Origin of the sequence: Inquilinus ginsengisoli (assembly GCF_050434925.1) — a bacterium.
Taxonomy (GTDB): Bacteria; Pseudomonadota; Alphaproteobacteria; order DSM-16000; family Inquilinaceae; genus Inquilinus; species Inquilinus ginsengisoli_B.
In genome coordinates this window covers 4527260-4640979 of sequence record NZ_JBNDJK010000001.1, presented here as the reverse complement: position 1 = coordinate 4640979, position 113720 = coordinate 4527260, and the positions used below count along the sequence as shown (strand labels likewise).

Below are 113720 nucleotides of genomic sequence, written 5' to 3'. Positions count from 1 at the left end.
ATCATCCCCCCTCAGGGTGTCGGCGCCCTCGCTCCCGTCCAGGCTGTCGCTGCCGAAACTGCCAGTAAGCAGGTCATCCCCGATCCCGCCGAGGATCGTGTCATCGCCGTCGCCGCCGTCGATGCTATCCGATCCCCTGCCGCCGTCGAGCCGATCGTCTCCAGAAGCGCCGAGGATATCGTCATCGCCGACCCCGCCATCGGCGAAATCGCTCCCTTCTCCGGCATCGATGTCGTCGTCGCCTTCACTGCCGAAGACGGAGTCGTTCCCGCCGAGGCCGGCCAGATCGTCATCACCGCCCGCCCCGTCGATCGTGTCGCCGTCGGCCGTGCCGGTGATGGCGTCGAAGCCTTCGGATCCGATGAAGACGGTCATGATTCTACCCTTGTGCAGGAGATGGTGAGGAGGCGCCGCGGCGGCCCGGCTCTACAGAACGAAGTCGGCGGCCTGCGGCGCGATGGCGCCGGTCAGCACGATGTGGAAGTCCGAGGCGCCGTCGCCGTTCACGTCGCCGGCGATGGTGGTGACGCCGCCGGTGACGGCGAAGCGCAGCTCGCCGGCGACGTGGTGGTATAGGCCCGAGCCGATGAAGCTGAACGCCTGGTTGCCGGCCGCGACGGTGCTGGCGTCGATCGCCGCCAGGTCGATACGGTCGCCCTGCGCCCGGCTGAAATCCACGATCCGATCGGCATCGGCCCCGACCACGCTGTCGCCGAGGGCGGCGAAGGCGAAGATGTCGGCGCCGATGCCGCCGTCCAGCGCGTCCTTGCCGGCGCCGCCGGCGATCACGTCGTTGCCCTCGAAGCCGTTCAAAGCGTTGCCGCCGGCATGGCCGGTGAGGACATCCCCGCCTTGGCCGCCATTGACGTTCTCGATCGAGACGAAGCCGTCGCCCTGGGCCTCGCCATCGCTGCCGGTCCCGGCCTGCAGGTTCACCTTCACTCCGGCCACGGCGCCGAAATAGGTGACCAGGTCGATGCCGCTGCCGCCGTCGAGCACATCGGTGCCGAAGCCACCGTCGAGGATGTCGTTGCCGACCCCGCCGCGCAGGAGGTTAGTGCCACCGTGACCGGTCAGCCGATCGTTCCCCTGGCTGCCGATGGCGTTGTCGATATCGGACGCCTCGTCGCCCTGGGCGTTGCCGCCGCTGCACAGGCCGGTGTCGAGATCCACCACCACGCCGATGCTGCCCTCGCCGTAGCTGACGGTGTCGACGCCGCCTCCTCCGATGAGGCGATCCGCCCCCGCCCCACCCACCAGGAGGTCGTTGCCGTCGGCCCCGAACAGGAGATCGCCGCCGCCGAGGCCGTTCAGGACGTTGTCGGCCGTGGAGCCGAACAGTTCGTCGCCGAACTGGCTGCCGTTAAGGTTCTCGATGGCGCTCAGCGAGTCGCCCTGGGCGTCGCTTCCCGCCGCGGTGCCGCCGGTGAGGTTGACGATCACGCTGCCGACGCTGTCGCTGTAGGTCGCGGTGTCAATGCCGGCGCCGCCGTCGAGCGCGTCGGCCCCGGCACCACCGCGCAACGCGTCGTCTCCCGCCCCTCCATCCAGCACGTCGATGCCGCTCATGCCGGCCAGAGAATCGTTTCCATCGCCGCCGAGGAGCTCGTTGCCGACCGCCGATCCGATCAGCGTGTCGTTGGCGTCGCCGCCGATGACGTTCTCGATGTCGCCGCCGATCACATCTCCCTGGGCGGTGCCGCCCGCGACGGCCAGAGTCGTCAGGTTCACGCTGATGCCGGCGGTGAAGTTGTCTTGGTACTCGATGCGATCGATGCCGGCGCCGCCGATGAGGCGGTCCTTCCCGAGCCCCCCTGTCAGGATGTCATCGCCATCGCCGCCGTCCAGCGTGTCATCGCCGTTGGCCCCGAACCCACCCACCAGGATGTCATCGCCACCGAGTCCGCGAAGAACATTGTCCGCCGCCGAGCCCCCGAAGACGTCATCGAACTGCGATCCGGTGATGTTCTCGATGTCGTTGGCAATGGCGCCCCGAGCGGCAGCACTGGGCAAATTGATAAAGACATTGGAGCCGATACTTGTGCTGATACCTTCGGAACTCTCGGCGTAGGACACTGTGTCGATTCCGGCGCCGCCGACCAGATTGTCGGCACCTGCGTCCGCAGTCAGGGTGTCGTCGCCATCGCCACCGAACAAGGTGTCGTCGTCGAGTCCTCCCCTCAGCACGTCGTTGCCGGTGCCGCCATCGACAAAATCGGCGCCGGCGCCGGACACGACGATGTCGTCCCCCGCCCCCGCCCGGATGATGTCGTTCAGATCGTCGGCACCGGCGTTCCCCTGGAAGCCGGGTGGGGCGACAAGGCCGTCAGACGAGGTGTGGATGAAATCCTTCCCCGCGGTTCCGTCGACGACGGGCATGATGGTGTGCTCCGAACCCGATCCTTGAATGACCGGAGAGATACGACATCCGCCGATCACCGGCTGTTCCCCCCGGCACAGGCGGAGGCGCACCGGAACCGTGGCAGATCCGGCACGTTCAGGCTCGGACCGGCGTCGGGTGGAATCAGTAAACACATTGTGCAGTTGTATTAATACGCGACTACGTTCATGCTATGTTCCATGGACAAGGCGCAGACCGATCGGATGTCGGAAGCCCCGGCCACTCCCCAGGAGGAGCGGGCGGCGCGGCATCTGCGCATGCTCGCCCGGGCGGCCGAGATCCATATGGAGATCATGGAGGCGACCCGCACCGAGGCGGTCGAGGCACCGCAGCCCGGCGCCGACTATTCCCAGCGCATCGCCGTGGTCACCAAGTCGCTGCGGCTGACCCTGCTGCTGGAGGACAAGTTCGCCAATCATCGCGACGACCGGCGCAAGGCCGCGGCGAAGCGCGAATCGGCCCAGGAGGATTGGCACGACCTTCGGGTGAAGCTGGCGATGCTGGCTGCCGCCTATGAGGTGTCCGAGGACGATGAGGAGGTCGACCGCCGCGTCGCCGAGGTGTGCGAGCGGGTCGAGCGGCCGGAGGTGGCCGAGCTGATCGCAGCCAGCCGGCCGGAGGTCGCGGTGGCCGCCCTGTGCCGGCGCTGGGGTTTCCCGCCGAATGTGGAGCGCTGGCTGGAGATGGCCGACGAGGCGATGGAGCATTACGGCTTCATCCCGCCGGAGGATGGCGAGGAGGCTGATCCGGAGGATCCGCCCGAGCCTCGCTCGGCCGGCGCCGGCCGCCGCAAGCCGAAGCCGCCGGATACGGGATGACCGCAATCTCCTTCTGCTGTCATTGCCGGGCTTGACCCGGCAATCCAGAGGCCACCCAGAGCGGCTTCGACATCTCCGGATGCCCGGGTCAAGCCCGGGCCTGACAGAAAGGGGAGTTGGGTCTGCTCAGCCTGTGAGATCCGATTGTTTCGCCTTTCCCGCGCCGCGGGAGAGGCCGCAGGCGCTTGCGGCCGCGGATCGGAACCTCGCCAGGCCCGGCGCCGTTGATCTGTGGTCGATCCGTCCGACACCGCCCCCTTTCCGCTGGGCGGTTCACCGTTGGAGGTCGCATGACATCGACTGCTCTATTGCCCCTGATCGGCGCGCTCCTGGTCATCGCCGGGCTGGTCTATTCGGCCTTCCAGGGCATCTGGGTCGGCCGCTTCAATCGCGAGAAGCGGTCGTTCAGCCTGCGCGGCTTCGGGCTGAAGGCGAATTGGCCGGGCTTGGCGCTGATCGCCATCGGCGCCATCCTGCTGCTGGCGCCGATCGCCTCCACCCCCGGCTGATCCGCCTAAGCGTCCTGCGACGCGTCGGTGCCGGCGTGTCGGTGGTACAGGTCGAGCACCATCTCCCGTCCGGCCGGGCCCAGCAGCTCCAGCGCCGCGAGCGGATGGCGCTGCGCCTCCGGCAGCAGGTCGAGGCGGTTCAGCAGCAGCGCCACGGCGCAGGCGTCGCGTGGCGACAGCAGCTGGATATTGTCGGGATCGGATCTGGCCAGCCCGACCATCCGGGCGAGATGGGCCACATCCTCATCACGATAGCTCGTCATGCACATCTCCCTGGATCGCGGGCGGAAATCCTACAGCCGGCGTCGCATACGGGCTAGAACGCTTCATTCCCGACAAAATCGCGTGTGCGGTCGGTCAAATCAGGCTAGGAGGCCGCGCATCGGGTCCACAAGAAGAAGATCGAACCATGGCCGCAGCACCGGAGGGCGGGCTCCATCAGGGCCTGCAGCAGCGCCACCTCAGCATGATCGCGATCGGCGGCGTCATCGGTGCCGGCCTGTTCGTCGGCTCCAGCTCGATCATCGGCACGGTCGGCCCGGGTGCCTTCCTGACCTATGCCGTCACCGGCGTGCTGATCATCATGGTGATGCGCATGCTGGGCGAGATGGCGGCGGCCAACCCCTCCACCGGCTCCTTCTCCGACTACGCAAGGCTGGCGTTGGGCGACTGGGCCGGCTTTACCGTGGCCTGGCTGTACTGGTACTTCTGGGTGATCGTGGTCGGGTTCGAGGCGGTGGCCGGCGCCGGCCTGCTGCAGAAATGGCTGCCGGACGTGCCGCTGTGGGCGGCGTCGCTGGGTCTCCTGCTGCTGATGACCGCGACCAACCTCTACTCGGTCCGGTCCTTCGGCGAGTTCGAATACTGGTTCGCCGGCATCAAGGTCGCGACCATCGCGGTGTTCCTGCTGCTCGGCACCGCTATGTATTCGGGCTGTGGCCCGGCCACGCCATGGACTTCTCCAACCTGACGCCGTCCGCCGGCTTCCTGCCGAACGGGGTCGGGGCGATCTTCTCCGGCATCGTCGTCGTGGTGTTCTCGATGGTGGGGGCGGAGATCGCCACCATCGCCGCGGCCGAGGCCAAGGACCCGGAGCGCGCGGTGGTGAAGGCCACCCGCTCCGTCGTGGTGCGGATCCTGATCTTCTACATCGGCTCGGTGTTCCTGCTGACCGTGATCCTGCCCTGGGACAGCCTGGCGCCGAAGGAATCGCCCTTCGTCGTCGCCTTCGCGCGGATGGGCATCCCCGGGGCCGCGGACCTGATGAACGCCGTGGTGCTGACCGCGGTGCTGTCCTGCCTGAACTCCGGCCTCTACACCGCCTCGCGCATGCTGTTCGTGCTGGCCGGCCGGCGCGAGGCCCCCACCGCCCTGACCCGCACCACCAAGGGCGGCGTGCCGGCGCGGGCGATCCTGGCCTCGACCCTGATCGGCTATCTCTCGGTCGTCGCCGCCTATGTCTCGCCCGACACGGTGTTCCTGTTCCTGCTGAACTCCTCCGGCGCCGTCATCCTGTTCGTCTATCTGATGATCGCCGTGTCGCAGCTGGTGCTGCGCCCGCGCACGCCGCCGCAGCGGCTGCGGGTGAAGATGTGGCTCTACCCGGTGCTCACCCTGCTCACCATCGCCGGCATGGCGGCGGTGCTGGTGGCGATGTGGTTCCAGCCCGACACCCGGTCGCAGATCCTGCTCAGCCTGGCCTCGGCCGCGGTGGTGGTCACCGCCTGGGGACTGCGGCGGGCCGTGTTCGGCAAGGGCGTCGCGGCGCCGGCCGAGTAAAAGAAAAGGGCCCCTCGCGGGGCCCTTTCCGTCTCCGGGTCGAGGTCCGGTTCAGTTCTTGGCCTTGTCGACCAGCTTGTTCTTGGCGATCCACGGCATCATCGCGCGCAGCTTCTCGCCGACCTTCTCGATGTCGTGCTCGGCCTGGCGGCGGCGGGTGGCCTTGAAGCTGGCCTGGCCGACCTTGTTCTCGAGCATCCAGTCGCGGGTGAAGCGGCCGGACTGGATGTCTTCCAGCACCCGCTTCATCTCCTTCTTGGTCTCGTCAGTGATGATCCGCGGGCCGGTGACGTAGTCGCCGTATTCGGCGGTGTTGGAGATCGAGTAGCGCATGTTGGCGATGCCGCCCTCATACATCAGGTCGACGATCAGCTTGACCTCGTGCAGGCACTCGAAATAGGCCATCTCCGGCGCATAGCCGGCCTCGACCAGGGTCTCGTAGCCGGCCATGATCAGCGCGGTCAGGCCGCCGCACAGCACCACCTGCTCGCCGAACAGGTCGGTCTCGCACTCTTCCTTGAAGGTGGTCTCGATGATGCCGGCGCGGCCGCCGCCGATCGCCGAGGCGTAGGACAGGCCGATGTCGAGCGCGGCGCCGGTCGCGTTCTGGTCGACCGCGATCAGGCACGGCACGCCGCCGCCCTTCTGGTACTCCGAGCGCACGGTGTGGCCCGGGCCCTTCGGCGCCACCATGAACACGTCCAGGTCCTTGCGCGGCACGATCAGGTTGAAGTGCACGTTCAGGCCGTGCGCGAAGGCGATGGCGGCGCCTTCCTTCATGTTCGGCGCCAGGTCGCGGGCATAGATGTCGGCCTGCAGCTCGTCCGGCGTGCACATCATCAGCACGTCGCCCCAGGCGGCGGCCTCGGCCGGCGACATCACGGTGAAGCCGGCCGCCTCGGCCTTCTTCACGGTCGGGCTCTCGGGACGCAGGGCGATGCGCACATCCTTGGCGCCGCTGTCGCGCAGATTAGCGGCATGGGCATGGCCCTGGCTGCCATAGCCGACGATCACCACCTTCTTCGACTTGATCAGGTTCACATCCGCGTCGCGGTCGTAATAAACGCGCATAGCTCTGTCCTCTCACACGGGGCCGGGCGGCCCGGCCTTTCTCTACGATGACGGGAACTGCCGGCTGCTGGCAACCGGCAGCAAGGGGTTCAGACGGCGGTCAGGAGCCCTTCGGGCCCCCGGGCGATGGCGACCACGCCGGTCCGGCTGACATCGACCAGCCCGAGCGGGATCATCAGCTGGATGAAGGCGTCGATCTTCTGGGACGAGCCGGTGACCTCGAAGACGAAGCTCTCGGTCGTCGAATCCACGGCCCGGGCCCGGAAGACGTCGGCGATGCGCAGGCTCTCGATGCGCTTGTCGCCGGCGCCGCGGACCTTGACCAGGGCCAGCTCGCGCTCCACGGCCGGGCCGTCCATGGTCAGGTCGTGCACGCTGTGCACCAGCACCAGCCGGTCCAGCTGGGCCTTGATCTGCTCGATGATCATCGGCGTGCCGGAGGTGACGACGGTGATGCGGGACAGGTCCCGCGCCGCGTCGACCTCGGCCACGGTCAGGCTTTCGATGTTGTAGCCGCGGCCGGAGAACAGGCCGATGACGCGGGCCAGCGCGCCGGGCTCGTTGTCCACCAGCACGGCGATGGTATGGGTTTCGATCTGGGTCTGGGGGGTCATGCGGTGATCCGAAGGTCCGAGACGAGGGTCGAGGCCGGCCCGCAGCATAGGCGGGCCGGCCTCGGCGAAATGTGCCGTCCGGACCTTATACGAGCACCATCCCCTCCTCCGAGGTCGGCTTGGCGGCCTGGTCGGACGGCCCCAGCAGGATCTCGTTATGGGCCGCGCCGCCCGGGATCATCGGGAAGCAGTTCTCCAGCTTGGAGACCTGCATGTCGACGACCACCGGTCCCTTGATCCGCAGCATCTCGCGGATCACGTCGTCGGCCTCGCCCATGCAGGTGGCGCGCAGCCCGGTCAGGCCAAAGGCCTCGGCCAGCTTGACGAAGTCGGGCAGCGCCTCGGAGTAGCTCTCGGAGTAGCGCTCGCCGTGCAGCAGCTCCTGCCACTGCCGCACCATGCCCATCCAGAAGTTGTTGACGATGAAGATCTTCACCGGCAGCCGGTACTGGGCGATGGTCGACAGCTCCTGGATGTTCATGAGCGTCGAGGCCTCGCCGCCGACATCGATCACCAGCGCCTCGGGATGCGCGATCTGCACCCCGACCGCGGCCGGCAGGCCGTAGCCCATGGTGCCGAGCCCGCCCGAGGTCATCCAGCGGTTCGGCTTCTGGAACGGGATCAGTTGCGCCGCCCACATCTGGTGCTGGCCGACCTCGGTGGTGATGTAGACGTCGTCGCGGTCGGCGGTCAGCTCGGCCAGGCGCTTGATCGCGTATTGCGGCTTGATCACCGCGTCATGCGACCGGTCCTGGCTGAACTGCAGGCAGTTGCGGGCCTGCCACTGCTTGATCTGGTGCCACCAGCCGGCGATCGCCTTGTCGCGCGGCTTGTAGCCCCGGCGCTTCCAGACCGCGATCATCGCCCGGATCACCTTGCCGACGTCACCGACGATCGGCAGGTCGACATGGACATTCTTGTTGATCGAGGACGGATCGATGTCGACATGGATCTTGATCGATCCCGGCGAGAAGGCGCTGATCTTGCCGGTGACCCGGTCGTCGAAGCGCGACGCCAGCGCGACCATCAGGTCGGAGCCGTGCATCGCCAGGTTGGCCTCGTAGGTGCCGTGCATGCCGACCATGCCGAGGAACCGCGGGTCGGAGGCCGGCAGGGCGCCGAGGCCGAGCAGGGTCGAGGTGCAGGGGAAGCCGGTCAGCTCGACCAGCTCGCGCAGCGCCGCGGACGCGTCCGGGCCGGAATTGATGATGCCGCCGCCGGTGTACAGGATCGGCCGCTCGGCCTTGGCCAGCAGGTCGACCGCCTGCTCGATCAGCGCCGGGTCGGGCTCGGTCCGCGGCCGGTAGGTGCGGTGCTCGACATGCTCCGGCGGGGTGTAGATGCCGTCGGCGAACTGCACGTCCTTCGGCAGGTCGACCACCACCGGGCCGGGCCGGCCGCTGCGGGCGACGTAGAACGCCTCATGCAGGATGCGGGCGACGTTGTTGGCGTCCTTCACCAGGTAGTTGTGCTTGGTGCAGGGCCGGGTGATGCCGGTGGTGTCGGCCTCCTGGAACGCGTCGTTGCCGATCAGGTGGGTCGGCACCTGCCCGGTCAGGCAGACGATCGGGATCGAATCCATCAGCGCGTCGGTCAGGCCGGTGACCGCGTTGGTCGCGCCCGGGCCGGAGGTTACGAGGACGACGCCGACCTTGCCGGTCGAGCGGGCGTAGCCTTCCGCTGCGTGCACCGCCGCCTGTTCGTGCCGGACCAGGATGTGGCGGATCGCGTTCTGCTTGAAGATCGCGTCGTAGATCGGAAGGACAGCCCCGCCCGGATACCCGAAGATAACCTCTACGCCCTGGTCCCGAAGGGCACGCAGGACGATTTCGGCTCCGGTCAGCGTTTCTGTCGACATCGTAACCTCTGAATGCGGCCCCCTCCGGGCCGCGGCGTTCAACGTTGGGGATCAACGAGGGTCGGCAAGCTAGACGGCAGATTCCGGGAGGTCAACCGAAAATGCGAAGAAAGCGCAAAGTTTCAGCTGCAATTTTTTCCGAATATTGCGCGTGAGCGACATAGCTGCGTTGCACCCTTGCGTTTTCGGCCGGCAGTTGGTTCCGGAACCAAGTGGTCTGGCGCTTGGCCAGGTTGCGCGTCGCCTGCTGGGCCCGGGCGACCGCAGTCTCGAGGTCGATCTCGCCGCGCAGATGCGCCGCCAGCTCCGGCACCCCCACCGCCTTCATCGCCGGCAGCTCCGGGTCCAGGCCCAGCGCCAGCAGCGCCCGCGCCTCCTCCAGCGCTCCCGCGGCGACCATGGCCCGGAAGCGGCCGTCGCAGGCGGCGTAGAGCGCGTCGCGCGGCGGCGCCAGCACCACCCAGTCGAACACCATGCCGGGCGGCGGGCCGGACCCGGCCTCGAGCTGCCAGTCGGCGAGCGAGCGGTTGGTGGCAACCATCACCTCCCAGGCCCGGATCAGCCGCTGGCTGTCGCCGGGGGAGAGGCGTTGGGCCATCTTCGGGTCCCAGCGCATCAGCTCGGCATGGAAGGCCTCGCCGCCCAGGGTCTCGTGCAGCTCGACCGTGGCGCGGCGGATCTCCTCCGGCACCGGTGGGACCGGGCTGAGCCCTTCGGTCAGGGCGCGGAGATAGAGGCCGGTGCCGCCGACCACGATCGCCCGCTTGCCGGCCTTCTGCGCCAGCCCGATCTCGGCCAGCGCCATGTCGCACCAGGCGGCAGCGGAGCAGCGCGTGGCTGCCGGCAGAACGCCATACAGCCGGTGCGGCGCCCGGACCAGGTCGGCCGGGCCGGGCCGGGCGGTGAGGATCGCCAGCTCGGCATAGACCTGCATGCTGTCGGCATTGATCACCACGCCGTCCAGCGCCTCCGCCAGATCCAGCGCCAGCGCCGACTTGCCGCCGGCGGTCGGCCCGCCGACGATGATGACGGCAGGAGTTCCGGACATATGGGAAGCTGTCGTCATCATTCACCTCGACCCGGCGCCACGCCGGCCGCCGAAGCCACCTGGCGCAACGCGCGGGACAATATCGATCGCGATCCTATATGTCTCGCACGGCGACAGGCCGGGAGCCCGCCCAGGAGACGCGATGCGACTGTTCAAATGCCAGCACTGCCATCAGGTGCTGTACTTCGAGAACGGCGCCTGCGAACGCTGCGGCCGGCACCTCGGCTACCTGCCGGACATCGGGACGCTGAGTGCGCTGGAGCCGGACGGGCCGAGCTGGATCGCCCTGGCCGACCCGCGGGCACGCTATCGCTTCTGCGCCAATTGGGAGCAGCACGCCTGCAACTGGATGGTGCCCGCGGCTGGAGACGAGGCCTTCTGCATCGCCTGCCGGCACAACCGCACCATCCCCGACCTGTCGGACCCGGACAATCATCGCCGCTGGCAGAAGATCGAGCAGGCCAAGCGGCGGCTGTTCTATTCCCTGATCAAGCTGTCCCTGCCGATCCCGACCGCGGCCAGCGGCGACCCCGAGCCGCTGATGTTTGACTTCCTGTCCGACCCTGCCGCCGGCGCGCCGAAGGTGATGACCGGGCACGACAACGGCCTGATCACCCTGTCGTTGAAGGAGGCGGACGACGCCGCGCGGGAAGCCACGCGGGATGCGATGGGCGAGCCCTACCGCACCCTGCTCGGCCATTTCCGGCACGAGGTCGGCCACTACTACTGGGACCGACTGGTCCGCGACGGCGGCGAGCTGGACAGCTTCCGCGCCCTGTTTGGCGACGAGCGGGCGGATTATGGGACCGCGCTCCAGAGCTATTACGACCAGGGCGCCCCGGCCGGCTGGCAGCAGGGCTTCGTCAGCGCCTACGCCACGGCGCATCCGTGGGAGGATTGGGCCGAGACCTGGGCGCATTACCTGCACATCGTCGACACGCTGGAGATCGCCGGCGCCTTCGGCATCGGAGTCAGCCCCGGCATCACCGACGACCCGGCGCTGGAGACCGAGATCCGGTTCGACCCGCATCGCGTCCGCGACGTCCAGACCCTGATCGACGCCTGGCTGCCGTTGACCTACGCCGTCAACTGCCTGAACCGCTCAATGGGCCAGCCGGATCTCTACCCCTTCGTGATCGGCCCCCGCGTGGTCGAGAAGATGGGCTACATCCACGATCTGATCCATCGATCCCGGCCGGGCCAGTCAAAGCGCGCATAGACAGGGACGGCGGCGCTGCGGCATAGACGGTCGCCTGCCCTGGAGATGCGCCGCGCCATGGACCTCGTCCTCACCCTCACCACCGCGCCGGACCAGCCGGCCCTCGACGACGCCCTGACCCGTCATGTGCGCAACGCGCTGGCCATCGCCGGCGGGACGCCGGGCGCGGTCGACTGGCTGGCCCCCGGCATCGCCTGCGACATCGCCTTCACCGGGGCCGATGCCAAGGCGGCGCAGGCGGCGGCGCGGCTGTCGCTGGCCGGGCAGCCGGTCGACGCCAATGTCCTGCCGGCCCAGGGCCGCCGCAAGCGGCTGCTGGTCGCCGACATGGACGCCACCATCGTCGAGGCCGAGACGCTGGATGAGCTGGCGGCCCTGGCCGGCGTCGCCGAGCGGGTGGTGCCGATCACCGAGCGGGCGATGCGCGGCGAGATTGCCTTCCGCGAGGCGGTGGTCGAGCGCGTGGCCCTGCTGGAAGGCCAGCCCCGGTCGATCATCGACCGCGCTTTGGCCGATCTGCGCTACACCCCCGGCGGCCGCACCCTGGTGGCGACGATGCGGGCGAACGGCGCCTATTGCGCCCTGGTCTCCGGCGGCTTCGATGCCTTCACCCGGCCGGTGGCCGCGGCAGTCGGCTTCGACCGCTCCGAGGGCAACCACCTGATCGAGGCCGAGGGCCGCCTGACCGGCCGGGTGCGCGAGCCGATCCTTGGCAAGGACGCCAAGCGCGTGTTCCTGGAGGAGATGGCCGCGGAGCGCGGCCTGAGCCTGACCGACACCATCACCGTCGGCGACGGCGCCAACGACATCCCGATGCTGCAGGCCGCCGGCCTCGGCGTCGGCTTCCGAGCCAAGCCGCTGGTGCGGGAATCGGTGCCGGTGTCCGTGGCGCATGGCGACCTGACCGCCCTCCTCTACCTGCAGGGCTACCGCGCAGCGGAGTTCGTGGCGGCCTAGGCGGCAACAAGGATAAATGCTCCCGATGAGCTCCATCCTTTCACTGTCATGCCCGGGCTTGACCCGGGCATCCAGAAGCTGTCGACATCCTCTGGATTGCCGGGTCAAGCCCGGCAATGACAAGTTGTGATTCAGCTCATGCTGAAAGCGGCCTAGGCGTGTACCGCAAGATCGCCTCCGTCGGCGGGCTGACGCTCGCCAGCCGCGTGCTCGGCCTGGTCCGCGACCAGATCATCGCCGCGGTGCTGGGGGCCGGGCCGGTGGCCGACGCCTTCTTCCTGGCCAACCGCTTGCCGAACCATTTCCGGTCGCTGTTCGCCGAAGGTGCCTTCAACATCGCCTTCCTGCCGGCCTTCACCACCACGCTGCAGCGCGACGGCAAGGCCAAGGCGCTGGCGCTGGCCGAGCAGGTGCAGGCGATCCTGCTGGCCGTGCTGCTGGTCGTGCTGGTGGCGGCCCTGGCCGCCATGCCCTGGCTGATCTCGGCGATGGAGCCGGGCGGCACCGCGGCGGCGCAGACCGATCTGAAGGTCGAGCTGACCCGGATCACCTTCCCCTATCTGCTGTTCATGTCGCTGGTGTCGCTGCAGGGGGGCGTGCTGAACGGGCTCGGCCGGTTCGGCGCCGCGGCGGCCGCGCCGATCCTGCTGAACCTGTTCATGATCGGCGCCGTGCTGGCGCTGACGCCGTTCCTGCCGACCGCCGGCCATGCCCTGGCCTGGGGCGTGTTCCTGTCCGGCATCGCCCAGTTCCTGTACCTGGAATGGGACATGCGGCGGGCCGGCGTGTCGCTGCGCCTGGTCCGCCCCCGCCTGTCGCCCGGCGTGCGCCGCTTCTTCCGGGCGCTGGGGCCGGCGACGCTGGGCGCCGGCATGGCCCAGATCAGCGTCTTCGCCGATACCATCATCGCCCAGGCGCTGCCGACCGGCGCCCAATCCTACCTGAACTACGCCGACCGGCTGAACCAGCTGCCGCTCGGCGTCATCGGCATCGCCGTCGGCACGGTGCTGCTGCCGGAGGTGACGCGCCGCCTGGCCGCCGACGACCATGAGGGCGCGCTGACCAGCCAGAACCGGGCTGTCGAGCTGACCCTGGCCCTCACCCTGCCCTTCGCCATCGCCTTCCTGGTGGCGGCGGAGCCGATACTGGCGGCGATGTTCGAGCGCGGCCGGTTCACCGCTGTCGATTCCCATCAGTCAGCACTGACCTTGACCGCCTATGCCTTCGGCCTGCCGGCCGTTGTGCTGGTGCGCTGCCTGCTGCCCGGCTTCTACGCCCGCGGCGACACGGCGACGCCGGTCAAGATCGCGGTCGCCACCGTAGCGCTGAATGTCGGGCTTAAGATCGCGCTGATGGACTCGCTGTCCCAGGTCGGCCTCGCCATCGGCACCTCGGCCGGGGTGTGGCTGAACATCGTGCTGCTGGCCTGGGTGCTGCACCGGCGCGGCCATTTCCGGCTCGACACCGCGGCTTGGCGGCGACTGCCCCGTATGGTGCTGGCCGGGGGAGCAATGGCGGCTTCGCTGTGGGGCCTGCTGGTGCTGGCCGCGCCAGCCCTGGCCGGCCGCTCTGACCTGCTGGCGGTCACCACCGTGCTCGGCGTGCTGGCGGTGGCCGGGCTGATCTATCTCGCCGCCCTGTTCGGCCTCGGCGCGTTGCGGCGCGAAGACCTGCGGCGGCTGCGCCGGAAGGGAATAGGGGCAGCACAATAAGGAGAGGGCGCCGCCAAGCGAGCAGCGCCCTCAACATGTTCTCGGATCATGCCCCCTTTATCGTCATCGCCGGGCTTGACCCGGCGATCCAGGGGCCACCCAGTGCGGCATCGACATTCCCTGGATGCCCGGGTCAAGCCCGGGCATGACAGGTGAAGTTGGTCTGGCCTTACCCGGCTTCAGCCCGGCCCGACCGGCAGGGCGACGAAGCGCAGGTCGCCGCCGCTCTCGACCAGCAGCAGCACCGATTTGCGGCCGCCGTCGCGGGCCTCGGTGACCTTCTTGGCGACGTCGGCCGGGGCCGCCACTTCGGCCTGGCCGACCTCGACGATCACGTCGCCGGGCTTCAGCCCCTTCTCCGCCGCCGGCGACCCCCCGGTCACGGCGGTGACCACCACGCCCTTCTGGTCGTCGGCCAGCGAGTACTGCTTCTTCAGCGCGTCGGTCAGTGCCGACAACGTCACCCCGAGCGCGTCGAGCTCCTGCGGCTTGGTGCTGTCGGACTGGCTGTCAGGCGTCGAAGCCAGGAGGCCGGATTCCTCCGCCGTCTCGAGCTCACCGAGCGTCACGGGCAGGTCCTTGCGGGCGCCCTTGCGCCAGACCTGGACCGAGGTCTGCTTGTCGACCGGCGTGTCGGCGACCACGCGCGGCAGGCGCCGGCTCTCGCTGATCGGTTTGCCGTCGAACTGCAGGATGACGTCGCCGGTCTCGATCCCGGCCTTGGCCGCGGGACCGCCTTCGGTGACCCCGGCCACCAGCGCGCCTTCCGGCTTCTGCAGGCCCAGGCTCTCGGCGATCTCCGGTGTCACCGACTGGATCCGGACGCCGAGCCAGCCGCGCTTGGTGCGGCCGAACTCGATGATCTGGTCGACCACGCCGCGCGCCAGCGTCGACGGGATGGCGAAGCCGATGCCGACCGACCCGCCCGAGGGCGAGTAGATCGCGGTGTTGATGCCGATCACCTTCCCATCCATGTTGAACATCGGGCCGCCGGAGTTGCCGCGATTGATGGACGCATCGGTCTGCAGAAAGTCGTCATAGGGCCCGGCGTTGATCTCGCGCGACCGGGCCGAGATGATGCCGGCGGTGACGGTGCCGCCGAGACCGAAAGGATTGCCGATCGCCAGCACCCAGTCGCCGACCCGCATCACGTCGCTGTCGCCGAAATCGACGAAGGGCAGCGGCTTGTCGGTCTCGACCTTCAGCACCGCCAGGTCGGTCTTGTCGTCGCGGCCGATCAGCTTGGCCACGAGGCTGGTGTTGTCGTGCAGGACGACGGTGATCTCCTCGGCGCCCTCGATCACATGGTAGTTGGTGACGATGAAGCCGTTGGCCCGGACGATGAAGCCGGAGCCGAGCGCCGTGGCGTTGCGCGGCCGCTGCGGACGCTCGCCGCCGCCCTGGCCGCGGCGGTTGAAGAAGTCGCGGAAGAACTCGTCGAACGGCGATCCCGGCGGGAATTGCGGCATCTCCGGCAGGTCCTGGCCGTCCTGGACCTTCTGGGTGGTCGAGATGTTGACCACCGCCGGCACCAGCTTCTCGGCCAGGTCGGCGAAGCTGTCTGGCGCCGGCGCGGCGCGAGCCGCAGCAGCCGCCAGCAGCATCGCCGCAACAACCAGCACCGTCGCGGCCCAGCGCAGCAGGGCGGTCTCTCCCACGGCACGGGCGACGGCGACGGGGCCGGTCGGGCGGCGGGCAATCGGTCTGGTCACGAACGCTCTCCCTCGCTCAAAGTACGACGCCGGCCCCATGCGGGAGGCCGGCGTCGGTCATCATACACCCGATCGTGGCGAGAAACGGGCTGGCATCAGCCGGGGTTCCCCGGTGCCGCAGGCGCCGGCTGGGCCGGCGTCTCGGGGGCCGGAGCCGGTGCCGGTGCTGACGGAGCCGCCGGTGCCGGGCCGGCGCCCGACGGGGTCTGCTGAGTCACCGCCGGCACCAGGCCGCGGCCGGTGGCGTCGTTGAAGTACTTGAAGAAGTCGCCCTTCGGCGACAGCACCAGGGTGGTGCCGCTCGAGCCCAGCGCGGTCTGATAGGCCTGCAGGCTGCGGTAGAAGGAGAAGAACTGCGGGTCGGCGCCATAGGCCCCGGCCTGCACATTGATCGCCTCGGCATCGCCCTGGCCGCGCAGTTCCTGCGCCTTGCGCTCCGCCTCGGCCAGGAGAACGGTTCGGTCACGGTCGGCGCGCGACTTGATCGACAGCGAGTATTCCGCGCCCTGGGCGCGGTACTGCGCCGCCTCGCGCTCACGCTCGGAGCGCATGCGGTCATAGACCGACTGCACCGTGCCCTCCGGCACGTCGGCGCGGACGATGCGGACGTCGACGATCTCGATCCCGAGCGGCTTGGCATTGGCCTCGACGCTGTCGCGGATCGACCGCATGATCGGCCCGCGCTGCTCGGACAGCACGTCGAGCTGGTTGTAGTTGCCGAGCACGTTGCGCAGCGCGTTGTTGACGAAGCTGCTGATGCGGGAGCTGGCGATCTGCTCGTTCCGCACCGACTGGAAGAACAGCAGCGGGTCGACGATGCGGTAGCGGGCGTAGCTGTCGACGTCGAGCCGGCGCTGGTCGGACAGGATCACCTGCTCGACCGGGGGATCCACGTCCAGCACACGCTTCTCGTAGAACTGGACGTTCTGAATCACCGGCATCTTCAGCTTCAGCCCGGGCTCTGATTCGATCTTCACCACCTCGCCGAACTGCAGCACGAGGGCCTGCTCGTTCTGGCCGACGGTGTAGAGGGAATCGATCAGGACCAGGCCGACGACGACGACGACGGCGCCGAGGACGGCAAGCTTGGCGTTCATGTCACTGCCCTCCGCGCTGCGCCGGGGCGGCCGCCGGCTTGCTGATCAACTCGTTCAGCGGCAGGTAGGGCAGCACGCCCTGGCCGCCGACGGCGTCGTCGATCATGATCTTGTTCGAACCCTTCAGCACGCTTTCCAGGGTCTCCAGATAGAAGCGCTCGGCCGTGATCTCCGGCGCCGCGCGGTAGGACTTCAGCACCGAGGTGAAGCGCGCCGCGTCGCCCTGGGCCTTGGCCACCACCTGCTCGCGATAGGCCTCGGCCTCCTGCGCGATCCGCTCGGCGTCGCCGCGGGCCCGCGGCACGATGTCGTTGCGGTAGGTCTCGGCGTCGTTGCGCAGCCGGTCCTGGTCCTGGCGGGCGCGCTGGACGTCGTCGAAGGCGTCGATCACCTGCTGCGGCGGCGCCACCTTCTGCAGCTGCACCTGGTCGATCACCACGCCGGCGCCGGGCCGGCCGGGGGTGCCGTAGCTGTCGAGCGTCGCCTGCAGCAGGCGCCGGGCGTCCTGCTCGATCCGGCCGCGGGCCTCGTTCAGCGCCGGCTGGATCTCGGTGTGGCCGATCACCTCGCGCATCGCGCTCTCGGCCGCCACCTTCACGGTGGCGTTCGCCTCCTTGATGTTGAACAGGTAGGCAACCGGGTCGGAGATGCGCCAGAGCACGACGAAATCGATGTCGATGATGTTCTCGTCGCCGGTCAGCATATGGCTTTCATCCGGCACGTCGCGCGGGGCCGCGCGGCCCTCGCCGCTGGTGAAGCCGATCTCGATCCGGTTCTGCGTCGTCACCGACGGCTTGGTCACCGTCTCGATCGGCGCCGGCAGGTGATAGCGCAGGCCGGGCGATTCCGTGCGGACATAGGCGCCGAATCGTTGGACCACGCCCAGCTCGTCCGGCTGCACCCGGTAGATGCCGGTCAGCAGCCAGCCGATGATGATGACGACGATCGCGATCAGGATGCCGCGGCCGCCGCCGAAGCCCTTGGGCATGACCTGGCGGAACCGGTCCTGGCCGCGGCGGATCATCTCCTCGATGTCGGCCTGGCTCGGCCCGCCGCCACGTCCCCAGGGATTCTGTCCGCCGCCTTGCGGTGATCCACCCCAGGGGCCGCCCCCGCCGCCGCCACCACCGCCTTGATTACTCCACGGCATCCAGTTCCCTTCCCCCGTCGACCGCCCTGTCATCCCGGGCGCCGGATGCTATATCTCGGCGCGACGGGCAGCAAATGTGGAGCCTGTCATATTGGACAAAGGGCAGGAAGTTCAACCATGGCGACAGGCCGGACGACGGTGACCGAGGCCGCGGTGCGCGAGGCGCTGGGCAAGGTGCAGGACGATGAGCGCGGCGGTGATCTCGTCGGCCTTGGCATGATCTCCGGCCTGACCCTGCGGGACGGCCATGTGCTGTTCTCGATCGAGGTCGATCCGCAGCGCGGCCCGGCCCTGGAGCCCTTGCGCCAGGCGGCGGAGAAGGCGGTGGCGGCGATCCCGGGCGTGCTCTCGGTCACCGCGGTGCTGACCGCCCATCGCGGTTCCGGCGCGGCAGCCCCGGCCGCCCCGCAAGGCGCCCAGGCCCGGCCCGCCGCGCCGGGTGGGGCACAAAGCCGCAAGCTGCCCGTCACCGGCGTCGGGTCGATCATCGCGGTCGCCTCCGGCAAGGGCGGTGTCGGCAAGTCGACCACCGCGGTCAACCTCGCCCTGGGGCTGGCGGCCCTCGGCCTCAAGGTCGGGCTGCTCGACGCCGACATCTACGGCCCGTCGATGCCGCGGATGACCGGGATCACCGGCAAGCCCAACTCGCCGGACGGCAAGAGCCTGGATCCGAAGGAGAATTACGGGCTGAAGGTGATGTCGATCGGCTTCCTGATCGACGAGGAGACGCCGATGATCTGGCGCGGCCCGATGGTGCAGTCGGCGCTGTCGCAGATGCTGCGCGACGTCAACTGGGGCACGCTCGACGTGATGGTGGTCGACATGCCGCCCGGCACCGGCGACGCCCAGCTGACCATGGCGCAGCAGGTGCCGCTGGCCGGGGCCGTGATCGTGTCGACGCCGCAGGACATCGCCCTGCTCGACGCCCGCAAGGGCCTGAACATGTTCCGCAAGGTCGATGTCCCGGTGCTCGGGATCATCGAGAACATGAGCTATTTCTGCTGCCCGAATTGCGGCCACCGCACCGACATCTTCAGCCATGGCGGCGCGCGGGCCGAGGCGGAGAAGCTGGGCTGCGACTTCCTCGGCGAGATCCCGCTCGACATCGCCATCCGCGAGACCTCGGATTCCGGGCACCCGATCGTGGTCTCGGCACCGGACAGCCCGCATGCCGAGGCCTATCGCGGCATCGCCGCGCGGGTGTGGGCCAAGCTGCGCTCCGGCGCCGGCCCCGTTGCCCCCCGGATCGTGATCGAGTGAGCCGGGCACGGCGTCACCACCTCGCCACAAATCGATCCGATAAGAAGCCGAACCGAACGGCGCCGGGATCGACCGGACGCCCCCTCGGAGTGGGAGAGTGATGGGACGCTTCTGCCGGATCGCGGCCTTCGCCTTGCTCGCAGCCGGACTCACGGCTGCGGCGCGGGCCCAGGCCTTGCCGGATTCGGTCGAGATCCAGAACCGGCGGGCCGGCACGGTCGAGGATCTGCGCGTCTCGCCCGATTTCGAGAGCTCCTGGGGCTACAACCGGCTGCGCGCGGCACCGCTGGCGCCCGGCGCCTCCGCCCGGATCTCGATCGACGACCTGCGCGGCGGCTGCTATTTCGACGTCAAGGTGCGCCAGAAGGACGGCGCCGAGGCCGAGTATTGGAGCCTCAACCTGTGCAGCCGGCCTGTCATCGACCTGGAGTGAGCGGTCAGGACGTGCCGCCGGCCTGACGCCTCTGGTTCCAGAGCGGCATCGGATCGGCCGGCGTCGAGGTGCCGACCGGCTTGGCCTGGCTTGTCAGGAAGTCGCGGATCGCCTGGGCCGTCGCCGGCGTGGTGAGGGTCTCGTTCTGCAGCTTCGGCAGCACGTCGCGGCGGAAGTCGGCGATGTCCTGGCGCTGCTGCGGCGTCGTCGCCTGGGCGTCGAGATCCTTCAGGTACTGCGTCATGCCATGCGCGCCGCCCTCCGGGAACAGCACGCCCTGGCCCTGCTCCGACCATCTCAGGAAGGAGTCGAGCCAGCCCGGCACCGCCAGTTGCCGGAAGCTGCCGGCGTCGCTATAGGTGCGGAGGGTCATCCCGCTGTCCTGCACCGCCTTGGAGACCCCGCGCGGCGTCTCTTTGGACTTGCCCGGCGGGTCGATCTTGACCTGGCCGCGGAACTCGAGCGACAGCGCGCCCGGCAGGAAGGGCAAGCGCAGCGCCGGCAGCTTGAACGACCCGGTGATGCGAGTCGCCTCGGCCACGAAGGAAGCCATCGGCCCGGCGAGCCGGCGGTACATGTTGACCTCTGACGGCACCGCGGGCACGCGGCGGGTACGCCCGCGATCGCCGCCCAGCACGCCCGGCAAGCGGCCCGATACGGCGTCCGGCAGCGCGCCGTTCACCATGTTGCGGGCCTGGTACGCCGCATTGGCGCGGATCTGGTCCGGATTGGGCAGGCTGTCCGGCAGGCCGGGGATGCGCTCGGTCGGGTAACGGTCGTTGAAGATGAAATCGGCATTGGCCGCGTCGGGATGCCACTGATAGTCCTTGCCGGTCAGCAGATCGACATACTGCTCCGCCGGCTTGCCGGTGACCGCCGACAGCCGCATGCCGCTGGCCCGACCGGGCACGTAGGACTGCGCCGCATTCGGGTCGATCCGCCCGCTCCCGACCAGGTCCTGGATGGTCGCGAGGTCCGGCTCCGAGTCCAGGAGAAGCTGCCTGGTCTCGTCGTCCACCACGATCCGGGTCCGCATCGACAGCCGCCCATAAGTGGCCTGCATCTGCTCCCAGGCCTGCTGCGACAGCTTGGTGCCCTTCGGGATGGTGACGGTGATGTTGTCCTCCGGCCGCCGCTCGGCGCCGACGCGCCAGATCTTGTTCAGCCCGGGGATCAAGTTGGTCCAGGCGCGCGGCCGCAGCCCGGCCTTCTGCTCCTCCATCAGCTTGGTGAAGCTGATGTCGTTCGGCACCTCGACGAAGGCGTCGGTGTCCTTTCCGGCGACGGTGCCCAACAGGTCCATCTCGCCCGGCTCGAGCCGGACGGTCTGCGCGTCCGGCAGCATGGCGCCCCAGTTCAGCTCCATCACCGTGCCGCTGCCGTCGGCAGCTTCGCCGACCGTGCGCACGGCCTGCAAAGTCGGCAGGAAATCGGCCTTGACCTGGGTCGGGTCGGTGGCGAGCAGCGTGCGCTCGCCCTGCTTCAGCACGGTCGATCCCTTGATCTGGAACACGGTCTGGTTGGAGGTGGGCATCAGCCCCGCCTCCTTGAGCGTGACGTTGCGGTATTCGCGCGGCCGCTGCGACACCGTCAGCTCCTTGCCCAGGGTCAGCCGCAGCGGCTTGGTCGACCCCATCACCAGGCTGTCGATGACGGACTGGCCGATGGCCCGGTAGTTGGTCTTGGTGCTGATCGCCCCGCCGAAGGACGCCATCGTGGGCTGGCCGAGCTGCGGGGCGCCCGCCGCATCCGTGGCCGGATCCGCGCTGCCGAGGATCCGGACCTGGGCGCCGAGGCGGAATTCCGGCCCTTTGTTCTGCCAGCCCCAGAGCTTCGGGACATCGCCCTCCTGCCGCACGCCGCCATTGGCCTGCAGCATGTCGCGGCGGTCGGCGACCCGCTGCATCATCTGCGGGTGCATGGCGATGTTCTGGACGGTGCCCGGCACCGCCCCCATCACCGACGAGATCGCCTCGTCTCGGTTCATGTGGCGGCCTTGGGTCAGCTGCGCCACCAGCTCGGCGCCGCCGAGATTGCTGACCACGTCGTTGCCGAACTGGGCGGTCACGCCCAGGCGCGACAGGCGGGTGACGTCGCCGGCCGTCTGCTGGGTCGCCTGGGTGGTCCCGGTCGCCGCCGGGCTGACCACGCGCTGAGTCGGGATGGCCCCCGAGACCGCGCCGGTCACCGGGGCGGTGGCCAGATAGATGCCCTGGGTCTTGGCGGAATTCAGCATCTGCTGCCCGCCCTCGGCGGTGAACAGCTTGTTGTCGAAGGCCAGCCGGGTGGCGTCGGAGGCGAGCTGGCCGGTGCCGTTCACCGCCTGCCCGACCGTGCCGCCGGCCGAGGTGGCGATGACCCGCGCGCCGAGGTTCGGCAGCGCGGTGGCGCCGAGCCGGGTGCCGACGGCGGCGGTGACCTTCATGCCGGCGGTCGTGGCCCCGGCGGTGCTGATCGACGACACCGCGTCGATCGCCGTGTCCTTCAGCGTCGCCTTGGTGTGGTCCCAGCTGACGCCGGCACCGTCGCCCTTGGCGCCGTCCCAGCCGGCCGCATCCATGCCGAAGCCGATGATCGAGCTGTGGCCGTCGGCGTACATGTCCTCGCCCTGGGCCACGGCGCTGATGTCGCCGGCCGCGTCGATCAGCTCATAGGTGCCGAAGCCCGCCGCGAATCCGGCCACGACATTGCCGCCGGTGGCGGCCGTGGCGACGATGCCGACCGTCGTCGCGGCAACGACCCGGCCGACCTCGCCGATGGTGTTCCAGGTCGCATCGCTGTCCTCCATCGCCTTGGCGTGATCCTGGAACTCCTGGTCGAAGTTCCCGAGGACGGCGTTCACCTTCTGCTCGTATTGCGACTGCGGCAGCCCGGTGTCGTTGGCCTTCAGTTGCTTCAGGTCGTCGAGCTTGTCTTCCAGGAAATCCTGGAACTCCTCGCCCGAGCTCTTGCCCGGCGTGACCCAGCCCCAGCCCTTGCGGACGAAGCTCTGGTCGTCGAGCTTGTGGTTGACCTTGTCGAGGTCGCCTTGGATCGCCGCGATGCTCTGGTCCAGCATCGTGTTGCGCGACTCCTGCTGAACCTCGCTGTCGACCTGGCTCAGCGCCTGCTGCGTCTCCAGCGACAGCCGGTCGGTACCGACCGCCCAGCTGTTCAGCGCCTGCAGCTTCGCCTGCTGGTCGTCGGTGAGCTGGAGCTGGCCGTTGGCGTCGAGCTTGACGGTCTGGCGCAGCTCGCTGGCGATCGCCGACTGCACCGCGTCCCAGTTGCGCTGGCTCGCCGCCGATGCCGCGCCATTCTGCCGGTCATACGCGAGTGCGGTGTCGATCACGCTCTCGGTCTGAGCGCTGACTGGCGACGTCCGCTGCTGGAAGTAGATGTCACCCGGGTTGATGCTGTTCGGATCGGGGAACTGCCGGTTGTCGGCGATCCCGTTGCTCCCCACCAGCTGCACCAGATCGTCGCCGGGGCGCACCTGACCCGCCGTCTCGTAGCCATGCGATTCGGGCGGGCGCCCCTCGGCTGCGGCTCGCGCGGCCAGGGCCCGCCGCACCGCGGCCTGGAATGCCGGATCGGGGTTGGGCCGGACCGGGCTGGCGGGACGTGGGTTGCGCTCGATCGGCTTCAGCATCTCTTCCCGCCGCCTTGATGGACCGGTCGGGAAGCTTAGGAAACTTGCGTGACACCGTTATTTCATATGTATGACAAAGAGGACGCCGCACTCGAAATAGGATTTTCGTCAGAGAATCCTAAACGATAGCGATCTTCATCGAACCGTCATCTTTCTGAGACTGCCCCTCGCTTATGGTGCCGCCAAACGGAGAGGGATGGAGGCCGGAATGGCGATCGAGGTCGACAAGGACGGGCGTCTGCTCAAGGTCGAGAACGGCGTCACGACCTATGTGCCCACCGGGCAGCAGCAGCAGTGGCAGGCATCGGTCCAGGCCGCGATGCAACGCAACGGCATCGACCCGGACCAGGCTTCGAACATGCGGTTCCTGATCGCCGAGCGGGGCGATTCGCAATGGTCGATGGCGGAGCAGGTCGGCTCACCATGGTCCGAGATGACCGCCCACAACAACTTCGCGAATGACGACCTGATCCAGATCGGCGAGGCCGTGGCGGTGCCCGCCCCCACCGCCGAGGGCGCCGCGGCCCTGGGCCCCGAAGGCCGAGACGCCTTCGCCCAGAGCATCGAGACCCGTGCGAACAAGGCCGCAAACGCCGATTCCGGCACCGCCATGCAGCAATGGGCCGGGATCGACGCCGATATCGAGACCTATCTGAATTCGGTGCCGCAGGACGACTTTGTCCAGGCCACCTTCGACCTGGTCGGCTACGACTATGCTGCCGAGGGCTCCGCCCATGCGCGCAGCTTCGTGATCAACCATGCCCTCGACGCGCTGGGCAACGACACCGGTGCGCAGCAGCAGTTGGTCGACCAGCTGCTCGGCCAGGAGTGGCCGACCAACGGCGACGACATCAAGGCCGACGTGACGGAGGTTGCGCAGCAGCGCGGGCTGACGACCACCGGCACCCAAGCCCCCGCCGACGCGCCGCAGACCGATCCGAAGCTGACCGCGATCCAGACGGCCGCCGACAGCGGCGACCGCGCCCAGCTCAGGGCACAGATCTGGAACTACATCGGTCCGGTGAACGGCGCCGACAACAGCGCCAAATTCGAGGCGGTGACCGGGCACGACTGGGGCGCCTCCTCCGGCCTGGTCATGGAGGAGCTGTACAACACGGTCGTCCAGAACGTGAACGACCCGGTGCCCGCCGCCACGAATCCGGGAACGGAGAGCCCCATCCCGGGCAACACGCGCCAATACCTGAAGAACTATCTCGCCGCCCTGCCCGCGGTGTGCACCGACCTGCCCGAGGAGCAGCGCCAGCATCTCGAGCAGTACAAGGTGGCCGACAAGCTGTCGGGTCAGGAGTGGGAAAACAACGACGCCACGAGGCCGCTGGTCACAGCGGCACGGAACGAGCTCGGCATCCCGCAGCGCTAGCAGCCAGGCGGCGTCAGGCCGGCCGGTCCAACACCGCCATCAGCTCGCGCCATTCGCGCGGGCTGAGGCCGCTGTCCGGCTGGGCCACCGCCTCGCCCGCCAGCATCCGGCGCAGCGCGGCGAGGCCGGGGGCGGAGATCGTGGCCGCGTTCATCCGGTAGTCGCGGAACGCCCGGGTGGTCAGCGGCACCCAGCGCTCCATCGAATCCAGCATCACGTCGGCATAGGCGCGGATCTCGTACTGCGCGTGCGGATCGGCCCGCAGCCTCAGGAAATGCATGAGGTTGTGCAGATCCGTCTTCCAGTACCACTGGGTGTAGGTGTTGAGCGTCAGGTTCATTCGTGCCAGCTCGCGCGCCAAGCCCTGGCGATTCGGGTCGACCGGCTCGGCACCGTCGATCTCCTCGTTCAGCATCCAGGCATAATCGCGCCAGCAGCGTTCGGAATCCTCGCGCAACAGGTCGAGCACCTGCGACGCCTCCTCCCCCTGCAGCACCGCGTCGCGGCCCTGGCGGTTGCTGCTGGACTGCGCCGCCAGATGCTCCGGCGCCGGCAGGTAGAACTCCCGGTCGAGGATCGAGTAGCGGGCGGAGTACTCGTTCACATTGGCGGTGCGGTGCCGGATCCACTGCCGCGCCACGAAGATCGGCAGCTTCACATGGTACTTGATCTCGCACATCTCGAAGGGCGTGGTGTGCCAGTGCCGCATCAGGTAGCGGATCAACCCCTCGTCTTCCGACACCTTCTTGGTGCCGCGGCCGTAGGAGACGCGCGCCGCCTGCACCACCGCCGAATCATCGCCCATGTAGTCGATCACGCGGACGAAGCCGTGGTCGAGCACGGGCAGCGGTTCGAACAGGACCTCCTCCAGCGCCGGCACCGTGGCGCGGCGGGTGGCGAAGGTGGCGGCGCGGATCTGGTCCAGCTCGGCGCGCTGGTCGGCGGTGATCGTCATCGGGTCAGGTTTCTGTCAGAGAATTTCCAGATAGTGTAGCGGCGCCGGGTTCCAGGACCAAGGGCTGGTGCAATCCGGTGCGGGGCTATGGCCGCCACATTCCACAAGTTTAAGGCAATTGCATCCCAGAACAGTCTCATTATCCTGATACGAATCATCTTTTCCCATTTCATTGCAGGATATTGCAGCATGCCGGCTCCGACCGATCCGCTCTATGCCCAGCAATGGCATCTCACCGGCGCCTGGGGCATCAATCTCGGCAACCTTTGGGAAGAATTCACCGGCAACGACGTGGTCGTCGCCGTGCACGACCAGGGCATCGCCTTCAACCACACCGACCTGGACGGCAATCTCGACACAGCGCACAGCTTCAACGCCGCCACGGGCGGCGCGGGTGGTGCGCCGGTGACGGCCGACGACAACCACGGCACCGCCGTCGCCGGCATCATCGCCGCCGAGCGCAACGGCACCGGCGTGGTCGGAATCGCCTATGGCGCGACGCTGCTGTCCTATTACGACCCGCTGTTCCTCGACACGCTGCAGAGCGCGGCGGCGAACGCGCGCAACCGTGCGGCGACGGATGCGGATGTGCTCAACAACAGCTGGGGCTTCGGCAACGCCTTCTTCGACGATCCGAACTCCGCCTTTCTCGACAATTTCTCCAGCTCCACCTGGACCGCCGCCCGCGCGGCCACCGTCAACGCCGCCACCAATGGGCGCGATGGCCTGGGCACGATCATCGTCCAGTCGGCCGGCAACGCCTACGGGTATGGCGACGATACCAACCTGCACAGCTTCGCCAACAACCGCTGGACCATCACCGTCGGCGCCACCAACCAGGATGGCAGCCTGTCCGACTACTCGACCCAGGGCGCCTCGATCCTGGTCGGGGCGCCGGGCAGCCCGAGCGCGGGCACCATCGTCACCACCGACCGGGTCGGCGATGCCGGCTATGCCGCCGGCAGCTACACCACCAGCTTCAACGGCACCTCGGCCGCGGCGCCGATGATCTCCGGCGTCGTCGCCCTGATGCTGGACGCCAACCCGAATCTCGGCTGGCGCGACGTGCAGGAGATCCTGGCCTACAGCGCCCGCAGCGCCGCGACCACATCCGGCGACCAGACCAACGGTGCGACCAACTGGAACGGCGGCGGCCTGACCGTCAATCACGACATCGGCTTCGGCCTGGTCGACGCCCATGCAGCGGTGCGCCTGGCCGAAAGCTGGAGCGGCCCCGCGCACACCAGCGCCAACGAGATCAGCGTCTCCGCCTCGGCGTCGCCCGGCCTCGCGATCCCGGATGGCGATGAAGGCGGCACGACCACCAGCCTGACGATCGCCACCGGGATCGAGATCGACCGCGTCGAGGTCGGGCTGAACCTCACCCATAGCTGGATCGGCGACCTGCAGATCGTCCTGACCTCGCCGGACGGCACCCGGAGCACCCTGGTGAACCGGCCGGGTCTGGGCGAGCTCAGCGAGAACGGGGCGGACCAGAACAACATCGTCTTCACCTTCAGCACCGTCCAGGATTGGGGCGAGAGTGGCCAGGGCGTGTGGTCGCTGACCATCCGCGACCTGGCCGGCGGCGACACCGGCGTGCTCAACTCCTGGAACCTGCGCCTGTACGGCGATGCCGCCAGCGCGGACGACACCTATGTCTACACCAACGAATTCGCCACCAGCGGCGCCGATGCGGCGCGCCGGATGCTGAGCGACGCCGGCGGGGTCGACATGATCAACGGCGCGGCCCTGACCGGCGCCACGGTGATCGATCTCGCCGCCGGCACCGCCGCCATCGCCGGCCGGGCCGTCACCTTCGCCGCCGGCACGGTGATCGAGAATGCGATCGGTGGCGACGGCGCCGACCAGCTCACCGGCGGCAGCGGCATCAATCACCTGAGCGGCGGCCGCGGCAGCGACGTGCTCCGCGGCGGCGCCGGGGCCGACGTCCTGGACGGCGGCGCCGGCATCGACCTCGCCAGCTATTACGGCAGCTGGATCAGGGTGGTGGTCAACCTGACCACCGCGACGGCCAGCGGCGGCGATGCCCAGGGCGACAGCCTGGCCAGGATCGAGAACCTGTCCGGCAGCCAGGTCGGCGACGCCCTGTACGGCAGCGCCGGCGCCAACACCCTGTCGGGCTGGTGGGGCGACGACCTGCTCGTCGGGGTCGGCGGCCAGGATACGCTGGCCGGCGGCGCCGGGGCGGATCGCTTCGCCTATGGCAGCGCATGGGAGAGCCAGGTCGGCGCCGGATCCGACCGGATCACCGATTTCAGCCACGCCCAGGGCGACAAGGTCGATCTGTCGGTGATGGACGCCGATGCCGCCCTCGCCGGCAACCAGGCCTTCAGCTTCATCGGCACAGGGCTCTACACGCACCATGCCGGCGAGCTGCGTTTCGCCGCGACCGACCCGACCACCACCACCATCGCCGGCGACCTCAACGGCGACGGCGTCTCGGACTTCCATATCCGGCTGACCGGGTTGATCGGCTTGGTCGTCGCCGATTTCGTGCTGTGACGGGGCGATGACGGTTTCCACCCTTCCATCCGCGCCGCCGAGCCCCTATCTTAGGGGTGTCGGGCAACCGACTATGACGATAAACGCCTTTTGGAATAGACGCTGCGGACCCGGGGGCGGTACCCGGCGCCTCCACCAAATCTCCGGTGTTGGACGGAGCATGGGGGCGAAATAGGATCGACGCGTGTAGTAAAGGAAAGGTTTTCGTCCGGCATGGTTCCGCCGTTATCGGGCCATTGCAATAGTTGCCAACGACAACTTTGCTGAGGTTCGCGCGGCTGCGTAAGCAGCTAAGCGTCCTCGATCAATCCCTCGGCGGTTAGCCCCGTCGAGGTGGGGCTTGGGGCACCCAGCAACAGAACGCCCCGCTTCTCTCTTCCAAATCTCGGCCGGAATGTCGGACATGGGCGGCCGTCTGCCGCGCGTCTCCCTTTTCATCCCGCCGGCCCCGGTCTAGTGTGATCGGATGGACGACGAACTTCGATATGACCGCATGGTCGAATCCGCCCTGCGGGGCGTGGTCAGGGAAGCTTTGGCCAGTGCGGCCGAGAAGGGGTTGCCGGGTGATCATCATTTCTACCTGACCTTCGTGACCAATCATCGCGGGGTCGCGATTCCGGAATACCTGCGGCAGAAATACCCGCAGGAGATGACCATCGTCCTGCAGCACCAGTTCTTCGGGCTCGAGGTCTGCGAGGACCGGTTCTCGGTCTCGCTCAGCTTCTCCAGCAAGACCGAGCGCCTGGTGATCCCGCTGGCCGCGATCTCCACCTTCGCCGACCCGTCGGTCAACTTCGCCCTGCAGTTCCAGTCCGCGAAGGAGGCTGCCGAAGCCGAGGCCGCGGAGGACGGCATCGCCGACGAGGACACGGCCGAGTCGGCGCAGGACGATACCGGCAAGGTGGTGCAGGGGCCGACCGGCAAAGGCCCGTCCGAAGCTGCGCCGGCCGATGGCGCCAAGATCGTGACGCTGGACGCGTTCCGGAAGAAGTAGGCTGCCACCCCACAAACCTGTCATGCCCGGGCTCGATCCGGGCATCCAGGAATGTCGAGGCCGCGCTGGGTCGCCCCTGGATCGCCGGGTCAAGCCCGGCGATGACAAGCAACGAATCTTTAACCTACGAGGCCGTCGCTCCCCGCCCCTCGCGCAGCCGGGCGGCCAGCCGGAACGGTGCCTCGGCCAGGTCGCCGAGCCGCTTCAGCCCGGAGATCTGGCGGCCGAAGGCCAGCACCTCACCGATCCGGCGCTCGAGGAAGGCGCCGGTGATCTCCTGCCCCTCCGACCGGTCGTCGAGCCAGACCAGCAGGGTCGAGGCATAGACCCCGGCCAGCAGCCCGCGCTTGGAGTAATAGTTGATATCGGTCGAGCGGTCGCCGGCGGCCCGCCACATCGCGTCGACGGTGCGGTGCAGCTGGCGCAAGCCCCGGCGCGACAGCGGCCGCAGCGCCCGCCGCGCCAGGTCGCGCCGGACCGCGTCGCGATAAGGCAGCAGCAGGTCCAGGCGCACCGTCACCGCCCGGGCGATCTTCTCGCGCACCCGCAGGCTCTCGAAGGCCTCGCCCTCCTCCGCCAGTCGGGCCAGCATCTCCCGGTCGGCCCAGTCATGCAGATGGTCCGACAGCTCGGCGATCCCGCCGGGGACCAGGACAGCGACCTCGTCGAGCCCGAATCCGGCATCCTCGGCGCCGAGCCGCAGCGCCGGGCGGGTCCAGCCATCGAAGGCGACATGCGGCAGCACCGCCAGCAGCAGGGCGTCTCGCTCGGCCGTCTGGTCGCTCAGGGTCTGGTCGGTCATGGGGATTCCCTCAGGCTCGGTCGGCGAGATGGTGCGCCTCGGCGTCGACCGCCAGGTCGGTCAGGTCGCGCAGGCGGTCGAGATACAGCACGCCGTCGAGATGGTCGACCTCATGCTGTACCACGCGGGCGTGCAGCCCTTCGGCCTCGCGCTCGATCACCTGGCCGTCGAGGCCGAGGCCGCGATAGCCGATCCGGCGCCAGCGGGGCACCAGGCCGCGGAAGCCCGGGATCGACAGACAGCCCTCCATCCCGACCGCAGTGTCGTCGGCCAACGGCACGATCTCCGGATTGATCAGCACGGTCGGCCCGTCCGGCGCCGGCGGCTCGCCCTCCTCCTGCCGGCCGGGCGGCACTTCGAACACGATCAGCCGCAGCGGCCGGTACACCTGCGGCGCCGCCAGGCCGATGCCCGGCGCGTCGCGCATGGTCTCGATCATGTCGGCGGCCAGCCGCGCGATCTCCGGGTCGCCCGGGTCGGCAACCGAGTCGGCGATCTGGCGCAGGATCGGATGCCCCATGCCGGTGATCTTCAACAGAGTCAAAGCCTTGTCTCCTGGAAAGGGGCCAAACCTGATCCGCCTCGGCTTGGCAAGCAAAAAATCGCATGATACAAGGCAGGCTCCGCAAACCCCTGCGCCGGCCTCGCTTCCGGCGGTGAAAGGAGCTCAGGCAGAACGTGCAAGTCCATGTCCGTGACAACAACGTCGACCAAGCGCTGCGTGCGCTGAAAAAGAAGATGCAGCGCGAGGGCATCTTCCGGGAGATGAAGCTTCGTCGCAACTACGAGAAGCCGTCCGAGAAGCGCGCCCGCGAGCAGGCCGAGGCCGTGCGCCGCGCCCGGAAGGTGGCGCGCAAGCGGCTCGATCGCGAAGGTTTCTGACGCTCCCTGACCGCGGCCCGCCGCGGTGACCGACCGGATCGACCACACCGCCGGAGGCCCCGCCTCGCGGCGGTTTTGTCTTTCGCCTCACAAGTCGGGGCGGCCCCGGCGCCGACGACGATGTCATTCCCCGCAGAGCTGATGTAGGAATCGGGTAAGGCGCCGCCCGCAGGGCGGCCGCCGGCAACGAAACCCGGGGGAAACATGCTCATCGGCGTGCCGAAGGAAATCAAAACCCACGAGTACCGTGTCGGCCTGACCCCGAGCTCCGTCCGCGAGCTGGTCCATCACGGTCACAGCGTCATCGTCCAGACCGGTGCCGGCGCCGGGATCGATTTCGGCGACGACCGCTACCGCGCCGCCGGGGCGGAAATCGTGTCCTCCGCCCAGGAAGTCTTCGACCGCGCCGAGATGGTGGTGAAGGTCAAGGAGCCGCAGCCGGACGAATGCCGCATGCTGCGCCGCGGCCAAGTGCTGTTCACCTATCTGCATCTGGCACCCGACCCGCGCCAGACCGAGCTCCTGATGAAGTCGGGCGCGGTCGCCATCGCCTATGAGACCGTGACCGATGCCCGTGGCGGCCTGCCGCTGCTGGCGCCGATGAGCGAGGTGGCCGGCCGGATGTCGATCCAGTGCGGCGCCCATTGCCTGGAGAAGATCCAGGGCGGCCGCGGCATGCTGCTGGGCGGCGTGCCCGGCGTGCCGGCAGCCAAGGTCGTCGTGCTGGGCGGCGGCGTGGTCGGCACCAATGCGGCGCGCATGGCGATGGGCCTCGAGGCCCATGTCACGGTGATCGACAAGTCGCTGCAGCGGCTGAAGGAGCTGGACCTGCAGTTCGGCGCCGAGCTGAACACAATCTACTCGACCGTCGACGCGATCGAGGAATACGTCACTGGTGCCGACCTGGTCATCGGCGCGGTGCTGGTGCCCGGGGCCGCGGCGCCGCGGCTGGTGACCCGTGCGATGATCTCGAAGATGAAGCCCGGCTCGGTGGTGGTCGACGTCGCCATCGACCAGGGCGGCTGCTTCGAGACCTCGAAGCCGACCACCCATGACAACCCGACCTATGTGGTCGACGGGGTGGTGCATTACTGCGTCGCCAACATGCCGGGCGGCGTGGCGCGGACCTCGACCGTGGCCTTGAACAACGCCACCCTGCCCTTCGCCCTGGCGCTGGCCGACAAGGGTTATCGCCGGGCCTGCCTCGACGACCCGCATCTGCGCGAGGGGCTGAACGTCCATTCCGGCCAGATCACCAACAAGCCGGTGGCCGAGGCCCTGGGCCTGAACTACGTGCCGACCGAGGTGGTGCTGCGCGCCGCGTGAGCCGCCGCCGCGAATGAACTGGAGGCCGCCGGAGCGATCCGGCGGCCTTTGTCTTACCAGTTCGCCAGCGATTCCCACAGGATGCGCTCGATATCGGCCGGCCCAACGGGCTTCGGCGCGCCGACCAGCAGCCGCTGCTGCTTCATGGCACTCACGACCAGGGCCGGGATGTCGGCCTCGCCATAGCCCAGCGCGGCGATGCCGCTGGGCGCGCCGACCTGGCGCATCAGCGCGATCAGCGCCCTGGGCAGGCTGTCCGGCCCCGGATCGCTGACCGGACGTCCGGTCAAAAGCTCCGCCGCCCGGATGTGCTTCTCCGGTGCCGAATCATAGGTGAAGCGGAACGCCGCCGGCGAGGTCACGATCACCGAATAGCCATGCGGCACGAAGGCGTGGTCGCGGCTATAGCCCTCGGCGTGGAACACATGCTTCAGCCCGGCGATCGGATAGGCGCAGGCGTGCGGGATGTGCACTCCGGCGGTGCCGAAGCCGATCCCGGCCATCGTGGCGCCCAGCATCATCGCGCCGCGCGCCTCCAGGTCATCGCCGTCGGCGACCGCCCGGGCCAGGAAGCGTCCGCCGAATTCGATCGCCTGCAGCGACCAGATGTCGGCCACCGGGTTGCTGCCCTGGTAGGGCGGCCGGTCGTCCGGCGTGGCCGGGCGCGGCCGGGCGTCGAACGGTTTGGAGATGTAGGATTCGACCGCGTGGCAGACGACGTCCAACCCGGCCGAGGCGGTGACGCCGGCCGAGGTGGTGCGCGCCAGCTCCGGGTCCACCAGCGCCAGGCTCGGGCGGATGTACCGGTGCGAGATGCCGGTCTTCAGCTTGAGCTCGGGGATGTCGAGGATGGCGACGGTGGTCGCCTCCGACCCCGAGCCGGAGGTGGTCGGCACCGCCACCAGCGGGAACAGCGGCCCCGGCGGCTTGCGGCCGCCGCCGATCGGCGCGTTGACGTAGTCCATGATGGCGCCGCCATGGCGCTTGATCAGGTTGGCGACCTTGGCGGTGTCGATGGTCGACCCGCCGCCGAGCGCGACGAAGCCGTCGACCTCCGCCGAAAGCGCGACCTCGGCGGCGAGCTCGAGCGAATCGAGGGTCGGCTCGACCGCGATGCCCTCGAACCGAGTTACGCCGATGCCGCTGCGCTGGATGATGCCGATCACCCGGTCGACCAGCTCGAATTCGTGCAGCGCCGGATCGGCGACCAGCAGCACCCGGGAGACGCCGAGGCGCTTCAGCTCCCAGCCCAGCTCCTCGGCCGCGCCGGCGCCGAACTTCAGCGGCGCCGCCTCGATGGTGAAGATGCTTTCGAGGGATTCGGTCATGCCACCCTCCACCATGCTCACAGCCGCTGCAGCGCCTGGTAGATCAGCTCGAAGAAGCCGTCGGCGTCGATGTCCCGCAGCACGCGGCAGTTCTTCTGCTTCCCGTCCGGCTGGCCCCATTTGGCGGCCACGTCCCACCAGTCGACCACCGTCATCCCCAGCGTATGCTCGCCCGCCAGCTCGACCGCCACGTGGCAGTCGCGGCCGCCGAACAGCTCCGGCTTCAAGAGATAGGCGATGACGCAGGGGTCGTGCAGCGGCGCGCCGGCGATGCCGTAGCGGTCCATGTCGAAGCGCTCGTAGAAGCTTAGCATGCCGTGCACGCTCTTCGCCGCCGGCGTGCCCAGCGCCGCCACCTGGTCGAGCCAGGGGCGGTTCGTCAGCGCCTTGTGGGTGACGTCGAGCGGCACCATGGTCAGCTTGATGCCGCTGGTCAGCACCACATGGGCGGCGTGCGGGTCGACATAGATGTTGAACTCGGCCGCCGGGGTGGTGTTGCCGCCCTCGAAGAAGCCGCCGCCCATGAACACGATCTCGCGGATCCTGGGCGCGATCTTCGGCTCGCGCACCAGCGCCGCGGCGATGTTGGTCAGGGGCCCGAGCGGGCACAGCGTGTAGGTGCCTTCCGGCGCCGCCATGATCGTGTCGACGATCCAGTCGACCGCATGGCCGGGGACCGGCTTGGTCGTGGGGTCCGGCAGGCCGGAGCCGTCCATGCCGGTCTTGCCATGCACCGCCTCGGCGGTGACCAGCGGCCGCACCAGCGGGCGGATCGAGCCCTGGACCACCGGGATGTCGGTGCGCCCGGCCAGTTCGCACAGCTTCAGCGCATTGGCGGTGGTCAGCGACAGCGGCACGTTGCCGGCGACGGTGGTGAGGCCGGCGATCTCCAGCTCCGGCGATCCCATCGCCAGCAGAATGGCGATGGCGTCGTCCTGGCCCGGATCGGTGTCGATGATGATGCGCCTGGTCGCTGCCATCGCGGCCTCCCGTTACGGAATTCTGTCGGGAGGCTGGCTAGCACCGCCGCGGCGCGGCGTATAGAGGCGGCTTACTCGGCGGCGAGAAGGACCGGCGCGTCGTCCTGCTCGCGGGTGGCCTCGTTCACCATATGGCGGATCGAGGTCACGCATTTGCCGCAACGCGGGGCGCAGCCCAGCCCGGCATAGACCTGCCCCGGGGTCTTCGCCCCTGACTCGACCGCGCACCGGACCTGGGTGTCGTTCAGGGCGTTGCAGATACAGATGTACATGCGTCGGCGGCTCCGGTGTGGTCCGCGGGATTTAGATGAGATTGCGAATGAGTGTCAATAGGCGCTCTATCCTGCGCGCGATTCCGCCCGTGCGGCACGCAGGCGCACCGCGGTCAGGATGGCGAAGAACGGCCCGCCGATCGCCGCGCCGATCAGGATGTAGGGGAACAGTCCGAACCAGGCCGCCGGGGCGAACAGGTACAGCGCGTCGTCGAAGTCGAAGCCGAGGATGCCGACATAGGCCTTGGTCTCGACTGCGCCCGCCGCCTCCAGCTTGGCCGAAAGGATCGAGGCCGCCAGCACCCCGGCGCTGGCCACGATGCCCAGCAGCGGCCCGGCGTCGCCCAGCCAGCTGGTGCGCAGCCCGATCCCGATCGCCAGGAACATCAGCGCGTTGACCGCGAGGTCGCAGACCGTGTCGTAGAGATGGCCGAAGGGCGAGGAGCTGTTGCCGAGCCGCGCCAGCTCGCCATCCGCCCGGTCGAGCAGGCAGGAGACCAGCCAGATCACCCCGCCCCAGACGGTCCATTGCACATCGCCGACGGCAAAGGCGGCGCAGCTGGCGAGGCCGGTGACCAGGCGCGCCGTGGTCAGGTGGTTCGGCGTGACCCGGGTGCCGACCAGGGGCCGCACCATCATCCGGGTCAGCCGGTGGGTCCAGGAGGTGTGGGGCTGGGTGTAGATCGACATTCAGGCTTGCTCGCGTGCGACATCCGGCGTCCGCAGCAGGCGCCGGCCTTCGATGAGGTACCAGATCAGGAGCGCCGGCGCATGCAGCAGCAGCTCGCGCAGGCGCTTGACCAGCGCCACCGACAGGGCGAGCTCCGGTGGCAGGCCGAACATCACGCCGAGCGCCAGGATGCTGCCGTCCTGGATGCCGAGCGCGCCCGGCACCAGGAAGGCGGCGGTGCGGACGGCCTGGCCGATGCTCTCCATCACCAGGGCCTCGGCGAAGCCGATCTCGGCACCCAGCACATGCAGGGCCAGCCAGACCTCGCCGGCGCCGAGCACCCAGCCCATGAGGTGGAAGGCGGCCGCCCGGGCCATGGCGCCGCGGTCGCGGTAGATCGCCAGCACCGTGTCGTTCAGCCCGGAGAGCCCGCCCAGCGCCGGCCAGTCGAACTGCTGGGCGATCCGGCCCAGCAGGTTTTCGAACAGCCGGAACATGCCCCAGCGCTGCGCCAGCACGAACCCGATGCCCATCAGCACCGCGATGCCGAGGCCGAGCGCGGCCCAGCCCAGCGCGTCGCCACCGCCGATCGCGATCAGCACCACCAGACCGATGGCGAAGAACAGGATCTGGGTCAGGAATTCGAGGGTCAGGTCGACCAGCATGCCGGCGCCGGCCGGAAGCGTGCCGGCGCCGTGCAGCGCCAGCACGCGGGCGCCCAGCACATTGCCGCCGACCTGGGCCACGGGCAGCACCGCATTGGCCGATTCCCGCACCAGCCGCGCCCACAGGAAGATGCCCGGTCCGGCGGACCACAGCGGCCGCATCGCGGCGCGCCACGCCAGTGCCGAGCAGCCCATCGCCAGGACGTGGGAGGCGACCACCAGCAGGATGCCGCCGCTGGCATTCAGCAGCAGTTGCAGCACCGCCTCGGCGTTCTGCGAGGCGACCAGCGCGATGATCCCGCACAGCCCGGCCAGCCCGACCAGGGCGGTCGCGGCCTTGATCGCATGCTTGCTCATGCGCGTCTCCTGAAGAGAGGCAACACGACGACCGCGCGAGCTTCGATGGTGGAGATCACGATGCGGCGCGCCGGTCCTGACGGGCGGGATATCTTGGGCCGGCGGATTTAGGGGGCCGGCCCGACCGGTGTCAATCGATCGCGGGGCGCCGCGGCCAGCGTTCTCGAATCAGAATCATACAAACATCAGACGATTTGACAGCGACGGTTCCAAAATGCTGGCCTCAGGCGCCCGTGCTGGATATGGTGCGGACAAAGTTTGCGCAGTGGAGGAAACATGGCTGGCGTAACGCTCCGTGGCATTCGTAAGTCGTTCGGCGACCTCGAGATCATCAAAGGCGTCGATCTCGACATCCGCGACCGCGAATTCGTCGTCTTCGTCGGCCCGTCGGGCTGCGGAAAGTCGACCCTGCTGCGGTTGATCGCCGGTCTCGAGGACATCAGTGCCGGCGACCTCGCCATCGACGGCCAGCGGGTCAACGACCTGCCGCCGGCCGAGCGCGGCATCGCGATGGTGTTTCAGAGCTACGCGCTCTACCCCCACATGACGGTCTACGAGAACATGGCCTTCGGCCTGAAGCTCGCGAAGACCAACAAGGCCGAGATCGAGCGCAAGGTCGGCGACGCCGCCCGCATCCTGCAGCTCGAGCACCTCTTGAAGCGCAAGCCGAAGGAGTTGTCGGGCGGCCAGCGCCAGCGCGTCGCCATCGGCCGCGCCATCGTGCGCAACCCGAAGGTGTTCCTGTTCGACGAGCCGCTGTCGAACCTCGACGCGGCGCTGCGCGTGCAGATGCGGATCGAGATCGCCCGCCTGCACAACGACCTGAACGCCACCATGGTCTACGTCACCCACGACCAAGTCGAGGCGATGACGCTGGCTGACAAGATCGTGGTGTTGAGCGCCGGCCGGATCGAGCAGGTCGGCTCGCCGCTCGAGCTGTACCACCACCCGGACAACCTGTTCGTCGCCGGCTTCATCGGCAGCCCGAAGATGAACTTCATCGAGACCGAGGTCACCGCGTCCAACGGCGCCACCGCGACGGTGGGGCTGCCGGGCGGCGGCTCGGTCACCGTGCCGGTGCAGCCGGGCCGGGCCAAGGTCGGTGACAAGGTCACGCTCGGCGTCCGGCCGGAGCACATGAACGTGCAGGGCACCGGTGCCGCCACCATGCCCGGCCAGGTGCTGGTGGTCGAGCGCCTCGGCGGCGAGACCTATCTCTACCTGAAGACCGGCGCCGGCATGCTGACGGTGCAGGCCGAAGGCGACAGCCGGGCCAAGACCAACGACCAGGTCCAGATCGGCTTCGCCGCCGACACCTGCCACCTGTTCGACGCCCAGGGCCAGGCCCTGCAGCGGGCGGAGCGGCACCCGATGGCCGATATCGGCCGCGAGCCGGCGATGGCCCACTGATGCTGACGGCCAGGGTCCTCAAGATCCTGGCCACAGCTGGTGTTGCACTGTTCTTCACCCTGGTCGCGTTCGGCAATCTGATCGATTACGGCTCCAACTTCGCCTTCGTCCGGCACGTGCTGGCGATGGACACGACCTTCCGATCGCCCGCCCTGATGTGGCGGGCGATCGACGTTCCAGGGGCTGCCCATGTGGCCTATGCCCTGATCATAGCCTGGCAGGTCGCCACGGCGCTGGTCTGCTGGGCCGGCGCGCTGCGCATGGGACTGCGCTGGGACGCGCCCGCCACTGTCTTCGCCCGGGCCAAATCCGCGGCGCTGGCCGGCGTCGGCATGGGTTTCCTGCTCTACGCCTTCGGCTTCGTCGTCATAGGCGGCGAATGGTTCGCCATGTGGCAGTCCAAGGAGTGGAACGGCCAGGCGCCCGCGCATCTGTTCCTGACCGTCACCGGCATCGTCCTGCTGTTCCTGAACCAGCGGGACGAGGAGCTGCCGTACGACCTGTCCTGATCCAGGCGGGACGGCGCGCCGCGGCTTTGGTAAACTCCATTCGACCGGAGGCTTCCGGAAGAGGGCGATGCCGGACGGATCCACCTATCCGAGACTGCTCGGGATCGGTCTCTACACCGTGGCGGACGCTGCGCGCCTCCTGCACATGCCCGCCGTCACGGCCCGCCGCTGGCTCAACGGGTACAGCTACAGCGATCGAGGCGAACAGCATCATTCGGCCCCGCTGTGGCCGACCGACATCGCACCGGTCGACGACAATCCGAGAGGCCTCAGCTTCCGCGACCTGATGGAATCGCGGATGGTCGATGCCCTCGTCAGCAACGGCGTGCCGCTTCAGGCTGTCCGCCGCGGCATCGAGATTGCGCGATCCGAGACCGGCGAGGATCGGCCCCTGTCGACGGCCCGGTTGAAGACCGATGGTGTGTCCTGGTTTCTCCAGGTCGGACAGGAGACGGCGGAGCCGCGCCTGGTCGATCTGGTCAAGCGCCGCGGCCAGTACGGATTCCACGCGCTGATCGCGCCCAGCTTCCAGGATGTCGACTTCGAGGGCATCGAGCCGGCGCGGTGGTGGCCGCTGGGCCATGGCGCGGGCATCGCCCTGGACCGCCGGCGACGCTTCGGATCGCCGATGGTCGCCGAATACGGCGTGCCGACGGCGACGCTCGCCCTCGCCGCCCGGGCCGAAGGCTCCGAGGCCGTCGTGGCTCGCTACTACGAAATCCCCATCAAGGCCGTCCGCAGCGCCATCGCGTTCGAACGCGGGCTCGCGGCTTGAACCGTCCCCTTTGTTCCTCACGGAGAGAACCGTCATTGCAAGCCCCGAAGGGGCGCGGCGATCCAGTGGCACCAGCCCCTGGATCGCCACGTCGCTTCGCTCCTCGCGATGACGACGTTGCCATCGACGCGCCAATATGAGCGGCTCCACAGGACCCTTTGACCGCCCGCCGTGATCGGGTACAGGTTCTTGACCCGTTCGCAGCACCGATGCGGTCCATGAGTCTGTTCCTTTCCCGATATGGCGAGACATCGCCCTCCCCGGCGCGGCATGAGCGATGATCATCCCCTCCCCGCGGCAGGGCCCGCCCCGGTCGCGCTGAAGCTGGCGGATGAGCGCATCGCGGATGCGGTCGACCCGTCGATCGGCCTCGACGCGCTGCGGATCGAGGACCTGCCGATCATCGCCCGCTGGCTGGAGCGGCCGCATGTGATGCGCTGGTGGGGTGACCCGGAGGAGGAGCTGGCGCAGATCGCCGCCCACCTGGTCGAATCGAACATCGCGCCGTTCCTGGCCTGCGAGGGCAGCCGGCCGATCGGCTACATGCATGTCTACCACGCCAATCCCGACAGCTACTGGACGGCCCACCAGCTGCCGCGCCAGACCTTCGGCATCGACCTCTTTCTGGGCGAGACCGACGTGATCGGCCGCGGCATGGGCACCCGGCTGATCCGGCTGGTGCTGCGCCGCCTGCTGGCGCTGCCGGAGACGGCGCGGATCCAGGTCGACCCGGCCCCGGCCAACGCCGCCGCGATCCGCGCCTATGAGAAGGCCGGCTTCCAGCGCCGCGGACCGATCGACACGCCGGACGGCGCCGCGCTGTACATGACGATCGACCGCGAAGGCTGAGCCGGGAATGCCCGAACTGAGCGACGTCGTCGGCGACATCGCCGACGCCATGGCGCGAGAAGAGCGGCGCGGCGAGGTCGCGACCTATATTCCGGAGCTGGCGAAGGTCGACCCCGGCCAGTTCGGCATCGCCGTGGCCTCTCTCGACGGCGGCTTCCATTGCGCCGGCGACGCCGAGGTGCCGTTCTCGATCCAGAGCGTCTCCAAGGTCTTCACCCTGACTCTGGCGCTGGGCGCCATCGGCGATGCGCTGTGGCGGCGGGTCGGGCGCGAGCCGTCGGGCAACGCCTTCAACTCGATCGTCCAGCTCGAGCACGAGCAGGGCGTGCCGCGCAACCCCTTCATCAATGCCGGCGCGCTGGTGGTGACCGACGTGGTCCTGGCCGGGCACCAGCCGCGCGAGGCGATCGGGTCGATCCTGCGCTTCGTCCGCTGGCTGGCCGATGACGAGGGCATCGCCATCGACGAGACCGTGGCGCGGTCGGAGGCCGGCACCGCCTACCGCAACATGGCGCTGGCCGCCTATATGAAATCCTTCGGCAACCTGCTGCATCCGGTGGAGCTGACGCTCGGCGTCTATGTCCACCAATGCGCCATCGCCATGACCTGCCGGCAGCTGGCTGCGGCCGGACGCTTCCTCGCCGATGGCGGCGGGCGGCTGTCGACCGGCCACCGCGTGGTGTCGCCGGAGCGGGCGCGGCGGATCAATGCCCTGATGCTGACCTGCGGCCATTATGACGGCTCGGGCGACTTCGCCTTCCGCGTCGGCCTGCCGGGCAAGAGCGGCGTCGGCGGCGGCATCCTGGCGATCGTGCCGGGCCGCGCCTCAGTCGCCGTCTGGTCGCCCGGGCTGAACCAGCACGGCAACTCTCTGCTCGGCACCCTGGCGCTGGAGCGGCTCGCGAAAGCCATGGGCTGGTCGGTCTTCGGACCCTGATGGCCGCCCGGCGCCTGCCCTCCCTGCCCGCTTTGCGCGCCTTCGAGGCGGCCGGCCGGCATCTCAGCTTCCGCCGCGCCGCCGAGGAGCTGCTGGTGACGCCGAGCGCCATCAGCCACCAGGTGCAGCGGCTGGAGCGCGAGCTCGGCACCGCCCTGTTCCGGCGCAAGACCCGCGCCATTGCCCTGACCCCGGCCGGCGAGCGCTATTTCGACGGGGTGCGCCGCGCCTTCGACCTGCTGGTCGATGAGACGCGCGCGGTTCGGGCGCCGGAGCGGGCGGTGCTGCGGGTCAGCCTGCTGGCCTCCTTCGCCACCCATTGGCTGGTGCCGCGGCTGGGCCGATTCGCCGCCGCCCATCCGGAGATCGAGCTGCGGCTGGAGCCGTCCAACACCCTGGTCGATGTCGGCGCCGGCGAGGCCGACCTGGCGATCCGCTACGGCACCGGCGGCTGGCCGGAGGTCGAGGCGACGCTGCTAATGCCTGACCGCATCGCCCCGGTGGTCAGCCCAGCGCTGCTCGAACGCGGGCCACCGATCGCAGTGCCGGCCGACCTGCTGCAGCACACGCTGCTGCTGTCCTATGCCCGCGAGCCGATCGAATGGCCGGCCTGGTCGGCGGCGCATGGCTTCGACCTGGCCCGCGCCCGCACCCTGATGCTGCACGACTACAACATCGTGCTGGAGGCGGCGCTGGCCGGCCAGGGCGTGGCCATGGGCCGGCACGCCCTGATCGGCGAGCGGCTGCGCAGCGGCGCGCTGGTCGAGCCGCTGGGCGGCCCACCCTTCGCCCTGACCAACCTCGGCTACTGGCTGGTGGCCCGGCCCGGCCCCCTGCCCCCGCCGGTCGCCGCCTTCCTCGACTGGATTCGCGGCGAGGCCGCAGCTTCCGGCCACCCCGCGCCATGGAAAGACTGATCCGATGCTGACGCGCCGCAGCTACGCCGCCTTCCTGTTCGACATGGACGGCACCCTGATCGACAGCATCGCCTCGGCCGTCCGCGTCTGGACCCGCTGGGCCGAGCGGCATGGGCTCGATGCCGATGCGGTGGTCGAGAGCATGCATGGCGTGCGCGCAGTCGAGACCATCCGCCGCTGGGGCGTGCCGGATGTGGAGCGCGAGGCCGCCGAGCTGACCCAGGCCGAGATCGACGATGTCGACGGCGTGGTCGCGATCGCCGGGGTGGAGCGGTTTCTGCGCACCTTGCCGCCCGACCGCTGGGCCATCGTCACCTCGGCGCCTCGGGCGCTGGCGGCCAAGCGGCTCGCCGCCGCCGGCCTGGTCCCGCCCGCCGTGCTGGTCACCGCCGAGGACGTCGCCCGCGGCAAGCCGGCGCCGGACGGCTTCCTGGCCGCGGCGAAGCGGCTGGGGGTCGACCCCGAGGACTGCCTGGTCTGGGAGGATGCGCCGGCCGGCATCGCCTCGGCCGAGGCATCCGGCGCCATGGTCATGGTCGTTGGCGCCACCCATGCCCGCCCGATGGTGACGCGGCACCCGGTGATCGCGGACTATGAGGACCTGACCGTCACCGTCACCGACGCGGGCCGGCTGTTGCTTCGCCTTCAGATGAATCCAAGTCACCCATAGGGCGAAAACTTGGCGTTCGTCGACGGGGCCGCCGGCGGTTAGCATCCGGGCTTCCGATACCAAGGATCCGACCATGCCGAAGACCATCGCCGAAGCCGTCGCCGCCCTGGGCCATGAGCTGCCCGCGGCCCCTGCCCCGGCCGCCAACTACGTGCCCTATGTCCAGGCCGGCAACCTGCTGTTCATCTCCGGCCAGATCTCGCAGGACCGCAACGGCCCGGCCTGGCTCGGCCATCTCGGCGACACCGTGTCGCTGGAGGACGGGCAGAAGGCGGCGCAGGCTTGCGCCCTGGCCATCCTGGCCCAGGTCGCGGCCGCGACCGGCGGCGACATCGCCCGCATCCGCCGCGTGGTCAAGCTCGGCGTTTTCGTCGCCTCCGCCCCGGGCTTCACCCAGCAGCCGCAGGTCGGCAACGGCGCCTCGGACCTGATCGCCGCGGTGTTCGGCGACAAGGGCAAGCATGCCCGCGCCGCGGTCGGCGTCGCCGCCCTGCCGCGCGGCGTGTCGGTCGAGGTCGAAGCCGTCGTCGAGCTCGAGGGCTGACCATGGATCTGGCACGGCTGCGCGCGGAGACGCCCGGCATCGACCGGGTGCTGCATTTCAACCATGCCGGCGGCTCGCTGCCGCCGCAGCCGGTGCTGGACGCCGTGCTGGCCCATCTGCAGTGCGAAGCAGTGTCCGGGCCGATCGAGGCCGGGCAGGCCGCCACGCCGGCGCTGGAGGAGGCCCGCGCCGAGGCCGCTTCCCTGATCGGCGCGACGCCGGCCGAGATCGCCTTCACCGGCAGCGCCACCCAGGGCTGGGGCCTGGCCTTCGCCGGGCTGCCGCTCAAGGCCGGCGACCGCATCCTGGTCGGCCGGCAGGAATGGGGCGGCAATCTCACCACCATGCAGCGCGCCGCCGCCCGCACCGGCGCCGTGATCGAGGTGATCCCCTGCGACGACACCGGCCAAGCCTCGCCCGCAGCTCTGGCCGCGATGATCGACGACCGGGTGAAGCTGGTGTCGCTGACCTGGATCGGCGCCAATGGCGGGCTGATCAACCCGGCGGCGGAGATCGGCCGGGTCGCCCACGCCGCCGGCGTGCCCTACTTCGTCGACGCCTCGCAGGCCTTCGGCCAGCTCCCGATCGATGTCGCAGCGCTGGGCTGCGACATGCTGGCCGCACCCGGCCGCAAGCATCTGCGCGGCCCACGCGGCACCGGGCTGCTCTATGTCCGACAGGGCTTCCGCCTCGACCCGCCCTATCACGACGCCCGAACCGCCGCTTGGACGCCGGACGGCCCGCAACTGCAGGACAGCGCCCTGCGCTTCGAGGCGGGCGACTTCCCGATGGCGCTGCGGCTCGGCCTCGGGACCGCGATCCGTTATGCCCGCGGCATCGGCATCGACGCCATCCGGGGCCGCCTCGACACGTTGGCGCAAGGGCTGCGCGGCCGGCTGGCGGCGATCCCCGGCGTCACCGTGCACGATCTCGGCGTCGAGCGCGCCGCCCTGGTGTCCTTCGCAGTCGCGGGCGTCGAGCCGGCGGCCCTGCGCCACCGCCTGGCGGTCGAGGGGATCACCATCGCGGTCAACGGCGTGGCCTATACTCCGCTCGACATGACCTCCCGTGGCCTGGGCGAAATCTGCCGCGCCGCCGTCTCGTATCTGCACACCGAGGCGGAACTCGACCGCCTGGCCGACGCCGTGGGGGCCGCCGCCCGCTCCTAGCGCCCGTGCCGTCTCGACTTGGCCTTGATCTGCAGCTCGGCCTGCTTGTCGGCCGCCCGGCCGATCTCCCGAAAAGCCTGGTCGCGGCCCGGCCAGTATTGCTGCGGCCAGGACTGGGACTTCACGCCGTACCAGGCCTCGGCCTGGCGGACGAAGGTCGGGTTCCACAGATGCGGACGGCCGAGCGCCACCAGGTCGGCGCGGCGGGTGTGCAGGATGGTGTTGATCTGCCCGGGCTCGGTAATGGCGCCGACCGCCATGGTCGCCATCCTTGGCACGTTGCGGATCGCCTCGGCGAACTGGACCTGGAACATGCGGCCATAGACCGGCTTCTGGTCCGGCACGGTCTGGCCGGCGGAGACGTCGATCAGGTCGCAGCCGGCGTCGCGGAAGGCCTCGGCGATGGCGAAGACGTCGTCCTCGCCGATGCCGCCCTCGGCCCAGTCGGTGGCGGAGATGCGCACCGACATCGGCCGCGCATCCGGCCACACCGCCCGCATCGCCCGGAACACCTCCAGCGGATAGCGCAGCCGGTTCTCGACCGGCCCGCCATACTCGTCCGCCCGCCGGTTGGTCAGCGGCGACAGGAACGACGCCAGTAGATAGCCATGGGCGCAATGCAGCTCGAGATGGTCGAAACCTGCGCGGGCAGCCCGCGCGGTGGCCTGGACGAAATCGGCCTTGATCCGGTCCATCTCCGCCCGGTCGATCTCCGCCGGCACCGGGCTGACGCCCTCGATCCAGGGCAGCGGCGACGCCGAGACCACCGGCCAGTTGTCGGCCGGCTCGGCGATCGGGTGGTCGGCCTTTTCCCAGCCCAGCTGGGTCGACCCCTTGCGCCCGGAATGGCCGAGCTGCATGGCGATCTTGGTGTCGCCGTGGCCGTGCACGAACCCGACCAGCCGGGTCCATTGCGCCTCATGCGCGTCGGTCCACAGGCCTGGGCACCCGAGGCTGATCCGGGCGTCCGGCGACGGGCAGGTCATCTCGACGAACATCAGCCCCATGCCGCCGAGGGCGTGCGAAGCATAGTGCACGAAGTGCCAGTCGGTCAGGTTGCCGTCGCGGTCGGCGGAATACTGCGCCATCGGCGCCATCACCACGCGGTTCGCCAGCTCCATCCCGCGCAGCTTGAAGCGGGTGAACATCGGCGTCGGCCGGGTGGTCCGGTAGTCGTCGCCGGTCTCGCGCCACAGCCGCTCGTAGTAGGCGTCGTCGGCCCGGCGCACGAAATCCGGGTCGCGGATCCGCAGGTTGTCGTAGGTGATCGACTTGGCCCGGCACATCACCACCACGGCGAACTGCATCGGGTCCATGTCGGTGGACCGGTTCATATGCTCGAACCAGGCCAGCGACACGTCCGCATTGTGCTGGGTGACCTGGCAGGGCGTGCGGCGGGCCGTGTCATAGGCGGCGAAGGCGGCGTCGACGCTGCTCTCGGCCTTGGCCACCACCGCATCCGACAGGGCAATGGCGCATTCCATCGCCAGCTTGGTGCCGGAGCCGATCGAGAAATGCGCCGAGGCCTTGGCATCGCCCAGCAGCACGATGTTCTTGTGCCACCAGCGTTCGCAGAAGATCCGCGGGAAGCGCCGCCACATCGACCGGTTCAGCAGCAGCGGATGGCCCTGCAGCTCCTCGGCGAAGATCGCGGCCAGCTTCTCCCGGGAGCCCTCCTCGTCGGTCTCGGTGAAGCCGTGGCCCTGCCAGCAGGCCTCGTCCATCTCGAACACCCAGGTCGAGCGGCCGCCGCCGTCCTGATCCGTCCCGTACTGATAGGTGTGCGCGCAGATCACGCCGTGCCCGGTCTGGCGGAAGAAGTAGTTGAACTCGCCCATCGGCCGGGTCGAGCCCATCCAGCAGAAGCGGTTGGACTTGACCGAGACCTCGGGCCGGAAGGCCTCGCGGAAATGCTCGCGGATCGGCGAGTTGATGCCGTCGGCGGCGACGATGATATCGGACTCGGCGAAGCGTTGCTCGAGCGCCGCCGGCTCGATCCGGTCGAAGAAGGACAGCTCGACCCCGACCTCGCGGCACCGCTCCTGCAAGATCTGCAGCAAGGTCACCCGCGACATGCCGCAGAAGCCGTTGCCGGCGCAGCGGATGGTCTCGCCCTTATAGTGGATCGCGACATCGTCCCAATAGGCGAAGCGGTCGCGGATCCGCTCGTAGGAGTCCGGATCGCGCGACAGGAACTCGTCCAGCGTGTCGTCGGAGAACACGACGCCGAAGCCGAAGGTGTCGTCGGCGCGGTTCTGCTCATGCACCGCGACATGCCAGCCCGGCCGCGCCTTCTTGGTCAGAAGCGCGAAGTACAGGCCGCCCGGACCGCCGCCGATGACCGTGATCCGCATCTCTGTCTCCCGTCCCGGGCCGGACGCGCAATCCTCCGGCCCTGCCCACGAGAGTACGGCGAATTGCTTTAGGCTTAAAGTATTTTCCGTTCTGGGGTGATCCGGCGTGCCGCCCTATGATCCCGTCATGACCACCTGGATCGCCCTGCTCCGCGCCGTCAATCTCGCCGGCCATGCGCCGATCAGGATGGCGGATCTGCGTGCCTTGGCGGCGGAGATCGGCCTCGCCGAGCCGCGCACGCTGCTGCAGAGCGGCAATCTCGTCTTCGAGGGCAAGGGCCCGGCGGGAGCGCTGGAGCGGACCCTGGAGGAAGCGCTGAAACAGCACCTCGGCCTCGGCACCGAGGTGTTCGTCCGCAGCGCCGCAGACTGGGCCGGCCTGATCGCCCGCAACCCGTTCCCCGAAGAGGCGGAGAGCGACCCGAGCCATCTCGTCCTCCTGCCGCTAAAGCAGGCGCCGAAGGCGGTCGCCGCGCTGCAGGCCGGCATCGTGGGGCGGGAGCAGGTGCGGACCGACGGCCGGCACGCCTATATCACCTATCCGGACGGCATCGGTCGCTCGAAGCTGACCATGGCGGCGATCGAGAAGAAACTCGGCACCAGCGGCACCGGGCGCAACTGGAACACCGTGCTGAAGCTCGCCGCCCTGGCCCGCGGCTGAGCCTCGCGCCTCAGGCCGGCGCGATGAAGGGCTGCGATATGGCCTGGAACGCCGCCAGCTGCTCCAGCCGGGCCGCGTCGGCGGCGAGTGCCGGGATCTCCGCCGCCGGGACCAGGCCGGGATGGGCCTCGCCCAGGAACCGCAGCACCACGGCGACGGCGATGTCGGCATGGCCGAGACGGCCGCCGAACCAATGCTCGCCGCCCCGGCCGGCGCGATCGGCCTCGAGGGTGGCGAGGGCGTCAGCGATCTGGGCCCGACAGCGGGTCACCCAGACGTCGGAGACCTCCTGGTGCAGCCGCTGCTCGTAGAACAGGCTGACTGCCTTCTCCGCCGTCCCCATCGCCAGCGCCGCCACCTTCATAGCCCGGCGCCGGTCCGGCTCGACGCGCGGGTACAGCGCGCGCTCGGCCGGCACCAGGCTGTCGAGATGGTCGAGGATGCAGTGGCTCTCGATCAGCGACTCGCCGTCGTCCAGCACCAGCGTCGGCACGCGGGTGAGCGGGTTGTAGGGCCGGATCTTCTCAGGATCGCCGAACACCGACCACGGCCGGTGCTCGAAGGGCAGGCCGTACAGCGTCAGGGCAATGCCGACGCGACGGACGAAGGGCGAATCGAATTGGCCGATCAGGATCATGGGCAGCAGGATCGGCCGGAGCCCGCGGTGCTGTAAAGACATCAGCGCCGGAGCCCTGGGTTGCCATCCCGCCTGGCCTGGCCTTCACTTCCTCGGCAACAAGGGGGGAGGACCGCGCCATGCCCATCACCGGCCGATGCTTCTGCGGCGCCGTCCGCTTCGGCTTCGACCAGCCGCCCGTCGTCGCGCGCGCCTGCTGGTGCCGGGACTGCCAGTATTTGTCCTCCGGCAACGCCTCGATCGGCGCGATCTTCCGGACCGCGGGCTTCACCGTGACCGGCGCGACCAGCGAGTATCTCAGCCGGGCGGACAGCGGCGCCACGATGCGCCGCCGCTTCTGCCCGACCTGCGGCACGCCCCTGTTCAGCGAGGCGCTGGAGGAACCCGACTACATGGCGGTCCGGGCCGGCGCCCTGGACGACCCGGAGATCGCCCGCCCGTCGAGCGTGATCTGGACCGCGTCGGCCCCGAACTGGGGCCATGTCGACCCGGCCCTCCCGTCCAGCCCGCGCCAGCCGGGGCCGGTGTCGGGCTCCTGACGATTGAGCGGTTCACGAGAGCCAGGGATTGACCGTGGGCACGCCGGTGGGATCGAAATCGGCCGTGTTCCGGGTTGCGACAGTGAGCCCGTGGACCAGGGCGGTCGCGGCGATGAGGCCGTCGCGGATGGGCCGAGGGTCGGGCACGTGGAACACTGCGCTGCGGCGGGCCACGGTGACATCCACCGGAAGGATCCGGTCGGCGAAGGACGTCAGGACCTGGGTCTCCAACCAGGCGCGCAGGAAGCCGCCATGCTTGGGATCGCGCCGCTCCGCCAGCATGACTCCGATCTCGATCTCCTCGATCGTGATCGCCGAGAGGAAGAGGCTGGGAAGAGCGACGGATCTGGCCCAGGCGACGACGTTGGGGTCGGCCTGCCGGCGGCGCAGTTCCGAGACGACGCTGGTGTCGAGCAGGAACATCAGAGATCGGCCGGCCGGGCGGGATCGCGCCTCGGCGGGATCTCCAGCTCCGCCTCCCCGTCCATCACCAGCAGATCCACGATGGTCGCGCCGCCGCCGGCCAGGCGCTGGTAGTCCTCGATGGTCAGCAGGACATGGGCCGGCCGGCCGCGATCCGTAATGAACACGGGCCCGTTCCGCGCCGCCCTCTTGGCACGGCTGGCGTCCTGGTTGAATTCCCGGCTGGAGAGGGTGGTGATGCTCATCCGCGCCTCCGCGAATTGTAGGTATGTCACTACATTCTCTGGAGTTCGAGAAGAAAGCAACCGCGACCGGCACCGCAATGAGATGCCAACGGCGCTCCCTCCCGATATGCACACGGTCCCGGGCGCGTGGCCGTCGGCTATACATTCGCCATATTGGAGACAGACCATCCAGCGTTCAATCGCGACAGCTTGGTGGCGAATTGAAGACTCCCAATCGCGGTGTCCGGTTCAGCTATTCGAAAAGCCGTAGGAGCCGATACCATCGTATAATTTTATGGCAACGCGGCACGGTTTATTGATTCTGTCGCCGCGTTTCCTCCCCGCTACTCGGCAAGTGGCCTGAGCCTCACCCCCGAGGCGGCCACACAACTCGATGCGCTGCCCTGTCCGGTGGCGCTGACGGCCCGGCCCGACGAGCTGAAGCCTTGCCTGCGCCGGGCCGCATTTTTCCTCGGCCTGGATTCAAAGCTTTCTCTGACCTTGATCGCCCGCACGCCTCACGGGGGCGCCCCCTATGCCACGGCAGGCGGTCCGAACCAGGTGGTCAGCGCGTCGGCAAGCCCATGCCGGGTTCGGTCCCCCACCCAGGCCACATATCCGTCGGGCCGAATCAACACGGCTGTGGGAGCAGTGACAGCCCCAAGTGCCGGAAGCTCCCACGGACCGGCGTATCCGGCATCGACAACCTGAACCCGATCCGCCCATGACGCGATGCCGAGGCCGCCGGGCTCACCGAGGTTGAGAAGCACCGGCCGGGCGGCGTGCAGCAGGCTGTAGACCCGCCGCGGACCGCTTGCCGTGCTGAGGTCGAGATCGGGCATGCGGCGCCCGAGCAGGGGGTGTCCCGCGCCGAGATCGTAGTGAATGTCGAGTCCCGCCAGCAAAGCCGCGAACTTCATGCGCGGCTCCGCCATGCCGAGAAGCTCGGCCATGGTGTCGCGCAATGCCTTGGTGCGGTCGTCCTCGCGGCGAAGCGCGACCGCGGCCATCGTGTTGCGCAGGACGCGGGCGCCGACCGGGTGGCGCTCGGAATGGTAGGTATCGAGGAGGCTTTCCGGCGAAATCCCCTTGACCACCTGGGCCAGCTTCCACCCCAGGTTCATCGCATCCTGCACCCCGGTCTGAAGCCCCTGGCCGCCGTCCGGGGGATGAATATGCGCGGCATCGCCCGCGATCAGCACGCGTCCCTTGCGGTAGGAGGCCGCCTGCCGCGCAGCATCGGTGAACCGGGAAATCGAGGTGGGAGAGTGGACCCCGTAATCCGTCCCGTAGACGGTGATGAGCGCCGCGCTGAGATCGCCGAGGGTGGGTTCGGCGGTCTGTCCGACATGCTGTTCGGTCACGAGGATGCCGACCGGCCCGTGATCCGCATAGACGATCTCGCCATTGCGGATCTCGTACTCCACCCGGCCAAGGGCATGGATGCCGAGGGCGTCGCGGCGGATGCCCCATTCCGGCGGCGTCTCGGCCAGCTCGGCCTCGGCGATCAGGTTGCTGGTGGTGGGATCCGATCCCGGGAACGCGATGCCGGCCGCCTTGCGGACCAGGCTGCGTCCGCCGTCGCACCCGACAAGATACTGCGCCCGCAGCGACCGGCCATCGCTGAGCTCGACGTCGACGCCGGCGGCGTCCTGGGCGAAGCCCGTCGTCTCGATGCCGCGATAGATCGGCACCTCGAGCTCGTCGACCCAGCCGGCGAGTATCCGCTCGATGTGCTTCTGCCGCAGCCCGAGACTGTAGGGATGGCGGGTGGGAAAGCCGCTGGTGTCGAACTGGACCCCGGCAAACCCGTTGACCTGCGCCTTCTGCCCCGCGGCGAGGAACCGGTCGGCGATGCCACGCTGATCGAACACCTCGATGGTGCGCGAGTGGAGCCCCCCGGCGCGGGAGCCGACAAGGTCCTGGCTGGCGCGCCGCTCGACAATGGCAACGTCGACGCCCGCCAGTGCCAGCTCGCCCGCCAGCATCAGCCCGGTCGGGCCACCGCCGGCGATGATCACTGCATGGTCCGTCATCTGGCTCGCACCCTATGCTGTTCGCCCAGGAAGGACAGGCGATAGGGTCCCGGAATCTACGGATAGAAATGCGGAGGCCAATTCTTGAACCTGACTATCTTGTCGCCATCTCATATCCAGGCGAGGGCCACTCCCGCCGCGGCACATCCGGCCAGCGTCCGGACCTTGCGGCCACTACACGCGCGATGCCGCAGCGCCGGTAATACGCAGCTTCAGGGCGCCGCCGGTCCGAGGGCTGCGGCCAGAACATCGGCCAGGCCTCGGCCGGCGCTGCCGTCCTCGTCGAGGCGCGGATTGTAGATGGCGACCTCGAGGCCGACCGCCTTTCCGCTCGCCAGCGCGATGCGGAGCGTGGCCCCGAGCTCGTCCCACGACAAGCCGCCCGGCACGCGGAAATCGACCGCCGGCATGATGGCGTCGTCGAGGCAATCGGCGTCGAGATGGATGAAGAAGCCGTCCAACTCCGCCCGCGTCAAGCGGTCGACCGCCGCGCGGGCCGCATTCTCCACGCCCATGCGGCGCACGTCGTGGAGATCCCAGGCGCGGAGCTCCGGCGGCAGAGGCTGGCTGCCGAATTCGGCCTGGTCTTCGTGGTCGCGGAAGGCGAAGGCGACGGCGTCCTCGGCCCGCACCAGCGGCGAGCGGCCCTCGATGTCGGTCAGCAGCGTCGGCCCGTGCCCCGTGACGAAGGCCAGGTCCATGGACGCGCCTTCGCCGTTGGGCTCCGCTGCGGGCTGGAAGAAGTCGGCATTGCCGTCGATGAAGAACAGGCCGTAGCGGCCGCGCCGCCGCAGCGCGAGCATCGAGCCCAGCAGGATCGTGCAGTCGCCGCCCAGCACCACCGGGAACTCGCCCGCATCCAGCACCGCCTCCACCGCGTCGGCGAGCCTGGGCGACCACGCCGCGATCGCCTGGGCGTTCAGGGTCGCGGTTTCGGGATCGGGCGTCGGATTCTTCGCCGGCACGGCCAGCCGCCCGGCACGGCGCGCCAGAATACGCTCCGCGAGGCCCAGCGCGAGGAGCCGGTCGGGCAGGCCTTCCACGCCGTCGGTCGCCAGACCCAGCGTGGACGGCGCTTCGAGGATCGCATGGCGGCGGTTCGGCATCGAAAGGCTCCAGCCGTTATGGGCTGGAACAGGTGCCGTCTCGGAGTGGTTCCTCGGGAAGGGCCGATATCCCGCACGGATCTACCATCATGGCGAGACCCGCAAGGGGCATGACCATCCAGGCGCATCGGCCTGCGCGGCCGTCGATATGAAATCCGGAAAGCTGACTGAACGTCTATCTCAGCGAGATAGTGGCGCGCCCGAGAAGATTCGAACTCCTAACCTTCTGATCCGTAGTCAGATGCTCTATCCAATTGAGCTACGGGCGCGTTCTGCGGGGCTTCGTCGCCGCCCCGTCGTCAGGCGGGCGGAACCTAGTCGATGCCCGCCCCCGATTGCAAGCCCCATTTTCATCGATCCGACACGAAACGAGGCATGCGGCGGCCGCATGAACGGCGGCCCCTGCCCTGCGCCCGCTTTCCGGCCGCGCTCATCCGCGCCATCTCCCTTCTAGTGACGGCAAAAATGGGAGGCGATCATGGGGCTGGTCTGCGACGTGGTCGGGCGCGTTCTCGCCCTCTTCCTGCTGATCGCGATGCCCGCCTTCGCCCAGGCGCAGTCGGGCGACGAGGGTAACTCCACGGTTGTCGGCAACGCCGACGGGCCGGCGATCGTCGGCGTGATCCAGAAGCAGCTCGAGGCCTTCCAGGCCGACCGGGCGGCGGAGGCCTTCGGCTACGCCTCGCCGGACATCCAGCACCTGTTCGGCACGGCGGACAACTTCCTGGCCATGGTCAGGCAGGGCTATCCGCCGGTCTACCGGCCGCGCTCGGTCGACTTCCGCGAGCTGGTCACCAGCGAGGGCCGGATCGTGCAGAAGGTGCTGTTCGTCGGGCCGGACGGGGTGCCGGTGATCGCCGAATACTTCATGGAGCGGCAGCCCGACGGCAGCTGGCGAATCGACGGCTGCCGGCTGGACCGGGGCGGCGACCAATCGGCATGAGACCTAGTCCGAGGGTGGCGTTGACAAGCCGGACGGGGGCGCCCCATCGTGCGATCCCGACACCAGAGACTGCCGAATTCCTGCCATGACCGACACCGCGCTGAAGACCGCCATCGAACAGGCCTGGGCCGACCGCGACAGCCTGACCCCGGCCACCACCGGCCCGGCCCGCGACGCCATCGAGGCGGCGCTGGAAGGCCTCGATTCCGGCGCTCTGCGCGTGGCCGAGAAGGTCGACGGGCAGTGGCAGGCGCAGCAATGGCTGAAGATGGCGGTGCTGCTGTCCTTCCGCATCACCGACAGCAAGATCGTCGAGGGTGGCCCGGACGGCGCAGTCTGGTACGACAAGGTGGCGCCGAAGACCCTGGGCTGGGGCGAGAACCGCTTCCGTGAGGCCGGCTTCCGCAGCGTGCCGGGCGCGGTCGTCCGCCGCTCCGCCTACATCGCGCCGGGCGTGGTGCTGATGCCGAGCTTCGTCAATGTCGGCGCCCGGGTCGACAGCGGCACCATGGTCGACACCTGGGCCACCGTCGGCTCCTGCGCCCAGATCGGCAAGAACTGCCACCTGTCCGGCGGCGTCGGCATCGGCGGCGTGCTGGAGCCGCTGCAGGCCAATCCGGTGATCATCGAGGACGACTGCTTCATCGGCGCCCGGTCCGAGGTGGTCGAGGGCGTGATCGTCGAGCGCGGCTCGGTGCTGTCGATGGGCGTGTTCCTGAGCGCCACCACCAAGATCGTCGACCGCGAGACCGGCACCGTCAGCTACGGCCGGGTGCCGGCCTATTCGGTGGTGGTGCCGGGGGCCATGCCCGGCAAGCCGCTCGCCGACGGCTCGCCCGGCCCGTCCTTGTCCTGCGCCGTGATCGTCAAGCGGGTGGATGAGCGCACCCGGGCCAAGACCTCGATCAACGAGCTGCTGCGCGACTGATCGCGATGGTCCACCCACTCGGTCCTTCTTTTCTTGTCATTGCCGGGCTTGACCCGGCAATCCAGGGACCGTCGAGAGCAGCCCTTGCCGCCCTGGATGCACGGGTCAAGCCCGGGCATGACAGGATAAGGGGAGCGTCTGGAGCTTGAGTTTGAGACAGACCATCCTATGACCACCCCCGACCCGATCGCCCTGACCCGGGCGCTGATCCGCTGCCCCAGCGTCACCCCGGCCGACGCCGGGGCGCTGGCGGTGCTGGAGGCGGCGCTGGCGCCGCTGGGCTTCCGCTGCGAGCGGATGCGGTTCGAGGCGCCGGGCACCGCGCCGATCGACAACCTCTACGCCCGCATCGGCGCCGGCCGGCCGCATCTCTGCTTCGCCGGCCACACCGACGTGGTGCCGCCGGGCAACGAATCCCGCTGGCGCTTCCCGCCCTTCGAGGGCCGGATCGCCGAGGGCCGGGTCTGGGGCCGCGGCGCCTGCGACATGAAGAGCGCGGTCGCCGCCTTCGCCGCCGCGTCGGGCCGCTTCCTGGCCGTGCGCGGGCCGGAATTCGGCGGCTCGATCAGCCTGCTGATCACCGGCGACGAGGAGGCCGAGGCGGTCAACGGCACGGTGAAAATGCTGCAGGCCCTGGCGGCGCGCGGCGAGGCGATCGATGCCTGCATCGTCGGCGAGCCGAGCAGCAGCGAGGCGGTCGGCGACACCATCAAGATCGGCCGGCGCGGCAGCCTGACCGGCCGGCTGACCGTGCGCGGCGTGCAGGGTCACGTCGCCTATCCGCACAAGGCCGACAATCCCCTGCCCCGGCTGGTGCGGATGCTGGCGGCACTGAGCCCCGGTGCGGGGCCGGAGATCGACGGCGGCAGCCCCCATTTCGATCCTTCGACGCTGGCGATCACCACCATCGATGTCGGCAATCCGGCCGCCAATGTGATCCCGGCCGAGGGCCGCGCCACCTTCAATATCCGGTTCAACGACACCTGGACGGCGGACAGCCTGGGCGCCTGGATCCGCGAACGCTTCGACGCCGTCGGCGGCGACTACGCTTTGGAACTCCACAGCGGCGCCGACAGTTTCCTGACCGCGCCGGGCGAGCTGACCGGGCGCGTCGCCGGGGCGGTGGAGCGGGTGACCGGCCGCCGCCCGGCCTTCAGCACTTCGGGCGGCACCTCCGACGCCCGCTTCGTCAAGGATTACGCCCCTGTGGTCGAGCTCGGCCTGGTCAACGCCACCATCCACAAGACCGACGAGAACGTCCCGGTCGAGGAGATCGAGACGCTGACCCGGATCTACCAGGCTGTGATCGAGAACAGCTTCCCGGAGAAGGGCTAGATGGCGGTGTCTTCAGGCGACATCATCCGCGGCGTCTGGGGCGCATGGCGCCTGGCCCGGCGCGATGCCGGCGGCATGGCCATGTTCGACATCTCGCCGGACGGGGCGGCGAAAAGCTTCGTCGCCGCGGCGCTGGCGCTGCCCCTCTTCGCAGTCGGGCGGGCGATCTCGCTGGGCGACAGCTGGCCCCTGCTGCTGCAGCCGGCTCCGCTGATCATCACCGTGCTGGGATTTGTCGCCGCCTGGCTGGTGATACCGGCAGCCCTGACCTGGCTTCTGCCGCGGCTCGGCCGCAGCCAGCGCCTGGCGGAGGGGATCGTCGCCTACAACTGGGCGACGCTGCTGATCCAGCTGGCCGGGTTCATCGCGTTCCTGCTGGCCGCGATCGGTCTGTTCCCGAGCCAGCTGGGGTTCCTCGTCCTCATCGTCGTCCAGCTCGCCTGCTACGTCTATGAGGGCTTTGTGCTTCGCACCGCGCTCGAGATCGAGCTGCCGATCGTGGCCGGGCTGGTGGTGTTCGACGCGGTGGCATCCGAGTTGATGTCCACCTGGATCGCCGCGGCCACTCAGGCGTCCCTGTAGCGCACCCACAGGAAGCATAGACCGTCCGGCGGCGCGGTGGGGCCGGCGGCGGCGCGGTCGCGCGCCGCCAGCACCCCGGCGACCCAGCCGGGCGGGCGCTTGCCCTCGCCGACCAGCTTCAGCGTACCGGCGATGTTGCGGATCTGGTGGTGCAGGAAGGACCGCGCCTCGGCCTCGATCTCGACCGCCTCGCCGCGGCGCACTACGTCCAGCCGGTCCATCGTCCGCAGCGGCGACTTGGCCTGGCATTCGGCGGCGCGGAAGCTGGTGAAGTCGTGATGGCCGACCAGATGCTGTGCCGCCTCGTGCATCGCCGCGGCGTCGAGCGGCCGGGACACCTGCCAGGCCTGCCCGGCTTCCAGCGCCAGCGGCGCGCGGCGGTTGACGATGCGATAGCGATAGGCGCGCAGGATGGCGGAGGTGCGGGCGTCGAACCGCTCGTCCACGACCTCTGCCGACAGGATCGCGACCGGCAGCGGCTTCAGGTGGAAGTTGAGCGCGTCGCGCACTGTGCCGGGATCTGTCGGCCGGGCGATGTCGGCGTGCGCCACCTGCCCGATCGCATGCACGCCGGCATCGGTGCGGCCGGCGGCGGTGATCCGGATATCCTCGCCGCAGAAGCGGACAATCGCCTCCTCGACCGCCTGCTGCACCGACAGGCCATTGGCCTGCCGCTGCCAGCCGACGAAGGGCCGTCCGTCATACTCGATGGTGAGCTTGTACCGCGCCATCTAGCCCAGGCGGGTGCCGGCCGGGATGGCGAAGCCGTTCAGCAGGTCGCGCGCCGTCATCGGGGCCTTGCCTGGGCGCTGCAGCCGGGTCAGGCGGATGGCGCCATGGCCGCAGGCCACGGTCAGCTCGTCGTCCAGCACCGTGCCGGGTTCGCCCGAGCCGGCGACGAGCGTCGCGGCCAGCACCTTGATGCGTTCGCCGTCATGCAGGAACCAGGCGCCCGGCTTCGGCGTCAGCGCCCGCACCTGGCGGTCCAGCGCGACGGCGTCGGCCCAGTCGATGCGCTCATCCTCCGGCCCGATCTTGGCGGCGTAGGTGACGCCTTCCTCCGGCTGCGGAGTCTCCACCGCGTCGCCCTCGGCCACGGCGTCCATCGCCGACACGATCAGCCGGGCGCCGAGCGCCGCCAGGGCGTCGTGCAGCGCCGGCGTGGTCGCCTGCGGCCCGATCGGCACCCGCCCTTGCAGCAGCATCGGCCCGGTGTCCAGCCCCGCCTCCATCCGCATGATGGTGACGCCGGTCTCGGTATCGCCCGCCAGGATGGCGCGGTGGATCGGCGCCGCGCCGCGCCAGCGCGGCAGCAGCGAGGCGTGGATGTTGAAGCAGCCGAGCCGCGGCGCGTCCAGGATCGGCCGCGGCAGGATCAGCCCGTAGGCCGCGACCACCGCGGCGTCGAGCCCGAGGTCCCGGAACTCCGCCTGTGCCTCCGGCGTCCGCAGCGTGGCCGGGTGGCGGACCGGCAGCTGCGCCGTCGCCGCCGCCCGGTGCACGGCCGAGGGCTGCAGCTTGTTGGCCCCGCCCGGCCGGCCGCGGCGGCTGGGTGTAGACAGCCGCGATCTCGTGCCCGGATTCGATCAGGGCGAGCAGCGCGGGCACCGCGAAATCGGGCGTGCCCATATAGGCGAGGCGCAGGGGCATGGATCGGTGCGGCCGCTCAGAACGGCAGCTTCATCCCCGGCGGCAGCTTCAGCCCGCCCATCAGCTTCGAGGTCTCCTCCTGCACCGCCGCCTCGACCTTGCCCTTGGCATCGTTGAAGGCTGCAACGATCAGGTCCTCCAGCACCTCGACCTCGGTCGGGTCGACCAGCTTCGGGTCGATCTTGAGCGAGCGCAGCTCGCCCTTGCCGTTCAGCACCACCGCGATCATGCCGGCACCGGCCTGGCCCGGCACCTCGATCTCGCCCAGGCGGGACTGCATCTCGGCCATCTTGGCCTGCATCTCCTGCGCCTGCTTCATCATCTGTCCGAGATTCTTCATGCCTCTCGCGGCTCCTCTTCATCGATGGCGTCGGCGGCGGGCTCGGCTGCCTCGCCCTGTTCCAACGGCCCATCCTGCTCCAATGGATTGCGCAGGTCGCGGATCACCGCGCCCGGGAAGGCGCTCATCACCGCCTTGACCAGCGGGTGCTCCGCCGCCTGCGCCAGGGCGTTCTCGCGGTCGGTGCGGGCCTGCTGGTTCAGCGTCGGCGCGCCCTCGGCGCCGGAGACGCTGACCACCCAGCGCTCGCCGGTCCAGTCGCGCAGCGCCGTGCCCAGGCGATTGGCCAGGTCCGGCGGCGCCGAGTCATGCGGCCGGAACTCCAGCCGACCGGGCTCGAAATGCACCAGATGCACCGCGCTCATCAGCTGGCCGTGCAGCACGACATCGCGGGCGAAGGCGATCTGCACCAGCTCCTCGAAGCTCTTCGGCTCGGCCCGCAGCGCCGGCTTCGCCGCCGGCGCGGCCGCCACCGCAACGGGGGCCGGGCTCGGGGCTGGAGCCGGGGCAAGCGCCACCGGCGCGGGCTCGGCCGGAACCACCGACAGGCCGCCGCCCGACGCCGCCATCCGCGGGCCACCACCGGGACCGGGTCCCGGCGCCGGGCCTGCGGTCACCGCTCCCTGGCTCTGCAGGTCGCCGAACTTGCGGACCAGCTCGCCCGGGCTGGGCAGGTCGCTCATGTAGAGCAGGCGGATCAGCACCATCTCCAGCGCCGCCTGCGGGTTCGGCGCCGCCTGCACCTCGCCCGCCCCCTTCAGCAGGGTCTGCCAGGCCCGGGTCAGGCCCGGCAGCGAGATCTTCTCGGCCAGGGCGCCGCCGCGCTTGCGCTCGACCTCCGGCACCGCCGGGTCGTCCAGCACCGCGGGCACCATGCGGGCGCGGGTGACGAAGTGGACGAAGTCGAGCAGGTCGCCCAGCACCGATTGCGGGTCGGCCCCGGCCCGGCGCGCCGCCTCCAGCCCCTCCAGCATGCGCGGGCCCTCGCCGGCGAAGGCGGCCTCCAGAATGTCGATGACGCTGGAGCGGTCGGCCAGGCCCAGCATCTCGCGCACGCTGGCGGCGGCGATGAAGGGCTTGTCGCCGACCGGCGCGCCCTGGGCGATCGCCTGGTCCAGCAACGACAGCCCGTCACGGGCCGAGCCGTCGGCGGCCCGGGCGATCATGCCGACCGCCTCCGGCTCCGCCGCCACGCCTTCCTTGTCCAGAATCTCGCTGAAATAGGCCTGCAACTGGTCGGCGCCGATGCGGCGCAGGTCGAAGCGCTGGCAGCGCGACAGCACCGTCACCGGCACCTTGCGGATCTCGGTGGTGGCGAAGACGAACTTCACATGCGGCGGCGGCTCTTCCAGCGTCTTCAACAGCGCGTTGAAGGCGTTTTTGGAGAGCATGTGCACTTCGTCGATGATGTACACCTTGTACCGCGACGCCACCGGCCCGTAGCGCACGCCGTCGATGATCTCGCGGATGTCGTCGACGCCGGTGCGGCTGGCGGCGTCCATCTCCATCACATCGACATTGCGGTCCTGCAGGATGGTGCGGCAGGGCTCGCACACGCCGCAGGGATCGGCGGTCGGCCCGCCCTTGCCGTCCGACCCGACGCAGTTCAGCGCCCTGGCCAGGATCCGCGCCGTGGTGGTCTTGCCGACGCCGCGCACTCCGGTCAGCACGAAGGCATGCGCCAGCCGGCCGGAGGCGATGGCGTTGGTCAGGGTCCGCACCAGCGCGTCCTGGCCGATCATCTCGGCGAAGGTGGTCGGCCGGTACTTGCGGGCGAGCACGCGATAGGCCACCGGCTTGGCCGGCTGCGGCGCGTCGTCTAGTCCGAGGGGCAGGGCTGCGTCATCGCTCATGGCGCGCGATCATAGGGAATGGGACCGGCGGTCGAAAGGGCGAAGGCACCCGCCTACTCCCCCGCCATCTCCCGCAGTTGCTGCACCCGCTCGATGTTCAGGGTCATCGGGCAGAAATAATACATCGGCGATCCGACATACGACCCCGCCAGCTCGCAATGATTGTCGCGATAGACGATCCAGGCCTTCTGCGCCTTCTCCAGCTTCGCCGCATCCGCCGGACTGTTCATCTTGGCGGTGATCGCCTGGTACAGCCGGTTCATCTCCGGCTTGGTCTCGTCCGCCACGCCCTCGGCGCAGGCGCTCACCGTGCCGTTGTTGGTCGGGCCGGCGTCCTTCAGACAATTGTCGTAGAGCTTCTGGTAGTCCTTCGGCGCCGCAGGCACTTCGGCCGCGGCGACGCCGCTGGCGGAGATCAGGGCGATGGCTGCCAGCGACAAGGCAATCGGGACGAGCTTCATGGATCCCCTCCGGTTCGGTCGGAGCGGCACCTAGCATGAAACATCCGGCATCGGGAAGGTGGGAGACCGGCAGCGACCCGTGCCGAAACTCGTTACGGCTGCTTCCTTCCGGATCTGACCGGGTTGGCGAGGGACACGCCCGCGCCGATCTCCCGCGCCCTATATCGGAGCTTCGGGCGCCGGAGGCAAGTCCGGAAATGACACTCCTGTGTCTCCGCCTCAGCGCACGCCCTCGGCCGCCAGCGCGGCGATGCGGCGGCAGCAGGCCAGCAGCGGCGCGGCATAGCGGTCGGGGTCGTCGATCGCGGCGCGGTATTTCGGGATGCTGACGCTGATGCAGCCGATCGACCCGCCGGCCCCCGCGATGGCGCCGCCATAACACCAGATGTCGGCCTCGTTCTCCTCGGCGTCGATCGAATAGCCGCGGGCACGGATGCGCCCGATCTCCGCCGCCAGGGCCGCGACGGTGGTCAGGGTCTGCGGCGTCATCGCCGTGAGCTCGAGCGTCGGCAGCAGCGCCGCGGCCTCGTCCGGTGGCAGCGCCGCAAGCCAGGCCTTGCCGACCGAGCTGGAATGCAGCTTCACGCGGGTGCCGATGCGCGAGGCCATGCGCACCGCCTGGGGGCTTTCCAGCTTGTCGACATAGATCATCTCGGACCCGCTGCGGACGGCGAGATGCACGGTCTCGCCGGTGGCGTCGCGCAGCCGGGCCAGCTCCGCCGCCGCGATCAGCCGCAGCTCGAACCGGTCCCAGGCGCGTGCGGCCAGCGCCATCAGCCGCGGGCCGAGGCCATAGGCGCCGCCGCCAGGCCGCTCGGCCAGCATGCCCTCGGCTTCCAGCGCCGCGACGATGCGGTGCACGGTCGGGCGCGGATGGCCGGTCAGGCGGGCGATCTGCGCCACCGAGACAGGCTCGGCGGCGTCGGACACGGCCTGCAGCACCGCCATCGCCTTGCCGAAGGCGGCCGCCCCCTGCACCGCTGCCGCTCCGCCCTGCCCCATCTCTCCCCCCTGCGCCTCTCAGGCGACGAGATAGCCGCCATCGACCGGCAGCGCCACGCCGGTGATGAAGGCGGCAGCCGGGCTGCACAGGAAGGTGACGGCCTGGGCCACCTCCTCCGGCCGGCCCCAGCGGCCCATCGGGGTGCGGCCGAGGATGGCGCCTGAGCGCGCCGGATCGTCCTGCAGCGCCTGGGTCAGCGGCGTGGCGATCCAGCCCGGCGCCACCGCGTTCACCCGGATGCCGTCCTCGGCATAGGCGATGGCGAGCGACTTGGTCAGCTGCAGCACCCCGCCCTTGCTGGCGCTGTAGCCCGGAACCAGCCCGCCGCCGAAGAAGCTGAGCATCGAGGCGGTGTTGACGATGCAGCCTTTCGTCTGCGCTAGCCGCGGCCGGGCGGCGGCGCAGAGCCGCATCGTGCCGGTCAGGTTGACCGCCAGCACCTGCTCGAACACCGCCGGATCATGTTCCGCCCCGCGGCGGATCACCCCGGCGCAGTTGACCAGGATGTCCAGCCGGCCGAGCCCGCCGACCAGCGCCTCGACCGCCGCGCCGTCGGTGACGTCGAGCTCGGCCAGAAGCGCGCCCTTCGGCGGCTCGGCGCCCGCGGCCGGGACCAGGCCGGCGGCGGTCACGGTCGCCCCCAGCCTTGCGAGCTCGGCCGCGATGGCGGCGCCGATGCCCTGGGTCCCGCCGGAGACGAGCGCCGTGCGGCCGGCGAAGAGATCGGGCTGGAAGGTCATGCGAATCTCCCCTCCGGGCTTGCCGCCGCCCGGTCCTCGATCGGGTTCCGCACCAGCACCACCAGCGCCACGGCGGCGACCGCGGCGACGGCGGCGCTGATCAGCAGGGCGTTGACGAAGGAGCCGGTCCGGTCGAGCACGAAGCCGGTGACGATCGGCGCGAAGGAGCCGGCGAAATAGCCGCCGAAATTCTGGATGCTGCCGAGCGACGCCACCTGGCGCGACGGTGCCGCGGCGCTGACCAGCATCCAGGCGGTGGAGCTAGCGTAGTTGATGCAGAACATGGCCAGCGAGATGTAGACCACGGCCAGGGTCACGCTCGGCGTATAGGCCGCCGGCAGGGTGAAGACCGCGCCGCCGACCAGCCCCGCCGCCATCGGCCATTTCCGGCTGGCGACCGCCCCGACGCCGCGGGCCAGCAGGACATCCGCGACCTTGCCGGAGCAGAGCATGCCGAGCGCGCCGACGAGATAGGGGATGACCACCACCCAGCCGGTGCGGGCGATGCTGAGATGCCGCTCATGCTCCAGATAGCCGGGCAGCCAGGTCAGATACAGCCAGACCATGTAGATCACGCCCATGAAGCCCAGCACCATGCCCCAGGTGGTGCGGTTCGCGAATAGCCCGGCCCAGTCGGCGAAGCTCTGCTGCGGCCTGGCCTGCGCCGGGCGGCCGTCATCCAGGAAGGAGCGCTCGGTCTCGGTCAGCGCCGTCTCGCCGCGGTTGCGGTAGACCAGGTACCAGCCGACGGCGACGATCACGCCGAGCACGCCCATCAGGATGAACATCGGGCGCCAGCCGAAGCCCAGCATGATCGCGGTCAGGATCGGCGGCGCGATGGCGGGGCCGATGCAGGAGGAGGCGATGAAGATCCCGGTCGGCATGCCGCGCTCGCGCATCGGGAACCATTCGCTGATCACCTTGGCCCCGGCCGGGAACTGCGGCGCCTCGCCCACGCCGAGCACGGCCCTAGTGCCGATCAGCTGGCCCAGCGACTGCGCCAGCCCGCCGGCCAGCTGCGCCAGCGACCAGAAGAACATGCCGGCGCCAAGCATGATGCGGGCGCCGAAGCGGTCGAGCATCGCCCCGACCGGCAGCTGCGAGAAGGCATAGGCCCAAGAGAAGGCGGAGAGCAGCAGCCCCATCTGTGTGCCGGACAGGCCGAGCTCGCCGGAGATGTCGTGATTGGCGATCGAGAGGGTGCTGCGGTCGAGATAGTTGACGATGCCGGCCGCGGTCAGGAAGGCGACGGCGATCCACTGGATCCGGCGGATCCGTGGCGGCTTGCCGGATGACATGAGACGGTTTCCTCGAACTCGGGATATTCTGGCTTCTCGGGCGGCGCGATCAGCGGATGAACTGATCGACGTAATCCGCACCCAGGCCGGCTTCGGCGTAGTGCTTGCGGCACATGTCCAGCTTGGTGAACACGTCCTCGTAGCCGGTGTGCTTGCCCCAGGGGTCGACGTAATACATGACGCCGTTGACCTGGAAATAGGTGATCATCTCTTCGACATCCTCGTCGACCACCAGGGTGTGGGTCTCGCCCGGCGGCTCGAACACGTAGCTGCCCTCGGTGGCGACCCAGTCATGCTCGAGGTAGCGCCAGCTGCCCTTCAGCACGAAGCCGTGCACCGGCCCGGGATGGCGGTGGCGGCTGAGCACGCCGGCCTTGCGAACCCGCAGCAGGTTCATCCAGTAACCGCTCGAGATGTTGAGGCAAAGCGGCCGGAACCAGACATTCTCGGCCTGCGGCACCCAGACCCGCTCATCCTGCGGCACGGCGTGGGGCACGACGATGTCCCGCAGCGCTTCGGGCGGGTTCGGATACTGGTAGGGCATCCGCCTAGTGTCGGCGTCGGCTGGCATGACGCATTCCTCCGGATTTGTCCACATTATGGACGATCTATCCATTTTGTGGACAAACACTGGACCCGCCCTGCCGGCCTGTCAATGCCGGGGAATGATCGAGTCTCCGCCCGCGAGACCTTTTCGGGCTCCTCCCGAGGGGAAAGGAAGGAGCTCCGAAATGCCGGGCGTCCTGTCGATGGCTCGACGTCGCGCCGGCGCTCAGCTGCTGTCCGGTTTCGCCGCCGGAGCGCCGCGGCGCTTGGAGCCTGCCGGGGTGCCCGCTTCTGCGGGGCGGGCATCGGGCGGCCGGGCGAAGGGGGCCTGCGCATAAGGCGATTGCGGGTGTCCGCTCTCCTCGACCGCCCAGGTCTCGGCCTGCCACCTGGCCCAGTCCGGCACGATGCCGAGCTCCCGGGCAGAACCGGGCGACGACCTCGCCGACCGGAAGTTCGCCGGTGTCCTCGGCGTCGTCCTCCTGCAGCCGGCGCTCCAACTCGAACAGCAGGTCGTCACGCCGGTCCTGCTCGTCGATGTCGAGCTTACAGGCTTCGGCTTCGGCGGCCTCCTCGGCCTCGATCGCCTCCTTGAGGATGCGCCGGACCAGGTTGCGCCGCCGGTGCCTGCGGTCAGTCCGAGCCGCGGGGAAGGGCTTGTCACGTTGTCGAGCGTGGCCGCGATTAGGCCGGCATCCGCCAGGTCAGGCCGCGACCCCAGCCGCATCCCGCCATGCCGCAAGCGCCTTGGCGCGAAAGCGGCGGTGCGTGCGGGCGGTGGTGAGATGACGGCCGAGGTTGAAGGTGTTGTAGGTCGCGGCGTGCAAAGACAGGAACCGTTGCGCCGAGGTGGCCGATTTGAACCGCTGCTGCTTGTGCTCCCGTCGCCGGACCGGGACGTGCGAGCTTTCGGCTCGGTTGTTCAGGCGCTTGCCTCGAAGGTGGGGGATGCCGTCCGGCCGCAGATCACGAAGCGCCGCGCCGTAGGCCGGACACTTGTCGGTGATCCAGGCGGTTGGAGCGATCCCCTGCCTCCGGAGGAGCTTGCGCATCAGCTTGCGGGCGGCAGCCGCGTCCCGTCTGGCCCGCACCAGCACCTCGAGCACCTCACCTTCGGCATCGACGGCCCGCCAGAGATACATCGACTTGCCGCCGATCCGGACGAACATCTCGTCGAGGTGCCAGCGCCGGTGCGGCGCTGGCCGTTTCGCGCGGAGGCGCCGGCGATCATCGGGCCGAACGCATTCACCCATCGATGGATCGTCTCGTACGTCACCTCGATGCCGCGCTCGGCGAGCAGATCCTCGATGTCATGGTAGCTCAGGGTGAAGCGGAGATACATCCAGACGGCGCGCTGGATCACGTCGGATGGAAAGCGATAACCGGAATAGCAAGGCGGGGTCATGGCCACCGCTACGCTCACCGCTGGCGACCCGCAAGGCCGTGAACGTGACAGGCTCCCGGCTTGTTCATGGAGTCCGGGCGCCTACGTCCTGCTCTTGTAGCGACCCCTTAGATCAGATGGGATTCATTTTTGGCGCGTCGGCGGATCGAGCACTTCAACTGCATCATAATGACAGCTTACCGATCGAAGCGCCGCCATCGACATGCAGTGTCTGACCGGTCATGAAAGCTGCGTCGTCAGATAGAAGAAAGGCGACTGCCGCGGCGATCTCCTCCGGCTTGCCGAAGCGGCACATCGGAACGCCCGCGAGATAGCGTGCCTCCCCCTCGCTCCCAGGAGCGTTGTTCGCCCGGAACAGTTCAGTCTCGGTCGGCCCAGGCGAAACAGCGTTGACCGTGATGCCCGTGGCAGCAAGTTCCAGAGCCCAGCTTCGTGTGAAGCTCACGAGAGCCGCCTTGGCCGCGGCATAGCTCGTGCGCTCGATGCTGCCGAGCACAGTGAGGCTTGAGACGTTGACGATCCTTCCCCATCCGCTTGAGCGCATGTCTGGAAGGGCTGCCTGCGTCGCGACCAGCGCCGGATGCAAATTGACGCGCATGACTTCTTCGAGTGTCGCGACAGCGATATCGCCGAGCGGCGCCGCGCGCACGAGGCCGACATTGTTGACGACGCCGTCGACTCTAGCGTCCCGGATGATTGTCGCGAGCTTGTCGCCGGAGGCCGGATCGCCGAGGTCGAGCGAGTGGAGTTCGCCGGGGAAGCCTCCGGATCGATTGCGCGCAATGCCGACGACTGCGTGTCCCTGCCTTGCGAGGCGGTGTGACAATGCGAGCCCGATGCCCTTGCTGGCACCGGTAATCAGGAAGGTTCGTTTCATGGGGCATCCTTCGGCCCCGCTCCTTCAAGGCGCGGGGCCTGTTGAACGGGTTTCGATCAGGCGGCGACGCTGGCGGCGCGGCGCAGCGCCGGCAGCATGTCTTCCGGCTCGGGACGGTGGGTGTAGTCCGGGTTCACCTCGGCATAGAGGATGATTCCGTCCTGGCCGACGACGAAGCGGGCCGGCATGGGCAACGTCCAACTCGCATCACCGTTGAACGCCGGCAGGTCATTCTTCAGCGATTTGTAGAGGTCCATCAGATAGTCCGGCAGGTCGAAGCGCAGGCCGAAGGCCGCCGCGACATCGTTGTGCGGATCCGAGAGGATCGGGAAAGTCAGCTTGTTCTGGCGGACGGACTTCCGGCTGTTCACCGGGTTCTGCGGCGAGATCGCCACGAGGCTCGCGCCGAGGGCCTCAAACCGCGGCAAGGTTTCCTGCAGCGCCTGAAGCTCCATGTTGCAGTAGGGGCACCAGACGCCGCGATAGAAACTGATGACCAGCGGTCCGAGCGCAAGCAGATCGATGGACGACACTAAGTTGCCTTCCGGATCTGAGAGCGTGAAAGCAGGCAGCCGGTCGCCGGCCTGCAGTGCCCGCTGGGCGACACCGGAAGCGATCAACTCGGCGGTCGCGCGGTGCATCGTCTCGATTACAGAATAGGGAACGTTATAAGGCGGCTTGCCGGCTTCGAAATCGGCCTTGAAGGCGTCGAGCTTGGATTGCAGTGTCATGAGGGTTCTCCGTTAGGTTTGAAATTCTCGATGAGGATCCGGCGGTGATCAGCCATTGGCTGCCATCGAGCGGGCAACCTCGGCGGCGCTGATCCCTTCGAGCGCGAGCCCGTAGCCGGCCCCTTCGTCGATGATCCGGCGCAGCTTCTGGGTCAGCGCGATGCGGGTGTACCGGCTTGTCAGCGGCGGCAGGGCGGCAAGGCCCTCAGCGATCTCATGGGCACGCGCAAGGAGCCGGTCGGCAGGGACGATCTCGTTTACCGCGCCCCAGTCCTTGGCGGTCTCCGCGTCGAGCACCTGCCGGGTGAGGATGAAATAGCGGCCGCGAACGCTGCCGATCACTTCCGGCCAGAGCAGATTGACGCCATCACCTGGTACGATGCCGAAGTCGAAATGCGGCTTGTCCTGGAAGACCGTCTCCGGCGTCGCCAACACGATGTCGGCAAGAAGCGCATATTCGGAATGCAGCAGCACGGCCCCGTTCAGAGCGGCGATCAGCGGCACTTCGATATCTAGGATGTTCATGAGGACTTTCCTGCCCTCGCGGAAGATCTTGTCGTAGCCGCGCGGCGAGAAGAAATCGAAGCCCTCAGGACTGATCGCGTCCATGAAGGCGTCGCCTGAACCGGTGAGGATCACGACGCGGTTGTCAGCGTCGGCGCCGATCTGATGGAAGAGATCGACGAATTGCTCGTGGGTATGGCCGTTGAAGACGAGCTTGCTCCCATTGGTATGCAGCGCGACCTCCAATACGCCGCTTTCCGAGCGCATCAGACGGGCATTGGCGAAGGAATCCTTGTAGATATTGAAATTGGACATGGTGGTTCTCCTGCTGCCTTGAGTTGGGCGGCTGTTTTAGGGAGGATCAGGCGGCGGGCACGAGGGCTTCGACGCGAGCGATGGCCCGCTGGACGGCCGGGCGGTCGGCCACGGCGTCGTACCAGCGGGAAAGGTTGGGTCGACCGTCGAGGGTCAGGCCGAGGAACTGGCGACGCCACAGCCAGGCGAAGTGGGCGACGTCGGCAATTGTGAAATCGTCACCGGCTGCGAAGGCCTGATTGGCCAGCTTTGAGTCGAGAAGACCGAGAATACGCTCTGCCTCGCCGGTAAAGCGGGCCTCGGCGATCGGCTGCGGCTCGGGCGACGAACGCTTGAAGAAGCCGGCGTTGCCGAAAGCGGGGCTCATGCCCGAGGCGTGAAAGAAAAGCTGCTCGAAGACACGGGCGCGGGCGGCGCCACGCTCCGGCAGGAGCTTGCCGGTCTTCTCCGCCAGGTAGACGAGGATGGCGGCGCTTTCCGTCAGGACGAGTCGTTCACCATCGACGTGATCAACCAGCACCGGCACCTTGCCGTTGGGATTGAGAACCATGAAGGCGGGGGCCCTCTGCACCCCCTCGCGGACATTGACCGGCTTCAGTGCGTAGGCCAGCTCAATCTCTTCCAACGCAATGGGTACTTTGACGCTGTTGGGCGTGGCGAAGGCGTGTACTTCGATCATTTCTGTCTCCGTCGGACGTGTTCATCGTCGTTGGAGAGGGTATGGCCATTCCTTTGGTATTGCGGCAGGCGCTTTGAAGCCATATTGCTTATTCCTCTGGAGAATAAGCAATATGGACAGACTGCAGGCAATGGCCGCTTTCGTGCGGGTGGTGGAGACGGGTTCGTTTTCGGGAGCGGCCCGGCATATCGGCGTCGGGCAACCGGCGATCTCAAAGACGATCGCGCAACTGGAAGATAGGCTGCAGGTGCGGTTGCTGGTTCGTTCGACCCATGGCCTGGCGCCCACCAGCGCAGGTGTCCGTTTCTACGAGCGCGCCAAGATGGTGATCCAGGAGGCTGACGAAGCGGAGTTGGAGGCCCGCGGCGCCGGGGCCGGATTAAAGGGCCGGTTGCGAGTATCGGCAGCGACTACCTTTGCCAGGCTTCTGGTCTTACCGCGGCTGCCCGCCTTCCTGGCGCGGCATCCCGACCTGGAGATCGATATCGTCCTTGATGACCGCGTCATCGACCTCGTTTCGGAAGGTATCGATGTCGCGTTGCGAATGGGCCAACTCTCCGATTCGTCAGCGGTGGCAAGGCGGCTGGCGCAGGGGCGGCGATCCGTCATCGCAACACCCGCCTATCTCGAACGAGCCGGAAACCCATCAGTGCCGGCAGACCTCGCGGCACACGAGGCGATTGCCTACAGCCAGCTTGAAAACAGCTGGATGTTTCGCAAGGACGGAACGGAAGCGTCGGTCGTGATACGCGGCCGCATCCGGGTCAGTGCGGCGGAGGGCATTCGTGCCGCAGTACTCGCCCATATGGGACTGACGGTGAATTCCGACTGGATGTTTGCACCTGAACTGGAAAGCGGCGCTGTCGTCCGCCTGCTGGAGGACTGGGAGCTTCCCCCTGTCGATCTATGGGCGGTCTTCCCGACGGGACGGCTGGCAAGCGCTAAAGCACGCGCATTCACTGATTTCGTAATAGCCGCCCTCGGAGGAGCATACGCCAAGGAGGCCGGGCCGGGTAGTGAATAGCAGCTGGACAGCGAAAGCCGCCGCCAAAACTACGATATTGCCGCCGCCTGTATCCGTCACTCCCACTCGATCGTCCCCGGCGGCTTCGAGGTATCGTCGTAGACGATGCGGTTGATGCCGCGGACCTCGTTGACGATGCGGGTCGAGACCCGGCCCAGGAACTTGTGGTCGAACGGGTAGTAGTCGGCGGTCATGCCGTCGGTCGAGGTCACGGCGCGGAGCGCGCAGACGTACTCGTAGGTGCGGCCGTCGCCCATCACGCCGACCGTGCGCACCGGCAGCAGCACTGCGAAGGCCTGCCAGATCGCATCGCACAGGCCGGCACGGCGGATCTCCTCAAGATAGATCACATCGGCCTGGCGCACCTCAACCGGCGAATGTACCGCCGGCCGCCGACAGCCGGCCGCTACAGCACGAAATCGCCCGCGACCAGTGCGATGCCGCCGGTCAGCTGGATGTGGAAGTCCGAAACCCCGTCGCCGTTGACGTCCCCGGCGATGGTGATGACGCCGGGGCTGGTGACGACGGCGCGCAGCTGGCCGGCGTGATGGGTGAAGGCGCCGCTGCCGATGAAGCTGAAGGCCTGGGTGCCGGCGGCGGCCGAATTGGCGTCGATCCCCGACAGGTCGATCCGGTCGCCCTGGGCCCGGCTGAAATCGGTGATCCGGTCGGCGTTGGCGCCCACGGCGCTGTCGCCCGTCGCAGCGAAGACGAAGCGGTCGGCGCCGCTGCCGCCGGTCAGCGAGTCCTTGCCGGCGCCACCGCGGAGCAGGTCGTTGCCTTCGTAGCCGTTGAGCGCATTGGCCCCATTGCTGCCGATCAGGGTGTCCCCCGCCCTGCCGCCGCTGACGTTCTCGATCCCGATCAGGATGTCGCCCTGGGCATGGCCGCCGGTGCCCGTGCCGGTGGCGAGATTCACCGTCACGCCGGCTGTCTCGCCCCAGTAACTCGCGGTGTCGACGCCGGCGCCGCCGTCCAGCCGGTCGGCCCCGGCGCCGCCGCGGAGCACGTCGTTGCCGTTCCAGCCCTGCAGCGTGTTGGCGCCGGCATTGCCGGTGAGAGTGTCGTTGGCCTGGCTGCCGGAGAGGTGCTCGATCCCGATCAGGATGTCGCCCTGGGCCTCGCCGCCGGTGCCCGTGCCGGCGGCGAGATTCACCGTCACGCCGACCGTCGCGCCCCAATAGCTGGCGGTGTCGATGCCGGCGCCGCCATCCAGCCGGTCGGCCCCGGCGGCGCCGCGGAGCACGTCGTTGCCGTTCCAGCCCTGCAGGGTGTTGGCGCCGGTGTTGCCGGTGAGGGTGTCGCCCGCCTGGCTGCCTGAGACGTTCTCGATCGAGACCAGGCGGTCACCCTGGGCTTCGCCGCCGGTGCCCTTGCCGGTGGCGAGATCCACCGTCACGCCGACCGTGGCGGTGTAGTAGCTGACGGTGTCGATGCCGGCGCCGCCGTCGAGCCAGTCGGCCCCGGCGCCGCCGCGGAGCACGTCGTTGCCGCCCTCACCTGTCAGGATATCGTCGCCGCCATTCCCGACCAGCTGGTCGTTGCCGTCGAGGCCCCGGATGCGCTCGCTGCCGCTGCCGCCTTGCAGCAGATCGCCGCCGGCGGAGCCGGTCAGCGTGGCAACGGTGACGCCGGAGAACACGCGGCCGCCGATGCCGTCGTCGTCGCCGTCGAGATCCTCGCTCTCATAGGCCACGAAGAACCCGCCGGTCTCCAGCGCGGTGACCGACGGCCATTCCTGGTTGCCGACATAGGACTGGTTGACCAGGAAGTTGGCGCCGACCTTGCGCCCGTCCTCGAAGAAATACTGGCCGAACACTTCCTCGAAGTGCCGGTCCGGCAGCGGCCATGCGTCCGGGGGCCACTGGTCCCAGACCACGACGAAGCCGCCGCCCGCCAGGCCGACCACGCTGGAATGGTCCGGGATCTCGCTGTCGAAGGTGTTGATCTGGAACGTCGCTCCCTCGGGCCGGCCGTCCGCCCCGAAGATCCGGCCGTAGAGGCGAAAGGCGGTGTCGCCGTTCGGTTGGCCTTCGAGAACGGTCTCCACCCAGGTCGCGACGAAGCGGCCACCGGTGAGCGCCGCGACGGACACATCCGTGTTGGTCAGCGCGAAGCCGCTGTTGGGACCGTTGGTCTCGGAGGACAGGCCGAATTCCGCCGTGACCGGCCGGCCGTCGGCGCCGAGGATGCGCGCGCGCAGGTCCGAAGGGGTGCCGTAGAGGCTCTGCCCGGCATACTCGCTTTCCCAGACGGTGACGATATTGCCGTTGGAAAGCTGCACCGCGCGGACGTCGTGCTGGTCGCCGAAGGTCCGCTGGTTGAGCTGGAACACGTCGTCGATGGGCAAGCCGGCCGCCGAGAAGCTCCGGGCGAAGGAGTTGTCGCCATGGAACGCCGCTTCGCCATCGGCCGTCCCTTCCCGCGACCAGATGACGGTGTAGCCGCCATCGGCACGGGAGACGATCTCGGGGGCGAAGTAGTAGTCGTCGGTGGGCTGGTTGACCTTCTGGATCGCGCTGACGCGGTTGCCGTTGTCGTCATAGACGGCGGTGTAGATGTCGGCACGTTCCAGGACCGAATCGGGGCTGCCCTCCCACACCGCCGCGAAGCCGCCGCCCGCGAGCGCCTCGATCCGGGCATGGTTGGCGACGAGGGCGAGGTCCGACAGGATCTTCTCGTTGCCGACCGGCGTGCCGTCGGGGCGGAAGATCTGGACGGCGGCGTATTGCACGTCCAGGTCGTCTTCCAGATACAGCGAGTCCCAGACGACCGCGATGTTGCCGTTCGGCAGCGTCGTGACGTCCGGGTTGTCCTGCCATGCGCCGTTCCAGGTGTTGACGACGAATTCGGGTCCGACGGGTCCTGGCATGGGCTCAGCCCTCCTCTCGATCCGCCGCCACCCTGGGCGGCCCCCTTCCCGGCCGGTTCGTCGAGCGCTCGCGACGCGCTCCGGCTCTTCAGATCGATATGTCGCTGGCAGGCAATCTAGGGGCGGCGGGTGTCGTTTTCATGACATGGGTCATTGCCGTAGGACCGTCTGCCTTCACCCCGGCGTCAGCGAGACCCAGTAACCGGGCCGGTACTCCACCGGCAGGAAGCGCTCGTGGAAGCTGCGGAAGGTGGCGTCCGGGTCGAGGTCGGCGAACAGCTCCGGATGCAGCCATTTCGCCAGCGCCTGGATCGCCACGAACTGGTAGGGGCTATCGTAGAACTGGTGCCAGATAGCGTGCACCCGGCCGGTCTGCGTCGCCGGGATGGTGGTGAAGGCCGGCCGCTGCATCAGCGCCTGCAACCGGGCACGACTGACGTCGCGGTCGGCGCCTGGGCCGACTCCGACCCAGGCGCCGGCGGTCTCGTACAGCGTCCAGTTGCTGCCGGTGACGACCACCACATCCGGCTTCGACGCGACGATCTGCTCCGGGTTCAGCGTGCCGAAGGTGCCGGGGATCAGGTCGCGGGCGATGTTGTCGCCGCCGGCGACCGAGACCATGCGGCCGAAATTCTCGTCGCCGAAGGACATGCAGCATTCGTCGCTGTAGCCGCCGGCGCGGTCGATCATCACCTGCGGCCGCGGCCCGGCATAGGATGCGAGCCGGCCGGTGACCTTCTCGATCTCGGCGCGACGAAAGGCGATCACCTCCTCCGCCCGCTGCTCGCGCCCGATCACCTGGCCGAGGATGCGGATGCTCTTCTCCGCATTCTCGAAGGGCCGCTCGCGGAAATCGATGAACACAACCGGGATGCCGACGGCAGCCAGCTTGTCGATCAGCCCGCCCTCGTCGGTCGCCAGCTTCGATTCGAGGTTCATCACCACCAGGTCGGGATGCAGCGTCAGCGCCTGCTCGACGTCGAAGGTGCCCTCCTTGGCGCCGCCGAAGCGCGGCAGGTCGGCGATGAAGGGATATTTCCGGCGGTAGATCTCGTAGCCGTCGCGATCGGCCTTCTCGAGATCGTCGCGCCAGCCGACGACGCGCTGGAACGGCGCCTCGGTGTCGAGCGCCGCCAGCAGGTAGATCTGCCGCCCCTCGCCCAGGATGATCCGCTTCGCCTCGGCCGGCACCTGGACGCTGCGGCCGGCGACGTCCTCCACCGTCCGGGTCTCGGCCGCCGGCGCCGCGCCGGCGGCGAACAGAAGGGCCGCGGCAAGGCCGAGGGTGCGTCGGGACATCATGGCGGCAGGTCCGGAATGAAATGTTACGTCAGGCAAATTCAATGGAGGAAATGCGAATGATAATCAATAGACATCTATGAGGCAGCTCGCGCGGAGACATGGATTGCTTCGTCGGCTTCGCCTCCTCGCAATGACGGCTCGGGAACAGGCGTCGGCGCTAACAGCACCGGCCTAGTTCCGCGGCCAGCCATTGATCTCGGCCCTGCGGATGAGGGCGTCGATCTCCCGCAGATTTTTCGCCTGCTTGGTCCGGCCCGCATCGTCCAGCCCGTGCTGAAAGCCGACCGGGTCGGCGATCACGAAGCGGCCGTCCTTGTCGATCAGGAACTGCAGGTCGTGGATGGCGACATCCTTGCTGACCAGCAGGGCGCGGATCGCCTTCAGGCTCGAGATGCTGTTCTGGTTCAGCAGCGTGGCGCCGAGCGGCCGGTCGCCGGCATCGATGCGATAGTCGAGATCCCGGTCGTTGGCGACGTAGCGGTCCTGCAGGAAGGCCTTCTGCCCGTTGACCTCGAACTCGGCCCGGGTCTTCACGATCGGGAAGCCGAGGCGATCGAGCCCGGCGAGAACCGACTGCTCATGCTGCGGGTCGTAGAGGATCCCGCCCGTCTTCCGCACCTCGGGCTCCTGATCCTTGTAGACGACGATCACATGATCGTCGCCGAAGGCGAAGGCGGTCTTCTCGGCCCCCACTCCCAGGACCTCGCCGAGATTGTCCTCGGGGTCGATCGCCCGGCGCCGGCCCTGACCATCGACCGTAAATGTCCGGCCGTTCTCGACCTCGATCCTGCCGCTCGGCCCCTGGGGCACCGCCTTCCGATGGAAGACGTTCCACCAGCCGCGATCTCGCGAGCCCGTCACATAGACATCGACGCCGCTGTAGTCGGCCACGCGCTGCGCGAAGGCATCCGCCTCGGCGCTCGGCCGCGGGAAGTTCAGGACGATCGGCTCGTACGCATCATCCCGCAAGACCATCGACTTCGTGAACAGCTCCGGCACGCTGAATCGGTTGCCGTGGACGTCTACGACATGGCCGGTGCCGTCGGCGGCGGCGAGATGGGCGACGTCGACGGACTCGATGCCCTTCTTCACTAGCAATGCATTGAGCGTCCGCAGTCGGGCACGCCCGACGCTGCCGTCATCCGCCGGCAGGCGGCCGGCGACCCGGACCCGATCCATGTCGATTCGGGGGAACGCGATCTTCTGCGTTCGCGGAGAGCTCCGGTCGTCGCCGGGGCGCAGGTCGAGCGTCCGGGACGGATTCCGGGCGACCGGGGGCGCCTCGCGCGGCGGGGTCGGCGGCGGCGCCTCTCCGTCCGGACGAGGGGCCGGTGCGGACGGGTCGGGCGGCGCGTCTTCGCCGGGACGCGAGGTCGATGCGGGCGGATCGGCTGGCGCGACGGGGCGCGGCTGAAAGGCCTGCCGGGCCATGGCACCGGCGGAGACGGTCCAGAACGCCATGCCCAGGCCCATCTCGAAGCGCTGGGCCGGGTCGAGATCGTTCCAGTCCGTGACCAGGGTGTATCCGGTGTTGCCGGCCGCCACGGTGTCCGCCCCGATCGCGGTACCGTTGGCGACGGCCCAGGCTCCGGGCATGGTCACGTCCTGGCCGGTCCGGGCCAGGAAGGCGGCGCGGCCGAGCGGGAGACCGCTCAGCACGCCGGCCGCGATGTTGAAATAGGCGGCCCTCGCCTGCGGGTCGCCGAGATCGTTCGACAGGCCGATGTCGTCACGCTCGGCCAGGGTCTGCGCACCGCGGCCCGAGACCCACGCCCCGGCGGCGATCATCACCACCGGGGCCGCGGTGCCGCCGCTGCCGATCATCATCGCCCCGCCGGCCAGCAGGCCGCCGGCCAGGGCGGCCATGTCGCCGGCCTCCAGCAGCTGTTCGCCGATCGTGTCCACCGTCTTCGGGGTGTTGCGGCTGTCCAGCGCCACCTTGCCGTCGGGGCCCGGCTTCAGCTCGCCGCCCTTGGGATAGGTGACGTTTCCGGGCGGCAGCTGGTTCTTGCCGGTCCATTCGCCGAAGCTGTCGTACCGCGCGCCCAGATTGTCGACGAACCAGGCCTTGCCGTCCTTGCCCTCGACCCGGAAGAGCGGCAGCGCCACCGGCCCGGTCTGGCGGCTGGAATACTGGATCGGCAGCACCGTGACCCGGGCGGTGTCGCCGCTCAGATCCCGGATCGTGGCGGTGATCTTCCGCACCGTCCCGGCGTTGTCGCCGGTGGCGTAGAAGGAATGCCCGCCCCGGGCGGCCTCGTCATTCAGCTGCTTCAGCTTGTCAGGCGGCGTGTCGGCGGAGATGCCTTCGGGCGGGAAGTTCATCGCCTGGCCGACCCGGTTGTCGAGCTGGGTGCCGTGCAGCTCTTCCGGGATGCCGACGCCGCTGCCGCCACCGATGCGGTCGGCAATCGCCTCAGGCGTCTGCCGGCTGGCCGCAAGCGCTCGATCCGCCTGGTCCTGAGCGATCGGCGTGGCGATCAGCGGGCTGGCCCAGGGATCGAAGCCGTCGCGCGACAGGCGGGCGACCGTGATCTCCGGGTTCTGCAGCACCACAGCCAAGGCCTGGGCCCGGCGCTCCGGCCCGACCTTGTCCTCGCCGAGAACGGCGTTGGGCGGCGTCAGCAGCGACCGGCCGGTCGGCGATGACAGCAGGTCGCCGATCCGCTGCGCCTCCCGCTGCTGCCGCTGCGGGTCCTGCGGGAACAGCCCGCGGGCGAGGGCCTTGGCCATCGGCATCGACAGGTCCGTGCCCTGGCCGTAGCGCTGTTCCTGGGTGGTGGAGAAGGCGCTGGTGGTGAAGGCCCAGCCGCTGTCGGTGAACGGCCCGGCATTGAGGGCCTCGAGCGTCGCCGAGGCGTATTCGGTCTCGAGGCCGGGCGAGGACAGCGCCTCGGCGAGGCCCGCCGCCTTGGCCGGTCCCAGCTGCTCGACCAGCCGCCGCAGCGCGGCCTGCTGCGCCGCATCGGTTTTGCGGCCCGGCTCGACATGCAGCGCGACGATGGCAGCGCCGCCGATGTCGACCGCATCCCCGTTGCGCTCGGACGCCGGCTTGCGGCGCTGCCCCGCCTCCAGGGCGGCGGCCTTGACGGCGCAGCGCTCGGCCACCAGCGGCCCCAGGGTTCCGTCGCCGCGAACGTCCCGTGCCAGGTCCCGCGGCGAGGAATAGGTCTCGCCCTCGCGGACCCATTTGTCGAGCGCCCGGTCGACCAGATAGCGCTGCTCATCCTGCGTCAGCCCGCCGAGCCCGGAGTTCCCGCGCAGCGCATGCGCGACCTTGTCGTGGGAATCGTCGTTCCAGGGCAGGACACTGTCATCCGCCCCGCCGGCCCAGTCGTCGATCCGGTGGCGTCGGTCGTCGGCGATGGTCTTGGCCGGGTCGATCAGCCCTGACGGCGGCTTCGGCGGATCCTCGGGAAGAGCTTGCGCCGGGGCGTCCGGGGTCCCCGAGACGGGGCGGCCTTCCTTGCGGACGGCATCGACCACATCCACGAAACGGACCGGGCTGTCCGGCTTGCCGCGATCCACGCGCGGCGAGTAAGGCGGCAGGCCGCTGGAGCGATCGGCTGGAAAGACCATGACAGCGCCCCTCCCCCATAAGGACAGACCAGACCCGAGATGCGCGCTTCAGGCCAATGGCCCGAGGGCGAAGGTCATGGCCGCCCGAGTTTCGCCTCAGCCGCCGCGAGCAGCAGGTCGATCAGCGCGACTTGGTCCTGCGGCGGCCGCCGGCCTTCCCACACCGCGCCGGGGTCCGACAGCACGAATGCCCCGTCCGCACGGATCAGGAGGTTGAGCCGGTCCACGGCGACCGGCGTCTCCAGCATGAGGGCCCGGATACGGGACAGGCTGGCGACGCTGGCCTCGCTCAGCAGCCTGTCGTCGACGACCGACCGGTCCCGCACGATGTTGGCGCTGCTGCCGGAATACCGTTCGAAGATGATGGCCGGCTGGCCGTGCACGGTGGTCTTGCCGACGATCGCAGCCGTCGGCAGCCCCTTGGCCGCAAGGGTCTCCAGCATGGCGATCTCACGGTCCGCCCGATCCATGCCCCCCCTCGACATCAGACCATCCGGCAGCATGTCCGGTAGTAGGAACGGATGACCGCTCCAGGATGTTCCAGGGATCGGCGTTTCACAAGGCCGGCCAGGGACGCTGCGGGCCGCGGCGGTCCTCATAGGCCTGGGCCAAGCGCAACACGCCGAGATCGTCGAAGCGGCGGCCGACGATCTGCAGCCCGATCGGCGCCCCGGCCCTGGTGTACCCGCAGTTGATCGAGACCGCCGGCTGCTCCGACATGTTCCAGGCCACGGTGTAGCCGATATGCTCGAACGGCTTCTCCGGGTCGTTCAGCGGCGAGGCCCAGTCGGCCGGGAAGCGGGCGACCGGCGCCGTCGGCGACAGCACGAAGTCGAGCCCGGCGAACAGCCTGGCCGCCGCCTTGCGGATCGCCATGGTCTGGTTGAAGCCGCGGATCACGGCAAGGCCGGAGCGCTGCGCTCCCGATTCCGCCCAGGCGCGGATATAGGGCAGGATCTTCGCCCGGCCGTCTTCCGGCAGCTTCTCGACATCGTCCCAGGCCCGCGCCCGCCAGAAATCGTCGAGCCCGTCCAGCATCTCCCGGGTCAGGATCGCCGGCACCGGCTCGACCACGGCGCCGGCCGCCTCGAACAGCCGGGCGGCGGCGGTCACCGCCTGCCCGACTTCGGGGTCCAGCGCCATGCCGGCGCCGATCTCCATCATCAGGCCGATGCGCAGCCCTTTCGGATCGATGGTGAGGTCGGACCAGTCGATCGCCGCCGGCGGCAGGCTCATGCCGTCGCGCCCGTCCGGCCGCGACAGCACCGACATCGCCAGGGCCGTGTCGGCGACGGTTCGGGTCATCGGCCCGGCGACGCGGCCGACATAGGGCGGGTCGATCGGGATCCGCCCTAGGCTGGGCTTCAGCCCGACGATACCGCACCAGGCGGCCGGCAGCCGGATGGATCCGCCGATATCGGTGCCGATGTGGATCGGCCCGTAGCCGGCGGCCGCCGCCGCCCCGGCCCCGGCGCTGGAGCCGCCCGGATTGGTCGACAGATCCCAGGGGTTGCGCGCCAGCTTGTGGAAGCTGGAGAGGCCGGAGGACAGCATGCCGAAATCCGGCATGGTGGACTTTGCCAGGATCACGGCGCCGGACTCGCGCAGCCGGGCCGCGGGCGGCGCGTCCTCGGCCGCCGGCACCAGCGGCGTCGCGGCGGTGCCGACCGGCACCGGCACGCCCTTCGTGGCGATGTTCTCCTTGATCGTCACCGGCACGCCGTCGACCGGGCCGAGCGGCCGCCCCTCGGCCCAGCGCCTGGCCGAATCGGCCGCGGCGGCGCGGGCGGCGGCCGCATCGAGCGCCCACAGCGCCTGCAGCTTCGGCTCCCAGGCCTCGATCCGCTGCAGCACCGCCTCGGCCGCCTCGACCGGCGACAGGCTGCGGTCGCGGTAGCGGGCGACGAGATCGACGGCGGAGAGATCGGCAAGCGAGGTCATGCGTCACCGCTGAGCAGGAAGACGGTTGTCCTGCCCAGGTAAGCGGAAAACCGGCGGCCGGCCAAGCCGAATGGCCGGACATCTTCTCTCGGCATGGAGGGGTTGCGGCGGAGGCGCCGCTAGCCCGGCTCCTCCTGGAACGCCTCCTCGCGCTTGCGGCGGATGGCCGGGCTGATCATCACCAGCAGCACGCCCACGGTCAGCACCAGCAGCACGGCGCTGATCGGCCGGGTGACGAACACGGTCACATCGCCGCGCGCCAGCAGCATGGCACGGCGCAGATTCTCCTCCATCATCGGCCCCAGGATGAAGCCGAGCAGCAGCGGCGCCGGCTCGCAGTCCAGCTTGACCAGGATGTAGCCGACCAGGCCGAAGACCACGGTCAGATAGACGTCGAAGACGTTGTTGTTGAGGCTGTAGACGCCGATGCAGCAGAACGCCAGGATCGCTGGGAACAGCAGGTGGTACGGCACCTTGAGCAGCCGGACCCAGATGCCGATCAGCGGTAGGTTCAGCACGATCAGGAAGAAGTTGCCGATCCACATCGAGGCGATCAGGCCCCAGAACAGGTCGGGCTGCTCGGTCATCACCAGCGGGCCCGGCTGGATGCCCTTGATGATCATGGCGCCGACCATCAGTGCCATCACCGGCGTCGGCGGGATGCCGAGCGTCAGCATCGGGATGAAGGAGGTCTGGGCGCCGGCGTTGTTGGCCGCTTCCGGCCCGGCGACGCCCTCGATCGCGCCCCTGCCGAAATCCTGCGGCCGGCGGGAGATCTTCTTCTCCAGCGAATAGGCCGCGAAGGAAGACAGGATCGAGCCGCCGCCCGGCAGGATGCCGAGGATCGAGCCCAGCGTGGTGCCGCGCAGGATCGCCGGGGCCATGCGGCGCAGTTCCTGCCGCGTCGGCATCAGCCCCGAGACCTTGCTGACCATCACGTCGCGCAGGTGCTCGGCCTCGAGATTGCGGATGATCTCGGCGATGCCGAACAGGCCCATCGAGATGGCGACGAAATTGATGCCCTGCGACAGCTCGGGGATGCCGAAGGTGTAGCGCGGCGTGCCGGTCTCGACATCCTGCCCGACCATGCCGAGCAAGAGGCCGAGAGCGATCATGCCGAGCGCCTTCAGCACCGAGCCATGCGCCAGGGCGACCGAGGCGACGAGGCCCAGTATCATCAGCGAGAAGTATTCGGCCGGGCCGAATTTGAGCGCGATGGCGGCCAGCGGCGGCGCGAACAGCGCGATCAGGAACGTCGCCACCGTGCCGGCGAAGAAGGAGCCGATGCCGGCGGCGGCCAGGGCGGCGCCGGCCCGCCCCTGCCTGGCCATCTGGTAGCCGTCGATCGCGGTCACCACCGAGGCCGATTCGCCGGGCAGGTTGATCAGGATCGCCGTCGTCGAGCCGCCGTATTGCGAGCCGTAATAGATGCCGGCCAGCATGATCAGGGCCGCGACCGGCGGCAGCACGAAGGTGGCCGGCAGCAGCATGGCGATGGTCGCGGTCGGGCCGAGGCCCGGCAGCACCCCGACCAGCGTGCCGAGCAGCACGCCGACGAAGCAGTAGCTGAGATTGGTCAGCGTGAAGGCGACGCTGAAACCCAGGATCAGGTTGTTCAGAAGGTCCATCGTCGCCTCAGTTCCCGAACCAGCGGCCGAAGAGAGGGATCGGCAGGCCGAGCCCCCAGACGAAGACGGCGAAGCAGAAGGCGGCCATGACGACCGCCGCCGCCGCCGCGACCGGCACCCGGAACTTGACGCTGGCAGCGGCGCCGACGAAGACCACCACCAGCACCGCGACGACCAGGCCGCCGCCGCGCAGCAGCAGCCCGAACAGCAGCATCGCCGCCAGCACCACCGCACCGCCACGCCAGGCCCATTGCCCGACGCCCTCCCCCTCCAGCACGAAGGAGCGCACCAGGGTGATCAGCCCGATCAGGGCCAGGATCCCGGCCAGCACGGTCGGGAAATAGCCCGGCCCCATCTTGATGGCGCGGCCCATGGAGTAGCCCTGGGCCATCCAGCCGAAGCCGATCGCCAGGGCCAGGAAGATCAGCCCGGACCAGAAGTCCTTGGGATGACGGATGGAGAGGCGCATCGCGACTCCTGAGTCCGGGGTTGGAACGGGATGCGCGTGCTCAGTCGGCGTAGACGCCGGCTGCCGTGATCACCGGCGCCCATTTGGCGATCTCGGCCTTGAGATAGGCATCGAGCGCCGCCGGGGTAGCCTGGTCGAGCGGCACCGGCTCGGTGCCGAGGTCGGCGAAGCGGGCGACCACGTTCGGGTCCTTCAGCGCGGCCTGCAGCGCGGCCTCGAGCTTGTCGACCATTGGCTGCGGCGTGCCCTTGGGCGCATAGAGCCCGTGCCAGATGCCGATCCTGAAGTCGGGCAGCCCGGCCTCGGTGGTGGTCGGCACATCGGGCAGCGACGGCACGCGCTTCTCGGTGGTGACGGCGTAGACCTTGATCTTGCCGCCCTTGATCTGGCTGGTGGTGTTGGTGGTCTGGTCGCACATGAAGTCGAACACGCCGCCGAGCAGGTCGTTCATCGCCGGGCCGGTGCCCTTGTAGGCGACGGTGGTCAGCTGAGTGCCGATCGCATTCATGAACAGCATGCCGCAGAGATGCGAGGCCGAGCCGACGCCGGCATTGGCGACCGTCACCTCGTCCTTGTGCGACTTCGCGTACTCGACCAGCTCCTGCATCGACTTGGCCTCGAAGTCGCCGCGGGCGACGAAGGTCATCGGCACGTCGGTGACCAGGCCGATGCCGGCGAAGGCGTCGCCCGGCTTGTAGTCGAGGTTGCGGTACAGCGTGGCGCTGGTGGCCTGGCCGATATGGTGCAGCAGCAGGGTGTAGCCGTCGGGGTCGGCCTTGGCGACGCGGGACGCGCCGATGGTGCCGCCGGCGCCGCCGACATTCTCGACGATCACCTGCTGGCCGAGCGTCTTGCTCATCGGCTCGGCGATCAGCCGCGCCACCGTGTCGGTCGGCCCGCCGGCGGCGAAGGGCACGACCATGGTGATGACGCGGTTCGGATAATCCTGCGCGGCGGTCGGCAGGGCAAAGGCAAGGGCTGCGGCGGCGAGGATGCCGAGGCCGATCCGGCGACGATGCTTCATTGACGTGACCCCCTTCGTGTCGTGCTCCAAGCCGATTTCTGCCGGCCATCATTTTTATGCAATCTAGCCTGTCCTTCCCGGATGGCACAGTTGCTTTTCCGGCCTCTGGCGCCGAAACCGGGGCCGTGCCAGTGTCGGGCCATGCTTCGCCCCAACTTCTACGTCCATCCGTCGCTCGACCGCGCCGGCCGCTTCCGCCGCGACACCGAGTGGATCGCCCGCATCACGGTCAGCGAGCACACCCGGATTCTGCCGGTGTGGCAGGGCCGCAACCTGATCGCCGGGCCGCCGGAGGCGCCGCACGCCGCCGCCCTGCCGGCCACCGAAGCCTGGTGGCGCGAAGCCGCGGCCGAGGTGGTGATGCTGGGCGTCAACGGCGACGTCACCTATCTCGCGGTCGATGTCAGCGGCCTGGCCGATCCGGCCGCCGACCCGGTGCTGTCGGGCCTGGGCAGCTTCCTCGACCTGCGCGCCGTCGGCCCGCTGCTGCCGCATGACGAGGGCGCCCTGCTGGCCTATGCCCGCGGCATGATGTGGTGGCATTCGCGCCACCGCTTCTGCGGCGTCTGCGGCCACGCGACCGCCAGCAGCGATGCCGGCCACCGCCGCGACTGCACCAACCCGGACTGCCGCACGCAGCATTTCCCGCGCACCGACCCGGCGGTGATCATGCTGATCCACGACGGCGACCGGGTGCTGCTGGGCCGCCAGAAGGCCTGGCCGCCGGGCATGCATTCGGTGCTGGCCGGGTTCCTCGAGCCGGGCGAGAGCCTGGAGGACACGGTGAAGCGCGAGGTGCTGGAGGAGGCCGGCATCGTCGTCGACGACGTCCGCTACCACTCCAGCCAGCCCTGGCCATTCCCGCAGTCGCTGATGGTCGGCTTCACCGGCCGCGCCGTCACCAACGAGCTCCAGGTCGACGAGGACGAGCTGGAATCGGCCGCCTGGTTCGAGCGGGACTGGCTGCGCCGCCATGTCGACGACGAATCGTTCCGCCTGCCCCGCCGCGACAGCATCGCCCGGCGCCTGCTGGAGGACTGGCTGGCGGAGGGATAACCGCCAGCCGCCCGCTCACTCGTCCGCGGCGATCTGGCTCGGGTCGCGGCGGAAGGGGTGGGCCGGGTAGACGCCGAGCATGTGGAAGTTGCGGGTGAAGAACTGCAGCTCCTCCAGCGCCAGGCGCAGCGCCTGGTCGTCCGGATGGCCCTCGACATCGGCGTAGAACTGGGTCTGGCTGAACCGGCCGCCCAGCATGTAGCTCTCGAGCTTGGTGATGTTCACCCCATTGGTGGCGAAGCCGCCCAGCGCCTTGTACAGCGCCGCCGGCACCGACCGGACCTCGAACACGAAGCTGGTCATCACCGGGCCGTTGTTCGGCTTCGGCCGCACCGGGTCGCGCGACAGCACGACGAAGCGGGTGGTGTTGTGCTCGGCATCCTCGATGTCGCCGGCCAGGATCTGCAGCTGGTAGATTTCGGCCGCCAGGCGGCTGGAGATCGCGGCAATGGTGGGGTCGCCGCGTTCGGCCACCATGCGTGCGGCGCCGGCGGTGTCGGCGTGGTTGACCGGCTTCAGCCCGCGGGCCCGCAGCCATTGCCGGCACTGCCCCAGCGCCTGGACATGGCTGTGCACCTCGCGGATATCGGCCAGCGTCGCTCCGGGCAGCGCCACCAGCTGATGGTTCACCCGCAGGAAGTGCTCGCCGATGATGTGCAGGCCCGATTCCGGCAGCAGGTGGTGCATGTCGGCGACGCGGCCGGCGATCGAGTTCTCGATCGGGATCATGCCGAGATCGGCCCGGCCGTCATGGATCGCCGCCAGCGCGTCCTCGAAGGACGGGCACGGCACCGTCTCCGCATCCGGGAAGACCTGGCGCGACGCCATGTCAGAGTTGGCCCCGGCCCAGCCCTGGAACGAGATCCTCATCGCGCGGCTCCGTCAGTCGGCAGATTGGCTGCGAGCAGGCGCCGGGCGCGCTCCAGCTCCTCCTGGGTGTCGACGCCGAGCGGCACGGTGTCGACGATGGCGACGTCGATCCGCATCCCGGCGGTCAGCGCCCGCAGCTGCTCCAACTTCTCGCGCCGCTCCAGCGCCGAGGGCGGCAGCGTCACATAGCGCTCCAGCGCCGCGCGGCGATAGGCGTAGAGGCCGATATGGTGCAGCAACGGCCCCTCGCCCGACGGCGCCGTGGTGCGGGTGAAATAGAAGGCCCGGCCGGTCCGCGCGCCTTCCGCCCGCTCGACGATCGCCTTGACGATGGCGGGGTTGGTCTTCTCCTCCTCGCGCACGATCACCGCGGCCAGCGTGCCGATGTCGACCGCGGGGTCGTCCAGCAGCGCCATCGCGGCCCGCGGCAAGGCGGGGTCCAGCGTCGGCAGGTCGCCCTGGACGTTGACCACGATGTCGTGGCGGCCCTCCGGGTCGATGCTGCGCAGCGCCTGGGCGATGCGGTCGGAGCCCGAGGGCAGATCCGGATCGGTCAGCACGGCGGTGCCGCCCGCCGCCTCGATCGCGTCGGCGATCGGCCGGTCGCCGCAGGCCACGACCACCGGGCCGATGCCGGCCGCAACCGAGCGGCGCCAGACATGGACGATCATCGGCTCGCCATGGATGTCGGCCAGCGGCTTGTCCGGCAGGCGGGTCGCGGCCAGGCGGGCGGGAATGACGACGATGGGGTTGGACGAAGTCATGATGCCGCGTCATCCACCGTTGCCGCGACGGCGTCAAGACCGGCCAAACGCGACAAGGCTGGAGCCGGCCCGTGTGGCCGTCCTCCGCGGCGGCGGCAAAGGGTGTCGCAGCCGGACATCGCCCCTTGCCAGACCGATTGCAACGCCTCTACAAGACCCGCGGGCCCGCACGGTCGGAATCGAGTCGTGCGTCCGGGGAGGTTGCCGTCGCGCTTCGAGGTGAGATCCGGCATGGAATTCAACAAAATATTCGCTGCTGTCCTGCTGGCCGGCATCATCGGAATGGCGACCGGCATCGTGGCCGATATCCTGGTCTCGCCGGAGCCGCTGCACGAGAACGCGTACAAGGTCGACACCAGCGCGGTTGCTGCTGCGCCGGCTGCCGGCGCCGAGCAGGCCGGGCCGTCGATCCCGCCGATCGCGCCGCTGCTGGCGGCCGCCGATCCGGCCAAGGGCCAGGCCCTGTCGAAGGCCTGCACGGCGTGCCACACCTTCGAGAAGGGTGGCGCCAACAAGGTCGGCCCGAACCAGTGGAACCTGGTCGACGCGCCGATGGGCCACAAGGACGACTTCAACTACTCGGCCGCGATCAAGAAGAAGCACGAGGAAGGCGCGCACTGGACCTATGAGGAGCTGAACGAGTTCCTGGCCGGTCCGAAGGCGCACATCCCGGGCACGACCATGACCTATGCCGGCATGAAGAGCGAGAAGGACCGCGCCGACCTGATCGCCTGGCTGCGCACCAACGCCGACACGCCGGCACCGCTGCCGAGCCCGGATGCCGCTCCCGCCGGCGGCGCGGCCCCTGCGGGGGGCGAGGCGCCGGCAGGCGGTGCCGCGCCGGCTCCGGCTGGCGGGTCGGAGCAGGCGCCGAAGAGCGGCGGCTGATCGCCGCAGCCTTGCAGTTCCCGGCACGGGACCGCCAAAAGCGGTCCCGTTTCCGTTTATGTCTGGCTTTCTTCCGCCCCGTGGGATTCCCTAGACTCCGCTTATCCACCGGCGCCGCAACGGTGCCGGAATGCCGGCCCGGGACTTTCATGCGCGTCATTGCCGCCCTCCTGCTCGCCCTCACCCTCGCGGCCCCGGCCGCGGCCCAGGCGGAGGAGCCGGCGGCGAGCCATGCCCTGGCCCTGTTCGGCCAGCCGAAATACCCGGCCGGCTTCGCCCATTTCGACTATGCCGACCCGGAGGCGCCGAAGGGCGGCAGCCTGGTGCTGAGCACGGTCGGCACCTTCGACACGCTGAACGTCATCCCGATCGGCACGCCGCCGCGCTCGCTGGGACTGCTCAGCGATTCGCTGATGGTTGAGAGCCAGGACGAATCCGGGGTCTATTACGGCCTGCTGGCGGAGAGCGTGACGGTCGCGGACGACTCCTCCTGGGCCGTCTTCGCCTTGCGGCCGGAGGCGCGCTGGCATGACGGCGTGCCGGTCACGGCCGCGGATGTGGTGTGGAGCTGGGAGACGGTGCGGGACAAGGCCGAGCCCTTCCTGAAGTCGTTCTTCCGCGACGTCACCGGCGCCGAGGCGCTGGACGACCGCCAGGTGCGCTTCACCTTCGCCAGCCGCAACACCCGCAAGCCGGTCGGCCAGGTGGCGAACGCGCTGCCGATCCTGCCGAAGCACTGGTGGACCGCGAACGGCCGCGATGTCGGCGAGAACACGGTCGAGCCGCCGCTCGGCAGCGGCCCCTATCGCATCGCCTCGGTCGATCCCGGCAGGACGCTGGCCTGGGAGCGGGTGCCGGACTATTGGGGCCGCGACCTGCCGGTGAATCGCGGCCAGTGGAATGTCGACCGCATCCGCTACGACTACTATCGCGACCGCGACGCCGAGTTCGAGGCGTTCAAGGGCGGCAACTCCGACTTCCGGCAGGAGTTCACCTCGCTGTTCTGGGCCACCGGCTACGACATCCCGGCGGTGCGCGACGGCCGCCTCATCCGCGCCGAAATCGCCAGCGAGGATCCCCGCGGCATGCAGGGATACTTCTTCAATCTGCGCCGCGCCCCGTTCTCCGACCCCAAGGTCCGCGAGGCGCTGGGCTGGCTGTACGATTTCGAATGGGTCAACAAGACCCTGTTCTCCGGCCTGTATGACCGGCTGACCAGCTATTTCAACGCCGAGGGCTTCCGCTCCTCTGGCGTGCCGGAGGGCGAGGAGAAGGCGCTGCTGGAGCCGTTCCGCGGCCAGGTGCCGGACGCGCTGTTCGACACCCCCTTCGCGCTGCCGCAGACCGACGGCAGCGGCAATATGCGCGACAACATCCGCACCGCCCTGCGCCTGCTGAAGGAGGGCGGCTGGGAGCAACGTGACGGGCTGATGACCAACATCGCCACCGGCGAGCCGATGCGCTTCGAGATCGTCGACGATACGCCCCAATTCGAGCGGGTAACCCAGCCCCTGATCGACCGGCTGCGGCAGGTGGGCATCCAGGCGAGCCTGCGCATCATCGACGCGGCACAGTTCCAGCAACGCTATAAGAGCTTCGATTTCGACGTCACTGTCTTCGCCTACACCTTCTATCCCCCGCCGGGCAGCGAGCTGCGCAACTATTTCGGCTCCGGCGAAGCGGGGATCGAGGGCTCGGCCAACCTGATGGGCATCCGCAACCCGGTGGTGGACGCGCTGATCGACAAGGTCACGGCCGCCCGCGACCTGTCGTCGCTGCAGGTTGCGACCCGGGCGCTCGATCGTGTGCTGTTGTGGAACCACTACCTGATCCCGCAATGGGGCAAGAACGATGCCTGGGTGGCCTATTGGAACCGCTTCGGCCAACCGAAGACGCAGCCGTCGCATCGCTTCGGCGACCCGAATGGGATCGCGTTCCCCTCGACCTGGTGGATCGATCCGGCGAAAGATGCGGCGCTGAACCGGACAAATCGATGAAGAGCATGCTGACGCGACGCGATTTCGGGCGGATGGCCCTGGCAACGGGCTTTGCCGCCCCGCTGCTGGGCGGCATCCCGGCCTTGGCCCGCCCCAAGCTGGCGGCAGGCGCGGGTAACCTGACGACGCTGAAGAGCTTTGCGGAGTTCGGCGAGCCTGCCTATCCGCTGGAGTTCACGCAGTTCAAATACGTCAACCCGACGGCGCCCCGGGGCGGAACCATCCGACTGGCCGCGCTCGGGACCTTCGAGCGCCTGGACACCATCCGCATCGGAGGTGATTGGGCCGCCGGCATCGGCAATATCATGAGCGGCCTGATGACCGGGTCGGGCGACGAGCTGTCCAGCTACTATCCGATGATCGCCGAAAGCGTCGCCGTCCCGGACGACCTTTCTTATGCCGTGTTCACGCTGGATCCCCGGGCGACATGGCAGGACGGCACGCCCATCCTGGCCGAGGATTTCGTTTTCGCCTTCGACTTCATCAAGGCGAATTCGCGCCCGCTGCTGAAGCAGTTCTGGGTCGATATCGAGAAGGCGACGCTGGTCTCGGAGCGCCAAGTCCGCTTCGACTTCGCCACCCGCGACAACTGGCGCACCGTCGGGAAAATCTGCGGCTTCAGCCCGATGCCGAAGCGGTGGTGGGAGGCGTCGGGTCGTGACATCTCCAAATCCTACATCGAGCCGGTGCTGTCCGAGGGCCCCTATCGGATCACCAAGGTCGATCCTGGACGCAGCATCACTTATGAACGTATCGACGACTGGTGGGCGGAGGACCTGCCGGTCAGCGTCGGCCAGAACAATGCCGACCGGATCACCTACACTTATTATCGCGATCAGGACGTGATGTTCGAAGCGTTCATGGCCGGCGAATTCGACTTCTGGGAAGAGAACAGCGCCAAGCGTTGGGCCACCGAATACGAGCGGGATGTCGTCAAGTCGGGCCGGATCCAGAAGCTGTTGCTGCCCGACAACACGCCGAACGGCTTCATCGGCTTCGTCTTCAACACCCGGCGCCCGATCTTCCAGGATGTGCGGGTCCGGCAGGCGATCGCGCTGCTCTATGATTTCGAATGGACGAACCGCAACGTCTTCTACGACCAATATGTTCGGGCGAAGAGCTATTTCCCGAACTCGGACTACGGCACCACGGATGTCCCCCTGCCGGTGGGGGAGGAGAAGACCATCCTGGAGCGCTTCGGCGACCAGATTCCGGCTGAGATCTTCACCACCCCCTTCGCTGTTTCGCAGACCGACGGGTCCGGCCAGATCCGGCCACAGCTGCGCGAGGCCTGGCGCCTGTTCAAGGAGGCCGGCTGGGAGGTCAGGGACGGCACGCTGACCAACGTGGCGACCGGCCAGCCCTTCCGGTTCGAATATCTGGACAATGACGACGGCCTGCTGCGGATGGTCCAGCCCTTCGTGGCCAATCTGGCGCGGGCGGGAATCAAGACCGAGATCCGCGTCGTCGACACGCCGCAATATCAGCGCCGCGTGCAGGATTTCGACTACGACATGATCTATATCGCGGCGAACTTCTTCCCGCCGCCCGGCCCGGAGATGGAAGGTTATTTCATGTCGACCACGGTCGACCAGCAGGACAGCGCCAACTGGGCCGGAATCAAGGAGCCGGTCGTCGACGCGCTGGTCAAGGAGATCATCGCCGGACACGAGGATCTCGAGCTGATCAAGGCCACCACCCGGGCGCTGGACCGAGTGCTGCTGCGCGGCCACTACATCATCCCGTCCTATTATCTGAACAAGAACCGCCTCGCCTTCTGGGACAAGTTCGCACGGCCGGAGACGCCGCCCTTTTACGGCACCGGTTTCCCGGACAGCTGGTGGATCGATCCGGCGAAGGACGCGGCCCAGAAGCGCGGACAGGGATGAGGAACCAGCGATGAGGGATCCGAGAGTCACCCGCCGGCAGTTCACGTTGGGCTCGATGCTCGCCGCGACGGTTCAGGCCATGCCCTGGCACCGAGCCTTCGCCCAGGCGCCCGCCGCTCGGGCCGGATACAAGCCGCCGAACCACTTCCTGTCGCTGCTGAACCGTCCCGCCCAGTACCCCGCAAACTTCGCGCATTGGGATTATGTGAACCCCGATGCGCCCAAGGGCGGCCAGCTGGTTCTCGGTACGTTGGGGACCTTCGATACGCTCAACGACTATTCGGCGCTCGGCACCTCGACCAGGGTGGTCATGGCGGCGCTGTACGAGGCCCTGATCTCCTCCAATCTCGACGAGCTCGCCGTCGAATACGCCAACTTGGCGGAAAGCGTCGAAGAGTCGGACGACAAACTCTCGCTGATCTGCCGCCTCCGGGACGGCCCGCATTTCCATGACGGCAAGCCGATCACCACGGACGACATCCTGTTCACCCACGAGACCTTCCGCGAGAAGGCGGCCCCCTACTTCAGGGCAACCTATTACGAGTATCTCGACCGGATCGACGTGCTGGACGACCGTACCGTCCGCTTCACTGCGAAGGACCTGTCGAATCCCGAGCTTCTGATGGGCGTCGCCGGGATGCCGATCCTGCCAAAGCACTGGTGGTCGACCCGCGACTTCAGCGCGCCGATCCTGGAGCCGATGCTGGGCAGCGGCCGGCGGCGCCTCAAGGCGGTCGACGCGGGCCGGTCCTTCACCCTGGAGCGCGTCGAGGATTATTGGGGGAAGGACCTGCCGCAGAATGTCGGCACGGGCAACTTCGACCAGATCACCTACCAGTATTATCGCGACTTCAATGTCCTGTACGAGGCGCTAAAGGCGGGCGAGTTCGATTTCATGAGCATCACCTCGCCGCAGGAATGGACCACCGGCTTCAACAGCCTGCCGGCCCTGAAGACGGGCGCCTTCAAGAAGGAGGAGTTTCCGTCCGAGGCGCCGGAATCCTATGGGATGCTGATCTTCAACCTGCGCCGGCCGCTGTTCTCGGATGTACGTGTCCGCCGGGCACTCAACTATCTTTATGATTTCGAGACGACGCAGAAGACCAGCTATTATGGGCTCTATCAGCGGGCACAGGGGCATTTCCCCAACACCGAGTTCATGTTCGAAGGCCTGCCCCAGGGCCGGGAGTTGGAGATCCTCGAGAAGTACCGGGGCCGCATTCCCGATGAGATCTTCAACACCGAATTCCGCCAGCCGACCTCCGACGGGAATGGCAATATCCGGTCGAACCTGCGCGCCGCCCTCGACCTGCTGAAGCAGGCGGGGTGGGAGCTGCGCGACAACCGACTGACCAACGTCGCCACCGGCGACGTCGCTGCGATCGAGATGATCTTCTTCGATTCCGAGATGGAGAAGACGATCCTGCCGTTCAGCCAGAATTTGCGGCGCATCGGCATCCAGGCGACGCCCAGGCTGCTGGACATTCCCCAGTTCCAGAACCGGATGCACGAGTTCGAGTTCGACGTCCTGCCTGGCTTCATGCCGCCCGCCTACCCGCCCGGCGCCGAGCAGAAGTCTCGCTGGCATTCGATCTATGCCGACCAGAAAGGTGGGCTCAACATCCAGGGGACGCGTGACCCGGTCGTGGACGAGATGGTCGACTACCTGGTCTCCACGGATGACTGGGACGAAAGGGTCGCGGTGAGCAGGGCGTTCAATCGCTACATCACCTGGCAGTTCTATTCGATCATGCTGTATTACGACCCGATCGACCGGATCGGGTATTGGGACATCTTCGGAAGGCCGGACAAACGGCCCAAGATGAATCTCGGTTTCGCCACTTGGTGGTACAGCGAGCACAACCCGCAAGCCCTGAGGGGACGGCGCCGGTGATCATCAGCCCTTGTCATTCACCTCAGCCCGCTTTGCCGGGACAGGAGGCTGAGGCGTGCTAGCCTATATCATCCGTCGCCTGCTGCTGATCATCCCGACGCTGTTCGGGATCATGGTGATCAACTTCGTCATCGTGCAGTTCGCCCCCGGCGGGCCGGTCGAGCAGATGATCGCCCAGATCCAGGGTACCGCCACCGACGCGACCAGCCGGATCAGCGGCGGCTCGGGCGGCGATTTCGGCCGCCCGGCGGACAACTCCCAGCTCGGCGGAAGCGCCGCCGCCAGCAAGTACCGCGGCGCCCAGGGGCTGGACCCTCGCTTCATCGCCGAGATCGAGAAGCAGTTCGGCTTCGACAAGCCGCCGCTCGAGCGCTTCTGGCTGATGATCCACGACTATCTGAACTTCGATTTCGGCCGCAGCTACTTCAAGAGCGCGCGGGTGGTCGATCTCGTGGTGTCGAAGCTGCCGGTGTCGATCTCGCTCGGCGTGTGGACGACGCTGCTGGTCTATCTGATCTCGATCCCGCTCGGCATCCGCAAGGCCGTGCGCGACGGGTCGCGCTTCGACATCTGGACCTCCGGCGCGGTGGTCGTCGGCTATGCGATCCCCAGCTTCCTGTTCGCCATGCTGCTGATCGTGACCTTCGCCGGCGGCCGCTATTTCGCCTGGTTCCCGTTGCGCGGCCTGACATCCGACGGCTGGTCGTCGCTGCCCTGGTACCAGCAGATCCTGGACTATCTCTGGCACATGGTGCTGCCGATCACCGCCATGGTGATCAGCGGCTTCGCCACCCTGACCATGCTGACCAAGAACTCGTTCATCGACGAGCTCGGCAAGATGTATGTGCTGACCGCCCGGGCCAAGGGCCTGACCGAGCGGCGCGTGCTGTACGGCCACATCTTCCGCAACGCGATGCTGATCGTCATCGCCGGCTTCCCCGCCGCCTTCATCGGCGTGCTGTTCACCGGGTCGCTGTTCATCGAGGTGATCTTCTCGCTCGACGGGCTCGGCCTGCTCGGCTACGAGGCCGCGATCCAGCGCGACTATCCGGTGGTGTTCGCCACGCTCTATGTCTTCACCCTGCTCGGCCTGGTGATGAAGCTGGTGCAGGACGTGACCTATACCCTGATCGACCCGCGGATCGATTTCGAGGCCCGCAATGTCTGAGGCGGCATTGTCCAGGGCACAGGACTTCGCCCATCCGCGCTTCCTCGGCTTCCGCATCCGGCCGATCACAGCCCGCCGCATCGCCAATTTCCGGGCCAACCGGCGCGGGCTGATTGCGCTGTACCTGTTCCTGGCCGTGTTCCTGGTGACGCTGTTCGCCGAGTTCATCGCCAATGACCGGCCGCTGCTGGTCAAGTATGACGGCCACTACTACGTGCCGGTGCTGTCCACCTATCCCGAGACGGCGTTCGGCGGCGAATTCGAGACCGAGGCGGATTACCGCGACCCCTTCGTGCGCGACCTGATCAGCGCCAAGGGCTGGGCGGTCTGGCCGCTGATCCCGTTCTCCTACCGCACCATCAACTACGACCTGGACCAGCCCGCCCCGTCCCCGCCCTCGGCGGTGAACTGGCTCGGCACCGACGACCAGGGCCGCGACGTGCTGGCCCGGCTGATCTACGGGCTGCGCCTCTCGATCCTGTTCGGCCTGACCCTGACCGCGATCGCGTCCGTCATCGGCGTCTTCGCCGGCGCGATTCAGGGCTATTTCGCCGGCTGGACCGACCTGATCTTCCAGCGGGTGATCGAGGTCTGGTCCGGCATGCCGCAGCTGTACCTGCTGATCATCATGTCGTCCTTCTTCGTGCCGGGCTTCTGGACGCTGCTGTTCATCATGCTGCTGTTCGAGTGGATGAGCCTGGTCGGGGTGGTGCGGGCCGAGTTCCTGCGCGCCCGCAACCTGGACTATGTCCGCGCCGCCCGGGCGCTGGGCCAGCCGGACCGGGTGATCATGTGGAAGCATGTGCTGCCCAACGCCGTGGTCGCCACCATCACCTTCCTGCCCTTCAACCTGACCGGCAGCATCAGCCTGCTGACCGGGCTGGACTTCCTCGGCCTCGGCCTGCCCCCCGGGTCGCCCTCGCTCGGCGAGCTGGTCAGCCAGGGCAAGGCCAACCTGCAGGCGCCGTGGCTCGGCTTCACCGCCTTCTTCTCGCTGGCCATCCTGCTGAGCCTCCTCGTCTTCATGGGCGAGGCGCTGCGCGACGCCTTCGACCCGCGCAAGACCCTGGCGGCCGGTGTCCCGGCTGCCGCCTCCGGTCCCGTCATCGATCCCAAGGCCCAGACGCCATGACCGCCCCCTTCAGGCTTTCAATCCCGTCATTGCGAGCGCAGCGAAGCAATCCAGGGCCGCACGCATCGGCCCCTGGATTGCTTCGTCGGCTTCGCCTCCTCGCAATGACGGTTTGGGGCGGGTCCGCCGAGAAGGTCTCGCGATGAACGACACACCAGCCCAAGGCGAAAGGCTGCTCGAGATCCGCGACCTGGCGGTGGAGTTCCGGGTGCCCGGCGGCGCGGTGCCGGCGGTCAAGGGCGTTTCGCTGCATCTCGACCGCGGCGAGACCCTGGCGCTGGTCGGCGAGAGCGGCTCCGGCAAGTCGGTCACCGCCCTGTCGGTGCTGCAGCTGCTGCCCTATCCCAGCGCCCGGCACCCCAAGGGCAGCATCCGCTATCGCGGCCAGGAGCTGCTCGGCGCGCCGGAGAAGGTGCTGCGCGAGGTCCGCGGCAACAAGATCGCCATGGTGTTCCAGGAGCCGATGACCTCCCTGAACCCGCTGCACACGATCGAGAAGCAGGTCGGCGAGGTGCTGTCGGTGCACAAGGGCATGGGCAAGGCGCAGGCCCGCGCCCGGGTGCTGGAGCTGCTGCTCCTGGTCGGGCTGCCGAACCCGGAGCAGCGCCTGAACGCCTATCCGCACGAGCTGTCCGGCGGCCAGCGCCAGCGGGTGATGATCGCCATGGCGCTGGCGAACGAGCCGGACATCCTGATCGCGGACGAGCCGACCACCGCGCTGGACGTGACCATCCAGGCCCAGATCCTGGAGCTGATGCAGAGCCTGCAGCGCCGCTTCGGCATGGCGATGCTGCTGATCACCCACGACCTGGGCGTGGTCCGCAAGATGGCGGACCGGGTCTGCGTCATGAACAAGGGCGAGATCGTCGAGGCGGGCGAGACCGAGGCGGTGTTCACCGCGCCGCAGCACCCCTACACCCAGCGGCTGCTCGCCTCCGAGCCCAAGGGCGACCCGGCGCCGCCACCGGCCGATGCCCGCACCGTGGTGGCGGCCAGCGAGATCAAGGTCTGGTTCCCGATCAAGGCCGGCGTGCTGCGCCGCACGGTCGACCATGTGAAGGCGGTGGACGGCATCGACGTCACCGTGCGCGAGGGCCATACCGTCGGCGTGGTCGGCGAGAGCGGTTCGGGCAAGACCACGCTGGGACTCGCGCTGCTGCGCCTGATCTCCAGCAAAGGGTCGATCCGCTATGGCGAGAAGGAGCTGCAGGGCCTGCAGTTCCGCGACATGCGGCCGCTGCGGCGGGAGATGCAGATCGTCTTCCAGGACCCCTACGGCTCGCTCAGCCCGCGCATGTCGATCTCCGAGATCATCGAGGAAGGGCTGCAGGTGCACCGCATCGGCGGCTCCTCGGCCGAGCGCGAGCGGATGATCGTGGCGGCGCTGGAGGAGGTCGGGCTGGACCCCGCCAGCCGGCACCGCTACCCGCACGAATTCTCCGGCGGCCAGCGCCAGCGCATCGCCATCGCCCGGGCCATGGTGCTGAAGCCGAAATTCGTGGTGCTGGACGAGCCGACCTCGGCGCTGGACATGTCGGTCCAGGCCCAGATCGTCGACCTGCTGCGCGGGCTGCAGGAAAAGCACCGCCTGGCCTATCTGTTCATCAGCCACGACCTGAAGGTGGTCCGCGCTTTGTCGGACGAGGTGATCGTGATGAAGAACGGCAAGGTGGTCGAGCACGGCTCGGCGGCGCAGATCTTCGAGGCGCCGCAGCACCCCTACACCCAGGCGCTGCTGAAGGCCGCGCTGGAGCTCAAGGCGGCGGACACGCCGGAGGTCGCGGTCTGAGCCCGCCTCTCCGGCAGCCCGTCAGTTGCGGCGCGGCGGCAGCGTGATGCCGGGATTGGGCATGCCGACATCGTCCTGCCTGATGCCGTCGATCCAGTCGCTCAGCTGCGCGATCGTGCTCGGGGTCGCGCTGTAGCCGGTGACCTTGCTGTCGACCATGTAGCTGTCGTCATCGAGATCCACGATCATCGAGCTCGTGGCCCGCTCCGACAGCTCCCGCAGCATGTCATTGGGCAGCGCGTCCTTGTTGTAGAGGATGTAGTCGAAGAACTCCTTCTTCTCCGCCGGAGTGTCGTAGCCCCGATACTCGGCCAGCTGCTCGAGCAGCGGGAACAGCGGCCGCCCCTTCGCCTTGTCGGAGGCGCCGAAATCGTCCCGGCCCTCGGCCAGGATCTCGGCCCGCTCAGGGTCCACCGGCGGATCCAGATTGGCCAGGATCGCCCGCGTGTCGCCTTCGAAATACTCGCGCTGCTTCTCGCTGGACTGCCAGTGCAGGATGCTGGCGCCGACCAGCCAGACCCCGGCGGCGACCCACCCCACCGGTCCGGCCCAGGACGAGCCCGCGAGGACGAGGCCGGCCTCGACGCCGGATGCCAGGCCCATCGACGTCCAGACGGCTCCGCCAAGGACGTTGCCGTTGGAGAATTCGATGGTCGCGGTCCAGGCGGCGACCCCGGCGGTGAGGACCGAGGACGCGGTGCCCAGGGTGCGATAGAGACCCGGCCCGCCGACATAGCCGAACCGGGTCATGCGATCCAGCCGCCCGTCCCGGTTGAACAGGCTGGGCAGCCCGGCGGCCTGCCGGACGCCGGGCCCCTGCGGGATCAGAAGGCTCTGGATGCCGGCCGCGGTCCCGCGCGCCACATCCATGCCGGCCAGCAGGCCGAAGACCCCCGCCCAGGCCTTGTCGTCGGGACGGTCGGACGCCAGGAATTCGCGGGCGCCCCAGATGTTCAGCGCGCCGCTGATCCCCGCCACGGGAATCGCCGCGGCCCGGTGGCCGAGCAGCCCGCCCCGCGGCTGCGCCTCGCCAGTGGCGCCGCCATTCGCGCGGTCGGCAACGGCCTGCGCGATCGGTGACGAGGGCGCCATCACGGTCGACAGCAGCAGGCTGGAATTCTTGATCTCGCGCGAGATGAAACCGCCGCTGGGGCCGTTGGGCTGGCCGTTCTCCAGCACCTCCAGCGTCATCAGCAGCGCCGCCCCCTGGGCAGGCTTGTCGCGCAGGGCCGCCAGCGCCGCCGCCCGGTCCTTGCCCTTCAGCCCGTCCAGCACCTCCGTCACGGTGGGCGGCAGCGAGGTCATGCCGGGCGGCAGCTCGATAATCTTCGCCTTCGGATCGGCGAGCTGCCGCTGAATCTTGTCATAGGTCTCCAGTGCGTTGCCGAACACCGCGTCGAATTCGGGGTCGGAGATGTTGCGATACAGCGTCTCGTATTGCTTGAACTCGGGCGACTGCTGCAGCTGCCGCTCCACCTCCGCCAGCGTCAGGGCCTTCGGCGGCGCCGGCATTCCTGCCATGGCGACCTGGACCATCGGCGGCGGCGCGTCGTCGCCATCGTCCTTGTTGCCGACCAGCAGGTGGCGCAGATCCCCCTGGGCGCCCTTCAGCCGGTCATAGCCGCCGAGATTGTCGCCCTTCAGGTTGCGCAGGGACGCCGGCAGCGCTTGCAGGACCGCGTCCGTCGACATGGCGCCGGCGAACAGGCGCTCGAACTTGGCGACCTGCTCCGGATTGTCCTTCAGCTTGCCATTCTGGACGGTCTGGACCGCGCCGGCGAGCTCCTTGTCGTCCCGCAGCCCCTCCAGACAGCTGCCGGCCCATTGCGGATCGCCGATCAGGCGCCCGTACGCCTCGGTCGCGCCCCGCGCCTCGGGGGTCAGCCGCTCCACCCCGAAGGCCACGGTGTGGAGCATGTTGTCGGCGGCCTCGGCCCAGCCGTCCTCGGCATAATGCGCCGCCATTGCGACCGCCAGCGTCGCGCCGTCGCCCTGGCTGATGCTGTCAGCGATGGCGGTGCGCAGCGTCAGGTCGCCGCCATGGGCAACGGGCGACTTGCGGTCAAGGCCGCCGGTGTTCGCCTCGGCCATCAGCACCGCAAGGCCGGCGACGCCGTCGCTGATCTGCATGCGTCCGTCGCCGTCGACGGGGGCAGAGGCGCCCGCCTGCGTCGCGACGACGTTCAGGTTGCCGATCAGCGCCTTCGCCTCGTCCGAAATGTTCCCCTTGGACGACAGGTTGCGCAGCGGATAGACGATCTCGGCCAGCCGCGAGGTCGGCGGGTTCTCCTCGTCCCGATATTTTCCCGTCGCCGGCAGCTTCGACAGCTCGACCAGGATCTGGTCGGCGCGTTCGGCCGGCACGCCGGTCAGGGTCAGCTCGAGCGAGGCCCCGTCGGTCACCTGCTTGGCCGGATCGGTCACCATCACCTGGTGTTGCGCCGCCTGGATCGCCTTCAGGTAACCCGCATCGACCTTGAGTGTCTTAGGGTCCATCGGACCGTAGAAGGACAGCTCGGCGATGAAGTCGGCGGCCGCCTGATCCGCATCGAAATCCGGGGTCTGGGCCGGAGGGGGCGGATTGATCCGACGCCGCAGCGCCTCCGCCACGTCGGTCTGGAAGGCGCTCCAGTCGCCGGCCTTCTGGCCTTGGGCGGCGCTCTCGCGCAGGCCGGAGAACAGCCCGTCCATGTGCAGGCCGAAATCGTCGGCCCGGGACTCGACCAGCTCGCCGAGCCCCTTCGTCTGCGGCAGCACGGCGCGCAGATAGGCAGTACGCTCCCTCAGGGTCGCGTCGAAATCCCCCTGGTCCATCGTCCCGGCGACCGAAGCGAGATCCGCGTCGATCAGGTCCTGCAGCTCGTTCCGCTTGGCCTGGGGCAGGTCCTCGACCGATGTCGCGCCGTCCGCGATCGTCGAGATCTGCTGCAGCCGCTCCACCCGCTCGTCGCTGAGCACGGTGATGATATGGGTTTCCGGCAGGCCGTCCGGATCGGCGCCCAGCTCGGGGTTGAACTTGGCCAGCAGCGCCGCGTACTGCTCGGCATTGTCCCGCTTGGGGTCGAAGCCGAGGCGCTGCGCCACGGCGGGGTCCAGGTCCTTGTCATAGCCCAGCTGCCGCGCGATCTCCGTCAGGTTGTCGCCTCGCTGCGCCTGGTAGGTGATCTGGCCGTCGACGCTCTTGTTCGCCGGATTGCTGCCGTCGAGCTGTTCCAGCGGCTCCTCCCGCGGCGTCGCGTTGGTGGCCGGGAGGATTGTTCCGGGGCCCTGCTTCGCCTGATTCAGGGCCTGGTTCCAGAGGGTGACGGATGTGTTCTGCTTGAACCGGTCCGACAGCGACGGCCAGCGGCCCGGGAGCCCGGAAATACCAGTCATCAGCCTCTCCTGACTATGGGCATGGCCGACGATCGCAGACAGAGCAGCGTTCGCCAGAATTCTGGAGCGCCAGATCTTGCGGTCGTGCAATTTGTTTATGGCAAAAGGATTACAATCTCAACAAGAAAATTGTAATGATTATGTCACGATTTCAGAAAGACTAGGGACAACTGACCGAATTCCGACCTTATACCAGCGACCCGAAATATTGACCGTCATGGCGAACCCCGAAGGGGCGTGGCCATCCAGCGGCACTGCCCCCTGGATGGCCACGTCGCTTCGCTCCTCGCCATGACGAGAAGAGCTGGGAGAGTCGAACTCAAAGGCCGGTGGCTTTAACGCTTCTTAATTTGCTGCCGTCACGGTTCGAGGCGCTGGATAGCCCCGCCGCCCGGAGCAGGCGCCGATCACTCCGCCGCGGTGGCGCCCTGCGGCTGCGGCACCGGCTTGGTGTGTGCCCTGGCCGCGGCGGCGCGGGCGCCCTGCGTCACCGAGAACATCTCCAGCGTGTCGAGCTCTTCCTCGCTCACCGGCGTCAGCGCCAGGTCATGATAGGCCTTGCGGTTCGGATCGGCCTTGATCCGGCGGCGGACCTGGTTGAAGCGCCACCACAGCCGCCCCATGGCCCAGTGCTTGGCCACGGTCTCGCCGGCATAGCGGAGATAGAACGGCACGGCCGCCTCGTGCGGCAGGCCGGGGCGGCGGTCGGTCCGCACCTTGCGGCGCAGATAGCCGCCCTCCAGCGGGTGCAGCCCCTCGACATTGATGCAGGTGGTGAACCACAGCAGCAGGAACAGGATCTTGCCGACGCTGATCCCGGTCGCCGCCGCCCGGCGCATCACCGTCTCCATATGCTCCGGCGAGTAGTAGGTCTGCCAGGCCAGCTTGTAGGCCCGCTGCCACTCCTCGCGCGACATCATCGCGTGGCCGGTGGTGACGTGGTTCAGGTCGTAGCGGTTCAGGTCCGGATCCATCGGGATGCCGGCGTGGAACAGGTTCTTGTGGTCCTCCGACCCCGGCAGCGGCGTCAGGAAAAAGAACTCCAGCAGGTCGACCGGCAGCTCGCGCTGGATGATGCCGATGTCGCGGACGATCGATTCCGGCGTGTCGGTCGGGAACCCGAGGATGTAGCCGGCATAGGTCATGGCGCCGACCGCCTTCCAGGCCAGCAGCATCTTGCGGTATTCGGTGATCTTGTTCTGCCGCTTCTTGGCGCCGACCAGGCTGTCCGGGTTGATGTTCTCCAGCCCGATGAATACCCGGGTCACCCCCGCCCTGCCCGCCTTCTCGATGAAGTGCGGGATGCGGTGGCACATGGTGTCGACCTGGATGATCATGCGGAAGGACAGCTTCTCCCGCTCGCGCAGCTCGATCAGCCGGTCGAAGATCGGCTCCCAGTCCTTGTTGCGCGCGAAATTGTCGTCGGTGATGAAGAAGCGGCTGATGCCGCTCTTCACATTCTCGCGGATGATCTGCTCGACATCGTCGGGCGACCGGCGGCGCGACTTGCGGCCCTGGACGTTGATGATGGTGCAGAACGAGCACTGGAACGGGCAGCCGCGGCCGGCGTCGAAGCTGGTGTGCTGGCCGGCGGTGCGGCGCACCCGCGCGATCGGCAGCACCGGCATCGGCACGCCTTCGATGTTCGGCAGGTCGTCCATGAAGTTGTAGAGCGGCTTGAGCCGGTTGTTGTAGGCGTCGACCAGCACCTCGTCGAGCCGCCCCTCGGCCTCGCCGGCGAACAGCGAGATGCCCATGGCCTGCGCTTCCGCCACCTCGGGCTGCAGGCCGGGCAGCATGGCGATGGTGCCGGAGACGTGGAAGCCGCCGATGCCGACCTGGATCCCCGCCGCCCGCAGCGGCCGGGCGATGTCGACCGCCCGCGGGAACTGGTTCGACTGCACCCCGACCAGCGCCACCATGCCCGATCCGGAGCGCCGGATCCGGCGGATGATCGCGTCCGGGCGGACCCGGGTGTTGGTCTCGTCGATCGCGGTGATGGCGATCTCGACGTCCGGGCCGAGAATCCGGCGCTCGGAACAGTCGCTGGCAAGACCGTACAGCACCGCCAGCGTGTTCGACGGAATCGCCGACCGCAGCCATTGGATGACGTAGCCGTCGTCGTCGTAATGCGACGGCTTGATCAAGACGAGTTCGAACACCCGTCGCCCGCTCGTCCCCACCGCCATATGGGCGTCCCCTGCTGGGTTCTTGCTGAGTCTGAATAGCACGAATGCCGGGCGTGGGGCGACGATTGCCGTCGCCGGCGGCGAGGTTCATACAGGAGTCATCAAGCTGAAGGCCGTTCCGGGAAAGAGATCATGGCGAGCGTCGATCTGAACTGCGACATGGGCGAAGGCTTCGGCGCCTGGGAGATGGGCGACGATGCGGCGATGCTGGAGATCGTCACCTCGGCCAATGTCGCCTGCGGCTTCCATGCCGGCGACCCGATCGTGATGCGGCGGACCCTGACGCTGGCGCGCGACCGCGGCATCGGCGTCGGCGCCCATCCCGGCTTCCTCGACCTCTGGGGCTTCGGCCGCCGGGTGATCAAGGGCGAGACGCCGGAGGAGCTGGAGGCCCAGGTGGTCTACCAGATCGGCGCCATCCAGGGCATGGCCAAGGCGGTCGGGCACCGCATCACCCATGTCAAGGCGCATGGCGCGCTGAGCAACGTGGCGATGGTCGACGATGCGGTGGCGCTGGCGATCGGCCGGGCGATCCAGTCGGTCGACCCGACCCTGGCCTATATGGTGCTGCCCGGCACGGCGCTGGAGCGCGCGGCGGTGGAGCTGGGCCTGCCGGTGGTGCGCGAGGTCTTCGCCGACCGTACCTATGAGGACGATGCCACCCTGACCTCGCGCAAGATCGCCGGATCGGTGATCCACGACCCCGAGGCCGCGGCCGAGCGGGTGCTACGCATGGTCGAGGAGCAGGCGGTCACCAGCCGCAGCGGCAAGCGCATCCCGGTGCCGGTCGACACCGTCTGCGTCCATGGCGACACGCCGGGCGCGGTCGGCATCGCCCGCCGCATCCGCGAGCGGCTGGAGCAGGCCGGCATCCGCCTGGTGGCGCTGAAGGACCGGCCGGCCTGATCCGGCCTCCTCCCCCCGCCCTCGCGGCAGACGACCGTTGCAGAGCAGGCTCTTGTAACCGAACCTTAACACGTCCATTTCCGGGGCCGCGGGCCGCCCAATGCCCGCATCGCCGCCTTGCCGTCCGGAGACGGAAATGATCCTCGACCGTCGCACCCTTCTCGCCGGCATCAGCCTGGCCGTGGCCGGCTTGTCCATGAGCGCCGCCGCCGCCGATCCGGACAGCATGATGCGCGGCAGCAACGAGGAGGTGCCGGTCAAGCCGGGCGTCGTCTACGCGCTCGGCGACAAGCGGGACGGCGGCTTCAACGAAGGCGCGGTGCACGCGCTGGAGTTCTTCCGCAACGAGACCGGCGAGGCCTATCTCGAGGCCGAGCTGCAGTCCGTCGACGGGTTCGCCGCGGCAGCGGACGGCCTGATCCAACAGGGCGCCAACCTGATCATCGCCGTCGGCTTCTACTATGCCGATGCGGTGAAAACCTGTGCCGCAGCCCATCCGGAGACCCGCTTCGTCCTGATCGACGGCGTTGCCGAGGGGCCGAACATCCGCTCGATCGTGTTCCGCGAGCAGGAGGGCGCCTATCTGGTGGGCGTGCTGGCGGCGTTGGCTTCGAAATCCGGCACGATCGGGTTCGTCGGCGCCGCCGACATCCCGCTGATGCAGAAATTCGCCAACGGCTATGCCGCCGGCGCCCGGGCGACGCGGCCCGAAATCACAACCCTGGTCGACTATATCGGCACCGATGCCGCCGCCTTCCGCGACCGGGACCGGGCGGGCCAGGTCGCGCAGGGCCTGATCGGACGCGGCGCCGACGTCCTCTTCGCCGTCGCCGGCGAGGCCAATATCGGTGTGTTCCAGGCGGCGCGCGAGGCGGAGACGCTGGCAATCGGCGTCGACGGCAACCAGAACGGCCTGGTTCCCGGCACCATCCTGACCTCGATGCTGAAGCGGGTCGACATCGCCGTGCTGCGCTCGCTGGACGACATGAGGGCCGGCACCTGGAAGGCCGGCCTGGTCACGCTGGGCGTACGCGAGCACGCGGTCGGCTGGGCCGTCGACGACAACAACCGGCCGCTGGTCACCCCGGAGATGGAGGAAGCGGTCGAGACCGCCCGCCGCGCCATCGCCGACGGCAGCATCACGGTGCCCGACCCGACCGCTCACTGAGTTCTATGGATTTAATCTAAAATTCTCTCTGTCATTGCCGGGCTTGACCCGGCAATCCAGAAGATGTCGACAGTCTCTGGATGCCCGGGTCAAGCCCGGGCATGACAATCAAAAGTGGTAATTCCTCGAAAAGATCGCCTTATGGCTGTCTTTTCTGCCCAGGTCGCAGTTTTCCATCTCTCCATGACCTCCCCGAGTCACGCGAATGCAACCGAAGCCCCGTACAGGTGTTTCGGGAGCGGCAAGGGATTCGGTCCTTGCCGGATGGAGAAGAGGGAACTTCGTCATGGCCGATCCGTTGCTCAACGAGTTCGTCGCCAACCATGTCGGCACCGACAGCTCGGAATATTTCGAGATCAAGGGTGACGCCCTGGCCGATTACAGCGGCTGGACCCTGGTGCAGATCGAGGGCGATGCCGGCGGCACCGGCCGCATCATTTCCGCCACCGAGATCGGCAGCACCGACGCCGACGGGTACTGGAGCAGCGGCTTCCAGTCGAACCTGCTGCAGAACGGCAGCGGCACCCTGCTGCTGGTCGAGAACTACAGCGGCAGCACCGGCCAGGACCTCGACACCAACGACGATGGCGTGCTCGACGCCACGCCCTGGGCCCGGATCGGCGACGGCGTCGCGATCGACGACGGCGGCAGCGGCGACCGCTTCTACAGCACCACCGTGCTGACGCCGAACTTCGACGGCGCCGGCATCACCGTGGGCGGCGCCTCGCGCCTGCCCGACGGCGCCGACACCGGCAGTGCGGCGGACTGGACCCGCAACGATTTCGATCTGGCCGGCCTGCCGGGCCAGGCCGGCACCCCCGCCCCCGGCGAGGCGCTGAACACCCCCGGCGCCGCGAACGCCCCGGTGCCCGACACCGAGCCGGACTTCCACGCGATCTACGAGATCCAGGGCGCCGGCCACCGCTCCGAATTCGAGGGCGACCGGGTGGCGACCCAGGGCGTGGTCACCGCCATTGCCGCCAACGGCTTCTACATCCAGGACGCCCAGGGCGACGGCAGCACCGCCACCTCGGACGCGGTCTTCGTCTTCACCGGCAGCGGCAACGTGCCGGCCGAGGTGCAGCTCGGCGTCACCCTCGACGTCACCGGCTCGGTCGCCGAGTTCCAGCCCGGCGGTGCCTCGTCCCACAACCTGACCGTGACCCAGATCACCGGCGCCAGCGTCGAGATCTCGGCGGTGCAGCAGACCGTGCCGGTCGCGGTCAGCATCGGCGCCGGCGGCTACGCCCCGCCGACCGAGACGATCGACGACGACGGCCGCACCGTCTACGACCCCGCCCATGACGGCGTCGACTACTGGGAGAGCCTGGAGGGCATGGTGGTCGACGTGCCGGCCCCGGTGGTGGTCGGCGCGACCAACGGCTTCGGTGAGGCCTATGTCCTGGCCGACAACGGCGACCACGCCACCGGCACCCGCAGCGGCGCCGGCGGCCTGATGATCTCCGAGACCGACCAGCAGCCGGAGCGGATCCAGATCGACGACGACCTGCTGGGCAGCTTCATGCCGGATGTCAATGTCGGGGCCCAGCTCGGCACCGTCCAGGGCGTGGTGAACTACAATTTCGGCTGGTACGAGGTGCAGGCGATCAAGCCGGTCACGGTCGAGTCCCCCGGCACGCTGGCGCCGGAAACGACCACGCTGGCCGGCGACCGCGACCACCTGACCGTTGGCTCGATCAACCTCGAGAACCTCGACCCCAAGGTCGAGGACATCAACCTGGTCCAGGACAGGAACCCGAACAACGTCGATGACGACGTCGGCAGCGGCAAGTTCGACCGGCTGGCCCAGCAGATCGTCGGCAACATGGGCGCGCCCGACATCGTCGCGCTGCAGGAGGTGCAGGACAGCGACGGCGCCGAGATCACCGGCATCACCTCGGCCGCCGAGACCGCGCGGGTGCTGATCGAGGCGATCGTCGCGAATGGCGGACCGCGCTACGGCTATATCGATGTGGCGCCGGCCAGCGGCACCTCGGGCGGCCAGCCCGGCGGCAACATCCGGACCGGCTATCTGTACAACCCGGACCGGGTCGACCTGGCCGAGGGCTCGGTCAAGGCGCTGACCGACACCGACCTGTCGGATGGCGACGCCTTCGCCGCCAGCCGCCTGCCGCTGGCCGCCGACTTCGTCTTCAACGGCGAGACGGTGACGCTGGTGAACAACCACTTCACCTCGAAGAGCGGCAGCTCGCCGACCTATGGCGAGGACTTCCCGCCGCTGAACCGCGGCGAGGACCAGCGCGAGGCCCAGGCGGCGATCGTCAACGCCTATGTCGACGGCCGGCTGGCGTCCGACCCCGATGCCAAGGTGATGGTGGTCGGCGACCTCAACGAGTTCTCCTGGAACGACCCGCTGAAGGTGCTGCGCGGCGACACCGACGGCAGTCCTGTGCTGAAGGACCTGGCCGACGAGCTGCTGCCGGCCGGCGAGCGCTGGAGCTACGTGTTCGAAGGCGCGAGCCAGGAGCTCGACCACATGCTGGCGACCGACGGCGTCTACCGGTCGGGGCTGGAGTTCGACATCGTCCACACCAATGCCGGCTTCGCCGACCAGGTCAGCGACCACGACCCGTCGGTGGCGCGGCTGCATATCCCGGCGCCGGGCACGCCGGAGAACCCGAACATCATCACCGCCGACAAGCCGACCTTCCTGTTCAACTTCGCCATCGTCAAGGGCACGGAGGATTTCGACGAGGTCCGCGCCACGGTCAACGTCAAGGCGAACGACGCGGTCGAGCGCATCGTGCTGCAGGGCGACCACGACCTGATCGTCTGGGCCGGCAACAGCGACACCCAGATCATCGGCAACTCGGGGAACAACACGCTCTATGGCGGCGCCGGCAACGACCGCATCGAGGGCAGCGGCGGCAACGACCTGCTGATCGGGGGCCGCGGCGCCGACATCTTCGCCTTCGGCCATGGCGACGGCCGCGACGTGATCACCGATTTCGACGTCCGCCAGGACAAGCTGCTCATCGCCGACGGCGCCGACGCCACGGTGCGGTGGGGCCTGCTGAGCGCGGTGGTCGAGCTCGACGACGGCACCCGCGTCACCCTGCTTGGCGTCCGCCCTGACCAGATCGAGCACGCGGATTGGATGGTGTGAGTCCAACGAGACGAGACACCAGTGTCTACTCAGGTATCTTGAATATGCAGCGCCAGCGCGATACATATGGTCCGTAGGAAGTTTTCAGGCGACTTGTCCGGCCGTGTGTTTGACAGGCGCCGTGGTTACCCGAGGCCGAAAGCCTCGGTTGCCGACCACCGACTTCCTTACTGCCTTTCGGAGCCGCCTTCGGGCGGCTCCGTTTGTTTCAGGGCAATTGGATTCCGTACAACTCTCGCAGAGCCTTGGCGCGGATCGATCCGTCGGATACCCATTTTCGCGAGTAGCTGACGATGTCGGCAAGCTGCAGCAATCGCGATGCCGACGAGTCGATGGTCGCTAGCCGCTTGACTGCCCGAAATCGACCATCAGCAGCTTATGCACGAGCGATCTCAGATCGAAACCCGTCATGATCGTTGTGGTGATTTTGATCGGTGATCACCTCGACGTTCCCGATTGTATCTCGGCCTAGCACATCGACCTGGAATCGCTTCAACCCTATCTTGACGATCTCGATAACCCCACGCGCGTACGCCAAATGCCCAGGAGTTGCACCCGCTGCAAAGCTGCAATTGATCATCACCAACTGGTGCCTTGGAGCCGCTTCCCAAAAGCGATACATCAATCCTTGCAGATATCGGTCATCCAAACCTGCGGCGTGGATCTCATTGGCATTGGCTTCGAGAAGGCCGGTGAAGCAACGGTCGATGCGTCCTGCATCACGCGCAAATGCCACCACGGCGCCGAGGCTGAACGCACCGGCGCCAGCCGTGCCATATTCATCTACGAAGCACAGTACCTTCTTGTTAAGCGGCGCAGTCACAGCAAGACCCCATCCACCGGTTGGCCGGAATCGCCAACATCATTTCGCTTCCGTAGTCTTGGCCGCAGGACGATAGCCCGGCTTTGTCACCGCCTTCCGAAGAGCTCTGGCCTTCTCTGCAGCCGCGGTGAATTGCGGTTCAAGGGCTTTCAGTTTTTCGACCAAGCCAGACAAGTCGTACGCATTGGAGATCTTGCCCCGGCGGGCGACAGTTCGCTCGATCCGCTTGACGAAACCGGCCTTCTCCAGCTCAGCGACATGCCGTTGCACCTGACGCTCGCTCAGGCTCAAGCGCTCCGCAAGATCGGCCTTCTTTGGAAATGGCTTGCGTCCTGGATCCCACCAAAAGTCGGCAAGTTGCAGCAGGACGGCCAACTGGGTCGGGTTCAGGCCGAGCCGGCGCTGGGCTCGAAAGAGGAGAGACGGCAGGACGCAGAAACCAAGGGCGATCACCTCGTCCCCCCACTTCTCCGCCGACTGCTTCGTGCTCCTTACCTTTCCGACGACCTTGGGAGTGACGTCTTCCTCGGTCGTGATAGTATCGTCGCTCATTGGGAAAGCTCCATCGTCTGCCAGGGACAATGGCGCTGATTTAAAACGATATCAATGACCCTCGACCGGTCATGCATGTCTGGAGCGACAGGACATATACGACTGGTGGGGATTGGACACGAGCGTCCGGTCTAAAGAAGGATCGCACCGGATAACGGACGAACGGCAAAGCGCGGATAACCGAGGACGGCTACGACCGGACAGCGACGTCCAGTCGGTAGCCACATCCCTACGTCCCCTCTCCCAATTCCTCCAACCGCCTCAACAAGAACCTCCGCTCCGACTCCTGCTGCGTCAGGTCGAGCGCGCGGTCGTAGGCAGCGCGGGCCTCGGCCGTCCGGCCCAGCCGCCGCAGCAAATCCGCGCGGGCGGCGTGGGCCAGGCGGTAGCCGCCGAGATGGCCATGCGCCAGGATCGCGTCGATCAGGGCAAGCCCCGCCGCCGGGCCGTCGCGCATCGCCACGGCCACGGCCCGGTTCAGCGCCACCACCGGCGACGGGTCGGCCTGCATCAAGAGGTCGTAGAGGCCGACGATCTCGGCCCAGTCGGTCGAGGCGGGGTCCGGCGCCTCGGAATGCACCGCCGCGATCGCCGCTTGCAGCGCATAGCCGCCGACCTCCGGGCCCGCCAGCGCCCGCCGCACCAGCGCCGTGCCCTCCGCGATCTGGCCGCGGTGCCACAGGCTGCGGTCCTGGTCGGCCAGCAGCACCAGGTCGCCGGTCGGGGAGCTGCGGGCGGCGCGGCGGGAATCCTGCAGCAGCATCAGCGCCAGCAGGCCGATCGCCTCCGGCTCCGGCAGCAGCCCGACCAGCAGCCGGCCCAGGCGGATCGCCTCGCCGGACAGGTCGGGCCGGGTCAGGTCGGCGCCGGAGGTGGCCAGGTAGCCCTCGTTGAACACCAGGTAGATGACCTGCAGCACGCTGTCCAAGCGGTCCGGCAGCTCGGCCTTCGGCGGCACCTGGTAGGGGATGCCGGCGTCGCGGATCTTCGCCTTGGCCCGGACGATGCGCTGCGCCACCGTGGTCGGCGCGGTCAGGAAGGCGTGCGCAATCTCCTCGGTGGTCAGGCCGCACAGCTCGCGCAGGGTCAGCGCCATCCGGGCCTCGGGCGCCAGCGCCGGATGACAGCAGGTGAAGATCAGCCGCAGCTGGTCGTCCTCGATCGGCTCGGCCTCGTGCTCATGGGGATCCTCCGCCTCCTCGAGATGCTTCGCCAGCTCGGCCCGGGCGGCGTCGAGGCGGGTGCGGCGGCGCAGCCCGTCGATCGCCTTGAACCGGCCGGAGGAGACCAGCCAGGCGCGGGGATTGGCCGGCACGCCGTCGCGCGGCCATTGCTCCGCCGCCGCGCGGAAGGCGTCGTGCAGCGCCTCCTCGGCCAAGGTGAAGTCGCCGAGCAGGCGGATCAGCGTGGCCAGCACCCGGCGCGACTCCGCCCGGTAGATGGACTCGATCGTCCGCTGCATCGCCCGGGCCGGATCCGCGGTCATCGGTCGCCACAGAACTCCCGGACCGGCCGGACCTCGATGCTGCCCATCCGCGCCATCGGGATATTGGCGGCGAGCTGCAGCGCCTGGTTCAGGTCCCGCGCCTCGATCATGATGAAGCCGGACAGATGCTCCTTGGTCTCGGCGAACGGGCCGTCGGTGGTGGAGAGCCGGCCGCCACGGATCCGCAGCGTCGTGGCGGCGCTGGTCGGCTGCAGCGCCTGGGCGGCGACGTAATGGCCGCGGCGGCGCAGATCCTCGTCATTGGCCAGGGATTCGCTGATCAGCGCGTTGAACTCGTCGGGCGACATCGCGTCCAGGGTCCGCTGCTCCAGATAGACCAGGCAGAGATACTTCATGGCGGGCTCCTTCGGCTGCGAGTGTGGATGCAGGCTTGTCGCTCCGGGAAGCGCGGAATCGACATCGGCCGACAGGGTTGCGGCAGCGGCGGTTTACGCCGGGCCGCCGCTGGCCTAGATAAGCGCCATGCCTGAAGCCCTGACCATCGGTTCCGTCGCGGTTCCCGGACGGGTCTGGATCGCCCCGATGACCGGGGTGTCCGACCTGCCGTTCCGCCGCGCCGCGTCGCGGCTGGGGGCGGCCTATGTCGCGACCGAGATGGTGGCCTGCGCCGAATTCGCCCGCGGCCGGCCCGATGTGGTGAGGCGGGCCGCGGTCGGCGACGGCCTGCCGCTGATGGTCGTGCAGTTGATCGGGCACGAGCCCGGCGCGGTGGCGGAGGGCGCCCGCCTGGCCGCGGCGGCCGGGGCGCAGATCATCGACCTGAATTTCGGCTGCCCGGCGCGCGAGGTCACCGGGGTGCAGTCCGGCTCCGCCATGATGCGCGATCCGGACCGGGCCGAGCGGCTGGTGGCGGCCGCTTCCGGCGCGGTCGACGTGCCGGTCACGGTCAAGATCCGCCTGGGCTGGGACGATCTCAGCCGCAACGCGCCGGATTTCGCCCGCCGCTGCGTCGCCGCCGGCGCCCGGGCGGTGACGGTGCATGGCCGCACGCGCTGCCAGTTCTACAAGGGCTCGGCGGACTGGACCGCGGTGCGGGCGGTGAAGGAAGCGGTGGACGTCCCGGTGATCGTCAACGGCGACATCGTCGACGGCGCCACCGCGCGGAAGGCCCTGGAACAGTCCGGCGCCGACGGCGTGATGGTCGGCCGCGGCGTCACCGGCAAGCCCTGGATCGCTGCCGCGATCGAGGCGGCGCTGGACCGGCCGGATGTCGACGGCGTCGCCGGGCCGGACGGCGCGGACCGGCTGGCCGTCGCCCTGCAACATTTCGACGAGACGCTGGCCTTCTACGGCGATCACCACGGGCTGCGCGTGTTCCGCAAGCATCTGGCCGCCTATATCGAGGCCGCGCCCTGGCCGGCCGCCGCCGAGGACCGGCGCGAGGCCCGCCGCGTGCTGTGCCAGACCGACTCCGTGGCCGAGGTCGAGGCCGGCCTGGCCGCACTGTGGACCGGCCGGGCGCATCGTCTGGCGGCCTGACACCGCTCAATCCGTTGCGTGGGCTTCGGCGCCCTGCCGGGGCGACCCGAGCACGGTCGCGGCCAGCACCGCGGCGACGAGCGCGATCGCGGCGCTGACCAGGGCGGCCAGTCCGAAGGCATGGGTAAAGGCGCCGCGAGCCGCATCGGCCAGGGCCCGGCCGGCCTCGCCAGGCAAGTCCTGCGCCGCCGCCAGCGCCCCGCCCAGCGTCGCCCGGGCCGCCTCCGCCGCCTCCGGCGGCACCCCGGCCGGGACGCCGTCCATCATCACGCCGCGATACAGCGCGGTGGCAATGCAGCCGAGCACGGCGATGCCCAGCGCGCCGCCGAATTCGGCCCCGGTCTCGGAGATCGCGGCCGCCGACCCGGCCCGCTCCGGCGGCGCCGCGCCGACGATCAGGTCGGTGGTCAGGGTGAACACCGGCGACAGCCCGATGGCGAAGACCACCGCGGCGCCGGCCAGCAGCGCCGGACCCGAGACGGTATCGACCAGCGTCAGCGCCAGGAAGCCCAGGGCCGCGACCAGCAGCCCGCCCGCCATCAGCACCACCGGCCGGGTCCGGCGCAGCGCCATCGGGGTCAGCATCGACCCGGCGACGAAGGCCAGCGACGAGGGCAGCGTCCACAGCCCAGCCTCCAGCGGCGACAGCCCCAGCACCAGCTGCAGGTACTGAGCGACGAACAGGAAGGTGCCGAAGACGGCGAACAGGCCCAGCACATTGACCGCCAGCGCCGCGCCGAAGGCCGGCGACCGGAACAGGCGCAGGTCGATCAGCGGGTCGTCCAGCCGGGCCTGCCGGCGGATGAACACGGCGCCGATGGCGAGGCCGGCCAGGATCCACAGCAGCGGCGGCCAGCCCGGCCCGTGCTCGGCCAGCATCTTGATGCCGTAGATCGTGGCCAGCACCGCCGCCAGCGACAGGGCGGCGCTGGCCAGGTCCAGCCGCCCGGCCTGCGGGTCGCGGTACTCCGGCAGCAGGATCGGGGCGACGATCAGCACCAGCATCATCACCGGCACCGCCAGCAGGAACACCGAGCCCCACCAGAAATGCTGCAGCATCACGCCGCCAAGCAGCGGCCCGATGGCGCCGCCGACCGAATAGCCGGTGATCCAGACGCTGATGGCGAAGGTGCGCTGCTGGGGGTCGTGGAACATGTTGCGGATCAGCGACAGGGTCGACGGCGCCACGGTGGCCCCGGCGACGCCGAGCAGCGCCCGGGCCGCGATCAGGGTCTCGGCGGTGTTGGCGAAGGCGGCCAGCAGCGAAGCGAGGCCGAACACCGCGGCGCCGATCATCAGCAGCTTGCGGCGGCCGATGCGGTCGCCCAGCGTGCCCATGGTGATCAGCGACCCCGCCACCAGGAAGCCGTAGATGTCGACGATCCACAGCAGCTGCGCGGCGCTGGGCCGGAGATCGGCGGTCAGCGTCGGCACCGCCAGGTTCAGCACCGTCAGGTCCATCGAGTAGAGCAGGCAGGGCAGCGCGATCACCGCCAGGCCGATCCACTCGCGGCGGGTCGCCCTCGGCCTGAGGGTGTCGGGCGTTTCCTCCGGCATGGTTGAATAAACCTTTTGGTTAACTAATTGTCACCTGGATACGAGCCGCCATCGCGAGCTGTCAAGCGCACGGCGCGCAGAGCGGTTCCCACACTTGACGTCTTGTTCCCTCTATGTTCTTATCGATGCTTCAGCCCTTCCGCGTTCCGCTTCGCCGGCGGCCCTTCCCCTCCGCCCTTGCCGGACCGATAGTATCGACATGAGCTCAGCGCCCCTCCTCTCCCCCACCCCGGCCTCGCCGCGCGGCGAGACCTCCCCGGTCGTCGTCCATCGCCCGGCCCTGCCGGAGAAGGACCGCTCGACCCCGTTCAAGCTGGTGTCGGACTACAAGCCGGCGGGCGACCAGCCCGAGGCGATCGCCGAGCTGATGGCCGGGATCGAGCGCGGCGAGCGCGACCAAGTGCTGCTCGGCGTCACCGGCTCGGGCAAGACCTTCACCATGGCGCATGTGATCCAGAAGCTGCAGCGCCCGACCCTGGTGCTGGCCCCGAACAAGACCCTGGCCGCCCAGCTGTACGGCGAGTTCAGGAGCTTCTTCCCGGAGAACGCGGTCGAGTTTTTCGTCAGCTATTACGACTACTACCAGCCGGAAGCCTATGTCGCCCGGACCGACACCTATATCGAGAAGGAAAGCCAGATCAACGAGCAGATCGACCGGATGCGCCATGCGGCCACCCGGGCGCTGCTGGAGCGGCACGACTGCATCATCGTCGCCTCGGTGTCCTGCATCTACGGCATCGGCGACGTCGAATCCTACAGCGAGATGACGATCCCGCTGGAGGCCGGGCAGCGGCTGAACCGGCAGGTGCTGCTGAAGCATCTGGTCGACATCCAGTACCGGCGCAACGACACCGCCTTCGCCCGCGGCACCTTCCGGGTGCGCGGCGACACGGTCGAGATCTTCCCCGCCCATTTGGAGGACCGCGCCTGGCGTATCTCCTTCTTCGGCGACGAGATCGATTCGATCCATGAGTTCGACCCGCTGACCGGCGAGAAGTTCGCAGGCCTGAAGCAGGTCCGGATCTACGCCAACAGCCATTACGTCACGCCGAAGCCGACCCTGCTGCAGGCGATCAAGGGCATCCGGGTGGAGCTGAAGGAGCGGCTGGCGGAGTACAACGCCACCGGCAAGCTGCTGGAGGCGCAGCGGCTGGAGCAGCGCACCCAGTTCGATCTGGAGATGATGGAGGCGACCGGCAGTTGCGCCGGCATCGAGAACTACTCCCGCTACCTGACCGGGCGGGCGCCGGGCGATCCGCCGCCGACCCTGTTCGAATACCTGCCCGAGGACGCGCTGCTGGTGGTCGACGAGAGCCATGTCATGGTGCCGCAGGTCGGCGGCATGTATCGCGGCGACCGGGCGCGCAAGGACATCCTGGCCGAATACGGCTTCC

Annotated in this window: 97 protein-coding genes, 1 tRNA gene, 2 other RNA genes and 3 pseudogenes (2 of these 103 running past the window's edge); 44 read left to right on the top strand and 59 right to left on the bottom strand. The window is 68.7% G+C overall.

What is annotated here, in order from left to right; translation table 11 throughout:
- Both QFZ27_RS22130 and QFZ27_RS22125 read right to left on the bottom strand, forming a co-directional pair.
- Positions 1-375: the start of a calcium-binding protein gene (locus QFZ27_RS22130; protein WP_429228607.1), read on the bottom strand. 1143 nt of this gene lie to the left of the window's left edge; 375 of the gene's 1518 nt are visible here — the first part of the coding sequence; it begins with the start codon at positions 373-375; its stop codon lies off the left edge, out of view.
- A gap of 51 nt (positions 376-426) precedes the next feature.
- Positions 427-2379: a hypothetical protein gene (locus tag QFZ27_RS22125; RefSeq protein ID WP_429228606.1), complete on the bottom strand. Its 1953-nt coding sequence runs from the start codon at positions 2377-2379 to the stop codon at positions 427-429.
- A 201-nt stretch (positions 2380-2580) separates the two neighbouring features.
- On the opposite strand from QFZ27_RS22125, the gene QFZ27_RS22120 reads away from it, so the two are divergent.
- Both QFZ27_RS22120 and QFZ27_RS22115 read left to right on the top strand, forming a co-directional pair.
- On the top strand, positions 2581-3219 hold the full coding sequence (locus QFZ27_RS22120; RefSeq protein ID WP_429228605.1) for a hypothetical protein: 639 nt from the start codon (positions 2581-2583) through the stop codon (positions 3217-3219).
- A gap of 290 nt (positions 3220-3509) precedes the next feature.
- Positions 3510-3728, top strand: coding sequence for a hypothetical protein (locus tag QFZ27_RS22115; RefSeq protein ID WP_429228604.1), 219 nt, complete (start codon positions 3510-3512; stop codon positions 3726-3728).
- Positions 3729-3733: 5 nt separating this feature from the next.
- Here QFZ27_RS22115 and QFZ27_RS22110 read toward each other — a convergent pair whose 3' ends face one another.
- Entirely contained in the window at positions 3734-3991 is a 258-nt protein-coding gene (locus QFZ27_RS22110) for a hypothetical protein (RefSeq protein WP_429228603.1), read from the bottom strand.
- A 146-nt stretch (positions 3992-4137) separates the two neighbouring features.
- Between QFZ27_RS22110 and QFZ27_RS22105 the strand changes: the two genes are divergently transcribed.
- Together QFZ27_RS22105 and QFZ27_RS22100 are read left to right on the top strand one after the other, a co-directional pair.
- Positions 4138-4698, top strand: coding sequence for an amino acid permease (locus QFZ27_RS22105; RefSeq protein WP_429228602.1), 561 nt, complete (start codon positions 4138-4140; stop codon positions 4696-4698).
- Positions 4680-5507 carry an amino acid permease gene (locus tag QFZ27_RS22100; protein WP_429228601.1) on the top strand — a complete coding sequence of 276 codons (828 nt, stop codon included), beginning with the start codon at positions 4680-4682 and terminating at the stop codon, positions 5505-5507. Before QFZ27_RS22105 ends, QFZ27_RS22100 begins: the two co-directional genes overlap by 19 nt.
- A 51-nt stretch (positions 5508-5558) precedes the next feature.
- Here the strand turns inward: QFZ27_RS22100 and ilvC are convergent, their stop codons facing one another.
- The 4 genes from ilvC to miaA form a co-directional block, all read right to left on the bottom strand.
- The gene (gene ilvC, locus QFZ27_RS22095; RefSeq protein ID WP_429228600.1) at positions 5559-6578 is read right to left on the bottom strand and encodes a ketol-acid reductoisomerase; all 1020 of its coding nucleotides are present in this window, start codon (positions 6576-6578) and stop codon (positions 5559-5561) included.
- Between the two features lie 89 nt (positions 6579-6667).
- On the bottom strand, positions 6668-7192 hold the full coding sequence (gene ilvN / locus QFZ27_RS22090; protein WP_138886755.1) for an acetolactate synthase small subunit: 525 nt from the start codon (positions 7190-7192) through the stop codon (positions 6668-6670).
- A gap of 85 nt (positions 7193-7277) precedes the next feature.
- Positions 7278-9050 (bottom strand): acetolactate synthase 3 large subunit, encoded by a 1773-nt coding sequence (locus QFZ27_RS22085; protein ID WP_429228599.1) that lies wholly within the window; start codon positions 9048-9050, stop codon positions 7278-7280.
- A gap of 91 nt (positions 9051-9141) precedes the next feature.
- On the bottom strand, positions 9142-10098 hold the full coding sequence (gene miaA / locus QFZ27_RS22080) for a tRNA (adenosine(37)-N6)-dimethylallyltransferase MiaA (protein ID WP_429228597.1): 957 nt from the start codon (positions 10096-10098) through the stop codon (positions 9142-9144).
- A gap of 142 nt (positions 10099-10240) precedes the next feature.
- Between miaA and QFZ27_RS22075 the strand changes: the two genes are divergently transcribed.
- The 3 genes from QFZ27_RS22075 (at position 10241) to murJ (ending at position 13986) form a co-directional block, all read left to right on the top strand.
- Entirely contained in the window at positions 10241-11317 is a 1077-nt protein-coding gene (locus QFZ27_RS22075) for a zinc-binding metallopeptidase family protein (protein WP_429228596.1), read from the top strand.
- 57 nt (positions 11318-11374) lie between these two features.
- A complete protein-coding gene (serB, locus tag QFZ27_RS22070; RefSeq protein WP_429228595.1) occupies positions 11375-12274 on the top strand; it encodes a phosphoserine phosphatase SerB in 900 nt (299 codons plus the stop codon).
- Positions 12275-12432: 158 nt separating this feature from the next.
- Positions 12433-13986, top strand: coding sequence for a murein biosynthesis integral membrane protein MurJ (murJ, locus tag QFZ27_RS22065; protein ID WP_429228594.1), 1554 nt, complete (start codon positions 12433-12435; stop codon positions 13984-13986).
- Positions 13987-14165: 179 nt separating this feature from the next.
- Here the strand turns inward: murJ and QFZ27_RS22060 are convergent, their stop codons facing one another.
- From QFZ27_RS22060 to hflK, 3 genes are all read right to left on the bottom strand, one after another.
- Positions 14166-15698, bottom strand: a complete 1533-nt coding sequence (locus QFZ27_RS22060; RefSeq protein ID WP_429228593.1) for a DegQ family serine endoprotease — start codon at positions 15696-15698, stop codon at positions 14166-14168.
- Between the two features lie 95 nt (positions 15699-15793).
- Entirely contained in the window at positions 15794-16795 is a 1002-nt protein-coding gene (gene hflC, locus QFZ27_RS22055) for a protease modulator HflC (protein WP_429228592.1), read from the bottom strand.
- Position 16796: 1 nt separating this feature from the next.
- Positions 16797-17945 (bottom strand): FtsH protease activity modulator HflK, encoded by a 1149-nt coding sequence (hflK, locus tag QFZ27_RS22050; protein ID WP_429228591.1) that lies wholly within the window; start codon positions 17943-17945, stop codon positions 16797-16799.
- A 117-nt stretch (positions 17946-18062) separates the two neighbouring features.
- Between hflK and apbC the strand changes: the two genes are divergently transcribed.
- Both apbC and QFZ27_RS22040 read left to right on the top strand, forming a co-directional pair.
- The gene (apbC, locus tag QFZ27_RS22045) at positions 18063-19205 is read left to right on the top strand and encodes an iron-sulfur cluster carrier protein ApbC (RefSeq protein WP_429228590.1); all 1143 of its coding nucleotides are present in this window, start codon (positions 18063-18065) and stop codon (positions 19203-19205) included.
- A 100-nt stretch (positions 19206-19305) separates the two neighbouring features.
- Positions 19306-19638 carry a hypothetical protein gene (locus QFZ27_RS22040; protein WP_429228589.1) on the top strand — a complete coding sequence of 111 codons (333 nt, stop codon included), beginning with the start codon at positions 19306-19308 and terminating at the stop codon, positions 19636-19638.
- Between the two features lie 4 nt (positions 19639-19642).
- Here the strand turns inward: QFZ27_RS22040 and QFZ27_RS22035 are convergent, their stop codons facing one another.
- Positions 19643-23269, bottom strand: a complete 3627-nt coding sequence (locus QFZ27_RS22035; RefSeq protein ID WP_429228588.1) for a hypothetical protein — start codon at positions 23267-23269, stop codon at positions 19643-19645.
- Between the two features lie 208 nt (positions 23270-23477).
- Here QFZ27_RS22035 and QFZ27_RS22030 point away from each other — a divergent pair, with 208 nt between their 5' ends.
- Positions 23478-24650, top strand: a complete 1173-nt coding sequence (locus tag QFZ27_RS22030) for a hypothetical protein (protein WP_429228587.1) — start codon at positions 23478-23480, stop codon at positions 24648-24650.
- A gap of 13 nt (positions 24651-24663) precedes the next feature.
- Here the strand turns inward: QFZ27_RS22030 and thyX are convergent, their stop codons facing one another.
- On the bottom strand, positions 24664-25605 hold the full coding sequence (gene thyX, locus QFZ27_RS22025) for an FAD-dependent thymidylate synthase (RefSeq protein WP_429228586.1): 942 nt from the start codon (positions 25603-25605) through the stop codon (positions 24664-24666).
- A 189-nt stretch (positions 25606-25794) separates the two neighbouring features.
- On the opposite strand from thyX, the gene QFZ27_RS22020 reads away from it, so the two are divergent.
- The 3 genes from QFZ27_RS22020 (at position 25795) to QFZ27_RS22010 (ending at position 29125) form a co-directional block, all read left to right on the top strand.
- Complete coding sequence (locus tag QFZ27_RS22020; RefSeq protein ID WP_429228585.1) at positions 25795-28131, top strand: S8 family serine peptidase; 2337 nt, start codon at positions 25795-25797, stop codon at positions 28129-28131.
- Positions 28132-28150: 19 nt separating this feature from the next.
- Positions 28151-28501, top strand: a transfer-messenger RNA (tmRNA) gene (gene ssrA / locus QFZ27_RS22015).
- A gap of 123 nt (positions 28502-28624) precedes the next feature.
- Positions 28625-29125: an SspB family protein gene (locus QFZ27_RS22010; RefSeq protein ID WP_429228584.1), complete on the top strand. Its 501-nt coding sequence runs from the start codon at positions 28625-28627 to the stop codon at positions 29123-29125.
- A gap of 124 nt (positions 29126-29249) precedes the next feature.
- Here QFZ27_RS22010 and QFZ27_RS22005 read toward each other — a convergent pair whose 3' ends face one another.
- Together QFZ27_RS22005 and def are read right to left on the bottom strand one after the other, a co-directional pair.
- Entirely contained in the window at positions 29250-29927 is a 678-nt protein-coding gene (locus QFZ27_RS22005; protein WP_429228582.1) for a COQ9 family protein, read from the bottom strand.
- A 10-nt stretch (positions 29928-29937) separates the two neighbouring features.
- A complete protein-coding gene (gene def / locus QFZ27_RS22000) occupies positions 29938-30471 on the bottom strand; it encodes a peptide deformylase (protein WP_429228581.1) in 534 nt (177 codons plus the stop codon).
- A gap of 134 nt (positions 30472-30605) precedes the next feature.
- Between def and rpsU the strand changes: the two genes are divergently transcribed.
- On the top strand, positions 30606-30809 hold the full coding sequence (gene rpsU, locus QFZ27_RS21995; RefSeq protein ID WP_429228580.1) for a 30S ribosomal protein S21: 204 nt from the start codon (positions 30606-30608) through the stop codon (positions 30807-30809).
- A gap of 204 nt (positions 30810-31013) precedes the next feature.
- Positions 31014-32135, top strand: a complete 1122-nt coding sequence (gene ald, locus QFZ27_RS21990) for an alanine dehydrogenase (RefSeq protein WP_429228579.1) — start codon at positions 31014-31016, stop codon at positions 32133-32135.
- A 53-nt stretch (positions 32136-32188) separates the two neighbouring features.
- On the opposite strand, the gene QFZ27_RS21985 is transcribed toward ald, so the two are convergent.
- The 5 genes from QFZ27_RS21985 to QFZ27_RS21965 form a co-directional block, all read right to left on the bottom strand.
- Entirely contained in the window at positions 32189-33463 is a 1275-nt protein-coding gene (locus tag QFZ27_RS21985) for a hydroxyacid-oxoacid transhydrogenase (RefSeq protein ID WP_429228578.1), read from the bottom strand.
- A gap of 17 nt (positions 33464-33480) precedes the next feature.
- Positions 33481-34443, bottom strand: coding sequence for a nucleoside hydrolase (locus QFZ27_RS21980; RefSeq protein WP_429228577.1), 963 nt, complete (start codon positions 34441-34443; stop codon positions 33481-33483).
- A gap of 71 nt (positions 34444-34514) precedes the next feature.
- Positions 34515-34715, bottom strand: coding sequence for a (2Fe-2S)-binding protein (locus QFZ27_RS21975; RefSeq protein WP_429228576.1), 201 nt, complete (start codon positions 34713-34715; stop codon positions 34515-34517).
- A gap of 66 nt (positions 34716-34781) precedes the next feature.
- Positions 34782-35405, bottom strand: a complete 624-nt coding sequence (locus QFZ27_RS21970) for a CDP-alcohol phosphatidyltransferase family protein (RefSeq protein ID WP_429228574.1) — start codon at positions 35403-35405, stop codon at positions 34782-34784.
- A complete protein-coding gene (locus QFZ27_RS21965) occupies positions 35406-36407 on the bottom strand; it encodes a lysylphosphatidylglycerol synthase domain-containing protein (protein WP_429228573.1) in 1002 nt (333 codons plus the stop codon).
- Positions 36408-36683: 276 nt separating this feature from the next.
- On the opposite strand from QFZ27_RS21965, the gene QFZ27_RS21960 reads away from it, so the two are divergent.
- From QFZ27_RS21960 to QFZ27_RS21920, 9 genes are all read left to right on the top strand, one after another.
- The gene (locus QFZ27_RS21960; protein ID WP_429228572.1) at positions 36684-37817 is read left to right on the top strand and encodes an ABC transporter ATP-binding protein; all 1134 of its coding nucleotides are present in this window, start codon (positions 36684-36686) and stop codon (positions 37815-37817) included.
- Entirely contained in the window at positions 37817-38326 is a 510-nt protein-coding gene (locus QFZ27_RS21955; RefSeq protein WP_429228571.1) for a DUF2165 family protein, read from the top strand. Before QFZ27_RS21960 ends, QFZ27_RS21955 begins: the two co-directional genes overlap by 1 nt.
- Positions 38327-38393: 67 nt before the next feature.
- Positions 38394-39101: a hypothetical protein gene (locus tag QFZ27_RS21950; protein ID WP_429228570.1), complete on the top strand. Its 708-nt coding sequence runs from the start codon at positions 38394-38396 to the stop codon at positions 39099-39101.
- Between the two features lie 270 nt (positions 39102-39371).
- Entirely contained in the window at positions 39372-39950 is a 579-nt protein-coding gene (locus tag QFZ27_RS21945; RefSeq protein ID WP_429228569.1) for a GNAT family N-acetyltransferase, read from the top strand.
- Between the two features lie 7 nt (positions 39951-39957).
- Positions 39958-40887, top strand: coding sequence for a glutaminase (locus QFZ27_RS21940; protein WP_429228568.1), 930 nt, complete (start codon positions 39958-39960; stop codon positions 40885-40887).
- Positions 40887-41804 (top strand): transcriptional regulator GcvA, encoded by a 918-nt coding sequence (gene gcvA, locus QFZ27_RS21935; protein WP_429228567.1) that lies wholly within the window; start codon positions 40887-40889, stop codon positions 41802-41804. Before QFZ27_RS21940 ends, gcvA begins: the two co-directional genes overlap by 1 nt.
- A 4-nt stretch (positions 41805-41808) precedes the next feature.
- On the top strand, positions 41809-42474 hold the full coding sequence (locus QFZ27_RS21930) for an HAD-IA family hydrolase (RefSeq protein ID WP_429228566.1): 666 nt from the start codon (positions 41809-41811) through the stop codon (positions 42472-42474).
- A gap of 73 nt (positions 42475-42547) precedes the next feature.
- Positions 42548-43018: a RidA family protein gene (locus QFZ27_RS21925; protein WP_429228565.1), complete on the top strand. Its 471-nt coding sequence runs from the start codon at positions 42548-42550 to the stop codon at positions 43016-43018.
- A gap of 2 nt (positions 43019-43020) precedes the next feature.
- Positions 43021-44187 carry an aminotransferase class V-fold PLP-dependent enzyme gene (locus QFZ27_RS21920; RefSeq protein ID WP_429228564.1) on the top strand — a complete coding sequence of 389 codons (1167 nt, stop codon included), beginning with the start codon at positions 43021-43023 and terminating at the stop codon, positions 44185-44187.
- Here QFZ27_RS21920 and QFZ27_RS21915 read toward each other — a convergent pair.
- Entirely contained in the window at positions 44184-46541 is a 2358-nt protein-coding gene (locus tag QFZ27_RS21915; RefSeq protein WP_429228563.1) for an oxidoreductase, read from the bottom strand. The two genes, QFZ27_RS21920 and QFZ27_RS21915, sit on opposite strands and share 4 nt — an antisense overlap.
- A 127-nt stretch (positions 46542-46668) precedes the next feature.
- Here QFZ27_RS21915 and QFZ27_RS21910 point away from each other — a divergent pair, with 127 nt between their 5' ends.
- Entirely contained in the window at positions 46669-47202 is a 534-nt protein-coding gene (locus QFZ27_RS21910) for a DUF1697 domain-containing protein (RefSeq protein ID WP_429228562.1), read from the top strand.
- Between the two features lie 10 nt (positions 47203-47212).
- Here the strand turns inward: QFZ27_RS21910 and QFZ27_RS21905 are convergent, their stop codons facing one another.
- A complete protein-coding gene (locus tag QFZ27_RS21905) occupies positions 47213-47839 on the bottom strand; it encodes a glutathione S-transferase family protein (protein ID WP_429228561.1) in 627 nt (208 codons plus the stop codon).
- Positions 47840-47958: 119 nt separating this feature from the next.
- Here QFZ27_RS21905 and QFZ27_RS21900 point away from each other — a divergent pair, with 119 nt between their 5' ends.
- Entirely contained in the window at positions 47959-48378 is a 420-nt protein-coding gene (locus QFZ27_RS21900; RefSeq protein WP_429228560.1) for a GFA family protein, read from the top strand.
- A 12-nt stretch (positions 48379-48390) separates the two neighbouring features.
- On the opposite strand, the gene QFZ27_RS21895 is transcribed toward QFZ27_RS21900, so the two are convergent.
- The 5 genes from QFZ27_RS21895 to QFZ27_RS21875 form a co-directional block, all read right to left on the bottom strand.
- Positions 48391-48801 (bottom strand): type II toxin-antitoxin system VapC family toxin, encoded by a 411-nt coding sequence (locus tag QFZ27_RS21895; RefSeq protein ID WP_429228559.1) that lies wholly within the window; start codon positions 48799-48801, stop codon positions 48391-48393.
- The gene (locus QFZ27_RS21890; protein ID WP_429228558.1) at positions 48801-49046 is read right to left on the bottom strand and encodes a type II toxin-antitoxin system Phd/YefM family antitoxin; all 246 of its coding nucleotides are present in this window, start codon (positions 49044-49046) and stop codon (positions 48801-48803) included. The genes QFZ27_RS21895 and QFZ27_RS21890 overlap by 1 nt, the downstream gene beginning before the upstream one ends.
- Positions 49047-49558: 512 nt before the next feature.
- Positions 49559-51061, bottom strand: coding sequence for an FAD-dependent monooxygenase (locus QFZ27_RS21885; protein ID WP_429228557.1), 1503 nt, complete (start codon positions 51059-51061; stop codon positions 49559-49561).
- Positions 51062-51273: 212 nt separating this feature from the next.
- Positions 51274-52167, bottom strand: coding sequence for an arginase family protein (locus QFZ27_RS21880; protein WP_429228556.1), 894 nt, complete (start codon positions 52165-52167; stop codon positions 51274-51276).
- 192 nt (positions 52168-52359) lie between these two features.
- A tRNA-Arg gene (locus tag QFZ27_RS21875) sits at positions 52360-52436 on the bottom strand.
- Between the two features lie 209 nt (positions 52437-52645).
- Here QFZ27_RS21875 and QFZ27_RS21870 point away from each other — a divergent pair.
- The 4 genes from QFZ27_RS21870 to QFZ27_RS21855 all read left to right on the top strand — a co-directional run bounded on the left by QFZ27_RS21870 (position 52646) and on the right by QFZ27_RS21855 (position 55955).
- Entirely contained in the window at positions 52646-53110 is a 465-nt protein-coding gene (locus QFZ27_RS21870; protein ID WP_429228555.1) for a DUF4864 domain-containing protein, read from the top strand.
- Positions 53111-53195: 85 nt separating this feature from the next.
- Entirely contained in the window at positions 53196-54038 is an 843-nt protein-coding gene (gene dapD, locus QFZ27_RS21865; protein WP_429228554.1) for a 2,3,4,5-tetrahydropyridine-2,6-dicarboxylate N-succinyltransferase, read from the top strand.
- Between the two features lie 168 nt (positions 54039-54206).
- Positions 54207-55373 (top strand): succinyl-diaminopimelate desuccinylase, encoded by a 1167-nt coding sequence (gene dapE / locus QFZ27_RS21860; RefSeq protein ID WP_429228553.1) that lies wholly within the window; start codon positions 54207-54209, stop codon positions 55371-55373.
- Complete coding sequence (locus QFZ27_RS21855; protein WP_429228552.1) at positions 55374-55955, top strand: hypothetical protein; 582 nt, start codon at positions 55374-55376, stop codon at positions 55953-55955.
- Here QFZ27_RS21855 and truA read toward each other — a convergent pair.
- The 15 genes and pseudogenes from truA to QFZ27_RS21780 form a co-directional block, all read right to left on the bottom strand.
- Complete coding sequence (gene truA / locus QFZ27_RS21850; RefSeq protein ID WP_429228551.1) at positions 55940-56686, bottom strand: tRNA pseudouridine(38-40) synthase TruA; 747 nt, start codon at positions 56684-56686, stop codon at positions 55940-55942. The genes QFZ27_RS21855 and truA overlap by 16 nt on opposite strands.
- Positions 56687-57605: pseudogene (gene fmt, locus QFZ27_RS21845) on the bottom strand (methionyl-tRNA formyltransferase).
- A 16-nt stretch (positions 57606-57621) separates the two neighbouring features.
- Positions 57622-57945, bottom strand: coding sequence for a YbaB/EbfC family nucleoid-associated protein (locus QFZ27_RS21840; RefSeq protein ID WP_429228550.1), 324 nt, complete (start codon positions 57943-57945; stop codon positions 57622-57624).
- Positions 57942-59798, bottom strand: a complete 1857-nt coding sequence (locus tag QFZ27_RS21835) for a DNA polymerase III subunit gamma/tau (protein ID WP_429228549.1) — start codon at positions 59796-59798, stop codon at positions 57942-57944. The genes QFZ27_RS21840 and QFZ27_RS21835 overlap by 4 nt, the downstream gene beginning before the upstream one ends.
- Before the next feature lie 53 nt (positions 59799-59851).
- A complete protein-coding gene (locus QFZ27_RS21830) occupies positions 59852-60259 on the bottom strand; it encodes a lysozyme inhibitor LprI family protein (protein ID WP_429228548.1) in 408 nt (135 codons plus the stop codon).
- A 55-nt stretch (positions 60260-60314) separates the two neighbouring features.
- An RNA gene (gene ffs / locus QFZ27_RS21825) (signal recognition particle sRNA small type) lies at positions 60315-60415 on the bottom strand.
- A 63-nt stretch (positions 60416-60478) separates the two neighbouring features.
- The gene (locus QFZ27_RS21820) at positions 60479-61261 is read right to left on the bottom strand and encodes an IclR family transcriptional regulator (RefSeq protein ID WP_429228547.1); all 783 of its coding nucleotides are present in this window, start codon (positions 61259-61261) and stop codon (positions 60479-60481) included.
- Between the two features lie 18 nt (positions 61262-61279).
- The gene (locus QFZ27_RS21815) at positions 61280-62002 is read right to left on the bottom strand and encodes an SDR family NAD(P)-dependent oxidoreductase (protein ID WP_429228546.1); all 723 of its coding nucleotides are present in this window, start codon (positions 62000-62002) and stop codon (positions 61280-61282) included.
- Positions 61999-63300, bottom strand: coding sequence for an MFS transporter (locus tag QFZ27_RS21810; protein WP_429228545.1), 1302 nt, complete (start codon positions 63298-63300; stop codon positions 61999-62001). The genes QFZ27_RS21815 and QFZ27_RS21810 overlap by 4 nt, the downstream gene beginning before the upstream one ends.
- A 49-nt stretch (positions 63301-63349) precedes the next feature.
- Positions 63350-63871 (bottom strand): 2,4'-dihydroxyacetophenone dioxygenase family protein, encoded by a 522-nt coding sequence (locus tag QFZ27_RS21805; RefSeq protein WP_429228544.1) that lies wholly within the window; start codon positions 63869-63871, stop codon positions 63350-63352.
- 679 nt (positions 63872-64550) lie between these two features.
- Positions 64551-65251 (bottom strand): annotated as a pseudogene (locus tag QFZ27_RS21800) (IS6 family transposase).
- 163 nt (positions 65252-65414) lie between these two features.
- A complete protein-coding gene (locus QFZ27_RS21795; RefSeq protein WP_429228543.1) occupies positions 65415-66128 on the bottom strand; it encodes an SDR family oxidoreductase in 714 nt (237 codons plus the stop codon).
- 56 nt (positions 66129-66184) lie between these two features.
- Positions 66185-66859 carry a peroxiredoxin-like family protein gene (locus QFZ27_RS21790; protein ID WP_429228542.1) on the bottom strand — a complete coding sequence of 225 codons (675 nt, stop codon included), beginning with the start codon at positions 66857-66859 and terminating at the stop codon, positions 66185-66187.
- 48 nt (positions 66860-66907) lie between these two features.
- On the bottom strand, positions 66908-67678 hold the full coding sequence (locus QFZ27_RS21785) for an enoyl-CoA hydratase/isomerase family protein (RefSeq protein ID WP_429228541.1): 771 nt from the start codon (positions 67676-67678) through the stop codon (positions 66908-66910).
- 46 nt (positions 67679-67724) lie between these two features.
- Complete coding sequence (locus QFZ27_RS21780) at positions 67725-68357, bottom strand: glutathione S-transferase family protein (protein ID WP_429228540.1); 633 nt, start codon at positions 68355-68357, stop codon at positions 67725-67727.
- A 112-nt stretch (positions 68358-68469) separates the two neighbouring features.
- On the opposite strand from QFZ27_RS21780, the gene QFZ27_RS21775 reads away from it, so the two are divergent.
- Positions 68470-69381, top strand: a complete 912-nt coding sequence (locus QFZ27_RS21775; protein WP_429228539.1) for a LysR family transcriptional regulator — start codon at positions 68470-68472, stop codon at positions 69379-69381.
- Between the two features lie 56 nt (positions 69382-69437).
- Here the strand turns inward: QFZ27_RS21775 and QFZ27_RS21770 are convergent.
- The 9 genes and pseudogenes from QFZ27_RS21770 to QFZ27_RS21730 all read right to left on the bottom strand — a co-directional run.
- Positions 69438-69746, bottom strand: a pseudogene (locus tag QFZ27_RS21770) (GMP synthase (glutamine-hydrolyzing)); the annotation flags it as partial.
- 41 nt (positions 69747-69787) lie between these two features.
- The gene (locus QFZ27_RS21765) at positions 69788-72253 is read right to left on the bottom strand and encodes a calcium-binding protein (protein ID WP_429228538.1); all 2466 of its coding nucleotides are present in this window, start codon (positions 72251-72253) and stop codon (positions 69788-69790) included.
- 174 nt (positions 72254-72427) lie between these two features.
- Complete coding sequence (locus tag QFZ27_RS21760; RefSeq protein ID WP_429228537.1) at positions 72428-73555, bottom strand: ABC transporter substrate-binding protein; 1128 nt, start codon at positions 73553-73555, stop codon at positions 72428-72430.
- A 171-nt stretch (positions 73556-73726) separates the two neighbouring features.
- Entirely contained in the window at positions 73727-77134 is a 3408-nt protein-coding gene (locus QFZ27_RS21755) for a DUF4781 domain-containing protein (protein ID WP_429228536.1), read from the bottom strand.
- Positions 77135-77208: 74 nt separating this feature from the next.
- A complete protein-coding gene (locus QFZ27_RS21750; protein ID WP_429228535.1) occupies positions 77209-77604 on the bottom strand; it encodes a hypothetical protein in 396 nt (131 codons plus the stop codon).
- A gap of 85 nt (positions 77605-77689) precedes the next feature.
- Positions 77690-79075, bottom strand: a complete 1386-nt coding sequence (locus QFZ27_RS21745) for an amidase (protein WP_429228534.1) — start codon at positions 79073-79075, stop codon at positions 77690-77692.
- A gap of 119 nt (positions 79076-79194) precedes the next feature.
- Positions 79195-80703, bottom strand: a complete 1509-nt coding sequence (locus QFZ27_RS21740) for a tripartite tricarboxylate transporter permease (protein WP_429228533.1) — start codon at positions 80701-80703, stop codon at positions 79195-79197.
- A gap of 7 nt (positions 80704-80710) precedes the next feature.
- On the bottom strand, positions 80711-81172 hold the full coding sequence (locus tag QFZ27_RS21735) for a tripartite tricarboxylate transporter TctB family protein (protein ID WP_429228532.1): 462 nt from the start codon (positions 81170-81172) through the stop codon (positions 80711-80713).
- A 40-nt stretch (positions 81173-81212) separates the two neighbouring features.
- A complete protein-coding gene (locus QFZ27_RS21730; RefSeq protein ID WP_429228531.1) occupies positions 81213-82196 on the bottom strand; it encodes a tripartite tricarboxylate transporter substrate binding protein BugD in 984 nt (327 codons plus the stop codon).
- A 141-nt stretch (positions 82197-82337) separates the two neighbouring features.
- Between QFZ27_RS21730 and nudC the strand changes: the two genes are divergently transcribed.
- Positions 82338-83252 carry an NAD(+) diphosphatase gene (nudC, locus tag QFZ27_RS21725; RefSeq protein WP_429228530.1) on the top strand — a complete coding sequence of 305 codons (915 nt, stop codon included), beginning with the start codon at positions 82338-82340 and terminating at the stop codon, positions 83250-83252.
- A gap of 15 nt (positions 83253-83267) precedes the next feature.
- On the opposite strand, the gene QFZ27_RS21720 is transcribed toward nudC, so the two are convergent.
- Positions 83268-84122, bottom strand: a complete 855-nt coding sequence (locus QFZ27_RS21720; RefSeq protein WP_429228529.1) for a prephenate dehydratase — start codon at positions 84120-84122, stop codon at positions 83268-83270.
- Positions 84119-84886: a 3-deoxy-manno-octulosonate cytidylyltransferase gene (locus QFZ27_RS21715; protein WP_429228528.1), complete on the bottom strand. Its 768-nt coding sequence runs from the start codon at positions 84884-84886 to the stop codon at positions 84119-84121. The genes QFZ27_RS21720 and QFZ27_RS21715 overlap by 4 nt, the downstream gene beginning before the upstream one ends.
- A 231-nt stretch (positions 84887-85117) precedes the next feature.
- Here QFZ27_RS21715 and QFZ27_RS21710 point away from each other — a divergent pair, with 231 nt between their 5' ends.
- From QFZ27_RS21710 to QFZ27_RS21680, 7 genes are all read left to right on the top strand, one after another.
- Positions 85118-85774: a c-type cytochrome gene (locus tag QFZ27_RS21710; protein ID WP_429228527.1), complete on the top strand. Its 657-nt coding sequence runs from the start codon at positions 85118-85120 to the stop codon at positions 85772-85774.
- A 149-nt stretch (positions 85775-85923) separates the two neighbouring features.
- On the top strand, positions 85924-87771 hold the full coding sequence (locus tag QFZ27_RS21705; RefSeq protein ID WP_429228526.1) for an extracellular solute-binding protein: 1848 nt from the start codon (positions 85924-85926) through the stop codon (positions 87769-87771).
- Positions 87768-89660, top strand: a complete 1893-nt coding sequence (locus QFZ27_RS21700; RefSeq protein WP_429228525.1) for an extracellular solute-binding protein — start codon at positions 87768-87770, stop codon at positions 89658-89660. The genes QFZ27_RS21705 and QFZ27_RS21700 overlap by 4 nt, the downstream gene beginning before the upstream one ends.
- A gap of 10 nt (positions 89661-89670) precedes the next feature.
- Positions 89671-91554 (top strand): extracellular solute-binding protein, encoded by a 1884-nt coding sequence (locus tag QFZ27_RS21695; protein WP_429228524.1) that lies wholly within the window; start codon positions 89671-89673, stop codon positions 91552-91554.
- Positions 91555-91609: 55 nt separating this feature from the next.
- Complete coding sequence (locus QFZ27_RS21690) at positions 91610-92722, top strand: microcin C ABC transporter permease YejB (RefSeq protein WP_429228523.1); 1113 nt, start codon at positions 91610-91612, stop codon at positions 92720-92722.
- Positions 92715-93854, top strand: coding sequence for an ABC transporter permease (locus QFZ27_RS21685; protein ID WP_429228522.1), 1140 nt, complete (start codon positions 92715-92717; stop codon positions 93852-93854). Before QFZ27_RS21690 ends, QFZ27_RS21685 begins: the two co-directional genes overlap by 8 nt.
- 142 nt (positions 93855-93996) lie before the next feature.
- Positions 93997-95643, top strand: coding sequence for an ABC transporter ATP-binding protein (locus QFZ27_RS21680; protein ID WP_429228521.1), 1647 nt, complete (start codon positions 93997-93999; stop codon positions 95641-95643).
- A gap of 21 nt (positions 95644-95664) precedes the next feature.
- Here the strand turns inward: QFZ27_RS21680 and QFZ27_RS21675 are convergent, their stop codons facing one another.
- The gene (locus QFZ27_RS21675) at positions 95665-99018 is read right to left on the bottom strand and encodes a hypothetical protein (protein ID WP_429228519.1); all 3354 of its coding nucleotides are present in this window, start codon (positions 99016-99018) and stop codon (positions 95665-95667) included.
- A 407-nt stretch (positions 99019-99425) separates the two neighbouring features.
- On the bottom strand, positions 99426-101207 hold the full coding sequence (locus QFZ27_RS21670) for a B12-binding domain-containing radical SAM protein (RefSeq protein WP_429228518.1): 1782 nt from the start codon (positions 101205-101207) through the stop codon (positions 99426-99428).
- A 132-nt stretch (positions 101208-101339) separates the two neighbouring features.
- On the opposite strand from QFZ27_RS21670, the gene QFZ27_RS21665 reads away from it, so the two are divergent.
- The 3 genes from QFZ27_RS21665 to QFZ27_RS21655 all read left to right on the top strand — a co-directional run bounded on the left by QFZ27_RS21665 (position 101340) and on the right by QFZ27_RS21655 (position 106408).
- The gene (locus QFZ27_RS21665) at positions 101340-102113 is read left to right on the top strand and encodes a LamB/YcsF family protein (protein WP_429228517.1); all 774 of its coding nucleotides are present in this window, start codon (positions 101340-101342) and stop codon (positions 102111-102113) included.
- Between the two features lie 136 nt (positions 102114-102249).
- Complete coding sequence (locus QFZ27_RS21660) at positions 102250-103281, top strand: BMP family lipoprotein (protein ID WP_429228516.1); 1032 nt, start codon at positions 102250-102252, stop codon at positions 103279-103281.
- A gap of 286 nt (positions 103282-103567) precedes the next feature.
- Entirely contained in the window at positions 103568-106408 is a 2841-nt protein-coding gene (locus QFZ27_RS21655; RefSeq protein ID WP_429228515.1) for an endonuclease/exonuclease/phosphatase family protein, read from the top strand.
- 376 nt (positions 106409-106784) lie between these two features.
- On the opposite strand, the gene QFZ27_RS21650 is transcribed toward QFZ27_RS21655, so the two are convergent.
- The 4 genes from QFZ27_RS21650 to QFZ27_RS21635 all read right to left on the bottom strand — a co-directional run bounded on the left by QFZ27_RS21650 (position 106785) and on the right by QFZ27_RS21635 (position 109625).
- Positions 106785-107231 (bottom strand): hypothetical protein, encoded by a 447-nt coding sequence (locus QFZ27_RS21650; protein ID WP_429228513.1) that lies wholly within the window; start codon positions 107229-107231, stop codon positions 106785-106787.
- A 39-nt stretch (positions 107232-107270) separates the two neighbouring features.
- Positions 107271-107783, bottom strand: coding sequence for a helix-turn-helix domain-containing protein (locus tag QFZ27_RS21645; protein WP_429228512.1), 513 nt, complete (start codon positions 107781-107783; stop codon positions 107271-107273).
- A gap of 229 nt (positions 107784-108012) precedes the next feature.
- The gene (locus tag QFZ27_RS21640) at positions 108013-109269 is read right to left on the bottom strand and encodes an RNA polymerase sigma factor (RefSeq protein WP_429228511.1); all 1257 of its coding nucleotides are present in this window, start codon (positions 109267-109269) and stop codon (positions 108013-108015) included.
- Positions 109266-109625 (bottom strand): YciI family protein, encoded by a 360-nt coding sequence (locus QFZ27_RS21635; RefSeq protein WP_429228510.1) that lies wholly within the window; start codon positions 109623-109625, stop codon positions 109266-109268. Before QFZ27_RS21635 ends, QFZ27_RS21640 begins: the two co-directional genes overlap by 4 nt.
- 127 nt (positions 109626-109752) lie before the next feature.
- Between QFZ27_RS21635 and dusB the strand changes: the two genes are divergently transcribed.
- On the top strand, positions 109753-110769 hold the full coding sequence (gene dusB, locus QFZ27_RS21630; protein ID WP_429228509.1) for a tRNA dihydrouridine synthase DusB: 1017 nt from the start codon (positions 109753-109755) through the stop codon (positions 110767-110769).
- A 6-nt stretch (positions 110770-110775) separates the two neighbouring features.
- On the opposite strand, the gene QFZ27_RS21625 is transcribed toward dusB, so the two are convergent.
- Positions 110776-112326, bottom strand: a complete 1551-nt coding sequence (locus tag QFZ27_RS21625) for an MFS transporter (RefSeq protein WP_429228508.1) — start codon at positions 112324-112326, stop codon at positions 110776-110778.
- Between the two features lie 199 nt (positions 112327-112525).
- Between QFZ27_RS21625 and uvrB the strand changes: the two genes are divergently transcribed.
- Positions 112526-113720 carry the 5' portion of an excinuclease ABC subunit UvrB gene (gene uvrB / locus QFZ27_RS21620; RefSeq protein WP_429228507.1) on the top strand. The gene runs 1046 nt beyond the window's last position, so the window shows 1195 of its 2241 coding nt (coding positions 1-1195); its start codon is at positions 112526-112528; its stop codon lies off the right edge, out of view.

Coding starts and splice junctions, on each gene's coding strand:
- QFZ27_RS22125 (WP_429228606.1), bottom strand. CDS start 2,379: ATGCCCGTCGTCGACGGAACCGCGGGGAAGGATTTCATCCACACCTCG.
- QFZ27_RS22120 (WP_429228605.1), top strand. CDS start 2,581: ATGGACAAGGCGCAGACCGATCGGATGTCGGAAGCCCCGGCCACTCCC.
- QFZ27_RS22115 (WP_429228604.1), top strand. CDS start 3,510: ATGACATCGACTGCTCTATTGCCCCTGATCGGCGCGCTCCTGGTCATC.
- QFZ27_RS22110 (WP_429228603.1), bottom strand. CDS start 3,991: ATGACGAGCTATCGTGATGAGGATGTGGCCCATCTCGCCCGGATGGTC.
- QFZ27_RS22105 (WP_429228602.1), top strand. CDS start 4,138: ATGGCCGCAGCACCGGAGGGCGGGCTCCATCAGGGCCTGCAGCAGCGC.
- QFZ27_RS22100 (WP_429228601.1), top strand. CDS start 4,680: ATGGACTTCTCCAACCTGACGCCGTCCGCCGGCTTCCTGCCGAACGGG.
- ilvC (WP_429228600.1), bottom strand. CDS start 6,578: ATGCGCGTTTATTACGACCGCGACGCGGATGTGAACCTGATCAAGTCG.
- ilvN (WP_138886755.1), bottom strand. CDS start 7,192: ATGACCCCCCAGACCCAGATCGAAACCCATACCATCGCCGTGCTGGTG.
- QFZ27_RS22085 (WP_429228599.1), bottom strand. CDS start 9,050: ATGTCGACAGAAACGCTGACCGGAGCCGAAATCGTCCTGCGTGCCCTT.
- miaA (WP_429228597.1), bottom strand. CDS start 10,098: ATGTCCGGAACTCCTGCCGTCATCATCGTCGGCGGGCCGACCGCCGGC.
- QFZ27_RS22075 (WP_429228596.1), top strand. CDS start 10,241: ATGCGACTGTTCAAATGCCAGCACTGCCATCAGGTGCTGTACTTCGAG.
- serB (WP_429228595.1), top strand. CDS start 11,375: ATGGACCTCGTCCTCACCCTCACCACCGCGCCGGACCAGCCGGCCCTC.
- hflC (WP_429228592.1), bottom strand. CDS start 16,795: ATGAACGCCAAGCTTGCCGTCCTCGGCGCCGTCGTCGTCGTCGTCGGC.
- hflK (WP_429228591.1), bottom strand. CDS start 17,945: ATGCCGTGGAGTAATCAAGGCGGTGGTGGCGGCGGCGGGGGCGGCCCC.
- apbC (WP_429228590.1), top strand. CDS start 18,063: ATGGCGACAGGCCGGACGACGGTGACCGAGGCCGCGGTGCGCGAGGCG.
- QFZ27_RS22040 (WP_429228589.1), top strand. CDS start 19,306: ATGGGACGCTTCTGCCGGATCGCGGCCTTCGCCTTGCTCGCAGCCGGA.
- QFZ27_RS22035 (WP_429228588.1), bottom strand. CDS start 23,269: ATGCTGAAGCCGATCGAGCGCAACCCACGTCCCGCCAGCCCGGTCCGG.
- QFZ27_RS22030 (WP_429228587.1), top strand. CDS start 23,478: ATGGCGATCGAGGTCGACAAGGACGGGCGTCTGCTCAAGGTCGAGAAC.
- thyX (WP_429228586.1), bottom strand. CDS start 25,605: ATGACGATCACCGCCGACCAGCGCGCCGAGCTGGACCAGATCCGCGCC.
- QFZ27_RS22020 (WP_429228585.1), top strand. CDS start 25,795: ATGCCGGCTCCGACCGATCCGCTCTATGCCCAGCAATGGCATCTCACC.
- QFZ27_RS22010 (WP_429228584.1), top strand. CDS start 28,625: ATGGTCGAATCCGCCCTGCGGGGCGTGGTCAGGGAAGCTTTGGCCAGT.
- QFZ27_RS22005 (WP_429228582.1), bottom strand. CDS start 29,927: ATGACCGACCAGACCCTGAGCGACCAGACGGCCGAGCGAGACGCCCTG.
- ald (WP_429228579.1), top strand. CDS start 31,014: ATGCTCATCGGCGTGCCGAAGGAAATCAAAACCCACGAGTACCGTGTC.
- QFZ27_RS21985 (WP_429228578.1), bottom strand. CDS start 33,463: ATGACCGAATCCCTCGAAAGCATCTTCACCATCGAGGCGGCGCCGCTG.
- QFZ27_RS21980 (WP_429228577.1), bottom strand. CDS start 34,443: ATGGCAGCGACCAGGCGCATCATCATCGACACCGATCCGGGCCAGGAC.
- QFZ27_RS21975 (WP_429228576.1), bottom strand. CDS start 34,715: ATGTACATCTGTATCTGCAACGCCCTGAACGACACCCAGGTCCGGTGC.
- QFZ27_RS21970 (WP_429228574.1), bottom strand. CDS start 35,405: ATGTCGATCTACACCCAGCCCCACACCTCCTGGACCCACCGGCTGACC.
- QFZ27_RS21965 (WP_429228573.1), bottom strand. CDS start 36,407: ATGAGCAAGCATGCGATCAAGGCCGCGACCGCCCTGGTCGGGCTGGCC.
- QFZ27_RS21960 (WP_429228572.1), top strand. CDS start 36,684: ATGGCTGGCGTAACGCTCCGTGGCATTCGTAAGTCGTTCGGCGACCTC.
- QFZ27_RS21955 (WP_429228571.1), top strand. CDS start 37,817: ATGCTGACGGCCAGGGTCCTCAAGATCCTGGCCACAGCTGGTGTTGCA.
- QFZ27_RS21950 (WP_429228570.1), top strand. CDS start 38,394: ATGCCGGACGGATCCACCTATCCGAGACTGCTCGGGATCGGTCTCTAC.
- QFZ27_RS21945 (WP_429228569.1), top strand. CDS start 39,372: ATGAGCGATGATCATCCCCTCCCCGCGGCAGGGCCCGCCCCGGTCGCG.
- QFZ27_RS21940 (WP_429228568.1), top strand. CDS start 39,958: ATGCCCGAACTGAGCGACGTCGTCGGCGACATCGCCGACGCCATGGCG.
- gcvA (WP_429228567.1), top strand. CDS start 40,887: ATGGCCGCCCGGCGCCTGCCCTCCCTGCCCGCTTTGCGCGCCTTCGAG.
- QFZ27_RS21930 (WP_429228566.1), top strand. CDS start 41,809: ATGCTGACGCGCCGCAGCTACGCCGCCTTCCTGTTCGACATGGACGGC.
- QFZ27_RS21925 (WP_429228565.1), top strand. CDS start 42,548: ATGCCGAAGACCATCGCCGAAGCCGTCGCCGCCCTGGGCCATGAGCTG.
- QFZ27_RS21920 (WP_429228564.1), top strand. CDS start 43,021: ATGGATCTGGCACGGCTGCGCGCGGAGACGCCCGGCATCGACCGGGTG.
- QFZ27_RS21915 (WP_429228563.1), bottom strand. CDS start 46,541: ATGCGGATCACGGTCATCGGCGGCGGTCCGGGCGGCCTGTACTTCGCG.
- QFZ27_RS21910 (WP_429228562.1), top strand. CDS start 46,669: ATGACCACCTGGATCGCCCTGCTCCGCGCCGTCAATCTCGCCGGCCAT.
- QFZ27_RS21905 (WP_429228561.1), bottom strand. CDS start 47,839: ATGATCCTGATCGGCCAATTCGATTCGCCCTTCGTCCGTCGCGTCGGC.
- QFZ27_RS21900 (WP_429228560.1), top strand. CDS start 47,959: ATGCCCATCACCGGCCGATGCTTCTGCGGCGCCGTCCGCTTCGGCTTC.
- QFZ27_RS21895 (WP_429228559.1), bottom strand. CDS start 48,801: ATGTTCCTGCTCGACACCAGCGTCGTCTCGGAACTGCGCCGCCGGCAG.
- QFZ27_RS21890 (WP_429228558.1), bottom strand. CDS start 49,046: ATGAGCATCACCACCCTCTCCAGCCGGGAATTCAACCAGGACGCCAGC.
- QFZ27_RS21885 (WP_429228557.1), bottom strand. CDS start 51,061: ATGACGGACCATGCAGTGATCATCGCCGGCGGTGGCCCGACCGGGCTG.
- QFZ27_RS21880 (WP_429228556.1), bottom strand. CDS start 52,167: ATGCCGAACCGCCGCCATGCGATCCTCGAAGCGCCGTCCACGCTGGGT.
- QFZ27_RS21870 (WP_429228555.1), top strand. CDS start 52,646: ATGGGGCTGGTCTGCGACGTGGTCGGGCGCGTTCTCGCCCTCTTCCTG.
- dapD (WP_429228554.1), top strand. CDS start 53,196: ATGACCGACACCGCGCTGAAGACCGCCATCGAACAGGCCTGGGCCGAC.
- dapE (WP_429228553.1), top strand. CDS start 54,207: ATGACCACCCCCGACCCGATCGCCCTGACCCGGGCGCTGATCCGCTGC.
- QFZ27_RS21855 (WP_429228552.1), top strand. CDS start 55,374: ATGGCGGTGTCTTCAGGCGACATCATCCGCGGCGTCTGGGGCGCATGG.
- truA (WP_429228551.1), bottom strand. CDS start 56,686: ATGGCGCGGTACAAGCTCACCATCGAGTATGACGGACGGCCCTTCGTC.
- QFZ27_RS21840 (WP_429228550.1), bottom strand. CDS start 57,945: ATGAAGAATCTCGGACAGATGATGAAGCAGGCGCAGGAGATGCAGGCC.
- QFZ27_RS21835 (WP_429228549.1), bottom strand. CDS start 59,798: ATGAGCGATGACGCAGCCCTGCCCCTCGGACTAGACGACGCGCCGCAG.
- QFZ27_RS21830 (WP_429228548.1), bottom strand. CDS start 60,259: ATGAAGCTCGTCCCGATTGCCTTGTCGCTGGCAGCCATCGCCCTGATC.
- QFZ27_RS21820 (WP_429228547.1), bottom strand. CDS start 61,261: ATGGGGCAGGGCGGAGCGGCAGCGGTGCAGGGGGCGGCCGCCTTCGGC.
- QFZ27_RS21815 (WP_429228546.1), bottom strand. CDS start 62,002: ATGACCTTCCAGCCCGATCTCTTCGCCGGCCGCACGGCGCTCGTCTCC.
- QFZ27_RS21810 (WP_429228545.1), bottom strand. CDS start 63,300: ATGTCATCCGGCAAGCCGCCACGGATCCGCCGGATCCAGTGGATCGCC.
- QFZ27_RS21805 (WP_429228544.1), bottom strand. CDS start 63,871: ATGCCAGCCGACGCCGACACTAGGCGGATGCCCTACCAGTATCCGAAC.
- QFZ27_RS21795 (WP_429228543.1), bottom strand. CDS start 66,128: ATGAAACGAACCTTCCTGATTACCGGTGCCAGCAAGGGCATCGGGCTC.
- QFZ27_RS21790 (WP_429228542.1), bottom strand. CDS start 66,859: ATGACACTGCAATCCAAGCTCGACGCCTTCAAGGCCGATTTCGAAGCC.
- QFZ27_RS21785 (WP_429228541.1), bottom strand. CDS start 67,678: ATGTCCAATTTCAATATCTACAAGGATTCCTTCGCCAATGCCCGTCTG.
- QFZ27_RS21780 (WP_429228540.1), bottom strand. CDS start 68,357: ATGATCGAAGTACACGCCTTCGCCACGCCCAACAGCGTCAAAGTACCC.
- QFZ27_RS21775 (WP_429228539.1), top strand. CDS start 68,470: ATGGACAGACTGCAGGCAATGGCCGCTTTCGTGCGGGTGGTGGAGACG.
- QFZ27_RS21765 (WP_429228538.1), bottom strand. CDS start 72,253: ATGCCAGGACCCGTCGGACCCGAATTCGTCGTCAACACCTGGAACGGC.
- QFZ27_RS21760 (WP_429228537.1), bottom strand. CDS start 73,555: ATGATGTCCCGACGCACCCTCGGCCTTGCCGCGGCCCTTCTGTTCGCC.
- QFZ27_RS21755 (WP_429228536.1), bottom strand. CDS start 77,134: ATGGTCTTTCCAGCCGATCGCTCCAGCGGCCTGCCGCCTTACTCGCCG.
- QFZ27_RS21750 (WP_429228535.1), bottom strand. CDS start 77,604: ATGGATCGGGCGGACCGTGAGATCGCCATGCTGGAGACCCTTGCGGCC.
- QFZ27_RS21745 (WP_429228534.1), bottom strand. CDS start 79,075: ATGACCTCGCTTGCCGATCTCTCCGCCGTCGATCTCGTCGCCCGCTAC.
- QFZ27_RS21740 (WP_429228533.1), bottom strand. CDS start 80,703: ATGGACCTTCTGAACAACCTGATCCTGGGTTTCAGCGTCGCCTTCACG.
- QFZ27_RS21735 (WP_429228532.1), bottom strand. CDS start 81,172: ATGCGCCTCTCCATCCGTCATCCCAAGGACTTCTGGTCCGGGCTGATC.
- QFZ27_RS21730 (WP_429228531.1), bottom strand. CDS start 82,196: ATGAAGCATCGTCGCCGGATCGGCCTCGGCATCCTCGCCGCCGCAGCC.
- nudC (WP_429228530.1), top strand. CDS start 82,338: ATGCTTCGCCCCAACTTCTACGTCCATCCGTCGCTCGACCGCGCCGGC.
- QFZ27_RS21720 (WP_429228529.1), bottom strand. CDS start 84,122: ATGAGGATCTCGTTCCAGGGCTGGGCCGGGGCCAACTCTGACATGGCG.
- QFZ27_RS21715 (WP_429228528.1), bottom strand. CDS start 84,886: ATGACTTCGTCCAACCCCATCGTCGTCATTCCCGCCCGCCTGGCCGCG.
- QFZ27_RS21710 (WP_429228527.1), top strand. CDS start 85,118: ATGGAATTCAACAAAATATTCGCTGCTGTCCTGCTGGCCGGCATCATC.
- QFZ27_RS21705 (WP_429228526.1), top strand. CDS start 85,924: ATGCGCGTCATTGCCGCCCTCCTGCTCGCCCTCACCCTCGCGGCCCCG.
- QFZ27_RS21700 (WP_429228525.1), top strand. CDS start 87,768: ATGAAGAGCATGCTGACGCGACGCGATTTCGGGCGGATGGCCCTGGCA.
- QFZ27_RS21695 (WP_429228524.1), top strand. CDS start 89,671: ATGAGGGATCCGAGAGTCACCCGCCGGCAGTTCACGTTGGGCTCGATG.
- QFZ27_RS21685 (WP_429228522.1), top strand. CDS start 92,715: ATGTCTGAGGCGGCATTGTCCAGGGCACAGGACTTCGCCCATCCGCGC.
- QFZ27_RS21680 (WP_429228521.1), top strand. CDS start 93,997: ATGAACGACACACCAGCCCAAGGCGAAAGGCTGCTCGAGATCCGCGAC.
- QFZ27_RS21675 (WP_429228519.1), bottom strand. CDS start 99,018: ATGACTGGTATTTCCGGGCTCCCGGGCCGCTGGCCGTCGCTGTCGGAC.
- QFZ27_RS21670 (WP_429228518.1), bottom strand. CDS start 101,207: ATGGCGGTGGGGACGAGCGGGCGACGGGTGTTCGAACTCGTCTTGATC.
- QFZ27_RS21665 (WP_429228517.1), top strand. CDS start 101,340: ATGGCGAGCGTCGATCTGAACTGCGACATGGGCGAAGGCTTCGGCGCC.
- QFZ27_RS21660 (WP_429228516.1), top strand. CDS start 102,250: ATGATCCTCGACCGTCGCACCCTTCTCGCCGGCATCAGCCTGGCCGTG.
- QFZ27_RS21655 (WP_429228515.1), top strand. CDS start 103,568: ATGGCCGATCCGTTGCTCAACGAGTTCGTCGCCAACCATGTCGGCACC.
- QFZ27_RS21645 (WP_429228512.1), bottom strand. CDS start 107,783: ATGAGCGACGATACTATCACGACCGAGGAAGACGTCACTCCCAAGGTC.
- QFZ27_RS21640 (WP_429228511.1), bottom strand. CDS start 109,269: ATGACCGCGGATCCGGCCCGGGCGATGCAGCGGACGATCGAGTCCATC.
- QFZ27_RS21635 (WP_429228510.1), bottom strand. CDS start 109,625: ATGAAGTATCTCTGCCTGGTCTATCTGGAGCAGCGGACCCTGGACGCG.
- dusB (WP_429228509.1), top strand. CDS start 109,753: ATGCCTGAAGCCCTGACCATCGGTTCCGTCGCGGTTCCCGGACGGGTC.
- QFZ27_RS21625 (WP_429228508.1), bottom strand. CDS start 112,326: ATGCCGGAGGAAACGCCCGACACCCTCAGGCCGAGGGCGACCCGCCGC.